Source organism: Halomonas litopenaei (assembly GCF_003045775.1).
Lineage (GTDB): Bacteria > Pseudomonadota > Gammaproteobacteria > Pseudomonadales > Halomonadaceae > Halomonas > Halomonas litopenaei.
In genome coordinates, this window is record NZ_PXNS01000003.1 from 1 (window position 1) to 114813 (window position 114813).

The following is a 114813-nucleotide window of genomic DNA, read 5'->3' on the forward strand; positions in this document are numbered from 1 at the left end:
CTTTTACCACCCTTCACCGCCTGTGACGTTTGCTCGTCGCCGGCAGCGGATGCGTACTTTACGCATCCCCTCCGCCCTTGGCAATACCCTTATGCAAAAAAGTTCATCGAGATGTCTTCGGGGCGTCATCGACAGCGGTTCAGGCTTCAGTCGCGACCTGGAGCAGGGCCTTACAGCGAGACGGCGCGTTCTTTCGATACGCCCCCTTGAGCAGTCGGCTGACTCGCGCGGTCCAGCAACTCCAGTATGGAGTGATAGGTAAGGCCGGAGTGCTGGGTCATGCCCATCTCGCAGGTTCTCGAATTGGAGACACCAAAGTCACAGCCCGCCACCTGCCCCGACAGATCACGCAGCGATGAAGCCGTCAGTTCCGGTACGCGCAAGCCCTTGTCGCCGGCAAATCCGCAGCAACTGATACCATCCGGCACCACCACCTCCCTGGCACACGCACGCGCCAGCTCCACGAAGGAGTCGGTCAGCCCCTTGCGATGGCTGGAGCAGGTCACGTGCACCGCCACCTTGCAGTCCAGCGGCGTCACCTCCAGGCGCGGCAACAGGTGGTCATGGGCGAAGGCCACCGGCTCCTGCACCTTCAAGCGCTCATCCAGATGCCCCTCGACCTGCAAGCTGCAAGGACTGGTATCGAACAGCACCGGGAAACGACCGTTCTGGCTCGCGACCAGCAACTCCCGGTTGAGTTCGCGCGCCTTGTGCGTCGCCTCGTTATCCATCCCCTTGGAGGAAAACGCCATCCCGCAACACAGGTGGCCTGGCATTTCGGGAATGATGACGTCATACCCGGCTCTGTCGAGCAGACTCAGTACGATCTCCATCACCGCACGCGCCGAGTCGTCCCGCTTGTCGGCGCCAAACACCCGAGTGGCGCAGGAAGGGAAGTACACCACCGAATCGCGCGGCCCCTCGGTGGACGATGCGCCCGCCGATGGCCGCGACGACTTGAGCACCCGAATCGGGGCGGCGGCGGGTATCGCCGGTATCCACTGTGGGACACGCTTGCCGCTGGCCTTGTGAACACCCTGACTGGCTCGGGCCATCAAAGCGTCGCCGATGATCCCACGCCCCAGGCTGGCCGCACGCAGGCCGCCCCGGGCAATCTTGGTAGCCCCGGAGAAGTGACGCCCGATTCGCCTTGCCAATTCCTGCTTGCCGACATGACGTTCCTGGCGCATGGCGAGCACCATCTCGCCGGTATTGATACCGACCGGGCAGCGCGTCCCGCACATGCCATCGGCGGCGCAGGTGACATCGATATCGTAAAGCGCACTCTGCTCGAAGGCATCGCGACGCTCTCGCTCTTCATCGCTCAACTCATCCAGGGCTGCCAGGCGAGCTCGCTCGCGGGTCAGCACGATGCGCTGGCGAGGCGTCAGCGTCAGCTCGCGTGAAGGACACACGGCTTCGCAGAAGCCACACTCGATGCAGCGATCTACGATGGGGTCGGCCTCGGGCAATGGCTTCAGATTTTCGAGGTGCAGCGTCGGGTTGCGCGTCAGCATCACATCGGGGTTGAGCAGATGGCCCGGATCGAACAACGCCTTGATCTGCCACATCAGAGCATAGGCCTCTTCGCCCCACTCCAGCTCCACAAAGGGTGCCATGTTGCGGCCGGTGCCGTGCTCGGCCTTGAGCGAGCCACCGAAGTCCACGGCTACCAACTGGGCCACGTCGGCCATCAGCGCCTGGTAGCGCTCCTTCTCCCCCGGACGCTCAAAGCCCTGAGGGAAGACGAAGTGCAGATTGCCTTCCAGGGCGTGACCAAACAGCAGGGCGTCGTCGTAGCCATGGCGCTTGAACGCCTCGGTCAGGGCGGCGACACCCTCCTCCAGCCGTTCGATGGGAAAGGCCACGTCCTCGATCACCACGGTAGTTCCGAGATCACGCACAGCACCGACGGCGGGGAACAGTCCCTTGCGTACCTTCCAGTAGAGCGCGTAGCTGACCGGGTCTTCGGTGAAGGCGATGGGCTCGAGGGTGGTGATGCCTTCCAGCGCCTGGCCGACCTCCTCGATACGCGCCTCCAGCCGAGGCCCATCCTCCTCGCGGACATCCACCAGCAATGCCGTGGCGCCGTCCGGTAGCTCACGCAGCTGCTCCGGCATGCCCGGCTGCCGCTCCACCGAACGCAGCCCCGCACGATCCATCAGTTCCACCGCCGCCACGCCGGTGCCACGCAAGGCGATGGTGGCACGGCAGGCGCTGCCGAGATCCGGGAAGAAGATCAGGGCGGCGGCCTTGCGTGGCGGCTCCGGCACCGACTGATAGGTAATCCGCGTGATACAGCCCAGGGTACCCTCGGAGCCGATCATCAGGTGGGCCAGGATGTCCACACCGTCACGGAAATCCACCAGGCTGTTGAGAGCGTAGCCGGTGGTGTTTTTCAGGCGATACTTGTGGCGAATGCGCTTGGCCAGCTCGAGATCGGTGCGCACATTGGTCGACAGTCGCTCCAGCCCATCGAGCAGGGCCGCATGGCTTTGACGAAAGGCTGCCACGCTGTCGGCATCGGCGGTATCCAGTACCGTGCCATCGAGCAGCACCATGCGCAGGCTGTCCAGGGTCCGATAAGTATTCTGGGCGGTGCCACAGCACATGCCCGATGCATTGTTGGCGGCGATGCCGCCGATCATGCAACTGGCGATGGACGCCGGGTCCGGCCCGATCTTGCGCCCAAAGGGCGCCAGCAGCTCGTTGGCCCTGGCGCCGATAACACCGGGCTGCAGGTCAATTCTGGCACCGTCATCGAGCACCCTGGCATCGCGCCAGCCACGTCCCAGCTGAATCAGCACCCCATCGGTGATGGCTTGACCGGACAGCGAGGTACCTGCGGCGCGGAAGGTCATCGGCCAGTTGCCCTCGCGGCAGGCGCCAATGACTTCGACAAGCTCCTGTTCGGTCTCCGGCCTCACCACCAGGCTCGGCACCAGCCGATAGAAGCTGGCATCGGTACCGTAGGCCAGCCGGCGCAGCGGATCCTGGACCAATCGCTCGATGGGCAGGCGTTCGGTCAGCATCGCCGTCAACTCATCGATGGAAATGGTGGGCTTGGTGGTGGTGATGGCCGTCATGGTGCGCTCCCTGTCTGATTATTCGCTATTGCAGCCGTTCAGATACTAAAACGCCACTCCGAAGAGTGGCGTTTGGCGCTAGGGGTTAGCCCCTGACGTCGATCTGGACGATGCCGCCGCCCCCGCCATAGCCGCTGACGGTAACGTCATAGACACCTGGCTCCAGACGGGTTTCGATCAGCGAGCCGAGTTGGGTACTGCCACCGTCGTCGTCCTGGAAGAAGACGCCCTCACCCTCGAGCTCCAACAGCGTATCCACGGCGTCAGACTGAGTCTCGATGCTGATGACGCCAGCCTCTTCAACCACCAGCTGGTAGTTGAGCCTGCCGCTGGCATCGAGCTGACCGTAGAGGGTCTCGCCGGTGTGAATCTCACCCTCGGAGCGCAGTTCGCCGCTGAAGGGCGTCTGCGACAGGCTCAGCGAGTAGGTGCCGGAGCCACTGAAGCTTCGCGCATCGACACTGTAGGTACCAGCCTCGAGGATCGCGCTGATACGCGAATTGGTACCCGAGCCACCATCGTCATCGCTGGTGTCGATTCCTTCGCCGCGCAGGCCAAGCATGGCGTCGAAGGCGCTGGAGTTCATCTCCAGGGTCACCTCTGCGGCGTCTTCCAGGGTGAAACTGTATTGATTGACACCGCTGGCCCCCACCATGCCGCGCACCGTCTCTCCCTGCTGCAGCTCACCGCTGTTGCGCATTTCGCCATCGAAGGCAGTGACGTCGGTCTCCAGCCGGAACATGCCGGAAGCGACCCCCGAGTAGCTTGCCACCTCGATGCGATAGCTGCCGGGCTCGAGCACCTCGCTCAGCCGCGAATTGGTACCACCGCCGCCGTCATCGTCGCTGAGCGACACACCGTTGCCCTCGAGATAGAGCTGGGTGTCGAAGGCAGAGGACGACAGTGCAATCGTCACCTCGGAAGGCTGCTCGATGTCCAGGGTGTAGGCATTGGGTTGAAACCCGCCGGCCATGCCCTGCACAGACTCACCTGGCTCGATGGCCCCTTCGTTCTTCAATTCGCCGTCGAAGGGCGAGGTCGAAAGCTCCAGCGAATAGCCGCCGGACTCGCCCCCGTAGCCGCTGACCACCACCCGGTAGTCGCCCGGCATCAGTACGCTGTCGAGATGAGAGTCGGTACCGCTGCCCGAATCATCGACCTCGATATTGGTCTGGCCGCCGCGTACCCGCAGCACGGTGTCGAAATCGCTGGAGGCGAGCGCCAGATTGACGCTGGTGGGCTCGTCGATCTTGAGGCTGTAGGTGTTGCTGGAGGAGGCGTCGGCCAGGGTACCGGTGATGCTGTCACCGGCGCGCAGCGGTCCGGCATTACGCTCGCCGCTGGAAAGATCGGCTTGCTGCATCGACAGACGATAGCCGTCACCGACGCTGACGAAGTCATCCTGGCATTCCACGTCCACGCGTTCCTTGACCGGCTGACCAGGCGTCACACGCACCTCATAGTCACCAGGATCGAGGAACGCCTTCAGGGTCTGCTGGTCATCACCGCAGCGCGCGGCCTTATGCTCGACACCATTGCCACTGAGCACCAGCGATGCGTCAGACGCACCGGCAAGCACCAGAGAGACCTGGCGAGCCTGCTCGAGCGAGAAGCTGTAGCTCGCCGCCTCGCCTCCCAGCGCCCCGACGACGTCCTGGTCGTCGCCCAGCGTCTCGGACGCCTGGGCCTCAGTCGGCTTCAGCGAGTAGGGGCCAAAGCCTGCCATGTCGTCGCTGCTGACGACCACCAGCGAGCACCCCTCGGCGGAAGACAGCAACAGCGATGCCGGCGCCTCCTGGGTGCTGCTCGCACCTCCCTGCCACTTGCCGTCTTCGGAATACACCGAGAGGCTGGCGGCAAAGGGTGAATCGAGCCGGTACAGCACACCAGATTCGGCCTCGCCGCAGACCCAGCGACGGTCGTGACGCGAGCCATCCTTGAGGTTGATCCCGCTTTGCGAGGTCAATTCGCCCTCAATCGCTTCGCCCAGCGCAACATCCGGCGCCTCGACAAACCGCCCGCCCTGGCTACCGCCGTCGTCCTGGCATCCGCTCAGCAAGACCGCCATGGACACCCCGCTGACCACCAGCAACGGGGAAATGGCCTTGCAAAGTGGGCGTTTCGGCCCCGGACACTGCTGCTTGGACATGCCTGCCTCCATCAGTTGAATTTCGCTTCCTGCGCCGACAACAGAACATCGTCGGGAACGCACACTATAGCCAACTTGCATGACGCGCGTCAGGACGCAAACCACTCCGATGTCGCAGGTGTCGCACGCGAGCACGGTGAATCAGGCGTCGCGCAGGATGACCACCAGTTCTCTTGGACCGTGTACGCCGTAAGCCAGCGTCTGCTCGATATCCGAGGTCTTGCTCGGCCCCGAGATCAGCAGCGCATTGGTCGGCATGGCGCTCGCCCAGCCTTGCCCGGTGACGACATCGAAGAAGGTGTCTTCGACGCTGTCGGCATCGAGCACGGCGATATGCAAAGGCGGCACCAGGCTCAGCAGACGCGGTTCATCCGGGGTCGGCCACAGCCACAGACTGCCGGTCTCGGCGATGGCGCCACGGGTGGACGTAAGGCCAGCCTCGACGCCGTCGAACAGCTCACGCTTCCAGCCCTCGATGTCACGGTCGGCGTCGACCAGCTCGACCTCATGATCCGCCAGGGCCTCACGGGCCTGCTGCGCTACCGGATGCTCCCGGCCCAGCGCCAGGCGCTTGACGCCTTTGTCCGCCAGCACCCTGGCGAGGGTCTCGGTCCAGCCGGCAGACTCACAGTGAATCACCTCGCCATGCACCGAGGAGATCCAGTGCTCGAAGCGCTCGAGTCGTTCGTGGCGCGACCACTGGCGCCCGGTGACCACGCCGAAGTCGCTGTCGGGGGCCGACAGCGGTCCGCCCTGGCGATCGCGCAGGCGACCCAGAATGTTGTCTCTGGCACTCATTCGCCCTTCTCCTTGCGATGACGCTTGATCAGCGTGTGAAGTGACGTCTTGGCCGGCTTCGGGGCGCTGCGGTACTGCGTCCAGGGCCCCAGGTGGGACGGCGCCAGCGCACGGAAGCTGCCGGCGACCAGGGTAGCGCCTCGCCAGGCTCCGGGATGGGTAGCCAGCCACTGCCAGCTCTTCCATGCGGCGACCTCCTTGCGCGAGCGCTTGACCCCGGCACCGGGCACATTGCCGACGCCGTCGCCCACGGCCTCACGCCGCAGTCGCACCAGCAGGTCCGGAATCGGGATCTTGACCGGGCACACCTCACCGCAGGCGCCGCACAGGCTCGACGCCGACGGTAGATCCTTGGTCGCTTCAAGCCCCATCAGGTGCGGCATCAGGATGGCGCCGATCGGCCCCGGGTAGGTGGTGCCGTAGGTGTGACCGCCGACCCGGGTATACACCGGGCAGTGGTTCATGCAGGCACCGCAGCGGATGCAGCGCAGGGTGTCGAGCAGTTCATCGTCCTGGTAGACCCGCGAGCGACCGCTGTCGACCAGCACCAGATGCACCTCTTCGGGACCGTCGTGTTCGTCGGCCTTGCGTGGCGAGCTGATCATGTTGAAGTAGGTGGTCACGTGCTGGCCGGTGGCAGAGCGCGTCAGCAGGGCGTAGAGCGGCGGCACGTCGGCCAGGTGCTCGACCACCTTCTCGATGCCGGTCACGGCGATGTGCACCGGCGGCGCGGTGGTGGTCAGGCGCCCGTTGCCCTCGTTCTCCACCAGGCACAGGGTACCGGTCTCGGCCACCGCGAAATTGACCCCGGACACCCCGACATCCGCCGTCATGAAGCGCTCGCGCAGCTGGGCCCTGGCCGCTGCGGTCATCGCGTCCACGTCGGTGGTGCGCTCGGTCCCGGTGCGCTCGTGCATGATGTCGGAGATTTCACCGGTGTTGAGGTGAATCGCCGGCATGATGATATGAGACGGCGTCTGCTCGTTGAGCTGCACCAGATACTCGCCCAGATCCGACTCCAGGGCATCGATGCCCGCCTTCTCCAGATGGGCGTTCAGGTGCATTTCCTCGGACACCATGGACTTGCCCTTGATCACCGAGGACGCGCCATGACGCTGACATATCTCGGTGATCAGCTCGCAGGCCTGCTCGCCGTTCTCCGCCCAGTGAACGCGGATGCCGTTGGCCTCGCAGTTGGCCTCAAGCTGTTCGAGCAGGTCGGGCAGCTTCGACAGTGCACGTAGCCGGATATTGGCCCCCAGCTCACGCAGGGTCTCCAGGTCCCAGTCGTCGAAGGCCTTGCGACGCTTGCCCATCAGGCCGTCCATCGCCTTGCGGAAGTTGGCACGGATCTGCGGATTCTCCAGCGCCTCGTGGGCCTGGCGATGGAACGCCTGGGGAGTATAGGTCTGAACAGGCTGGCTCATGAGGTCCTCCGCCACAGATAGGAAGCGATGTGCTCGCCTTCGAGCGTGCTGTCGCGGTGGGCCAGACGCCCGGCAATGTTCATCAGACAGCCACAGTCGGAGGTCACGAAACGCTCTGCGCCGGCGGCTTCGATGGCACGGCTCTTGTCTTCGACCATGGCCCCGGACACCTCCGGATGGCGTACCGCAAAGGTCCCGCCGAATCCACAGCATTCGCTGGCCCGCTCCTGCTCCACCAGCTCGACCTGGCCGAGCTTGGCCAGCAGCGCGGGGCCGGTCTCGGCGAGGCCCATTTCGCGACGGGCGCTGCACGAGGTATGCATGGCAACCTTCTCCGGCGCGCCTCGATCCTCAAGCGTCAGGTGGCAGACGTGGACCAGGAATTCGGTAAGTTCGAACACCCGATCGGCAACCTCCCTGGCCCTTGCCTCCTCGGGGGTGCCGGCAAACAGCGAGGGATAGTGGGTGCGCATCATGCCGCCACAGGAGCCGGACGGCACGATGATCGGCCAGGGCTCGGGGAACAGGTCGAGCTGGGCCCTGGCCACCGCCCGGGCCTCGGTGTGGTAGCCAGAGGTATAGGCGGGCTGGCCGCAGCAGGTCTGGTCGTCGGGGAAGATCACCTCGGTCCCTTCACGCTCGAGCAGCCGAACGGCATCGAGGCCAGCCTCGGGATAGAGCATGTCGATCAGACAGGTTCCGAACAGGTAGACCTTATCGGGGCGAGGGGGATAAAGCTTGACGGCGGTCATCGCGGGGTCCTCAGGGTCAGGCACGGCAGGACGTTGTCGTTGTTCCCGGTATCAATAGCGGCACAACAGAGGCGAGCAGGCTACCGCTGCACGCCTCGTCTGCACCGCCGGAACCGAGGCCCCCGGAGCATCATCGGTCTTGCCAACGACCGCCAGGGATAGAGTTGGAGTAAATTGGTAAAACCAATTGACAACGCCGAATCTAGGCACAGTAGGTTCGCTCTTCCAGAGTGTCAAACCAGACGCCGATTTTTGCTCGGACTTTGCGCTATACTTTGGTCTATGTCTTGACGGCCGTGAACGTAACAGGTTGATAATCTGGGAAGAACGAGGATCAGGACAGGCAACAGGACAACCCCGTTTATTGGTAATACCAATTAGTTGTCGTTACACTGGCGACCTCGTTCCCACGTCGATGATAAACCGCCATGGCCTACCAGCCCGTGCGCCAGCCTCGCCTGGCCGATGTGATCACCGAGCGCCTCGAGGCGCTGATTCTGGAAGGCAGCCTGACCCCCGGCCAACGCCTGCCCCCCGAACGCGAACTGGCCGAGCGCTTCGGTGTCTCGCGCCCGTCGTTGCGCGAAGCGATCCAGAAACTGGCCGCCCGCGGCCTGCTGGTCAGCCGCCAGGGCGGTGGCACCTATATCACCGAGGCCCTCAACAGCGGCTACAGCGACCCGCTGCTGGAGATGCTGTCTCGCCACGGCGAGTTCCACCTGGACCTGCTCGAATTCCGTGACGCCATGGAAGGCCTGTCAGCCTACTATGCGGCGCTACGCTCGACACCCACCGACAGGGCGCTGTTGATTCAGCGCTTCGAAGAGCTCGAGACGTCCTTTCTCGGCGAGGATCCCCAGGGTGAGGCCAAGGCCGACGCCGCCTTCCACCTGGCGATCGCCGAGTCCGCCCACAACGTCCTGTTGCTACACACCATTCGCGGCATCTTCCACCTGCTGGAACGCAGCATCGTCGACAATCTCGCCCATCTGTTCGAGAAGCCGGAGGCACGCCCCCGCCTGATGCAGCAGCACCGGGCACTGCTCGACGCCATCCTCGAGGGGCGCGCCGAAGACGCCCAGGCGCTGGCCCACGAACACCTGGTCTACGTCGAAGAGGGTCTACTCGAGATGGAGCGCGCCGAGACCCGCTCGCAGCGAGCGCTGCGGCGTGCCCAGGTCATGCCGCCGCGCCGGTCGCGCTAGTCGATGCGACGCTGGTCACGCTGGCTGAATCGCCGCACCCTGGCGCTGGCGCTGGCGCTGGGTCTCGCCCTGGTGCTGTGGCAGAGCGCCACCCTGGCCCGTGAGCAGGCGCTGGCCTCGCTCAAGCGTGATGCCGATACCGAACTCAGGCTTTCCGCTACTGGCCTGACCGGTTACCTGTCACGCCACGAATACCTGCCGGAACTGCTCGCCACCCGGGAAACCGTCAAGCGATACCTGAGCGCCCCGGACGGCCAGGACGTGATGCCGCTCAACCGACTGCTCAACCGTTTCCGCAGTACCACCGGCGTCTCCGACATCTACCTGCTCGACGCCGAGGGCACCACCCTGGCGGCCAGCAACTGGCACCGCCCCGACAACTTCATCGGCCAGAACTATCGTTTTCGCCCCTACTACCAGGACGCCATCGCCGGGCACTACGGCCGCTTCCACGGCCTCGGCGTGGTATCGATGGATCGCGGCTACTACTTCTCGGCACCGGTCTGGCTCGACGAGGTCAATCCCGACGCCACCCCGGCCGGGGTCATGGTGGTCAAGGTCCGCGTCGATACGCTGGAGGCGAGCTGGCAGAGTCCGGGGACCAGCCTGCTGGTGGTGGATCAGAACGGTATCGTATTCATGGCCAGCCAACCCGAGCTGCGCCTGACCTCTCTCACCCCGCTGGCGCCACCGCGCCTGGCCGAGCTGCGCGACTCGCGGCGTTACGCCGATGAAGCGCTGAAACCGAGCGGCCTCGAGGTCGTCGATCACCTCGCCAACGACGCCAGACTGGTGGGCTTCGACAGCGGCCCGCTGGCGTCCGGGCACTACCTTCTTGGCGTCACTCGGGACTTTCCCACCCTGGGCTGGCAGATGCATATCCTCAAGCCCATGGCCCCGGTGATCGAGGCCCAGTGGCAGGCGATGCTGATGGGGGGTGGTCTATACGGCCTGCTGGCACTGGCCGGAGGCATCGGCTGGCAGCGCCACCGACTGCGCCGGGAGCGCGAAGCCTTCGCCGAGCGTGAGCGCACCACCCTGGCGCAAGCCCGCGACGAGCTCGAGCGCAACGTGGCCAGCCGGACCCGCGATTTGCTCGCCACCAATCGCCGGCTATCCGACGAAATCGAGGAGCGCCGACGCACCGAGGTAACCCTGCGCCAGACCCGTGACGAGCTGACCCAGGCCGCCAAGCTGGCGGTGCTCGGCCAGCTCGCCGCCGGCATCAACCACGAGCTCAATCAACCACTGGCGGCCATCCGCGCCTACGCCGAGAACGCCCGGGGCTTTCTCGCCCGACAGCGCCACGACACCGTCGACGCCAACCTCGGCGAGATCATCGAACTCACCGGCCGCATGGCCGAGATCAGCGCCCAGCTACGCCAGTTCTCGCGCAAGAGCGGTGAGCCGCCAAGCCCGGTGTCGACCCGCGCCTGCCTCGACTACGCCCTGCGCCTGTTCAAGGCACGCCTCGGCGAGCAGCAGGTCGAAGTGGTGTTCGACACCCCGGAGGAAGCGCCCTGGGTACTGGCCGACCTGGTCAGACTCGAGCAGGTGCTGGTCAACCTGATCGGCAACGCCCTCCAGGCCATGGCACAGACGCCGTCACCACAGCTGATACTGGGCGTGGCCGCCGCCGATGGCTGCGTCAGGCTATGGGTCGACGACAACGGCCCCGGCGTCCCCGAGGACCAGCGCCGCCAGGTGTTCGAGCCCTTCTACACCACCAAGGCCCCCGGCGCCGGACTGGGGCTCGGGCTGTCCATCTCCGCACGGATCATCGATGATCTCGGCGGCCGCCTGCAGGCCGGTGTCTCGCCTCTGGGCGGAGCACGCTTTACCATCGAGCTGCCCCAGGCCGAGCACGTCCTCCCGCCCCACGATGAGAGCCACGCCACATGACCGACGAAGCCCCCGTGATGATCATCGACGACGAAGAGCACCTGAGGGTCACCCTGGGCCAGACGCTGGAACTGGCCGGCTATCGACCGCTGCCCTTTCCCAGCGCCGAACAGGCCCTGGCCACCCTGGACCGGGACTTCAGCGGGGTGGTGATCAGCGATATCCGCATGCCCGGCATGGACGGCATGAGCCTGCTCAGAGAGATTCGTCAGCGCGACCCGGACCTGCCGGTGGTACTGATTACCGGTCATGGCGACGTATCCACCGCGGTGGAGGCCATGCGGGAAGGCGCCTGGGACTTTCTCGAGAAGCCGTTTCCCGGTGAACGCCTGGGCGAGGTCGTGCGGCGAGGCGTCGAGAAGCGTCGACTGAGCCTGGAAAACCGCTTCCTCAAGGCCGAGCTCGAGGCCCAGCAGACCGCGCCAGGCCCACGCCTGGTGGGGCGCACCCCGGCGATCAAGCGGCTGTCGTCGATGGTCCAGCGCATCAGTCAGGTCGAGGCCGACGTGCTGCTGTTCGGCGAGACCGGCGCCGGCAAGGACCTGGTGGCCCGCGCGATCCACGAGCGCAGCGCCCGCGGCGGCAAGCCCTTCGTCGCCATCAACTGCGGTGCGGTGCCCGAGAGCACCATCGAATCCGAGCTGTTCGGCCACGAGAAAGGCGCCTTTACCGGCGCGGTGGAGCGGCGCATCGGCAAGTTCGAGCATGCCGCCGGCGGCACCGTCTTCCTCGACGAGATCGAATCCATGCCGCTGGCGCTGCAGGTCAAGCTGCTGCGGGTACTGCAGGAGCGCCAGGTCGAGCGCCTGGGCAGCAATACCCCGGTGACACTCGACATTCGGGTGATCGCCGCCACCAAGATCGACCTCAAGACGGCCGCCGAGGCCGGCGAGTTCCGCGAGGACCTGTACTACCGCCTCAACGTGGTGACCCTGATGATTCCGCCGCTGCGCGAGCGCCGCGAGGACATCCCGCTGCTGTTTCACCACTTCGCCGCGGTGGCCGCCAGCCGCAGCGGCATGGAAGCGCCGCCGCTGGACGCGGCCGGCGTCACCGCGCTGCTGGCCCACGACTGGCCCGGCAACGCCCGTGAACTACGCAACCTGGCAGAGCGCTACGTGCTGCTCGGCAGCACCTGCGACTACCGCCTCGACGCCTTGATGGAAGGCGTCGGCAGCGACGGTGGCGAGCTGCCGCTGCCCCAGCAGGTGGAGCTGTTCGAGAAACAGCTGGTCAGCCAGTCGCTGGCCCGCCACCACGGCCGTATCAACGAGGTCTGCGAGCACCTGGGACTCCCGCGCAAGACCCTCTACGACAAGCTCAAGAAGCACGCCCTCAAGCCCGACGACTATCGCCAGCGCCCCGACACCAGCGCCACGCCCTGATCGACCAGCCCCTGCAGCGCGTCCCAGGACGGCAGCCAGGGCGCCAGACTCAGGGTCACGCACAGCATCGCCAGAGAGTTGCCGGGATCGCCCCAGTCAAACGGTTTGAAGGCGGTGCCGAAGGAACGTTTCAGTCGCGCCCCGTTCAGATCCACGCTGTAGAGCTCATCGAGCAACAGATGGATGGCAAAGCCAAAGGTCAGGGCGCCGCCGTGGGCCCAGGCCATGGCGTCCGGTGGTGCGAACAGATGGTGGCTGAGCGCCGCGGTCGCCAGGCCGCACATGGCCGCGGCCAGTAGCGAGTGCCAGAGCCCCCGGTGGACGGTGAAGCGGGCGAAGATCGCGCCGGCCACATAGCGCACCGCCAGATAGATGGCGCCGCACACCAACAGCAAGGTGCCGTCGGAGAACCGCTCCTGCAGCATCACCGCGCCGGCCACCACCGCTGGCACCGCCATCAGATTGAAGATCAGTCGGATCGCCTTGGAGCTGTCGGAGTCGATATCGGGGAGGATGCCGCCCAGGGTCGTCAGCGCCAGCATCGGCAGGCTGTCGAGCGCCGACCACAGCCCCGCCTGCCAGCCGCCATGGGCCAGCACCGCGCCGCCGGCGGCGGCCACGCTGAGGTGGGTGCGGAAGTTGGCCATGCCGGGCGGGCTCCTCAAAAGGCATATACTGGATAAATGACCAGATTATCGCCCGGCAGTTCAATAGAAACAATTGGTTGGAAACATACTGGATAAAAAAACACGGACCTGCGCGGGCAGATCCGTGTTCTTCACCACTGTGGCTCTGTCGTCAGCTCTGGGCCGAGGCCAGGTACTGATCCTTGAGCTTGACGTAGTTGCCTGCGGTGTAGGGGAAGAAGGCGCGCTCAGAATCCTTCAGCGGGCGCAGCGCCTTGGCCGGGTTGCCGGCGTAGACGTGGCCGCTTTCCAGGCGCTTGCCGGGGGGCACCACCGCACCGGCGGCGATGATCACCTCGTCCTCGACCACTGCCCCGTCCATGACGATGGCGCCCATGCCGACCAGGATCCGGTTGCCCAGGGTACAGCCATGCAGCACCGCCTTGTGGCCGATGGTGACTTCATCGCCGATGGTCAGCGGCCAGCCGCCTTGATTGAAGTCGCTGGCGTGGGTGATGTGCAGCACGCTGCCGTCCTGCACGCTGGTGCGCGAGCCGATGCGAATCCGGTGCATGTCACCGCGAATCACCGCCATCGGCCACACCGAACAGTCGTCTCCCAACTCCACGTCACCCAATACCATGCACTGGGGGTCGATATAGACCCGCGCGCCCAGCCTGGGGCTTACACCCTGCCAGGAACGGATCACCGGATACCCCGGCGTACCATCGTGCGCTTCCGTTGCCACCCTGTCTGCCATCGCTGTCTCTCCTGAAGGTTGTGCGCCGGTCGGTCGCGGCACTACAGCAGACCGCTGAACAGCACCACCAGTACCAGCGGAATCGACACCCAGCGTACCACGGCGCGCCACACGCGAAAGCCATTGGGCCCCGCATCCAGCGCCCGCAGCGCTTCCTGCTCAGGCATCACCCAGGCGGCAAAGATGGCGATCAACAGACCGCCTAGCGGCAGGAAGATCTCCGGCGGAATGGTGCTGACCACGCCGAAGAAGTTCATCTCCCCGATCAGGTGGACGTCGCTCAGACTCGAGAACGACAGCACGCACAACAGCCCCACCAGCCATACGCACAGGCCCACCGCCAGGGCGGCCATGCGCCGCGACAGCCCCCAGCCCACCAGGGTCGAGACCATCGGCTCGGCCAGGTTGATCGATGAAGTCCAGGTCGCCAGCAGCAGCAGCAGGAAGAAAAGTCCCAGCCAGAAGGGACCACCGGGCAGCTCGGCGAAGGCCACCGGCAGGGTCACGAATACCAGTCCTGGGCCCTCCCCCGGATCCATGCCCTGGGTGAACACCACCGAGAAGATCGCAATACCGGCCAGCAGCGCCACCAGCACATCAAGCACCGCCACCGCGCCGGCGGCGCCAGGCAGGCTCTGGTGGTCGGGCATATAGGCGCCGTAGGCCATCAGCGCGCAGGCCCCCACCGCCAGGGTGAAGAAGGCATGCCCCATGGCGTGCACCAGCACCATCGGCGTCAGCGCCGAGAAGTCCGGGGTGAACAGCCAGGCCATGGCCGGACCGAAGCCGTCCATGGTCACGGCGTGACCGGCCAGTACGATCAGCAGCAGGTAGAGCGCCGGCATCAATAGATTGTTGAGGCGCTCCAGGCCCTTGGCCACGCCGGCGGCGACCACCACCATGGTCATCACCAGAAACAGCGTATGGTTGAGCGTCATCCGCAGCGGGTCAGCCAGGAAGGCGTCGAAGCCTGCGCCGATTTGCGGCGCACTCTGGCCTGCGAAGCCTCCGCTGAAGGCCTTGACCATAAAGTCGATGGACCAGCCGGACACCACCGAGTAAAACGACAGGATGCAGAACACCGTGAAGGCGCCGAACAGCCCCAGCCACTTCCAGTGGCTCGAGGTGCCGCGTTGACGCGCCAGCTCAGCGAGCGACTGCATCGGGCTGCGCCGACCGGCCCGGCCGATCATGATCTCTGCCATCATCACCGGCAGGCCCAGCACCACCACGAAGCCTACATAGAGCAGCAGGAAGGCGGCGCCCCCGTTCTCCCCGGTGATGTAGGGGAAGCGCCAGATGTTGCCAAGACCGACGGCGGCCCCGGTCACGGCCAGGATAAAGGCGCGGCGCGAACTCCAGCGTTCCAGCGTTTGGTTCATGGTCTTTCGGTGTCCAGATCGAGAAAAACGAAGGCCGCAAGACTAGCACATTGAAACCGCCGGCAGTCGCCCGCATTTACTGAACCATTGTCGAATTCCCGAGAGGTGCCCATGTCCCGCAATCCGCTGCTAGAACGCCACACCCTGCCGCCCTTCGGCGAGATTCGCCCGGAGCACGTCGCCCCTGCGGTGGACACGCTGCTCGAGGAGCTGCGCGAAGGCGTCGAGAAGCTGGTGGCCGAAGCCGAGCGCGACACCCCCAGCTGGGACAGCCTGGCGGCGCCGCTGGAAGAGATGAGCGATCGCCTGGCCCAGGCCTGGTCGCCGGTATCGCACCTCAACTCGACCATGAGCACACCGGAGCTGCGCGAGGCCCACGACGGCTGCCTCGAGAAGCTCTCCGCCTACAGCACCTGGATCGGCCAGCACGAAGGCCTGTTCCGCGCCTGGCAGGCGCTCAAGGACAGCCCGGCCTTCGCCGAGCTCGACGAGGCTCGCCAGCGCTCGGTGGACAACGCCCTGCGTGACTTCCGCCTGGCCGGCGTCGACCTGCCGGCAGACAAGAAACAGCGCTCGGCGGAAATCCGCACGCGCCTGTCGAGTCTGTCGAGCACCTTCTCCAACCAACTGCTGGACGCGACCCAGGCCTGGGCGCTGGAACTCGACGATGACAGTCGTCTGGCCGGCCTGCCCCAGAGCGCCCTGGACACCCTGGCGGCCAACGCCGAGGCCAAGGGCAACAAGGGCTATCGCATCACCCTGGACTTCCCCAGCTTCTTCCCGGTGCTGAGCTACGCCGAAGACCGCGAGCTGCGCCGTGAGGTCTACACCGCCTTCGTCACCCGGGCCTCCGAGAAGGGCCCCAACGCAGGCGAGTACGACAACGCCCCGATCATGGAAGAGACCCTGGCGCTGCGCCGCGAGATGGCCGAGCTGCTGGGCTTCTCCAGCTACGCCGACTACTCGCTGGCGACCAAGATGGCCGACAGCCCCAGCGAGGTCATCGGCTTCCTCGACGACCTGGCCAGACGGGCCCTGCCCCAGGGCCAACAGGAATTCAGCGAGCTCGAGGCCTTTGCCCGTGACGAGCTGGGGCTCGAGGAACTCGCCCCCTGGGATGTGGGCTACGCCAGCGAGAAACTGCGCGAGGCCCGCTACGCCATCTCCCAGGAGCAGCTGCGCCCCTACTTCCCTGCGCCCAAGGCGGTCGCCGGGCTGTTCAGCGTGGTCGAGCGCCTCTACGGCGTGCAGGTCGAGCAGGATCCCGACGCCCCCAGCTACCACGAGGACGTCAGCTTCTACCGGGTGCTCGAGAACGGCCAGCCCATCGCCGGCTTCTATCTCGATCTCTACGCCCGGGAAGGCAAGCGCGGCGGCGCCTGGATGGACGAGTGCCGGGTGCGTCGTCGTCATGGCGTCGAGCTGCAGCTGCCGGTGGCCTACCTGACCTGCAACTTCACCCGCCCGGTGGGCGACAAGCCGGCGCTGTTGACCCACGACGAGGTCACCACCCTGTTCCACGAGTTTGGCCACGGCCTGCACCATATGCTCACCCGCCAGGAGGTGGCCGACGTCTCGGGCATCAACGGGGTGGCCTGGGACGCGGTGGAGCTGCCGAGCCAGTTCATGGAGAACTTCTGCTGGGAGCGTGAAGGGCTGGATCTGATCTCCGGCCACGTCGACACCGGCGAGCCACTGCCCGACGAGCTGTTCGACAAGCTCACTGCGGCCAAGAACTTCCAGTCCGCCATGGGCATGCTGCGCCAGGTCGAGCTGTCGCTGTTCGACTTCCGCCTGCACCTGGAGCCGGCCGCGCCGTCTGCCGCCGACATCCAGGCGCTGCTGGACGATGTCCGCGCCAAGGTCTCGGTGGTACCGCGGGTCGAATTCAACCGCTTCCAGAACAGCTTCGGCCACATCTTCGCCGGCGGCTATGCGGCGGGCTACTACAGCTACAAGTGGGCCGAGGTGCTGTCCGCCGACGCCTGGAGTGCCTTCGAGGAGGCCGGCACCTTCGACGCCGAGACCGGCGCTCGCTTCCGCCGCGAGATCCTCGAGCAAGGCGGTGCCAGGGATGCCGCCGAACTGTTCAAGGCCTTCCGCGGCCGCGAGCCGAGCATCGAACCGCTGCTGCGCCACAGCGGCATCCGCGCCGCCTGACCATCCGTCTCGTCGACGCCCCCGCCGCCAGCGGGGGCGTTGCCATTTGTGGAGACCGACATGACCGTCAAGAAACGCTTTATCGCCGGCGTCGTCTGCCCCCGCTGCGCCGCCATGGACCGTATCCGCGCCTGGGAGCAGAACGGCGTGCGCTACCGTGAGTGCGTCAGCTGCGACTTCTTCGAACAGCTACCGATCGAGGACGACGTGGTCGAGGAGCTCGCCACCCGGGTCAACCAGGACTCCGAAGCCCCCGCCACTGAAGAGATCCAGCCGGTTCGCATTCTCGACCCCGGCAAACGCCACTGATTCAGCGCGCGACGCTTTCGCGCTCAAGGGTGTGCGGATATCCGCACACCCTAATTCGGCAAACGTGCGAAACTTCGGACAAAGACCTTGTCGACATTTTCGACCAATGTCTAAAGCCTCTTTAATAACCAACTGATTTACAGATAAATCCTTGGGTCGGGCACACCCCTTGCGATACCTCTTGCGTTGACCGACGTCCGGTCAGGCTCGGTCTTGGCGTCTAGGCTTGAGACCGCAGCACGATAACCACAACGTCCATCGCATTGGGAGACATTGCATGAGCACCTCTACCCGGCTCCTCACCGGCGTCCTCGCCACCACCTTCGCCGGCACCCTGCTGGTGTCCGCTGCCGCCCAGGCAGACCGTGAAGACTGGCCCGAAAGCTTCACCGTGGGCACCGCGAGCCAGGGCGGCACCTACTTCGTCTACGGCTCCGGCTGGGCCAACCTGGTCGCCGACCAGCTCGGTCTGTCCGGCGGCGGCGAAGTCACCGGTGGCCCGACCCAGAACCTGGCGCTGGTGCACGGCGGCGACGTGGCCTTCGGCCTGACCACCATGGGTCCCGCCTCCGACGCGGTGAACGGCAAGAGCCCGCTGGCCCCCGGCGTGAAGATGGACAACGTCTGCGCCATGTTCCCGATGTACGAGACCCCGTTCTCCATCACCGCCCTGTCCGACAGCGGCATCACCTCGATCTCCGAGATTCCCGACGGCGCTCGTATCGGCTTCGGCCCGGCAGCCTCCACCTCCGACACCTACTTCCCGGCCATCCTCGAAGAGCTGGGCGTCAACTTCGATCGCCGCAACGGTGGCTGGTCTGACCTCGGCGGGCAGTTGCAGGACGGCCTGCTCGACGTGATCGCCTTCGCCGCCGGCATTCCGATCCCCGCGGTCAGCCAGCTCGAGGTGCAGACCGACGTCAACATCGTCGAATTCACCGAGGAAGAGCAGCAGCAGGTCCTCGACAAGTTCCCGGTCTCGGCCTTCCAGATCCCGGCCAGCACCTACACCACCCTCGAGGAAGACGCCCGTGCGGTGTCCATGTGGAACTTCGCCATCGCCGGCTGCGATCTGCCCGAGGACTTCGTCTACGAGGTCACCAAGCTGACCATGGAAAACAACGACAAGATGCTCGACGTGCACCGCAGTGCCGCGACCACCATTCCCGAGAACATTCAGTACAACACCGTGCTGCCGTTCCACCCCGGCGCCGCGCGCTGGTACGAGGAAAACGGCTACGAGATCGATCCGTCCATGATCAAGCAGTAATCAGGATCCCCCGCCCGCGGCCAGTCCGCGGGCGGGCACCCGGCCGGTCGTCCGTTTCTCAAGGTATCGCTCCATGACCCACACCCCAGATTCTCCCCGCGACGAGGATGCGGCCGACGCTTCGGTCGAACCCATCGTCGCCTCGGGCGTCGACGACGAAGCCGTCGAACCCAACCGCCGTGTCTTCCAGGGCGGCAAGTGGTGGCTGTTCGGCGTACTCGCCGTGGCCTACACCGTCTTTCACCTGGTCTCGCTCAATATCTACCCCATCGAGACCTGGTCGTTCCGCATCATCCATATCGCCGGCGCGCTGATCCTCGGTTTCGGCCTCTACACCGGCTCGCGCTTCGTCGAGGACGGCCAGGGCGGTGCGCCGCGCTGGGCCAGCGTGATCGCCCTGGCGTTGCTGCTGCCCGCAGGCTACGCCCTGATCCAGGTGGTGCTGATGCAGCAGACCATGGCCGGCGGCGCCATGCGCATCGAGCCGGCCATCGAAAACTGGCACTACGGCGCGCCGCTGATTCTGGCCACCGTCGGTGCCATTGCGCTTTCCTGGTTTCCCCGACAGGCCCGCCACCAATTGCTGCTGGCCGACGTCGTGTTGATGGTCTGCGCCGCCGCCGTGGCCGGCTACCTGCTGGTGGTCTTCAATAGTCCGCTGCGTGCCTCCACCGGCACCTCCTTCGCGCCCATGGGCATCAGCTGGGCCGCCATCTCCGGCTCGCTGCTGATCCTCGAGCTGACCCGCCGCGTCGCCGGTCTGGCGCTGGTGGTGATCTCCGCCATCTTCCTGGCCTACGTCTTCATGGGCCCCTGGCTGCCAGGCTTCCTCGGCTATCCGGGGCTGTCGCTGGGGCGCTTCTTCAGCCAGGTCTACACCGACGCCGGCATCCTCGGCCCGACCACGGCGGTGTCCTCCACCTATATCATCCTGTTCATCATCTTCGCGGCCTTCCTGCAGGCCTCCAAGGTCGGTGACTACTTCGTCAACTTCGCCTTCGCCGGCGCCGGTCGCGCCCGTGGCGGCCCCGCCAAGGTCTCGATCTTCGCCTCCGGCCTGATGGGCATGATCAACGGCACCAGCGCCGGTAACGTGGTGTCCACCGGCTCGCTCACCATCCCGCTGATGAAGAAGGTCGGCTATCCGGCCAGAAGCGCAGGCGCCATCGAGGCGGCCGCCTCCACCGGTGGCCAGATCATGCCGCCGATCATGGGTGCCGGCGCCTTCATCATGGCCGAGATCACCGGTATTCCTTATACCGAGATCGCGGTGGCCGCGCTGATCCCGGCGATCCTGTACTTCGCCTCTGTCTACTTCATGGTCGACTTCGAGGCGGCCCGCAAGGGCATGCGCGGCATGCGCAAGGAAGAGATTCCGCAGTTCTCCAAGCTGATCAAGCAGGTCTACCTGTTCGCCCCGATCATCATCCTGATCACAGCACTGTTCATGGGCTACTCGGTGATTCGCGCCGGCACGCTGGCGACCGCCTCCGCCGCGGTGGTGAGCTGGCTGTCACCCCACAAGATGGGCATTCGCTCCATCCTGCGGGCCCTCAGCCTGGCCGGCACCATGTCGATCCAGATCATCGCGGTGTGTGCCTGCGCCGGCCTGATCGTCGGCGTCATCGCCCTGACCGGCGTCGGCGCGCGCTTCTCGTCGCTGCTGCTGGGCCTGGCCGGTGTCAGCCAGCTGCTGGCGCTGTTCTTCGCCATGTGCATCTCGATCCTCTTGGGCATGGGCATGCCCACCACCGCCGCCTACGCGGTGGCAGCCTCGGTGGTCGCCCCGGGCCTGATCGACATCGGCATCCAGCCGCTGGTGGCGCACTTCTTCGTGTTCTACTTCGCGGTGGTCTCGGCAATCACCCCGCCGGTGGCGCTGGCCTCCTACGCGGCGGCGGGTATCTCCGGCGACAACGCCATGGGCACCTCGGTGGCCTCGTTCAAGATCGGTCTGGCAGCCTTTATCGTGCCGTTCATGTTCTTCTACAGCCCGGCCATGCTGATGGAAGGCGACTGGCCCCAGATCCTGCGGGTCGGCACGACCGCCACCATCGGCATCATACTGCTGGCGGCCACCGTCCAGGCCTGGTTCTTCGGACCGGTGAAGGCCTGGCAGCGGCTGGTGATGCTGATCGGCGCCCTGTGCCTGATCTACGGTGGCATCGTCACCGACCTGGCAGGGCTGGCCATCGCCATCGGCCTGTTCGTGATGCAGCGCGCCAGCGGCGGCGGCACCCGCAGCGCCACCGCAGGCTGAACCCCGCCCCCCTTTAACCCCGCACCTTGAGCCCCACCCTCTGGCCCCGCCCCATGGCGGGGCTTTTTCGTGCCTGGGACTCCCCTCATGACGACGGCCGCCCGCCGTTAGCCTGCGCCCAACCGCCAGGCTTCTTCGTTTCTCTACCCTCCCCCAGAACGACGTCGGCCCCGCACAGGGCGGGGCCGACGTTCTTGTTGTTGTGGTCGCGACTGGCTAGCGCGACCCGTCCAGCGTTGTTGTTGGTGTCATGAGCGGCCGGTGATGTTGTCGACGATCTTCAGCGTCGGCTCGGCCTGGTTGAGGGTGTAGAAGTGCAGTCCCGGGGCGCCGCCGTCGAGCAGGCGCTGGGCCAGGCGCGAGATCACCTCTTCGCCGAAGTCGGCGATGGCGGCGCTGTCATCACCGTACGCCTCGAGCTGCTTGCGAATCCAGCGCGGGATCTCGGCACCGCAGGCGTCGGAGAAGCGCGCCAGCTTGGAGTAGTTGGTGATCGGCATGATGCCGGGGATGATCGGTGCTTCCACGCCAAGCTGGCGAGCCCGCTCGACGAAGTGGAAGTAGGCGTCGGCGGTGAAGAAGTACTGGGTGATCGCCAGATTGGCACCGGCATTCATCTTGCGGGCAAAGTTCTGCAGATCCGACTCGAAGCTCGCCGCCTGGGGGTGAGACTCCGGGTAGGCCGCCACCGCAATCTCGAAGTGATCACCGGTCTCCTCGCGGATGAACTCCACCAGCTCGTTGGCGTAGCGCAGCTCGCCGATGCCGCCCATGCCGGAAGGCAGGTCGCCGCGCAGGGCCACCAGGCTGTTGATGCCCTGGGCCTTGTAGTCGGTCAGCAGCTCGCGCAGCTGGGCCTTCTCGCTGCCGACGCAGGACAGGTGCGGCGCGGTGGTGATGCCGCACTCGCGCACCGCATTGACGGTGGTAATGGTGCGATTCTGGGTGGAACCGCCGGCACCGTAGGTGACGGAAAAGAACCGCGGGTTGCGCTCGGCCAAGAGGTCCCGGTTGCGCATCAGCTTCTCCCGCCCGGCGTCGGTATTCGGGGGGAAGAATTCGAAGCTGATGCCCAGCGGGTGCTCTTGTGCGCTCATCTCGGGGTCCTCGTGAAGCGTGTCGGGCTACCGCAAATCGGCGGCCGTAAAGGTGATGGGTGCCATTGTGACGACTCGGCCTCACCCCGACCAATGAAAGTTTCGCGGGTAAACTTCAATTCTCTTCATATAAGAAAGGGAGGGCTCATAACCATGTGTTCTAAAAAATGACCTCGGCAGCCGGCCCGGGCTGACACCGGCGCGCCCAGACGGCATGATACGGGGCCTGGCACCCAAGGATGATGAACATGGCCGTCGACCCGACCTCGCTGATGGGCCCCCTGTGGACCCTGCTCGCCTTTGTCGCCCTCGGCGTCCTGTCCGCCAGGCGGCTCAAGGTCGACCCTCGTCCCATAGCCACCCTGCTGATCTACCTGATCGCTCCGCTGACCTTCTTCCGCGCGCTGGTACTGGGCGGTCCGACGCCGGTCTACCTCGCCCTGACCGCTGCCCTGTTCGTGATCGCAAGCCTGGTGGCCGTGCTCATCAATCGGCTGGGCAAGCGCTGGCTGGGGGATGAGGAAGGCTCGGTGCTGGCGTTTTCTGCTGGTACCGGCAACACCGGCTACTTTGGTCTGCCGGTGGCGCTGGTGTTGCTGCCCCCCTCCGGCGTCACCCTGTACCTGTTCTGTGCACTCGGCGTCACCCTTTACGAGTTCACCGTCGGCTTCTATCTAAGCGCCCGCGGCCGCTTTACGGTGCGTGACAGCCTGCTCAAGATCGCCAGGCTGCCGCTGATCTACGCCTTCCTGGCGGCGCTTTTGGTGGAAGGAGTCGGCATGACGGTGCCAGCGGCGGTGACCGATGCCATGTCAGTGTTTCCAGCGACCTACACCCTGCTCGGCATGATGATCATCGGCATGACCCTGGGTCGTGTTTCTGTGCGCTCGCTGGATGGGCGCTTTATCGGCGCCTGCGTGGCGGTGCGTTATGCCCTGTGGCCACTGCTGATGCTCGGCGCCGTCCTGTTGCTCAAGGCCACCACCGGGCTGTCACAGGACATGGCGTTGGCGCTGCTGTTGATCGGGGTGGTGCCCATGGCCGCCAACGTGGTGGTGGTGGCCATGGAGCTCGGCATCGCGCCCGAGAAGGGCGCCCTGGCGGTGTTGATCACCACCCTGGCCGCGCCGCTGGTGATCCCGCTGTACCTGAGCGGGATGCTTGGACTGGTGCAGTAAAGCTGAAAGGCGAAAGTCGCTAGCGCCGAGAGTGACTAGCGGGGAAACACGGGCGCGACCAATACCGCCTTGCCGGAAGGCCGCGATCTCAGACGCTCCACGTAGGCTCGGGCATTTGGCGCCGCCTCCATCAGCGAGCCTGCGGGCGGCGTGGCCTCCAGATAGTCGAGCATCGGCGCCGCCAGGGCATCGGCCAGGGTGAAGCCATCACCGACGAGAAAGTCTCTCCCCGCCAACTGGTGTTCCAGGATGGTCAGTATCCGTGCCACCTCCGGGGCCGCCTCGCGTACCCGGTCTTCCCTCACCTCGCCATTGGGCCCCTTGGGAAAGACCAGTTCCAGCAGGTAGCGCCGCACGATGGCCTGGTCGGCCTGGGTGGCCAGCGCAGCACACCACTGGTCCACCTGAGCCCGCGTCCAGTCATCCCTGGGTAGCAGGTCGGGCCCATCGAAGGCGCCCTCCAGGTAGCGGCAGATGGCAACGCTCTCGTACAGGCGTCGTTCGCCGTGAATCAGCACGGGGATCTTGTCGAAGGGATTGAGTGCCTTGAACTCCGGTGAATGCAGCTCGACCCGACGTCCTTCGACCTCCATCCCGACACTGTGCTCGATGCCCTTCTCATGACACACCAGCATCACGCTGCGCACGAAGTTCGAGAACGCGGGACCCACGATATGTACGCTTGCCATGCCAACCTCCTGGTTACCAGACGATAAACCGCCGGCGCTTGCCGATATATACGCCGACGTGTGCGCGAGTCGTGCTCGCTCGTCTTGCAGCATGGCCGCTGACACCATATGTTCAATAACATATTCTGCCATCGGAGACGGCCCATGCCCTGGAGCCGCGAACGCAAGCACGAGACCCGCACCCGTATCCTCGACGCAGCTGCCCGCTGCTTTACCCGAAAAGGCTACGATGCCGTCAGTATCGACGAGGTAATGGCCGCCGCCGGCCTGACCCGGGGCGCCTTCTACGCCCACTTCGACAGCAAGTCGACGCTCTACGCCAATGCTATCCGTCATGCTGCCAGGCGCGGGGCCATCGCGCTCGATCACCTCGAAAGTCGAGAAGCCCGCATCGAGGCCTACTTGAGCCAGTCTCTCGCCAAGGACGAGGCGACCTGCCCACTGGCCTGTCTGGTCAGCGATGTGGCACAGCGCGACGAGCAGGTGCGCACCACCTATACCGCGCTGTTGGAAGGCTTCCTGACGCGCTTTGTCGACACCTCTGACATGGACACCGACACGCGAAAGCGCGCGCTCGGCCAGACGATTGCGATGATCGGCAGTCTGGCCATGGCGCGTACGGTCAATGACCCGCAGCTGGCGGAAGAATTACTGGAGGCTGGCAGAACACTGGCAAAGGCCAATGCGCTACCCGTCAGTCGGAGCGGCGCTGTCGGCCAGGAAGCCTGAAGAAAACGACTGAGCAAGGCCGGTAAAGCGAACGGATACAACACGGGCGAAGGGGGAGGCCTCTCAGGCCCCCGCCAGGGCGCCCTCGGGGCAGGCGCGGGGCATCGAAGGCTCGGCCTCGATCACCTGCCCTTCCCAGTCGATCAGCGCCAGGCTGCCGTCGGGGCGCTCGATCAGCGCCGTACAGTGCTCCACCCAGTCGCCGTCGTTGCAGTAGAGCACGCCGTCCTGGGCACGAAATCCGGCCTTGTGGATATGCCCGCCGACGTAGCCATCGAGTCCTTCCCGGGCCGCCTGGTGGATGGCCGCCTGCTCGAACTGTTCGACATAGCGCTGGGCCGCGCCGATGCGCCCCTTGACCGCCGCCGCCAGCGACCAATAGGGCAGGCCCAGCAGGCTGCGCGCCTTGTTGCACCAGCGATTGAGCGACAGCACAAACTGATGCATGCCATCACCCAGCGCCATCAGCCAGGGGGCCAGGCGCACATGGGTATCGAACTCGTCGCCGTGGCTGACCAGCAGACGTCGACCATCGGCGGTCTCGTGGATCGCCCGGCGCTCGATGCGCACCCGGTGCATACGGATGCCACACAGCTGACGCAAGGCAGCGTCGTGGTTGCCGGGGATGTAGATGATCTCGCATCCGCCCTTGGCCAGGCGCAACAGTCGCCCCACCAGACGCTGCTGCTCAGCCGGCAGCGACGCCCGACGGTGCATGGCGATAAGGTCGATCACATCCCCTACCAGATACAGGCGCTCCGGGCGCACGCGGCGCAGCAGCCGCGACAGCAAGGCGGCCTGGCAATCCCGGGTGCCGAGGTGAAGATCGGAAATGAACAGGGTACGAGCGGTCAGTGATGTGGCCATGGGCAGTCTCCTGTGACGCCCACCCAGCCTGTCCTGTCCCGGTGACACTGCCGTGGCGCGACCATGACGAAACGATGACCGGTGCCGTCCCCTGCCCCGCTATTCCCCGCGCTCGCCCCAGGCTGACTACCCAGCCCTGCCCCGCCCTGACCAAGGCACGCAGGGCACAGCCCCCTTTCCGGAAAGCCTCAGTAACGATAGTGATCGGGCTTGTATGGCCCCTCCACCGGCACTCCGACGTACTCCGACTGGGCCTCGGTCAGCTGGGTAATCACGCCGCCGAAGCCCTCCACCATGTAGCGCGCCACCTCTTCGTCGAGATGGCGTGGCAGCACCGTGACATCGATCATGCCGTCGCGCTCGTCGGGGCCCAGCTCGGCGAAACGCCGGGCGTACAAGTGCATCTGTGCCAGCACCTGATTGGCGAAGGAGCCATCCATCACCCGCGAGGGGTGGCCGGTGGCGTTGCCCAGGTTGACCAGACGCCCCTCGGCCAGCAGGTAGATCACATTGCGGCTGTCGGGATCGTACGTCTGCCCCGGCCCGGCGTCACGGTAGATCTTGTGCACCTGGGGCTTGACCTCCTCCCAGAGCCATTGCTTGCGCATGTAGGCGGTATCGATCTCGCTGTCGAAGTGGCCGATATTGCAGACCACCGCGCCATTCTTGAGAGCGCCCAGCATGGCGGCGTCACAGGCGCCGATATTGCCGGTGCAGGTCACCACCAGGTCGGTCTTGCCGAGCAGTTCGAGATCGAGACTGTCGGCGCCACGATTGACACCGCCGCGATAGGGAGAAACCACCTCGAAGCCATCCATGCAGGCCTGCATGGCACAGATCGGGTCGATCTCGGCGACACGCACGATCATGCCTTCCTGGCGCAGCGAGGCCGCTGACCCCTTGCCCACGTCCCCGTAGCCCATCACCAATGCCTGCTTGCCCGCCAGCAGGTGATCCAGCCCGCGCTTGATGGCGTCATTCAAACTGTGACGGCAACCGTACTTGTTGTCATTCTTCGACTTGGTGACGGCGTCGTTGACGTTGATGGCCGGCACTTTCAAGGTGCCTGCCCTGAGCATCTCGAGCAGTCGATGGACACCGGTGGTGGTCTCTTCACTGATGCCGTGGATGGCGTCAAGCTTGTCCGGATGTCGCTCGTGCAACAGCAGCGTCAGGTCTCCGCCATCATCCAGCACCAGATTGGGGGTCCAGCCGTCGGCGCCATCCACCGTCTGCTCGATACACCACCAGAACTCGTCCTCGCTCTCGCCCTTCCAGGCAAATACCGGGATGCCTGCTGCGGCGATGGCCGCGGCGGCGTGGTCCTGGGTGGAAAAGATATTGCAGGACGACCAGCGTACGCTCGCACCAAGGTCGACCAGGGTCTCGATCAGCACCGCGGTCTGAATCGTCATGTGGATACAGCCAGCGATACGTGCGCCCTTCAGCGGCTGGACCTCACGGTACCGGGCCCTGAGGGACATCAAGGCCGGCATCTCGCTTTCGGCGATACGAATCTCGCGGCGCCCCCAGTCGGCCAGGCCGATATTGGCGACCCGGTAGTCATCCTGACGCTGAGCCCACTGCGCCCTTTGCGAAGCCTCGGTCGGAGTCATGCTCGCCTCCTGCTGGTTATCCAGCCTTCACTATAGGAGTCACCATGGCGGACTCGCCAACCAGGGCGCTGCGTCGATCTCTAGCCGGGCGCCAGCATCACTTTTCAGTCGAGTCGCTGAGGGGGAAGCTGGTGCGCGGTGTAAGGGACTAGCTGGAGAGCGGTTCGAAGGGCTATGAGAAGGGCGATTCAAAGGACGATGCAAAGGGCCTGCCGAGCCCGGCGTGGCAATCGAACGTGTCGCGTCATCGTCGAAGGCTCCGACGAAGCCAGCAATACCGGCGTCGGCCAGTTGCCGCGCCAGGACGACGACCTCGGGATGCGAAAGAAACGCCCGCCAGCGCCTGGCGCCGACAACACCGACGCCAGGGCGGCGGCGCCAGTCGGCTGCGTCCAACGTCGCCAGCGTGCGCCAGGAGTCATGCTCGGAGATACCCCCGGCCGAGGGCGCTCCCAGGGCGCTTAGCCACTGCGGGAAGCCGCGATGGCTGGTCTCGGAGAAGGCAACACCAAGACGCTCTGCGGTGACCTTGCCGATGCCGCTTGCCTGGGCCAGTCGCTCTGGCGACAGTTCCCGCCAGTCCAGCAACCCCGCCACCAGGCCAGCGTCCACCAGCGCCTTCCAGGTGCCTTCCCCGACGCCGTCGAGATCCAGCGCCGATGAATCACTGAGCCAGGCCAGGCGAGCCAGAAACTGCTGCCGGCAGCCCGGGGTCGGGTGCCAGCAACTCAGCAGGTGAAAGTCCGATTCCGCGGGAACCTCGAGGTCAAGCCTCTCGGCTGCGCGCCAGGCCACCCCCTTAAGCTGAGGGATGATCAGCCCGGCCAACTCGATGATCACCTGATCGCCGGGCCGCAGATCCCACTCACGCCAGCGTGACAGGCTCCCCAGGCTGACCTGGCTCAGCCTGCGTCCATCCACCTCCACCGGCACAAGCCGGGCCACCGGGGTGATGCGACCGCTACGACCAATGCGGAACGCTATGTCGGCTACCTCCGCCAGGGCCTCTCGCGGTGGATACTTCCAGGCCAGTGCCCAGTGCGGCGGCTCGGCCTGCCAGGTCACACCGTCGGGCCTGCGCCCACGCCGTAGTACCACGCCATCGGTGGCGAAGGGCAGCGGCGAGCGATACCAGCGCTCGCGCCAGGCGGCGGCGTCCTCCTGGGATTCAACAGGGTGGGTGTATCGCGATATTTGACCCAGGCCCAGGCGCTCGAGCCCTGACAGTCGCTCCTCGAGCGCCCGCGGCCCCATCGGCCAGGACCAGACGAACAGACCGATACGCTGGCCCAGCGCAGGGGACAACTCATCGCGGGCAAGCCAGCCGGCCACATGGGAGCGTGCCCCTGCCCCGCCATCCCGCTGCTGGACATGATCTTCAAGGCGCTCATACAGCTCACCCTGAAACACCAGACCATCGCCGTCGGCAAGCGACTGCCAATCACCTGCCAGGCGCTGGGGAATCGACGGGATGACCGCGGCATGGCGTGTCCAGTCCTGGCCGGTCCGCCCGTCCCCACGACTGTACACGCCCGCCAGGCGGCCTTCGTGATAGACAAGGCTGACCGCCACGCCATCTACCTTGGGCTGAATCCAGACATCGGTAGCGCGGTCGGCCGGTGCTATCGTCGCCGACTGTGACTCCTGTCTCTGTGGCGACGAAGCTTGCGGCGCCGGCGAGTCTGGAACACCGGTCGAAAGCCAACGCTTCACCTCGGCGGCGCCCTGCGCCTTGCGAAGCCCGGTATGCGCCACAGGGTGGCGCTGCCAAGGGGTGGCACTATCCGCTGCCGGCGCGGAAGCCCTATCCTTGAAGTCCGCCACCTCGAGCTCGGGAAAGCAGCGCTGGAGTTCGCGCCACCGACGTTCGGTCTGGTCGAACACATCATCGCTGACCGGCGAGCTGCCGTCCTTGCGGTAGGCCTGCTCCCACTGCCGCAGGTGGCTGGTCAACTCGGTGATGCGACTGGACGCCATGCTCGCCGTCCAGTCAGGACAGCTGGCGTTGGCCCACGATGGCAGGACCAGCGACACCACGAACAGCAGGCATCGCCAACTGGCTGAGGAACGGTGAGACGAGAGGATGGTGCTTTTCTGACAAGATACGAAACTCTGACAAGAGACGAGACGCCCGGCCATCTGGCCCTCCTTGGTCACGACCGAAGGTCACCATCGCAGACCACGACCTGACGTAACGGCCGAACGCCTCGACCGATCGGCACGTTCGAACGGCGTGATCAGACGACATACCTGAACGGCGCGGCTGTACGGAGAGCCCGTATGCTGAAGTGCTACTGGCGACGCTTTCTCAGGTGGCGATCGGTACGTCGCACCGACCACCATGTCAGCACCAGCAACGGCGAGGTAATAGCGACGCCGAGCAGCACCTGTTGACCGATGCTCATAATCGAATATCTCCCAAGGGTTCGCTCTCGAACATCGTTGCATCATGCCCCAGGCACGAAAGGCGCTGCGTCGACAGCACAAAGGCGGGCACGCTCAGTGCAATGACGATGACGGCGGTCAAGAGTCCCTGGTGCTGAAGCAGAATCATCATGATGGCGGCGGCAGTCACCAGGAACGTTGCCAGTGCGGCGGTAGCCTCCAGCGCCAGCTTGGTCATGAATAGCTCACGATACTGGAGGTAATCATCGTCACCTTCCGGCGATACCACGTCATGGGAGTATCGCCTTCCAGCCTCAGTGGTCCCGTCATCGCCAGCCCCCTTGCGCGACGGCAACTCCTTGCGCCAGAGTTCCTGCTGTGACGCCAGCCTGGTTCGCGAGCAGGTCGGGTCCGCGTGAAGACGCTGAAAGTGCCCCTGATGATGGCGCTGATAGAAGTGATAGTGGTGCCTTGCTTCGCCCATCTTCTGATCCCCCTGTCGTTGCTACCGTCTTGGCGCAGCGCTCATGTCCCTGATCTGGTCTCACCCGCACTTCGGCTCTTCTTCGTGCCGCCCGGGGCACCAGCCAGTATTCCTGTCACGGGCGCTATGGCCTCTTTCCATCGTGCCGACCACACCATCGTGCCGACCACACTTCAATCGCGGCCAAGACATGTGCTTCCACGAACGGCCTCCTGTCCCGCGCCCCAAATGCCAAGGACATGGATATATACCGACGTCCAATTCACACAGGCCATATATGCCTGTCGCCGAAAGCGCCTCTTTCCTGACATCTTTCAGGCGGCTCGCCAGCGTTTTTTATTGCTAATCATTCTCACGTTCTGGCCGCCTTCCAACCGATTTTTTCCAGCCGCTGCCTAACCAATTCACAGCCACTTAGTGACCGCTTTCTCACCGCTTTTCCGGCGACGTGGGCGTCACTTTCCCGTTCAGGCCACTTGGCCGCCGATGGTTCTTGAACAGCGGTTTCCCGACAGCGGTTTCTCGACAGTGGTTTCTCGACAACGATCTGGCGATGGACAACGACACATCGAACCTTTGACTACCGAGAACCAACGACCATCACTGGCTGCCTGACAGATGATGACGAGCCGATGCGATACCGCGCTGCCGACTAAGCGGCATCTGCATCCTGTCTCCATCTAATATTAGCCGTGAGCCAAAGGCTTCTCCGCCCGCATGCGCGGATATGAAAAGGAATGAGATGATGTCGCCGTTTGACGCATAACCCGGCGACAAAGAGGTAGGCAAAGACGCACAATCGCGACCAGGTCACCAGGAAACTTGCGACCGTTCTGCCAACGTCTCTTCGCACATTCGCCGGCCCCCCGCCGCCCCAATGCGACAAGGCCCGCCTGGCGAACCAGGCGGGCCTTGTCATGTCGGCAGGCGCGTGGGCACCGTGCCGCTGATGCCACAAAGAGGGATCAGATACCGGCGGCGGCGCGCAGAGCGTCGGCCCGGTCGACCTTCTCCCACGGGAAGGCGGTAAAAGTCTCGGTGTGGATCTCGCCTTCGGTATCGGTCCAGCTATAGCTGGTCTCGAAGGGCTCACGGCCAAAGTGACCGTAGGCTGCGGTCAGCTGATACATGGGATGCAGCAGATCCAGCATGCGAGTAATGGCATTGGGGCGCAGGTCGAAGTGATCGCGCACCAGCTCGACGATACGTTCGTCATCGATACGACCAGTGCCGAAGGTGTTGATCGACACCGAGGTCGGCTCGGCGACACCGATGGCGTAGGACACCTGGATCTCGCAACGCTCGGCCAGTCCCGCCGCCACCACGTTCTTGGCCACGTAGCGGCCGGCGTAGGCGGCGCTGCGGTCGACCTTGGACGGGTCCTTGCCGGAGAAGGCGCCACCACCATGTCGCGCCATGCCGCCGTAGGTGTCGACGATGATCTTGCGCCCGGTCAGGCCACAGTCACCCACCGGACCGCCGATGACGAACTTGCCGGTCGGGTTGATGTGATAACGCGTGCTGTCTGACAGCCACTCCGCCGGCAGAACCTGCTCGATGATCTCGCGCTGGACCATCTGGCGCAGCTGCTCCTGGTCGATGTCCGGATCATGCTGGGTGGACAGCACCACGGCATCGACCGCGCAGGGCTTGCCGGCATCGTCGTAACGGAAGGTCAGCTGGCTCTTGGCATCGGGACGCAGCCAGGGCAGCAGGCCACGCTTACGCAGCTCGGCCTGGCGCTCCACCAGCCGATGGCTGTAGTGGATCGGCGCCGGCATGTAGGAGTCGGTTTCGTTGGTGGCATAGCCGAACATCAGGCCCTGATCACCGGCGCCCTGATCCTCGGGCTTTTCGCGATCGACGCCCTGGGCGATTTCGACGCTTTGCTTGCCGATCAGGTTGAGCACCCCGCAGGTCTCGCCGTCGAAACCGACGTCGGAGGAGGTATAGCCGATATCCATGATCACCTTGCGCACCAGCTCCTCGAGATCCACCCAGGCGGAGGTGGTGATCTCGCCGGCCACGATGGCGACACCGGTCTTGACCAGGGTCTCGCAGGCCACACGGGCATTCTTGTCCCGCGCGATCAGGGCATCGAGCACGGCATCGGAAATCTGATCGGCAATCTTGTCCGGGTGTCCTTCGGACACGGACTCGGAGGTAAACAGGGAGTATTCGCTCATGGCGTCCTCGACCCTCTGTAGGATAATCGGCAGGCGGGCCTGGCAAGATGGAAACGGGAGCGACCGTGATCGACGATCGCACTATGCAGATTCCGCGTGGACCTGGCGGGACGAAATTCTACACGCTCGACCGTCCGGTTCCTAGCAACAGGCCGGGCCATGGCAGACGCTGCCAGGCATGGATCAAGTCCCCGGCATTTGATGGATCTGTCATTTCCGGCGACAATATGTCCCCGATCGATCCGCGCCGCCCCTCCCGCCCTCGTTGTCCACAGGCACGACAGGCGGCGCCTATCCTTGACGCCGCTGCGCCGCCCCCACCGGGCAGGCCAACGTCAGATTGCCACTTTGCCCCAGGCGAGGAGCCCTCAATGCCGTCCCGTTTCGAACTGGCCAACGCCATTCGCGCCCTTTCCATGGATGCCGTCCAGAAGGCCAACTCCGGCCACCCCGGAGCCCCGATGGGTATGGCCGATATCGCCGAGGTGCTGTGGAACGACTACCTCGTTCACAACCCTGACGATCCCAAGTGGGCCGATCGCGACCGTTTCGTGCTGTCCAACGGCCACGGCTCCATGCTGCTGTACTCCCTGCTGCACCTGTCAGGCTACGACCTGGGTCTGGAAGAACTGCAGAACTTCCGCCAGCTCCACGCCAAGACCGCAGGTCACCCCGAGTACGGCTACGCTCCCGGCGTCGAGACCACCACCGGCCCCCTCGGCCAGGGCCTGGCCAACGCCGTCGGCATGGCCATGGCAGAGCGCACCCTGGCGGGTCAGTTCAACCGCCCGGGCCACGAGATCGTCGACCACTACACCTACTGCTTCCTCGGCGACGGCTGCCTGATGGAAGGCATCTCCCATGAGGTCGCCTCGCTTGCCGGCACCCACCAGCTCGGCAAGCTGATCGCCTTCTACGATGACAACGGCATCTCCATCGACGGCGAGGTCGAAGGCTGGTTCACCGACGATACCGCCAAGCGCTTCGAAGCCTACGGCTGGCACGTGGTACCGGCGGTGGACGGGCACAAGCCCGAGGAGATCAAGGCCGCCATCGAGATGGCCCGCACCCAGCAGGATCGCCCGACCCTGATCATCTGCAAGACCGTCATCGGCTTCGGCGCCCCCAACAAGCAGGGCAAGGAAGAATGCCACGGCGCGGCACTCGGCGAAGAGGAAGTCGCAGCGGCGCGCAAGCAACTCGACTGGCCCCACGCGCCCTTCCATATCCCCGAGGATATCTACCAGGGCTGGGACGCCTGCGAGCGTGGCCAGAAGCACCAGGCCGACTGGCAGGCTCGCTTCGAGCGCTACCAGCAGGAGCACCCGGAGCTGGCCCGCGAATTCCTGCGTCGCCAGAAGGGTGAATTGCCGAGCGAGCTCAACAGCGAAGCGCTGGTCGAGGCCGCCCAGGAGAAGGGCGAGTCCGTGGCCTCACGCAAGGCCTCGCTGAACTGCCTCAACGAGCTCGGCCCGCAACTGCCGGAGCTGCTGGGCGGCAGCGCCGACCTGGCGCCTTCCAACCTGACCTTCTGGAAGGGTGCCGAGGCCATCAGCGCCGAGGCCGCAGGCGGCAACTACCTGCACTACGGGGTACGCGAGTTCGGCATGGGCGCCATCATGAACGGTATCGCCCTGCACGGCGGCTTCGTGCCCTACGGCGCCACCTTCCTGATCTTCATGGAATACATGCGCAACGCCGTGCGCATGGCGGCGCTGATGAACCAGCGCGCCATCTTCGTCTACACCCACGACTCCATCGGTCTGGGCGAGGACGGCCCGACCCACCAGCCGATCGAGCAGCTGACCAGTCTGCGTACCACCCCGAACCTGTGCACCTGGCGTCCCTGCGATGCGGTCGAGACCGCTGCCGCCTGGGCCCACGCGGTCAAGCGCAGCGCCGGCCCCACCGCGCTGGTACTGTCCCGTCAGGGCCTGCCCCACCAAGAGCGCAACAAGAGCCAGCTGGCCAACATCCAGCGTGGTGGCTACGTGCTCAAGGACAGCGAAGGCACCCCTGAGCTGATCCTGATCGCCACCGGCTCCGAGGTGACCCTGGCCATGCAGGCCGCCGAAACCCTGGAGGCCGAAGGCAAGCAGGTGCGCGTGGTATCGATGCCGGCCACCGACGTCTTCGACAGCCAGGACGCCGACTACCGTGAGTCCGTCCTGCCGCGCAGTGTTCGCGCCCGTCTGGCCATCGAGGCAGGCCATCGCGACTACTGGAGCAAGTACGTGGGCCTCGACGGCGACACCATCGGCATGTCCAGCTTTGGCGAGTCGGCCCCGGCGGGCGACCTGTTCAAGCACTTCGGTTTCACCGTGGACAACCTGGTGGAACGCGCCAAGGCGCTGCTGGGTTAAGTCCAGCGCGGGCCGGCACGCCCGGCCTGTTGCGACCGAAAGCGTGACCAGCAGAAACGAGCAGGGGCACGGCTTACGCCGTGCCCCTGCTGTATCTAGCGACCTTGATGGTCGGCCTAGGCGGCCTGGTCCTCTATCCTGCGCGGTTGTTGAGGCAGGCTTGGATCAGGCGATGGTGACATCCGGCGCCAGATAGACGTCCTGAATGGCGTTGAGCAGGCTTACCCCGTCGCGCATCGGCTTCTGGAAGGCCTTGCGCCCGGAGATCAGGCCCATGCCACCGGCCCGTTTGTTGATCACCGCGGTACGCACCGCCTGGGTCAGATCGCCCTCTCCGGTGGAGGCACCGCCGGAGTTGATCAGCCCGGCACGGCCCATGTAGGCGTTGGCCACCTGATAGCGGGCCAGATCGATCGGGTGATCGCTGGTCAACTCGCTGTAGACCTTCTCATGGGTGTTGCCGAAGCCGATGGTGCGATAGCCATCGTTGTTCTCGGGCAGCTTCTGCTTGACGATGTCCGCCTTGAGCGTCGCCGCCAGGTGGACCGCCTGACTGGTGAGGTCGGAGGCCACATGATAGTCGGTGCCCTCATGCTTGAAGGCCGGGTTACGCAGATAGGCCCACAGCACCGTCACCATGCCCAGCTCGTGGGCGCGCTCGAAGGCCGCGCTGATCTCTTCGATCTGGCGACGGCTCTCGGGAGAACCGAAGTAGATGGTCGCACCCACGGCGACGCACCCCATGTCGAAGGCCTGGTCGACCTCGGCGAACAGGGTCTGATCGTAGATCGCCGGATAGGTCAGCGTCTCGTTGTGGTTCAACTTGAGCATCATCGGGATGCGGTGGGCATAGCGGCGCGCCACCGACGACAGGCCACCCAGGGTGGAAGCCACGGCGTTGCAGCCGCCCTCGATCGCCAGCTCCACAATGTTGGCCGGATCGAAGTAGATCGGGTTGGGTGCGAAGGAGGCGCCAGCGGAGTGTTCGATCCCCTGATCCACCGGCAGGATGCTGAGGTAACCGGTGCCCCCCAGACGGCCATGGTTGAACATCGTCTGCATGCTGCGCAGCACCGCCGGCGAGCGGTCGGAGTCCATCATCACCCTGTCGACGAAGTCCGATCCCGGCAGGTGGAGTTGCTCCTTGGCGATACCGCGACATTCATGAGTCAAAAGGTCCTCTGCCTCGGCACCCAGCCAGCTGGCAATATCACTCATCATCAATCTCCCTGTCATGCCCGACCCAGTCGGGCGGTAGGCGAATAGTCAGTCTACACAGGGTAGCGGATGACGCGCTGCAACGAGAGCCCCTGCTGACCAAGGCACCATGAGTCGGCACAATGGCTCAATTCCCCTGGCCCCGGCCAGTGACAATGACCCAAGAGGATTGCAATGTCCGTGTTACGAGGCTTTTTATGGCTTTCGCTGCTGTGGCTGGTCGGCGACCTGGTGGTCAGCCTGGGTGAACTGCCGCTGTCCCCCGGCGTCGTCGGACTGATGCTATTGACTGGTGTCTTCGTACTACGAGGCCGCATGCACGAAGACGTGGCAGCGGCGGCACAGCCGCTGATCATGCTGCTGGCGATGCTGATCATGCCCGGCGTGGTCGGGGTGTTCTGGGTGCTCGACCAGATCTCGGGGCACTGGCTCGCCGTGGGGCTGGCGCTGACCCTGGGCACTCTGTTGAGCGTTGCCAGCACCCTGTGGCTGATGCGCCGCCTGCTGCCGGCGACGCCCTCCGAGGCGACCACCACCGCCCAAGGAAAGACCTCATGAGCCTCGCCGTGGTCGATCACCTCGATACATCGATGCTGGCCATCGCCCTGTCCATCGGCGCCTACTTGGCCGGCATGGCGCTGTTTCGGCGGCTCGGCTCTCCCGGCTGGTGCCCGCCGGTACTGCTGGCCTCGTTGCTGCTCGCCGCGACGCTCAAGGCGGCCGGCATCGCCTACGTCGACTATCGCCAGGGCGCCCAGTGGCTGATGCTGTTGCTGGGCCCGGCCACGGTGGCCCTGGCGGTACCGCTCTACCAGCAGATGCACCACATACGCGCGCTGTGGCGACCGCTGCTGGTCTGCCTGCCGGTGTCGACGGTGCTGGCCGCCTGCTATGCGTTGCTGATCGCCTGGGCACTGGGGGCGCCGCCGGAACTGCTGGCCTCGCTGGCACCCAAATCGGTGACCGCTCCCATCGCCATGGGCATCACCGAGCGCCTGGGCGGCTCCGTGCCGATCCTGATGGGGGGATTGTTGATCACCGGCGTCGCGGCCACCGCCTGCGTCAGCCTGTTCGGCCGGCTCTTGAAGATCACCGATCAGCGCCTGCTGGGGCTGGCGCTGGGCATCAACGGCCACGCCATCGGTACCGTGCGCGCCTTCGAGCTGGGCCCCACCGCCGGTGCCTTCGCTTCTCTCGGCATGACGCTGACCGGGGTGTTGACGGCGCTGATGATGCCGCTGGCCTGGCGCCTGGCCGGCATGCTCGGCTGAACCGATTCAGCTTTATTTTTATGCTACCTGCGCGGTTTTATGCCCAGTGTGACGCCGCTGGAGCCGCGACGCGCGGGGCGATTTGAGATAGACTTTCGCGCCTGTGTCCATCCCTCCGTGGAGAGTATCGAGCCCCATGGCCCAGCGTATTGCCATCAATGGCTACGGCCGCATCGGCCAGTGCGTCCTGCGAGCCCTCATCGAACGCAACGACCCCAGCTTCGAGGTGGTGGCGATCAATGAGCTCTCGGGACTCGATACCATTACCTACCTGACTCGCTACGACACCACCCACGGACGCTTCCCCGGCCGGGTGGAAAGCCGCGACGGCCACCTGATCATCAACGGGCATGCAATCCGGGTGCTGTCCGAAGAGGACCCTGACCGCCTGCCCTGGCGGTCACTCGGCATCGACCTGGTGCTGGAGTGCTCCGGCAGCTTCAAGGATCGCGCCACCGCCGAGCGCCATCTCGCGGCAGGCGCCGGCCGGCTGTTGTTCTCCCAGCCGGCAGAAAGCGACGTCGACGCCACCATCGTCAGCGGCATCAATGACGACGACCTGACGCCCGACGTCCGGGTGGTCTCGGCAGCGTCCTGCACCACCAACTGCCTGGTGCCGATCCTGACCGTGCTCGACGAGGCGCTGGGCATCGAGCACGGTGTGACCACGACCATTCACTCGGCCATGAACGACCAGCCGGTGATCGATGCCTACCACCAGACCGATCTGCGCCTGACCCGCTCGGCGATGCAATCCATCGTGCCGGTGGACACCGGCCTGGCCCGAGGCATCAATCGCCTGATGCCGCACCTGGCGGAGCGCTTCGAGTGCCTCCATGTACGGGTGCCGACGATCAACGTCTCGGCCATGGACATGTCCATCTGCGTCAAGCGCGATACCTCGGCCAGCGAGGTCAATCGACTGCTGCGCGAGGCCAGCGAGTCACGGCTTCCTGACCTGCTGGGGTATACCGAGGAGCCCATGGCGTCCATCGACTTCAACCACGATCCCCGCTCCGGTATCGTAGACGCCACTCAGACGCGGGTGGCCGGTGGCCGCCTGCTCAAGCTGCTTTGCTGGTTCGACAACGAATGGGGCTTCGCCAACCGCATGCTGGACGTGGCCGGGCGCCTCGCCAGCCTTCCCCGGGTTCCCGAGCGATGACACCGCCACTGACCAGCCGTTGCCATTCGCTGTCTCCCTCAGACTTTCCAGACGAGGATCTGCCGACATGAACGTGCGCAAGATGACCGATCTCGACCTCAAGGGTCAGCGGGTACTGATTCGCGAAGACCTCAACGTACCTGTCAAACACGGCCAGGTGACCAGCGATGCCCGTCTGCGCGCCAGCTTGCCGACCATCAAGGCAGCTCGCGACGCAGGTGCCAAGGTGCTGCTGATGAGCCACCTGGGCCGCCCCACCGAAGGCGAGCCGGCCGACGAGTTCACCCTGGCACCGGTGGCGGCCTACCTCGGTGACCTGCTGGACTGCCCCGTGCGCCTGGTGACCGACTATCTCGAGCAGGAACCGAGCCTGGAAGACGGCGACGTGGTACTGCTCGAGAACGTGCGCTTCAACCAGGGCGAGAAGAAGGACGACGAAGCCCTGGCCAAGCGCTACGCCGAGCTGTGTGACGTCTTTGTGATGGACGCCTTCGGTACCGCCCACCGTGCCCAGGCCTCGACCCACGGGGTGGCCCGCTTCGCACCGACCGCCTGCGCGGGCCCCTTGCTGGCCGCCGAACTCGATGCCCTGGAAAAGGCGCTGGCGACTCCCAGGCGCCCGATGACCGCCATCGTCGGCGGCTCCAAGGTCTCGACCAAGCTCGAGGTGCTCAACGCCCTGTCCGAGAAGTGCGACCAGCTGATCGTCGGCGGCGGTATCGCCAACACCTTCATCGCCGCGGCGGGTCACAACGTCGGCAAGTCTCTTTACGAGGCCGACCTGGTGGACAAGGCCAAGGCGCTGATGGCCAGGGTCGAGATTCCGCTGCCCACCGATGTGGTCGTGGCCACCGAGTTCTCCGACTCCGCCGAAGCCGTCACCAAGCCGGTGGACCAGGTCGCCGACAACGAAATGATCCTCGACATCGGCCCGGATACCGCCGCCCGCCTGGGCGACATGCTCAAGAGCGCCGGCACCATCCTGTGGAACGGCCCCGTCGGGGTGTTCGAGATCGACCAGTTCGGTGGCGGCACCGAGGCCCTGTCCAAGGCCATCGCCGAAAGCGACGGCTTCTCCATCGCCGGCGGCGGTGACACCCTGGCAGCCATCGACAAGTACGGCATCGCCGAGCAGGTGTCCTACATCTCCACCGGAGGCGGTGCCTTCCTCGAGTACGTCGAGGGCAAGGAACTGCCGGCGGTCAGCGCCCTCGAGGCGGCCGCTCGCTGAGGTTTGCCGAAAAAGCAGCGGCGCTCGTCGGTGCTTTCTGCCAAGCCTAAGCCCCGGGGCCGGCCATCGCCGGCCCTTTGACAACCCAAGCGACATGGGCGCGACAGCATCGCGCTCTCGACCTCTTCAAGAATCAGGTACCTCCATGGCACTCGTCAGTATGCGCCAATTGCTGGACCACGCCGCCGAACATGGCTACGGCGTGCCGGCCTTCAACGTCAATAACCTCGAGCAGGTTCGCGCCATCATGGAAGCCGCGGACGCCACCGATTCCCCGGTGATCCTGCAGGCCTCCGCCGGCGCCCGTAAATACGCCGGCGCCCCCTTCCTGCGCCACCTGATCCTGGCCGCCGTGGAAGAGTTTCCGCATATTCCGGTGGTCATGCACCAGGACCACGGCACCAGCCCCGCTGTGTGCCAGCGCTCGATCCAGCTCGGCTTCTCCTCGGTGATGATGGACGGCTCCCTGGGCGAGGACGGCAAGACCCCGGCAGACTACGACTACAACGTCGATGTCACCCGCCGCACCGTCGAGATGGCCCACGCCTGTGGCGTCTCGGTAGAAGGTGAGCTCGGCTGCCTGGGCAGCCTGGAAACCGGCATGGCCGGTGAGGAAGACGGCATCGGCGCCGAGGGCAAGCTGAGCCACGACCAGCTGCTGACCGACCCGGAAGAGGCCGCCGACTTCGTCAAGGCCACCGGCGTCGACGCCCTGGCCATCGCCATCGGCACCAGCCACGGCGCCTACAAGTTCACCCGTCCGCCCACCGGCGACACCCTGTCGATCCAGCGTATCAAGGAAATCCACGAGCGCATCCCGGACACCCACCTGGTCATGCACGGCTCCTCCAGCGTGCCCCAGGAGTGGCTCGAGGTGATCAACGCCAACGGTGGTGCCATCCCCGAGACCTACGGCGTCCCGGTGGAAGAAATCGTCGAGGGCATCAAGCACGGCGTGCGCAAGGTCAACATCGACACCGATCTGCGTCTGGCCTCGACCGGTGCGGTACGTCGCTTCCTGGCCGAGAACCCGGCAGAGTTCGACCCGCGCAAGTTCCTCAAGCTTACCGTCAGCGCCATGAAGGACATCTGCATCGCCCGCTACGAAGCCTTCGGCACCGCCGGCAACGCCAGCAGGATCAAGCCGATCAGCCTGGAAGGCATGTTCGAGCGCTACGCCCGAGGTGAACTTGATCCAAAGGTGAAGTAAGCGTCGATCAGGTTCCCGCAGCGGTAACGCAAAACGCCCCATGCCGGCAAGGCTTGGGGCGTTTCGTTGTGCGCCGCTGGTACAACACCAAACCGCTCGTCAGGTGTCAGCAGGTAGACTCTTCCAGCCGTCGCCGCAACGGAATATTGGCCTCCGTGCGGGCCGAGGACACCGGTAGCTCGGCGCGAATGTCCTCGATGGCATTGAGCAGCGGCTCCAGCGCGGTGAGATGGCGCGGAGCACGCAGTCGCCTTTCAAGCGCCCGATAGACCTCATCGGGGTCTTCCCCCGGCGCCTGGCTCGAGGTAAAGGGTGCCCGCCGCGCAGCAGGCGCCACCGAGACAGGCTCGAATAACCGCGCGTAGGGGTCTTCGCCGGACCAGGTCAGACACAGCAGATGATCCCGGGTGACCTGAACGTTCAGTTCCGGATAACTGCGGGCAAGACGCACGAGACAGTCAACGACATCATCGGTAAGAAACGCCGCCAGGGCGTCATGTTCCGCCGTGCAGGCGACGAAATAGCGAGAAAAGGCGCCCTCTCCCCAGCGTTCGCCGGTGGAACCGTGGTGCAACAGTCGCCACTTGCCCTCTCGCGGGTTGCAAAGATCCACCGCCGCCACCTCGAAGAGATCGCAGATCAGGCCGTTGCGATGATAGGTCCGGCGGTCCTTGTCCATGCCCTCGGCATAGGCGAAGCGATAGACCCAGTATTCGCCACCGACGCGCTCATCGGCCGCCCTGCGGCAGTACTCAAGCTCGCCATTGTCCGCATAGGTACGCTGAAAGTCGGTGATCTTTCGCCGGAGCGTCGTCAGCATCGCATCAAGATCGACATCGGGCTCGGCCAGTCTAAAGTCGAGCTCCGCCGCACGCCGCACCAACAGTCGCAGGAAGGCGGCCACCCGCTCGGTGGCGTGCCAGTCGAAACCCAGCAAGGCTGCCCCGACCAGCGCCAGCGGAATCAGCCACGGCCAGGAGAGCCCTCCCGCCAGGGTGATGATAAAGCCGAGCGTGCCCAGCAACAGGCAGAGAAGCCCCAGCGCCAGAATCGTGGAGGAAGGACGCGGATTGAGCGACACGTCCTCGTCCCGGGCGCGATCCAGGATCTGGATCAGCGACTCCCGTGATCTGGCCGCTTCCGCGGCATGCTGCTCGCGGCGCGTAAACCGATATGCCTTCCATAGCGGCGTCATCGTCGCGCCTCTCCTTCGCTCATGGTGATAGCTCTCTTGATGGCAACCTTGATGACAGTGATGTCAGCAGCAACAAGTCTAGTGTCCACCAAGACCTGGGCGCCCCTTGGCATGGCCACATCAGGGGTACACGGGCCGTCCCCATGGAGAGTGAAACACATCCTTCGGACCACACCCGGCTGCAGCTGTGCTGAAGCGATAACCTAAGCGCACTTCAGCGCAATCGCCTCGCGCCCACCACCCGGGCTGCCGACTCGAAGACCAGCGCCTAACCTGCGCCGTTCGATCTCCGCCGCTGGTGCTGGCGCCAGCGACTCGGCGCAACCCCAAACCAGCGGCGACAACCTCGCGTCAGCGCGCTCAACTCGGAGTAGCCCAGCAGATTCGCGATATCGGTCAACGGCAGCGACGTTTCCCGAAGATAATGAATCGCCAACTGCCTGCGGACCTCATCGACCAGATCCTGGAAACATCGCCCCCTGGTGGCCAGACGTCGCTGCAGCGTTCTCGGGTTCAGCGCCAGTCGCCTGGCGATGTCATCGAGTCCAGCGCCCCCCTGCCCCAGCTGCTGACGGATTTGCCACGACACTTCATCGACCAGATCTTGAGGGAGTTGTTCCGGCCGATAGGTCAGATACTGCTCCATCAAGCGATGCAGACGTCCGTCGGCGGTCACCAGAGGACGCTCGAGGTCGGAACATTCCAGCAGCCAGCCATCGGAAGGGCTGTTGAAGGTCGGCACCACCCCCAGCAAACGTTGATACAGGAGCGCAGGCACGCTGGGGGACGTCGCCAGATAGATGGCCCTGGGACGCCACTGCGGCCCCAGCAGCAACGACAGCAGGCGCTGGCCGACGCCTACCGGCAACTCGCTGATCTGGCGACCGGGAGCCGCCCCGCCCCCCACCATGGTGTAGCTGAGAAAGGCTTGGCGGGGGCCACGTTCGATGTCGATGACCGCACTGCTCGAGTGGGCGGAAAAGTGATCTGCCAGCGCCTCCAGCGCCAGGCCGACCGTGGCGGCATTCTGAATCAGGTAGAGCAAGGGTCCGAAGATATCGACTCCCTGGTACTGGCCGAACTTCAGGCCGAACAGCGAATCTCCGGATGCTTCGGCACAGTTTTCGAGCAGCATCGCCAGACTCGAGAACTCGATGATGCTTTCCGGCGACTCCAGCAACGAGAGCGATAGTCCCACCCTGGCAAGCTGGGCCTCGGGGTCGATGCCCTGCTGGCGCGCGAAGTTGGCGAAACCGTGCAGTGACGACGCTCGCGAATAGTCGGCCATGCTCTCTCCCTCAGCCTGACTTCCTTACCACCTACGTTGCTCGGATGCTGATTCTCTCTTCAATTTTCGAAGCGATTCATCGTTTTCGAGGCGGTTGATCCTGGGGCTCTTGCCTCCAGCGCGCTTGGCCTAGGCGCTGTCCGAAAAGTCGACGAGCGAAGGTTAGACAAGGCAAAAATCGGTGAGAAAGCGCAGTTTACGGGGTGTAAATGAGCATTTTGATCCGATTTTTAACGCCGTATTACCGAGCGCAGGCACTTTTCAGACAAGCCCTAGCCCTCTCCATCTAAGGTCTAGCCCTAAGTGTCGTGCAAGGTCAAATCCTTGTCATCAAATGTCAAATCGGAGGATGTCTGGCAGACGAGGATGATGCTTCGAAGACGTTTCTTTGATCCATCCACGACAAGAGCGACAACAAGATGCCATTTCCTTTCCAGATTTCGACCCATGATGCCCTGTTGACCCTGGATACCCAGGAACTCCCCATCTATGAAGACGCGCTGCCAGGCATCCCCGGCGTCGACGTCCAGCCGCTGTTTCTCGACCCGCACAACGGCGTCTGGGTGCTGCGGGTGAAGTTCAAACCCGGTGTGGTGCTGCCCAAGCACTACCACACCGGTACGGTGCACTTCTTCACCCTGTCGGGACGCTGGCACTATCTCGAGTATCCCGTTCAACCCCAGACCGCCGGCTGCTACCTGTACGAGCCCGGCGGCTCCATCCATACCTTCGCCACTCCCGCCGACAATGACGGGATCACCGACACCTTCATGGTCGTCGAGGGCGCCAACGTCAACTTCGATCAGCAAGGCAACTATCTGGGGCTGATGGACGCCAGCAGCATCATGGGGCTCATCGATGCGCTGATCACCGAGCGTGGCCTCGACCCTGCGCGCTATGTCACGCCTCCCCAACCGCACTACACCGACGCGCCGCGCTAGCCCGCCAAGATCACGCCTCCACGCGGCGTCAATCGACAAGACTCCCTACAACAATTGCGCTCGGTATGTGTCTCGCCAGGCAGGTGCCGCGGGGCCCGTCATCGACGCCAAGGAGATTCCCCATGCGCGCGATCGTCCTGCGTAACGAGCGACTCGGCCTCGAGTCACTGCCCGACCCGACGCCGGAAGCGGGAGAAGTGCTGGTCAAGACCCTGGCCTGCGGTATCTGCGGCAGCGATCTGCACATGGCAGATCACTGTCACGATGCGCTGGCGGGGCTTCGCAAGGGCCGCGTTCCAGTGGCCTTCGAACCGGACCAGGGCGTGGTCTTCGGCCACGAATTCTGTGCCGAGATCCTCGACCACGGCCCCGGCTGCGACAAGCGATACAAGGCCGGAACCCGCGTCTGCTCGGTGCCCTACGCGGTCAACGCCCAAGGCTTTCATCACATCGGCTATGCCAACGCCTACCCCGGCGGCTTCGGTGAGCTGATGCGCCTTCAGGAACACAGTCTGCTGGAGGTGCCCGGCGATTTGCCCAGCGAACTGGCGGCACTGACCGAGCCACTGGCCATCGGCCGCCACGCCGTCGCCAGAGCCCGGCTCGCCGGAGGCGAAGTGCCGATCGTGATCGGCTGCGGTCCGGTCGGCCTGTCGGTGGTGATGGCACTGAAGGCGGCCGGCTTTGGCCCGGTGGTGGCCACCGACTTCTCCCCCCATCGGCGCCAACTGGCCGAGTGCCTGGGTGCCGATATCGTTGTCGATCCGGCCGAACGTGCCCCCTTTGATTGCTGGCTCGAGGCCGCCGACGCGCCACAGGGCTTCGACATGTACGGCCCCATGGCAATGCTGTCGATCGGCGCTCAGCCCAGGCCTTGCGTGGCCTTCGAGTGTGTCGGCGTGCCCGGTCTGATCGCCCGGACCATGCTCGACCTGCCACCAAGAAGTCGGCTGGTGGTGGTCGGCGTCTGCATGCAGACCGACCAGATCGAGCCGATCGTCGGTATTGGCAAGGAGCTGGACCTCAGCTTCTCGTTCGGCTACCGCCCCGAGGAGTTCGCTGCCACCCTCACCGACCTCGCCGACGGCCGCCTCGATGCCGCCCCCTTGATCACCGACCGCGTCACCCTCGACGGGGTCCCTGCGGCCTTCGAGACGCTTCGCCATCCCGGTGATCACGCCAAGATTCTGATCCAGCACGGAGACAGAACATGACCCCGAGCCTTTCCTCTTCTCTCGAAAATGGACCACACAGGCTGTGCGTGCTGGGTGGCGGCGTCCTGGGTGGCCAGATCGCCTGGCACAGCGCCTTCAAGGGCAAGAGTGTCATCGTCTATGACATCGACGACTCGGCGCTGGAGCGCTGCCGCGCAAGCCATGACCACTACGCCGGCATCTATCAGGCCGACGTGGGCGCCAAGCCCGAAGCCATCGCCGCCACCCGCGCGCGACTCGCCTACACCAGCGACCTGGCCGAAGCGGTGGCCGACGCCGAACTGGTGATCGAAGCCGTACCCGAAGATCCCGAGATCAAGCGCCAGCTGTACCGGACCATGGCACCGCTGCTCGGCCCCGAGACCCTGGTGGCAACCAATTCCTCGACCCTGCTGCCCGCCGACTTCGCCGATGACAGCGGACGCCCGGAGCGCTACTGCGCGCTGCACTTCGCCAACCTGGTGTGGATCATGAATGTGGCCGAGGTGATGGCTCACCCACGCACATCACGCACTACCCTGGACTCGGTTACGCGCTTCGCCATCGACATCGGCATGATTCCCATCCCGGTCGAAAAGCCGCGCAACGGCTATCTGATCAACAGCTGGCTGGTGCCACTGCTGACAGCTTCCCTGACCCTGCTGCGTGAGGGCGTCGGCAGCGCCGAGATGATCGACCGCACCTTCATGAAGATGTGGAGCTCTGCAGCGGGGCCCTGCGGCATGATGGACATCATCGGCATGAAGACTTGCTTCGATGTCAGCCACCACTGGGGCGAGGTCGACGACAACGACGAAATGCGGGCCAACGCCGACTTTCTCCATCAGCATTTTCTTGCCAACGGAAAGCTCGGTCTGCCCAGTGGCGAAGGCTTCTACCGCTATCCCGACCCCGCCTATTCCCAGAGCACCTTCATGGCGATCCCCGACCACAGCGAAGCAGGTCACATCGCGGCCCAGGTGCTCAAGGGCATGGCGGGTTGACCCAGGAAGGGGCGGTGGGCGACGCCCCTTGCTGTACTGTGATCAACGCTTGCCGGGCAGCAGCCTGGCAGAACGCCCGCCCTTGCGGGTCTTGTCCAGCGCCTTGCGCCCGGCGCTACGGCCCACTACGCGGGCCACGCCGACCATCACGCCGGTAGCGGCTCCCCACAGGATCGCCTCGCGCCACTCGACGTCGTCGCGATCCGGATTTTCCGGCGGTTCCTTGTCCGACACCTTTTGATAGGCACGCTTGGCGGCCTTGCGTGACATCACGCTGGCCCCCACCGCGGCCGCGGATCCCACGATGGACCACAGTGTCTCTTCTTTCATGAGTACCTCCTTGAACCATGGCCGGGGCCATCCCGCCCCGAGAATGTGGTGTTTCGAACACCGCTGTGTTTCAGCATAGCGAAGAGGTCCTCGCCGCCTCAAATTCCCCATTTCCGCACCGCAATAGTGCGGACTGCGCAGCGTGAAAAAACAGTGTTCAAAAATTGTGGTTTTCGACTTCGAACACAGGCAGACTCCGCAGAAATCTGCAACACTGTTCGATAACGCAACGAATCGCGAGGTCGCCTCCATGGCTCGCCCCCTCTGCCTGCTGTTCGACTGTGACGGTACCCTGGTGGACAGTGAACCCCTGCTGGCCGCCGAGATGGCCGTCAGCCTCTCCGCCGCCGGACTGCCGTTCCGGGCCGAGGACTATATGGGCGACTTTCGCGGCGCGCGCTTTCGCAATATCGTCGCCACCCTCGAAGCACAACATGGTCAGGTCGATCCGGACCACCTCGAGGTGCTGGAAGCGAGCATGCGCGCCAACCTCAACCGCCGCCTGGCTACCGACCTGACCCCCATCGCCGGCGCCACCGAGGCCCTCGCCGCGCTGTCGCACTACCCCATGGGCGTGGTTTCCAACGGCCCCGAAAACAAGGTGCGCACCTCGCTTGCCACCGTGGGCCTGACCGAGGTGTTCGGCAATCGCCTGTTCAGCGGCTACACGGCCAACTGCTGGAAGCCGGACCCCTGCCTGTACCTGCATGCCGCCAGCATCATGGGCTTCGCCGCCGAGGACTGCATCGCCATCGATGACGCCATCGTCGGCGTCAACGCGGCCCTGGCCGCAGGCATGACCGTGGTCCACCTCAATCGCTTCGCCGATGCCGAAGAAACGCCCGAAGGCGCCCACATGATCACCAGCATGTTCCAGCTGCCGACGGTCATCTCACGGCTGCAGAAGGATCGCGACAGACACGCCATGCTCTCCAGCGGCTAAATTCCGCTGCATATACCCTGAGGCCCGGCAATTGTCGGGCCTTTTCATTGCTCTACATCACCTCAAGACCATTGTCTAAGGCGCGCCTTGTTGCTGGCTTCGGCCTTTAGCGCCTAAGCTTGTCAGCCAATGGGAACGTTCCCATACGGACTTCTCGACGTCCTGCCGTTGTCGCATCACCTGGCCTGCTCACCTCGACAGGGCTCGCCAGCGTCGCCCTTGTAAACGGACGATGCCATCTTATCCAAGAGCCGCCCCATGAATGACCGCCGTCGACCCGCCACCATCCTCGAAGTCGCCCGCCAGGCTGGCGTCTCCAAGACCAGCGTCTCGCGCTACTACAGCGGTGAACGAGAACGGCTGTCCGGGGCCATGCGCGAGCGTATCGTCGCTGCCGCCACTGCGCTGGGCTACCAGCCCAATCCCATGGCCCGGGGCCTCAAGGGAGGCCCCTCCGGCCTGGTCGGCATGCTGGTGGCCGATATCCGCAATCCTTTTTCGGTGGCGATCATGCATGGCGTCGAACAGGCCTGTCGTCAGGCGGGACTGTCGTTGATGGTGTGCAACAGCGATAACGACCTCGAGCAGGAGCGCCAGCAGCTGGCGCTGCTGTCGTCCTACCGTATCGAGGGCCTGGTGGTAAACGCGACCGGCCGCCACAGCGACGCCCTCGCCCAGCTGGCCGACAGCGGCACGCCGTTGGTACTGCTCGATCGCAGCCTCGCCGACGTCCATGCCGACGAGGTAGGGCTCGACAACGACGCCGCCATCGACATGGCCATCGCGCACTTGCGCGAACAGGGCTACGGGCGCCTGTTGTTCATTACCGAACCGCCGGCCCAGGCCAGCTCTCGTCAAGCTCGTCTGGAGCGCTTCAACCAGCGCTGCCGTGACGGCTCGCTATCCGGCGACACCCTGGTCATCGAGCTTGGCGATCGCCAACGCCTGGACCAGGCATTGGCTCGATTTGTCGATAGCGCAGGCGATTCCCGCCCGGCGATCCTCTGCGCCAATGGCCAGGTAACCCTGGCACTGACCCGACGCATGAAGGCCCTCGGCTACCTCCTGGGAGAGATCGGGCTGATGGGCATCGACGAGCTAGAGTGGTGTGACCTGACCGAACCGGGCATCACCACCCTTGCCCAGCCCACCGGTGCCATCGGTCAGGCCGCCGTCGACTGCCTGCGCGCCCGTGCCGTCGGGCCTCGGCAGGCGCCGCAGCGTGCGACCTTCGCCCCGACGCTGACGGCAAGGGGCTCCACCCAGCCCGCTGCCACCCCTTCCGCCACTGCGGAGCCTTCCTCAGTGTCCTCTTCGTCTTCCACCTCAGAGACCTCCTCATGAACCAGAACACTCCTGACATCCTTACCTTCGGCGAGGCCATGACGCTGTTCGCCGCCGACGCCCCTGGCGACCTGGCCGAGGTCGAGCGCTTTTCGCGCAGCTGTGCCGGCGCCGACACCAACGTGGCCATCGGCCTGTCACGGCTGGGCTTCAAGGTGGGCTGGCTCAGTCGGGTCGGCGAAGACTGTTTTGGCCGCTACCTGCGTGCGAGCCTGGAGCGCGAAGGCCTCGACTGTCGCCACCTGATCACCGACGCCGAGCACGCCACCGGTCTGGTGTTCAAGGAGCGCGCGGTGGGCGGCGCGGATCCCCGAGTCGAATACCGTCGCCACAACAGCGCCGCCAGCAAGCTGTCGCCGGCCGACGCCCAGGACGTCGACTTCAGCACCCTGCGCCATCTGCACGCAACCGGCATCCCGCCTGCGTTGTCCGCCAGCTGCCGTGAACTCTCGCAGTTTCTGCTCGAAAAGGCCCGCCAGCATGGCACCAGCGTGTCCTTCGATCCCAACCTGCGTCCGACCCTGTGGGCCAGCGAAAGCGAGATGCGCGACACCCTCAACGGCCTGGCCGCCCAGGCCAACTGGGTGCTGCCCGGTCTGTCCGAGGGCCAGTTGCTGACCGGCCAGACCAGCGCCCACGATATCGCCGGCTTCTACCTGGATCAGGGTGCAGATGCCGTGGTGATCAAGCTAGGCCCGGAGGGCAGCTACTATCGCGGCACCCTGACAGGGCAAGACGAAGCCTTCACCGTGGCCGGCGTCCCGGTGGAGACGGTGGTTGATACCGTCGGCGCCGGGGATGGCTTCGCCGTGGGCTTCGTCAGCGCCATGCTCGATGGTCTCGATCCACACCAGGCGCTCAAGCGCGCCAACCTTATCGGCGCCGAGCAGGTCCAGGTACCGGGCGACATGGAAGGACTCCCCGACCGCGAGCGCCTGGACCAACTGGAAGCCGCAACCGCGGCCTGACGCGCCGACTGCCGAAGGCCCCCTTGCCTTCGGCAGACGTCACCCGACGCGGCCCCCGGCTGCCCCATGCCGAAAAGGACGGCCGGCAACCCACCGCACCACAACGACAAGAGCACCCCATGACCAAACGCATCCTGGTATTTCGCGAGATCAACCAAGAGCAGCTCGACGCCCTGCGCGAGGAGTTCCACGTGGACTACCTGCCGGGCGTCTCGCATACCGAGGACCCGGCCTTTGTCGACGCCCTGTCACGGGCTCATGGCCTGGTTGGTTCAAGCCTCAAGATCACCTCCTCGCTGCTCGACAGGGCGCCGAACCTCGAGGCTATCGCCAGTATTTCGGTGGGCTACGACAACTATCCCCTCGACGAGCTGACCCGCCGCGGCATCCTGTTGTGCAACACCCCTGACGTCTTGACCGAGACCACCGCCGATACGGGCTTTCTGCTGATCATGAGCACCGCACGGCGAGCCGTCGAACTGGCCGAGCTGGTCAAGCAAGGCAACTGGAAGGAAAGCATCGGCAAGCCGCTCTATGGCAGCGACGTCCACGGCAAGACCCTGGGCATGGTCGGCATGGGCCGCATCGGCGCCGCCATCGCCCGCCGCGGCGCCCTGGGCTTCGGCATGAAGATCCTCTATACCAAGGCCTCACCCAAGCCTGAGCTCGAGCGAGAACTCGGCGCCCAGCGACGCGAGCTGGAAGAGCTGCTCGAGCAGGCCGATTTCGTCTGCGTCACGGTGCCGCTCTCCCGCGAGACCGAAAAGCTCTTTGGCGCCGCCGAGTTCCAGCGCATGAAGCCCGGCGCCATCTTCGTCAACCTGGCCCGTGGCAAGGTGGTAGACGAAGCCGCCATGATCGCGGCGCTGCAAGACGGCACCCTGCACGCCGCCGGCCTCGACGTCTACGAGCAGGAGCCGCTGCCCGCAGATTCACCGCTGCCGCACATGGCCAATGTGGTCGCCCTGCCCCATATCGGCTCGGCCACCCACGAGACGCGTACCGCCATGGCCCAGCGCGCGGTGGACAATATCCGCCTGGCGCTCAAGGGCGAACGCCCGTTGAGTCCAGTCAACGACGAAGTGCTGAACGACTGAAGATCCATGGGGTGGCCGGCCCCATCCCCTGAATCGGCCAACGCCTGACAACACAATAAATCGAGGTTTACATGACTCATACCCCCAAGCCCCTTTCCCGCACCTCCATTGCGCGCCTCGGCCACGGTCTGCTGGTCGGCGCTACCCTGTTCGCCGGGCTCGGCCTCGGTGCCAGCGCCCAAGCCTTCGATCTGCGCTTCGGTCACGGCGGCACCGAGGACACTGCCTACCATCTCGGTGCCACCCGCTTTAAGGAACTGCTCGAACAGTCCGACACCGACCTCGGAGTGCAGATCATGGGCAACTCCGTGCTCGGGCACGAGACAGAAATGTTCGAGCAGCAGATGGCGGGTGCCCTCGACATGTCGATCATCAACCCGGGATTGATCACCGACTTCTCGGATACCGCCAACGTCTTTTCCATTCCCTTCCTGTACCGCGACCAGGAGCACTGGCAAACCGTGCTCGACGGTGAGGTTGGCCGTGAGATTGCCGACCAGATCACCGCCGAGACCGGAGTCAAGGTGCTGGCATTCTTCGGCGGTGGCAAGCGCCAGATCGTCTCCAGTCGGGCACTCGACAGCCTCGAAGATCTCGAGGGCATGAAGCTTCGCACCAACCCCACCAAGCCGCTGATCACCGCCTGGTCTGCCCTCGGCACCGAGCCCACCGTGATGGCCTGGAAGGAAATCTATACCGGCCTGCAACTGGGCGCCATCGATGGCCTGCTCAACGAGGCGGAGTGGATCCACCGTATGCGCTTCCATGAGGTGGCGCCGCACATCGGCCTTTCCGAACACGACATCACCGTGCGCCTGCTGACCATGTCCGAGATGACCTGGGACCGGCTGGACGAAGCGCAACAGGAGGCGGTCATGGATGCGGCTTACCAGGCCGCAAGCTATGCCCGCGGGGTACAGCTCGATCAGGACTCCGAGGCGCTCGACCTGCTGGTCGAAGAAGGTGCGACCCTGCATGAACTCGACCGCGAGAAGATGCAGGAAATCGTCAGTGAGCCGCTGGCCGAGGTGATCGAGGAGATGGGCCTGACCGAGCTGCATCAAATGATCGTCAACGCCGAGTAACCTCCCCCCCGCACCGGGGCAAGCCCCGGTGCCTACCTTCAAGAGGATGAGACCATGAGGCTCTTCCTGAACGTGCTCTCGCGCGCGAATCGCGCGCTCGAGAAACTACTGCACTGGATATTGCTGGCGTTGCTGTTCGGTTTTATCGCCATGATCATCTACCAGATCGTCAGCCGGAACCTGCCGCTGCTGCCACGCCTTTACTGGACCGAAGAATTCAGCCGGTTTGCCTTCCAGTGGATGATCATGCTGGGAACCGCCATCGGCGTGCTTCACGCCGACCACTTCGTACTCGAGGCCTTTCCCCGTGGCACTCGTGCCGATCGCCTAACCCGCTGGATCCGTGACCTGGCATGCCTTGCAGTCGGTGTCATCTTCGTCGTGTATGGCCAGGAATTCGCCGCCTCAGGCCTGCGCCGCAGCGCTACCGCCTCGGGGCTTTCAATGATCTTCGTCTATTCGGCCTTTATGGTCTGTGGCCTGTTCATTGTGCTATTCGCACTTGAGCGTCTGGCCCGGGCCGTGCTCGACGGCCTTGATGCCATGGAAGCCGCCATGAACACGCCAGATCCCGTGCAGGAGGCCATCGCGGCCCAGCAAGAACACCATCTCGACCTGGATGCGCCTCAACAGAGTACCGGCGCCGGGAGGCCATCATGATCTCCATGGATGCCATCTTTATCCTGCCATGGCTGCTGTTTGGCCTGCTCGGCGTGCTTATCGTTGTTGGTGTACCCATCGCCATGGCCCTGGTGCTGACCGCAGTAGGCATGGTCATCCTCGATCCTCGCCTGACCTACTGGGTCATGTTCCAGCGCATGTACAACGGCATGGACTCCTTTGTGCTGCTGGCTGTGCCGTTGTTCCTGCTGGCCGGCAATCTGATGAACGCCGCACGCATCACCGACCGCCTGATCACTCTTTGCATGCGTCTCGTCGGTCACGTCAAGGGGGCGCTTGCCCACGTCAACGTCATGGTCAGCATGCTGTTCGCCGGCGTGTCGGGTTCGTCCACCGCCGACAGTGCCGGTGTCGGTACCGTGCTGATCCCGGCCATGCAGCGTGAAGGCTACCCCACGCACTTCGCTGTGGCCGTGACCGCCGCATCCTCAGTCATGGGCATCATCATTCCTCCATCGATCAACATGATCGTATGGGGCGCCCTGACCAATACTTCCATCGCCGGGCTCTTCTTGGGCGGGATTCTTCCGGGGGTAATGATTGGCGTCGCCCAGTTGCTGATGAACATGGGCTACGTGCGGCGCTACCAGGTGCCGGTACGCCCCCGAGCCAGCTGGCGCCAACTGGCCAGCTCCAGCAAGGACGGACTACTCGCCGCAGGCATCCCGGTGGTGATCATCGGCGGTATTACCCTGGGTATCGTAACCCCCACCGAAGCGGCGGTAATCGCCGTGCTTTACGCTCTGATACTGGGTTTCATCGTTTACCGGGAGCTGAGCTTTCGCCAGGTTCTCGATGCCTCGACCGATACCGTGCGGTTGTGCTCGCTCTCGCTCTTCAGTCTGGTGGGCGCGGCCATCTTCGGCTATCTAATCAGCTTCTATCAGATCCCGCCCAAGTTGATGGAAGGCGTCAACATCACCAACCCGGTGACCCTGTTGATCATCATGACGCTGGTGATGCTGCTCATCGGCACCTTCATGGATTCGCTGCCCGCCATGGCCATCATGGCACCGATCTTCCAGCCGCTGGCGATGCAGGCCGGGGTGCATCCGGTGCAATTCGGTGTCATCGGCGTCATGGCGCTGGGGCTCGGCCTCATTACGCCGCCCTATGGACTCTGCCTGATGATTTCCGCCAAGATCGGAGGCATTCCGCTGCTGAAAGCGCTCGCCACCACCCTGCTGTATCTAGCGGTAATGCTGGCAGTGATTCTGCTGCTGATCGTCTTTCCCGACATCGTTCTGGCAATCCCGCGCCTGATCGCGCCGGATTTCGTCTGATCATCATCCGCCGCGACCGTCCCCACGGTCGCGGCCTTCCTCCTTTTCTGAGGTATCCATGTCCGACACCACCGCCCCCCTCTGCCTGCTGTTCGACTCCGACGGCACCCTGGTCGACAGCGAGCCGCTGCTCGCCCGGGCCATGGCCGAGACCTTCCCCGACTTCGGCCTGCCGTTCACGCCCGAGCAGTACATGGAGGAGTTTCGCGGCGTGCGCTTTCTCGACATCGTGCTCGAACTCGAGCAACGCTTCGGCGCCCTCGATGACGCCCGGCGCGACGTCATGGAGGATCGCCTGCGGGACAATATGGCCGCGCGCATGAAGGCCGAGCTGACCCCGGTTCCGGGCATCCCGGAAGCCCTTGCAGCGCTTTCCGGCCACCCCAAGGCGGTGGCCTCCAACGGTCCGCTGGCCAAGATCCGCCTGGCCATGGCAACCAGTGGACTGGCGCCGCACTTCGGCGACAACCTCTACAGCGCCTACGAGTTGCAGGTGTGGAAGCCGGACCCCGGGTTGTATCTCGCCGCCGCCGAAGGCATGGGCGCCGAACCGGAGAACTGCGTGGTGATCGACGACGCTGCGGTAGGGGTGGAAGCCGGACTCAAGGCCGGCATGCAGGTCATCCACATCAACCACTTTCCCGACGAGGAGCATACCCCGGAGGGCGCCATCGCCATCACCCACGCCAGCGAACTGGTGACGGCCATCGAGCGCTTGAACCTGGAGCGCCGAGGGCATGGGCGGAGCGTCGCCGCCACCGAGTGACCGGGCCAGGGCCCTGCGAGACACTCGTCCAGGCCCCCCCAGGCCAACCGGAGGTCTTTTCGCCACTCTTTGCTACTTTAGCGAGCGTCGGTGCTCTATGCGCGATTGACCACAACGGCTCGCGAATTGATCTTGATCGCTATACTAAAGTCCCCCGTCGAAACCGGGCATACAGGGATTGCCGCGTTGCACAAGGCTCCCTATGCTGACGGGACAGCCCCTTAAAGTCAGGAGACACTCCATGCAAGAAGTGGTGATCGTTGCTGCACGCCGTACCGCCGTTGGCGCCTTCGGTGGCTCCCTCGCCGGCATTCCCGCCAGCGACCTTGGCGCCGCCGTGATCAAGGACGTGCTGGCACAGACCGGCGTCAAGCCGGAACAGGTCGACGAGGTCCTGCTGGGGCAGGTGCTGACCGCAGGTGTCGGCCAGAACCCCGCCCGTCAGGCGTCCATCAAGGCAGGCCTGCCCGACGCCGTGCCCGCCATGACCATCAACAAGGTCTGCGGCTCCGGCCTCAAGGCCCTGCATCTGGGCGCCCAGGCGATCATGCTCGGCGACGCCGAGGTGATCATCGCCGGCGGTCAGGAAAACATGTCGGCTTCCCCGCACGTGCTGCCCAATTCACGCAACGGCCAGCGCATGGGTGACTGGAAGGCCATCGATACCATGGTCCATGACGGCCTGTGGGACGCCTTCAACAACTACCATATGGGCATCACCGCCGAGAACCTCGGCGAGAAGTACGGTGTCACCCGCGAGGAGATGGACGCCTTCGCCGCCGCCTCCCAGCAGAAGGCCGCCGCCGCGATCAAGGAAGGCCGCTTCAAGGGCCAGATCGTGCCGATCGAGATTCCCCAGCGCAAGGGCGACCCGGTGGTCTTCGACACCGACGAGAACCCGCGCGAAGTGTCCGCAGAAAAACTCGGCACCATGCGTCCGGCGTTCAAGAAGGACGGCAGCGTGACCGCCGGCAACGCCTCCTCGCTCAACGATGGCGCCGCCGTGGTCATGCTGTGCTCCGCCGAAAAGGCCAAGGAGCTCGGCCTGGAGCCGCTGGCACGCATCAAGGCCTACGCCAACGCCGGCGTCGACCCGGCGATCATGGGCATCGGCCCGGCCCCGGCCACCCGCCGCTGCCTCGAGAAAGCCGGCTGGAGCATCGATGAGCTGGATCTGGTCGAGGCCAACGAGGCCTTCGCCGCCCAGGCCATCTCGGTCAACAAGGAACTCGGCTGGGATACCGACAAGATCAACGTCAACGGCGGTGCCATCGCCCTTGGCCACCCGATCGGCGCCTCCGGCTGCCGCGTGCTGGTGACCCTGGTCCACGAGATGATCGCCCGCGACGCCAAGAAGGGCCTTGCTACCCTGTGTATCGGTGGCGGTCAGGGCGTGGCGCTCGCCATCGAGCGCTGATCGGCGTCACGACGCAAGAGGGCGCTGACCGACAGGCCCTCGCCAATCAAGCACTTGCGAAGTAAGCACCGCCCAGATAGGCCCCTGCCCAGCAGGGGCCTTTTTCATGCCACGTTGAGCGGCCCCCCCAGGACGCACTCGCTGTCGCCTCGGGCGCCAGGGATCACACCCCGTTGTCTACCGCCCGTTGCCTACTGTTCGACAGTTCTTGAGGCTCATCCCGGGGGGCGCTCCACCGCTTCTGGGACCAGGCCGGGGCCGCCAGTCGGAAGAAGCGCTCGACCACCGATTCATCGGTGGGGGCGCTTGCAAGACTCGTCACGACGAACACCGGCAGGTTGACCAACAGCCCCCAGAAGCCGGCATGGATGCCCAGCGGATGCGGCCACAGGGTGATGCAGGCCACCGTCACCACAAAGCCCGCGAGGATGCCGGCGGTCACGCCGCGAGCGTTGGCCCGGGGCCAGAAGAACATGCCGATGAAGGCTGGCAGCACCTGGGAGGCGAAGCCGAGACCGATCAGCAGGATCATCACCAAGCTCCCCGGCTCGGCGATCGCCAGCGGCGCAATCACCAACGCCATCAAGGGCACGATCAAGCGCTTGGCCCAGCGCCCGGCACGCTCATCGCTGAAGCCGGCCCAGGGCCCTATCACGTCGCGGCTGAGGCTCAGCGCCACCGAGTGGATAAAGGGCTCGGACGAGGACATCGAGGCGGCCAGGGTGCCGGCGCCGAGCAACCCCACCAGCAGCACTGGCAAGTTGGCCATGGCGTACTCGAGCACCACGGTATCGGCACGCTCGAGCCCCGGCAGGGCGAAGACGCCGATAAAGCCCACCGTGACCAGCGGCAGGATCACCAGATAGTAGCTGGGCAGCCAGGTGGCGGAGAGCCGCAGGGTGCGCGCCGAGGTAGCGCTCATCCACTGGGTCCACACCGGCGGCATGAACGACAGCATCGAGACGATGATCGAGGTGGTCCAGAAGGCAAAGCTCATGTCGCCACCGGCGCCGGGAAGGGTCAGAAACGCCGGGCGCTCGGCGAGGGCCTGACGGTACACCTCGTCAAATCCCCACTGACCGGTGGCGCTGTGGGTGGCCCACAGACCGACGGACCAGGCCACCGCGAACATCAATATGCCCTGGAAGACGTTGGTACGACCGATGGCCCGCTGTCCGCGCAGGGTGAGATAGACCGCAATGGCGCCCAGCACGATCACCACCCCCAGCCAGATCGGGATGCGCCCACCACTCATCACGTTGAGGATGTAGGCCGAGCCGATGGTCTGCAGCACCGCGTAGGCCAAGGAGCCGATCGCCATCACCAGCGCCGCCAGCGCACCGAGCCCCGGGCTCTGGTAACGATCGGCGATGGCACTGGCCTGGGTAACATGGCCGAAGTGGGCACCGAAGGCCCACACCCGGGGGCCGAAGTACCAGGCCACCAGTGCCAGATAGCCCAGGTAGACCACCACGTAGAACACCGGCACGCCCTTGGCGTAGGCCCAGCCCGGCGCCCCCATGAAGGTGTAGGCACTGACGCTGCCGGCGGCGATCAACAGATACAGCGTCACCGGGCCCATGCTGCGCCCGGCCACGCCCCACTCCTCCAGCGCGTTCGACGAGCGCTCGGCGCGACCACCCAGGCCGATGACCAGGGCCAGCAGGACGTAGCCAAGGGTCAGACTCAGCGGCAACCACTCACTCATCGTCGACCTCGCCCTCTCCCACCTTTCCAATCCTTGCGTGCGTATCGCCATTGCCAGCTTGCTCGCCGGCTTCGTCCTGACCTCGATGGAGCAGACGGTTGCCCAGCAGCATCGTCAGCGTACAGCCGACCAGGATCAGGTAGCTCCAGGCCACCAGCGCCGGCAGGCCCAGCACCAGCCGCGCTTGATTGACCAGCGCGATCACGGGCCAGATACCCGCAGCAAAGACGGCGACGGCCGCCACCAGCACCAGCCAGCCACGCAGGCTCGCTGGCACAACAAGGGAAGAAGACATCGAGGCTCCTCGACTCACGGTAAGTCCATCATCAAACAACAAGAACGAAAGCGAGCCGAGGTTACCCTCTGCCACGACTCGCCATAAGGGCTGACGCCCTGCGCCATGCCCGGGATCAAGTCCGCGAAGACGTCCCGGGCGGCCTGGTTTCCTGCCGGCTGACCACCCGCGCAGGGGTCACGGCGATCAGCAGCGCCGCCGCCACGAACAGCCCTCCCGCCGCCAGCAGCACCGCCGATAGCCCGAGCGCATCCACCACCTGGCCGCCGGACAGGGCGCCGAGGCCGATCGACAGGTTGAACACGAAGGCCATCATGGCGGTGGCCGCCTCGGGATTGGTGGCCGAGCGCAGGATCCAGGTCTGCAGGCTGACTGAGATACCGCCGAACACCAGCCCCCACAGCATCAGCAACACCGTGGCGCTGAACGGGCGGATACCCAGCCAGGGAAAGGCCAGGGTCGTGGCCGCCAGCACCAAGGGTATCAGCAGCACCGTGAGGTAGGGCCGGCGACCGGCGAGGCTACCGGCAATGAAGTTGCCGGCGAGCCCCGCCGCGCCGAACAGCAGCAGCAGGCGAGAGACATCGCCCAGCGCTACCCCGCCAAGACGCTGCAGGATCGGGCTGACGAAGGTGTAGGCGCCAAAATGGCCGACCACGATAAGCGCGGTCGCCAGGGCGCCGATGCACACGCCGGGCACTCTGAGCTGGCCACCAAGACTCGCCAGTCGTACCGGCTTGCGGGCGGGCAGGCTCGGCAACAGGTGCCACAGCCCGATGCACACCACCACACTCAGCCCGCCAAGAGCGGCGAAGGCGGTGCGCCAGTCACTGACGTCGCCCAGCCAGGTCCCCGCCGGCACCCCCAGCACCGTAGCCGCGGCGACGCCGCTGAAGATCAGCGACATCGCCCGCGGTACCTGCTCAAGCGCCACCAGTCTGCCGGCGAGTCCGCCGGCGATGGCCCAGAAGCCACCGATGCAGCAGCCGATCAGCACCCGGGTGGCCAGCAGCCAGCCAAAGCTGTCCATCAACGCACCGAGGACACTGGCCAGGGCCATCAGGGCCATCAGCCCGGTCAGCAGGTAGCGACGATCGAGGCGCCCCACCGCCACCGGCAACAGCGGCGCGGCGAACGCCGCCACGACGCCGGGCACGGTGATCATCAAACCCGCCTTGCCCTCGCTGACGTCCAGCGAGGAAGCGAGCTGGGACAACAGCCCGATGGGGAGCTGCTCGGCGGTCACCAGCAGAAAGATGCCGGCCATCACACTGACCACGGCCCACCAGTCGCGGCGACGGGTGGTGGCCTTGGCGGGCGCGGCCGAAGAGGAATCGAGTTGCGTCATGTCCATCTCATTACCGCCCGGTGATCGCGCCGACAGGCCGAGATCAGCGGGACACACACAAAAACGCCCCCGTGGCGTCAGCGACGGGGGCGTCAGACACCGAGTGCGATCAGATCTCGGTTTCGGCTTCCTCGGCTTCGAAGGCAGCCTTCTCTTCTTCGGTCATTTCCTTGATCGTCAGCTTGACGCGATTGCGGTTGTCGATGTCGAGCACCTTGACCACGATCTCGTCACCCTCATTGAGGTAGTCACGCACGTCATTGACGCGCTCGGGCACGATCTGGGAGATGTGCACCAGGCCGTCGGTACCCGGCATGATGTTGACGAAGGCGCCGAAGTCGGCGATACGCACCACCTTGCCACGGTACAGCTTGCCGATTTCCGCCTCGGCGGTGATCGCCAGCACGGTATCGATGGCCTTCTTGGCGGCCTTCTTGTCCTCGGCGTAGATGCGCACGGTGCCGTCGTCGTCCAGATCGATGGAGGCGCCGGTGTCGTCGCAGATCTTGCGGATGGTGGCGCCACCCTTGCCGATGACGTCGCGGATCTTGTCCGGGTCGATCTTGATGGTGGCCATGGAGGGCGCGTTGTCGGAGACCTCGGCACGGCTCTCGGCGATCACGGTGTTCATCTGCTCGAGGATGCTGATGCGCGCCTCATGGGCCTGGTTCAGGGCCGTTTCCATGATCTGCTCATCGATACCCTCGATCTTGATGTCCATCTGCAGGGCGGTGACACCCTCGGCGCTGCCGGCCACCTTGAAGTCCATGTCGCCGAGGTGATCCTCGTCGCCGAGGATGTCGGTCAGCACGGCGTAGCCGTCAGCGTCCTTGACCAGGCCCATGGCGATACCCGCTACCGGTGCCTTGATCGGCACGCCGGCGTCCATCAGTGCCAGCGAGGTGCCGCAGACAGAGGCCATGGAGCTGGAGCCGTTGGACTCGGTGATCTCGGAGACCACGCGAATGGTGTAGGGGAAGTCCTCTTCCGCCGGCAGCATGGCCTGGACACCACGACGGGCCAGACGACCGTGGCCGATCTCGCGACGCTTGGGACCGCCCATGAAGCCGGCCTCGCCCACCGAGTACGGAGGGAAGTTGTAGTGCAGCAGGAAGCGGTCCTTGCGCTCGCCTTCCAGCGACTCGATCAGCTGGGAGTCACGCAGGGTGCCCAGGGTCGCGACCACCACCGCCTGGGTCTCGCCACGGGTGAAGATGGCGCTGCCGTGGGTCTTGGGCAGGGTACCGGCCTCGATGGCCAGCGGACGCACGGTCTTGTGGTCGCGGCCGTCGATACGCGGCTCACCCTTGATCACGCGGGCACGTACCACACGCTTCTCGAGACCGGCGAAGGCGCCTTCGACCTCGGAGGCCTCGAACTTGCCATCTTCGTCACCGGCCAGCTTCTCGACGGCCTCGGCCTTGAGTGCGGACAGGGCATCCTGGCGCTGCATCTTGTCGGTGATGCGGTAGGCTTCGCCGACCTTGGCTTCGAAGCCCTGGGCCAGGGCTTCCTTGAGCGCGGTATTCTCGGCGGCGGGCTGCCACTCCCACTTGGCCTTGCCGGCCTCGGCGGTCAGCTCGTTGATCGCCTGGATGACGGTCTGCATCTCCTGGTGGCCGAACAGCACGGCGCCCAGCATCTCGTCCTCGAGCAGCTCTTCGGCCTCGGACTCGACCATCAGCACGGCCTTCTCGGTACCGGCCACGACCATGTTCAGCTCGGAGCCGCCGAGCTCCTCGACGGTCGGGTTGAGGAAGTAGCCACGCTCTTCATTGAAGCCCACACGAGCGGCGCCGATGGGACCATTGAAGGGCACGCCGGAAATCGCCAGCGCCGCCGAGGTGCCGATCATCGCGGCGATGTCCGGATCGTGGTTGCGATCGGTGGACAGCACGGTACAGATGACCTGGACTTCGTTCATGAAGCCCTTGGGGAACAGCGGACGGATCGGACGGTCGATCAGTCGCGAGGTGAGGGTTTCCTTCTCGGTGGGACGCCCTTCACGCTTGAAGAAGCCGCCGGGAATCTTGCCGACCGCGTAGGTCTTTTCCTGGTAGTGGACAGACAACGGGAAGAAAGGCTGGCTCGGGTTGGCCTCCTTTCTGGCTACCACGGTGCACAGCACCACGGTGTCGTCCATGGTGACCATCACGGCACCGGTGGCCTGGCGGGCGATGCGCCCGGTTTCCAGGGTGACGGTGCTGCGACCGTACTGAAACGTCTTCTTGACCGGATTCACGGCGACTTCCTTTACTTTTCGATGTTTGGGTCGTTTTTGACTCGGCGACTATTTTAGGGGGTCAAGCCCGTGAGGGCCACCACAAAGGTCAAGGGAGTTTCAAGTGGCCGCCGCTGCCTGCCGCGACCGCGCACAACGCTGTACCACCAACGACAACGGGCAGCCCCGTGGGGCTGCCCGTTATCTGACACCGCTTCCCGAAGGAAGCCTTGTCGCGCTTGCTGCAAATACGTCTTAGCGACGCAGACCCAGACGCTGGATCAGGGACTTTGAAAAGCCTCGAAGCCCTGACGCCCAGGTCTTTGCAAGCGCCTTGCGTCTTGGCGACGCAGACCCGGACGCTGGATCAGGGACTTTGAAAAGCCTCGAAGTCCTGACGCCCAGGTCTTTGCAAGCGCCTTGCGTCTTAGCGACGCAGACCCAGACGCTGGATCAGGGACTGATAGCGCTCGAAGTCCTTGCGCTTGAGATAGTCAAGCAGCTTGCGGCGCTGGTTGACCATGCGGATCAGGCCACGACGGGAGTGGTGATCCTGCTTGTTGGTCTTGAAGTGATCCTGCAGGCCGTTGATGTTGGCGCTGAGCAGGGCCACCTGAACCTCGGGGGAACCGGTGTCGCTGTCACCACGGCCGTATTCGTTGACGATTTCGGCCTTCTGTTCGGCGGTAAGTGCCATCTGTCTCTCCAGTAAGCAATATGCCTGAATGATGAATGTCGGAGACCACGCATATTTGCAGTCTCCAGCTGCCGCAACCCCTTGAGGGGGTCAGTCTTGCCCTGAGCCCGCGACGAACGTGCTCAGAAGGCGCCGGGGCACGATATCCCCGGTAGGCTCGACCAGACCGAGACCGATAAAGGACTCACCCTGATAGAGGCGATACAACGACTCCTCGGCCATGGCCGAATCGCCGCCCTCGAGCTCACCGCGTGCCGGGCGTCCAAAGCGCAGGGCCTGGACACCTGCCTCACTGAGGCGATGAGCCGGGAGGTGTTGAAGCAGACTGTCGATCGGTGCCAGGCGCGCTTGGCGCTGGCCGTCGACCTGGGCCTCGAGCGTGTCGAAATCGACCATGCCGTCGGCATCGAAGGGGCCGGTCTTCAGCCGTCTGAGCTGCGAGATATGCCCTTCGCAACCCAGCGCCTTGGCCATGTCCTCGGCCAGCGTACGCACATAGGTGCCTTTGCTGACCCGGACCTCCAGGTCGAATCCTGGGGACTCGCCCTCGAGGCTGGCGGAAAGTAGCCGAGCATCATACACCCTTATCCGCCGGGTTGCACGATCTACGCTTTTGCCCTCTCGCGCCAGTTCGTAGAGCTTGCGCCCCTGGTGCTTGAGCGCGGAATACATCGGCGGCAGTTGATCCTGCTCGCCGATGAAATTCGCCACTACCGACGCGACGTCGCTGTGCTCCAGCGCCGGCACCGGCGCCTCGGCGATGACCTCGCCTTCGGCGTCACCGGTATCGGTGCTCTGCCCGAGCTCGACCCGGGTGCGGTACACCTTGTCGGCTTCGAGCAGCTGGTTGGAAAACTTGGTGGCCTCGCCGAACAGCACCGGCAGAAGACCTGTCGCCATGGGATCCAGGGTACCGGTATGACCGGCCTTCTGGGCCTGGTACAGGCGCCTCGCCCGCTGCAGTGCAAAGTTGCTGGACATGCCCTTGGGCTTGTCCAGCAGCAGTACACCATCGATCGGCAGTCCTCGACGACGACGGGCCATCAGTCCTTGGCCCCGTCCTCGCCGCTGTCGTTCTCGTCATCCCCCTCGGGTTGGCGAGAGCGATCGCTGGCCACCGCCTCTTCGATCAGCGATGACAGGTGCTGACCACGCACCACGCTTTCGTCATAGTGAAAGCGCAGTTCCGGCACGTGACGCAGCTTGATGCGACGCGCCACCTGGCTACGCAGGAAACCGCCGGCGCGCTTGAGCACCTTGAGGTTTTCCTTGATCCGTTCCGGGTCCTGCTCACCCAGCAGGGTGATGTGGACATCGGCGTAGCCGAGGTCACGACTGACCTCGACCCCGCTCACGGTGACCATCCCCAGGCGCGGGTCCTTGACCTCGCGCTGGATCAGGACCGCCAGCTCCTTCTGGAGCTGGTCGGCCACTCGGTCGGTACGCTTGAATTCGCGCATGGATGACGACTCCTCGAACGCTTACAGCGTGCGCTCGACCTTGACCTGGTCAAAGACCTCGATCTTGTCGTTGACCTGGACATCGTTGTAGTTCTTCACCCCGATGCCACACTCCATGCCGTTGCGCACTTCCTGGACGTCGTCCTTGAAGCGGCGCAGCGACTCGAGCTCGCCTTCGTAGATGACCACGTTGTCGCGCAGTACGCGGATCTTCTTGTTACGGAAGACCGTACCCTCGACCACCATGCAGCCAGCCACGGCACCGATCTTGGGTGCGCGGAAGACGTCACGGACCTCGGCGATACCGACGATCTCTTCCTTCCACTCGGGCTCGAGCATGCCGCTCATGGCCTGCTTGACCTCGTCGATCAGGTGGTAGATGACGCTGTAGTAGCGCAGCTCCAGACCTTCACGCTCGATGATCTCGCGGGCGGCCGCATCGGCACGCACGTTGAAGCCGACCACGATGGCCTCACTGGCCAGTGCCAGGTTGGCATCGGTACCGGTGATACCGCCAACGCCGGAGGACACCACGGACACCTGCACCTCGTCGGTGGACAGCTCCTCGAGGGCGCCCTTGATCGCTTCCAGGGAACCCTGGACGTCGGCCTTGAGCACGATGTTGACCTTGGCGGCCTCGCTCTGGCCCATCTGGGAGAACATGTTCTCCAGCTTGGCCTTCTGCTGGCGTGCCAGGCGAATCTCGCGGTACTTGCCCTGGCGGAAGTTGGCGACTTCACGCGCCTTCTTCTCGTCGGCCACGACCATGAAGTCGTCACCGGCTTCCGGGGTGCCATCGAGACCCTGAATCTCCACCGGCATGGCGGGACCCACGGCGTCGACCTGCTTGCCGAGTTCATTGGTCAGGGCACGCACACGGCCGTAGTGCAGACCGGCCAGTACGATGTCGCCCTTCTTCAGGGTACCGTTCTGGACCAGCACGGTGGCTACCGGGCCACGGCCCTTGTCGAGGCGAGACTCGACCACCACACCCTTGCCGGGCGCGCTCGGTACCGCCTTGAGCTCGAGCACCTCGGAGACCAGGTGAACGGCTTCCAGCAGCTCCTCGATGCCTTCGCCAGACTTGGCGGAGACGTGGACGAACTGGGTGTCGCCACCCCACTCCTCGGAGATCACGCCGTGCTGGGACAGCTCATTCTTGACCCGGTCGGGATCGGCTTCCGGCTTGTCGATCTTGTTGACCGCGACCACCATCGGCACTTCGGCAGCCTTGGAGTGCTCCACCGCCTCGATGGTCTGGGGCATGACGCCATCGTCGGCCGCCACCACCAGGATGACCACGTCGGTGGCCTTGGCACCACGGGCACGCATGGCGGTAAACGCCGCGTGACCAGGGGTGTCGAGGAAGGTCACACCGTCGCTGTCGTCCTCGACGTGGTAGGCACCGATGTGCTGGGTGATACCGCCGGCTTCACCGGTGGCCACCTTGGCACGACGAATGTAGTCGAGCAGCGAGGTCTTGCCGTGGTCGACGTGACCCATGACCGTGACCACCGGAGAGCGGGTGATTTCCTCGCCCTCGTAGGAGATGGCTTCGAGCACTTCGGTCTCGAGGGCATCGTCCTTGACCAGCTTGGGCGTGTGGCCCATTTCTTCCACCACGATAGCCGCAGTGTCCTGGTCGATGGTCTGGTTGATGGTCACCGCAGCGCCCATGGTGAACATGGCCTTGATGACCTCGTTGGCCTTGATCGACATCTTGTCGGCCAGTTCGGCCACCGAGATGGACTCGGGAATCGAGACCTCACGCACGATCGGCTGGGTCGGCTTCTGGAAGCCATGCTTGCCGTTGCCCTGGCTGCCGCCACGACGGCTGCCACGGCGCTCGGCGCGCTTGGCCTTCTTGCCACCGCCACGACGACGCTCTTCGCGGTCGCTGCGATCGTCGTCGTCACGCTCGCCACGGCCTTTCTTGCCGGTCTTGGCGGCGGCCTTCTTGACGGCGGCACGACGCACGTCGCCACGACCTTCCTTGGGCGGCGCCGGCGGCTCGTCGCCAGCCGGAGCAGAGGTGTCGAGCTCGGGCACCGGAATGTCGGGCACGACGGCGGCCTCTTCGGCCTCGCGCTTGGCCTTGGCGGCCTGCTCGGCGTCCTGGCTCGCCTTCTGCTCGGCGCGCTGCTTGGCTTCTTCGGCCTCCTGAGCCTCGCGACGTGCACGGGAATCGGCCATGTCGCCGACCAGCTGACGCGGACCGTGGTCCTCCACCGGCGCCGGGGCTTCTTCCTGGGCCTCGTCACGCTTGACGTAGGTGCGCTTCTTGCGGACCTGGACCTCGATGGTCTTGCCGCGCTCGCTGGTCTTGATCTTGCTGCGCGTCTTGCGGGTCAGGGTGATGCGATTGCGCGCAGCCGCGCCCACACCGCTGCCACCGCCATGGCTCTTGGTCAGAAAGTCCAACAGCTTGCGCTTGTCTTCCTCGGACACGGCGTCGGCTTCCGACTTGTGCTCGAGTCCGGCTTCTTTCATCTGTTCCAGCAGACGGGGCACTTCACGCCCCACCTTCGCTGCAAAATCCTTAACGGTCATCTCTGACATTACGACCCTCCTCAGCCCGTGACCCTGTTACTGTTCGCTCTCGAACCAAGGCGCACGGGCGGTCATGATCAATGCCGCGGCGCGCTCTTCGTCCACCTCTTCGATGTCCACCAGATCATCGACAGACTGTTCAGCCAGATCTTCCATGGTCTTGATGCCACGGCTGGCCAGGATGAAGGCCAGATGGCGCTCCATTCCGTCCATCTCCAGCAGATCATCCGCCGGCTGGGCTCCGTCCAGTTCCTCCTCGGAGGCAATGGCCAGGTTCAAGAGCTCGTCCTTGGCGCGAGCTCGAAGCTCCTCGATGAGGTCTTCGTCGAACTCTTCGATTTCCAGCATTTCCTCGACCGGTACGTAGGCCACCTCTTCAAGCGAGGTGAAACCTTCCTCGACCAGCAGCCGAGCGACATCATCATCGATGTCCAGGTGCTGAACGAAGTGCTCGACCAGACTGTCGATTTCCTGGTCGCGCTTGGCCTCGGCGTCGGCTTCGGTCATGACGTTGATACGCCAGCCGGTCAGCTCGGACGCGAGACGCACGTTCTGGCCACTACGGCCGATGGCCTGGGCCAGGTTGTCCTCGGCGACGGCCACGTCCATGGCGTGGGCATCCTCATCCACCAGGATGGAGGCGACGTCGGCCGGGGCCATGGCGTTGATCACCAGCTGTGCGGGATTGTCGTCCCACAGCACGATGTCGACGCGTTCGTTCTGCAGCTCCGAGGACACCGCCTGCACGCGCGAACCGCGCATGCCGACGCAGGCGCCCACCGGGTCGATGCGACGGTCGTTGGTCTTGACCGCGATCTTGGCCCGGGAGCCCGGATCACGCGCCGCCCCCTTGATCTCGATAAGCTGCTCAGCGATCTCGGGAACCTCGATCTTGAACAGCTCAATGATCATCTGCGGGTTGGTGCGCGACAGGATCAACTGGGCGCCACGCGCCTCGGCGTCGACCTTGACCAGTAGTGCGCGCACCCGCTCGTTCATGCGGTAGCGCTCACCGGGGATCATCTCGCTGCGCGGCAGGAAGGCCTCGGCGTTGTCGCCCAGGTCAATGATCAGGCCGTCACGTGTCGTCTTCTTGACGATACCCGCGACCAGTTCACCTTCACGCTCGGCATAGATGCGCACGACCTCGGCACGCTCGGCCTCGCGCACCTTCTGCACGATGACCTGCTTGGCGGTCTGGGCGGCGATACGACCGAAGGCCGCATTCTCGATGCGCTCCTCGACCACGTCACCCAGGCCCAGCGGCGGATCCCGCTTTTCGGCGAAGGTCAGCTTGATCTCGGCGTCGGGTCCGTCGAAGTCATCGTCCTCGACCACCACCCAGCGGCGGAAGGTCTCGTACTCGCCGGTCATCCGATCGATGTGTACGCGGACGCTGGCTTCCTCATCCTCGAAGCGCTTGCGCGAGGCACTGGCCAGCGCCGCCTCGACGGCTTCGAAGATGACCTCGCGGGGGACACCCTTCTCGTTGGAGATCGCGTCAACGACCGCCAGAATTTCTTTACTCATGCCTTAAAGCCTCGCCAAAAAACCGATCCTTGTTCTCTCTTGTCGCGCATCAGTCGTCGCGCATCAGTGAGCGTCACTCGTCAAACTGAGGAACCACCCGCGCCTGATCGATGCCGTCGATCGGAAAGCAGTATTCCTCACCGTCGATCTGCACCAGCACCTCGTCACCCTCGGTTCCGGCGAGCACGCCCTGGAACTTGCGCCGACCCTCGAAGGGAGCGCGCAGCTTCAGAGCCACGTGATGGCCAGCGTAACGGGAGAACTGATCGAGACGGAACAGCGGACGATCCATCCCGGGCGAAGACACCTCGAGACGGTACTCCCCGGCGATGGGATCCTCGACATCCATGATGGCGCTGACCTGTCGACTGATATCGGCACAGTTGTCGACACTGACGCCATCGGCGTGATCGATGTAAATCACCAGACGGGAATGTTTTCCCTGGGACAGATAGTCGATACCCCAGAGCTCGAACCCCATGGCCGTTACCACCGGTTCGATCAACGCATTGAGCGCAGCATCTTTGGTCGCCACGAATGAAAGCTCCTACAGCCGTTGCATCAGCACCTGGCCGGGAGTGAACAGGAAAGTCAGGTGGCTGATTGGCGTTCGCGCCGCCGGGCGAGCCCCGGCAAGCTGCTAACAAAAAGCCCCTTCACAGGAAGGGGCTTTTTCCAAGAAACCTGTCACCATCTGGCAGAAGTTCGCATGCCCCTTGAGGATACCTGCATGCCTGCCAAGAAGATGGTAGCGGGGACCGGATTTGAACCGATGACCTTCGGGTTATGAGCCCGACGAGCTACCAGACTGCTCCACCCCGCATCAATCTAGGCCGGTGAGTATACTGCGCCTTGACCAGGGCGTCAAGGCATTTCACCGAACCGCCAACCCTGAGAGAAGATCACCGGTCATCACCGGGAGAGCTTGTCATCCACGCCGTCATTGCAGAAGACGAGGATGGTGCCGAAGGCGGGACTTGAACCCGCACGACCGTAAGGTCACTACCCCCTCAAGATAGCGTGTCTACCAATTCCACCACTTCGGCTAGGGGAGTTCCGGAGATCAGCCTTGGCTGTCCTCCAGCACTGGCGCTGCATTATCCACGTCGCTTGAACCTTCGTCAAGCGTAGGCGCAGAATTTTCCTGACTTTCTTCCTCAAGCGCAGGCGCACTGTTCTGGGTGCTTTCGTCATCCAGGGTCGGCGCGCTGTTCTGCTGCTCGATCACCTCGGCGTCGGGAATACCCGCCTCTGGCGCGGAATTACCCGCTTCGGAGGCGAAGTAGGCCAGGGTCAGGGAAGTGGCGAAGAAACACGCCGCCAGCGCCCCGGTCGCCTTGGACAGGAAACTGCCGCTGCCACGGGAACCGAAGACGGTCTGGGAGGCACCGCCACCGAAGGAGGCGCCGGCATCGGCGCCCTTGCCCTGCTGCAGCAGGATAAGAACGACCAGGGCGATGGCGATCGCCACATGGATCATGAGAATGGCAACTTGCATGGATTCAACCTGCTGACTGACAAATGGCTAGAAAATCGTCGACCTTCAGCGATGCTCCGCCGATCAGGCCGCCGTCGATGTCCGGTTGGGCCAGCAATTCCGCCGCGTTGTCGGGCTTCATGCTGCCGCCGTAGAGAACCTGCATGGACGCCGCCAGGGCGCCATCGTAACGTTCGAGTCGTGCACGAATCGCCGCATGCACCTGCTGCGCCTGCTCCGGCGTTGCGGTACGACCGGTGCCGATCGCCCAGACCGGCTCGTAGGCCAATACCAGGCGCGCGCGCTCGTCACTGTCGAGGGCTTCCATCACCGCCTCGAGCTGACCGAGCACCACCGCCTCGGTACGCTCGGCGTCGCGCTCTTCCAGGGTTTCCCCCAGGCACAGCACCGGCGTCAGCCCCTGACCCAGCGCGGCCTGCACCCGTGCCAGCACCGCCGCGTCGTCTTCACCGAACAGGGTGCGCCGCTCGGAGTGTCCGACCAGCACCATGTCGGCGCCGACGTCTGCAAGCATGGCGCCGCTCACCTCGCCGGTGAAGGCTCCGCTCGGCTGGTCGCTCAGGGTCTGGCCGGCCAGCCTGACGCTCTGCGGCAACCGTTCCCTGGCCACCCCGACATAGGGAAAGGGAACCGCCAGGGCCAGCGTCACCGCCTGCGGCAATTCGGCGCCGGACAGCGCCTCGGCGAAGGTATCGATCAGGCTCAGCGAGCCATTCATCTTCCAGTTGCCGGCTATCAGCGGTGCACGCATGGAACATCCTCTTTCAAGGTGGGCCGAAATGGTATAGGAGCGGCCCTGTCAAGACAAGATTTGCCGCGGGATCGAAGCCTTCGGTCCCGCGCTGGAGCAAGCCGACAAGACGCTTTCGCCGGCATCTGGGTCCACCAGGCCTCGCGTCATGGCACCGCGAAACCGGGCGGTGAGATCAGGGTTCAGCCGACCAGCTCACGCACGTCATCGGCCAGACGCCTGGCCAGCCCTTCGACATCCAGATGAGGGCGTCCCTCGACCATGACGCGAATCAGCGGCTCGGTACCGGAGGGGCGCAGCAGCACGCGGCCCTCATCGCCAAGCTCGGCCTCGACCGCACGGGTGGCCTGCTCGAGACTCGGGTCGGCCATCACCGCCTTGGCGTCGACGCCCGCCGACAGGCTCACGTTGACCAGCGACTGAGGCGCCTTCTCGAAGCCGTGCAACAGACGTGACAGCGGCTTTTCCTCACGCACCATGTAGGACAGCACCTGCAGCGCCGAGACGATACCATCGCCGGTGGTCTGCACGTGGCGACAGACGATATGCCCCGAGGACTCGCCACCCAGCTGCCAGTCGTTGGCGGCCAGGCGCTCCATCACGTAGCGATCGCCGACCTTGGCACGCTCGAAGGGCACGCCCATGGACTCCAGCGCGGCGGCCAGCCCAAAGTTGCTCATCAGGGTACCGACCACACCACCGCCCAACTCGCCACGCTCGTGACGGTCCTTGGCGATCAGGTAGAGCATGTCGTCACCGTCGATCTCGTGACCGTCGGCGTCCACCATCAGTACTCGATCGCCGTCGCCATCGAAGGCGATACCCAGATCGGCGCCTTGCTGGATCACCGCCGCGCGCAGCGCCGCGGGATGGGTCGAGCCCACCTCCTGGTTGATATTGAGGCCGTCGGGCTCGGCCCCGACCAGGCTGACCTTGGCCCCGAGCTCCTTGAACACCGCCGGCGCGATGTGATACGTCGCGCCATGGGCGCAGTCCAGCACGATACGCAGGCCGTGCAGATTGACCCGGTCGGGGATCGTCGACTTGCAGAACTCGATATAGCGCCCGGCGGCGTCGTCGACCCGGCTGGCCTTGCCCAGCTCCCTCGGTGACACCGTGGTCAGGGTCTCATCCAGTGCGCGCTCGATGCGCTCCTCGATCTCATCGCCCAGCTTGGCGCCCTCGGCCGAGAAGAACTTGATGCCGTTGTCCTGGTAGGCGTTGTGGGAAGCGGAGATGACGATGCCCGCATCGGCGCGAAAGGTCCGCGTCAGGTAGGCGATACCCGGTGTCGGCATCGGACCGAGCAGCATCACGTCAACGCCCGCCGCCGACAGTCCCGCCTCGAGGGCCGACTCGAACATGTAGCCGGAGATCCGGGTGTCCTTGCCGATCAGTACCCGCGCCCGCTGACGGCGTGGCTCGAGCACGCGGCCGGTAGCCCAGCCCAGCTTGAGCATGAAGTCCGGCGTGATCGGCGCCTGACCGACGGTACCGCGAATGCCATCCGTGCCAAAATAGCGTCTAGCCATGGTGTTCTCCTTCCTCGAGAACGGCCCAGGTCATGTTCACCGCGTCCACATGGGGCCCCACATCGTGAACGCGTAGTATCCGTGCGCCTCGCTCCACCGCCAGTGCCGACAAGGCCAGACCGCCCGACAGGCGCTCCTCGACCGCACGGTCGAGCACCTTGCCGATCATGCTCTTGCGCGACATCCCCACCAGCAGCGGAAGCCCCAGGGCTTCCAGGCGCTCCAGGCGATGCAACAGGCGAAGATTATGCTCCACGGTCTTGGCGAAACCAAAACCTGGATCAAGCAACAGACGTTCTCGCTTGAGACCCGCCGCCTCGCACTCGGCGATGCGCCTTTCGAGAAAGTCTGCCACCTCTTCCTCCACCGGCCTGTCATAGCGGGGCGCATCCTGCATGTCGCCCGGCTCGCCAAGCATGTGCATTAGCACCACCGGCAGCCCGGTACCGGTCGCCGCCGCGACGGCGCCCTCACGACGCAGGTTGCGTACATCATTGATCATGCCAGCCCCGGCCTGGGCGCTCTCGCGCATGACCTCCGGCGTCGAGGTATCCACCGACACCAGGGCATCCAGCTCCCGTACCAGCGCCTCGACCACCGGGATCACCCGGTCGAGCTCCTGCTGCGCGGTGACCGGCGTCGCACCAGGTCGCGTGGACTCGCCGCCCACGTCGATGATGGCGGCACCCTCGGCGAGCATCTGTTCGGCATGGCGCAGGGCGTCGTCGATGACCACGTGATGGCCACCATCGGAAAAGGAGTCGGGAGTGACGTTGAGGATCCCCATGATGCGGGGAAAGGTCAGATCGAGGCGGTGTCGACCACAGGGCAGTACAGCGGGGTAACGAGCGTCCATCGATGAGGATGTCCTGGGAAAATCTGGGTATTCACCAAAGAATACTAATACGAGAGGCGGGTCATGCAACGCCAGAGGCGCCCCGCGGGGCGCCTCTGTGAGCGGGCGGGCCGTCAGCTACCGGCGGGGCCGCCAAGGGGGTCGGAGGGGCGACGGCCGGAGCCTTTGTCATCCTCTTCCTCGTCCCCGTCGTTGGTGTCGGCGCTGGACTCCGGCTCCTTCGACGGCTCGGGATCACCGGTGACCGGGGAACCACCGCCGGAACCGGGCTCATCCCAGTCCTTGGGCGGACGCGGGTCACGCCCTTCCATGATGTCCTTGAGCTGATCCGCGTCGATGGTTTCGTAATGCATCAGCGCTTCGGCCATGGCATCGAGCTTGTCGCGATTGTCCTCGAGGATCTGACGCGCCTGCTCGTAGCAGCCGTCGATGATCTTGCGCACTTCCTTGTCCAGACGCGAGGTGGTTTCGCCCGACTTCAGCTTGCCACCGCCCTGACCCGGGCCGCCGAGGAACTGGTGAGACTCGTCCTCGTCGTACATGATCGGCCCCATCTCCTCGGACAGGCCCCACTTCGCCACCATGTTGTGAGCAAGCTCGGTGGCACGCTTGATGTCGTTGGAGGCGCCGGTGGTGACACCGTTCGGTCCCAGCGTCATCTCCTCGGCGATGCGGCCGCCGAACAGCGAGCAGATCTGACTGATGATCTGCTGGCGCGACAGGCTGTAACGATCCTGCTCCGGCAGGAACATGGTCACACCCAGGGCGCGGCCACGCGGAATGATGGTCACCTTGTAGACCGGGTCATGCTCCGGCATCACCAGACCGATGATGGCGTGGCCCGACTCGTGGTAGGCGGTGTTGAGCTTTTCCTTCTCGGTCATGACCATGGAGCGGCGCTCGGCCCCCATCATGATCTTGTCCTTGGCCAGCTCAAGCTCTTCCATGCCCACCAGACGCTTGTTACGACGAGCGGCGAACAGCGCAGCCTCGTTGACCAGGTTGGCCAGGTCGGCACCGGAGAAGCCAGGGGTACCACGGGCAATGAAGGTCGGCTTGACGTCATCGGCCAGCGGCACCTTGCGCAGGTGCACGTTGAGGATATGCTCGCGACCACGAATATCGGGAAGCGGCACCACCACCTGACGGTCGAAGCGGCCCGGGCGCAGCAGCGCAGGGTCGAGCACGTCGGGACGGTTGGTGGCGGCGATGACGATGATGCCTTCATTGGCCTCGAAGCCATCCATCTCGACCAGCAGCTGGTTCAGCGTCTGCTCGCGCTCGTCGTTGCCGCCGCCCATGCCGGCGCCGCGCGAACGACCCACGGCGTCGATCTCGTCGATGAAGATGATGCAGGGTGCCTGCTTCTTGGCCTGCTCGAACATGTCGCGCACACGGGAAGCACCCACACCGACGAACATCTCGACGAAGTCAGAGCCTGAGATCGAGAAGAACGGCACCTTGGCCTCGCCGGCGATGGACTTCGCCAGCAGGGTCTTGCCGGTACCGGGAGGCCCGACCATCAAGACACCGCGGGGGATGGTGCCACCCAGCCGCTGGAACTTGGTCGGATCACGCAGGAAGTCGACAAGTTCCTCGACTTCCTCCTTGGCCTCGTCACACCCCGCCACGTCGGCAAAGGTGGTCTTGATCTGATCCTGGGACAGCAGTTTGGCCTTGGACTTGCCGAAGCTCATGGGGCCGCCCTTGCCGGCACCACCGCCCTGCATCTGGCGCATGAAGAACATGAAGATGGCCAGGATCAGCAGAATCGGGAAACTCGCGATCAATAGTCGCGTCCACAGACTCTGCTGTTCCGGCTTCTTGCCCACCACGGTGACATTGTTGGACAACAGATCGTCCATCAGCTTCGGATCCTCCGCCGAGGGGCGGATGGTCTGGAAGCTGGAGCCATCGTTGCGCTCACCGCTGATCGTGTAACCGTCGATGGTTACACTGCGTACCTGCTCGTTTTGCACCTGTTCGACGAACTGGGAGTAGTTCATCTGGTTGGGTGCGTTCTCGACGCTGAAGTTGTTGAACACCGTCAGCAGCACCGCCGCGATGACCAACCACAGAATCAGGTTCTTCGCCATGTCGTTCAAGGGACCACCCTCAATTGCAAGAATCTGTCGGCCTAGGTGCCTAAGGGTTCGACACTACATGACCCGGCCTGGTTCAGCCAGCCTGATCGGATCCAACGAAGCGGCGCAAGCGCCCCTTCCGCCGGGACTCACCCTCGGAAAATGCCGAAAAAATGTCGATGCGATGACTGCCTGGCAGGCCATCGCACGCCATCATGTGTCCTTTCCTGCCTGTACCATGCCTCAAGACTGGCACAGCCAGGCCATTTTTGCCGGTATCGCTCCGGTAGGCGCGGCCTATCAGACGTCGACCGGCGCCGATGCTCAGCCCTTGAATCCCTGGGCCAGCAGGTAGACCTCGCGGGAGCGTGCCCGCGATGCCCCCGGCTTGCGCGTCACCACCTTTTGAAAGGCGCCGCGCAGCTCCTTGAGATATTCGTCGAAGCCTTCGCCCTGGAACACCTTGGCCAGGAAGGTACCCCCGGGACGCAGCGTCTGACGAGCCAGGTCGAGCGCCAGCTCCACCAGGTACATTGCCTGGGGCTGATCGATAGCCGCCATACCACTCATATTGGGGGCCATGTCCGACATCACAAGGTCCACCGGGCGATCACCGAGCCTTGCCAGCACCTCTTCCAGCACGCTTTCCTCGGTAAAGTCACCCTGTACGAAGTCGACCCCGGCCAGGGCGTCCATCTCGAGGATGTCCGAGGCGATGACCACGCCGGCGTCACCGACACGCTCTGCGGCGATCTGGCTCCAGCCGCCTGGCGCCGCACCCAGATCGATGACGGTCATGCCCGGCTTGAACAGCTTGTCCTTGTCGTCCAGCTCCACCAGCTTATAGCTGGCCCGGGAACGGTAGCCGTCCTGCCAGCTCTGCTGAACGTAGCGATCATCGAAGTGTTCCTTCAACCAGCTGGCGCTGGTCTTGCTCGCGCTGCTCTTGCCGGATGAGGATTTTTTACCGGAGGGGGGACGGGATGCTGCCACTGAGCCACCTGAAAGAAGATTTCCTGAACAATTGCCGGAAGGGCGTTGCTCGAAGTGCATTTGCTGCGGACACCCGGCATGGCCGCCGGAGCCGAACCGCGTGGCGGGGAGGCTCGCCGCAGGAACCGAGGGGTGGGCTGCACGACGCATCGAGCACCTTTGCCACCGCCGGCGAACGGCTGCCTGGAGATTGTCATGCACAAGCGCTTTCACCGCACGGGGAATCCCCGTACCATGTGCTGTCACGCGCCCTACGGCCAAAACGGAATGAAGCAAGATACCATGAGCTTGTCACAGGCACAAAAGAAAGCAATGCGCAGCATCGGCCACCACCTCGACCCGGTGGTGACGGCCTCGGAGAACGGTATTTCCGAAGGCATGCTGGCCGAGCTCGAACGAGCCCTGAACGACCACGAACTGGTCAAGGTGAAGCTCGCGATCCCCGACCGCGACGACCGCACCGCTGTGCTCGACGAACTCGTCGCCCAGAGCCGCTCCGAGCTGATCCAGAAGATCGGCAAGGTGGCCCTGGTGTACCGCAAGAACCCCAAGGCCAACCCGAAGCTGTCCAACATCACGCGCTTCGAGAACCACCACGGCCGCCACTGACGCACCGGCGCCGCTGCGCCACCACCGGGCGCCGACGAGCCTGTCGCCAGAAAAGACACCGCCCCGCCAGGAATCCTGGCGGGGCGGTGTCGTCTGGATCGAAGGAGCCGGGTCTAGATGTGCTCGACGCCGGTGATCTCGTACTCGACCTCACCACCGGGGGTGCGGACCAGCACGACCTCACCCTCTTCCTTGCCGATCAAGGCACGGGCGATGGGCGAGGTGACCGAGATGCGACGCTGCTTGATGTCGGCCTCGTCCTCACCGACGATGCGGTAGGTCACCTCTTCGTCGGTATCCAGATTCAGAAGCTCGACGGTCACGCCGAAGATCACCTTGCCGGTCTTGGGCAGCTTGGTGACGTCGATGACCTGGGCGTTGGACAGCTTGCCCTCGATCTCCTGGATACGCCCCTCGATGAAGCCCTGCTGCTCGCGCGCGGCGTGGTACTCGGCGTTCTCCTTGAGGTCGCCGTGCTCACGCGCTTCGGCGATGGCAGCGATCACTGTCGGGCGAGCCTCGCTCTTGAGCTGTTCGAGCTCTTCACGCAGGCGTTGCTCACCGGCGACGGTCATCGGGACCTTGTTCATGTATTCGCTCCTGCATGCAGTTCCTGTAGCCGCCGCACGGTCACGGCATTGCCGTACTCGAGCGCCAAACAAACGGCACTGGCCCCTGCCAGCGTCGTGGCATAGGGAACCTTGCGGGCGAGTGCGGTGCGGCGGATCACCGAGGAGTCATTGATGGCCTGGCGGCCCTCGGTGGTATTGACGATATAGGCGATCTCGTCGTTCTTGATGGAATCGACGATGTGTGGCCGGCCTTCGTAAACCTTGTTGACGACCTCGACGGGCAGACCAGCCTGTTCAAGGGCTGCCGCCGTTCCTCGGGTCGCACAGAGTGTGAAGCCCAATGTTACCAGAGAACGCGCCACTTCGATAACACCCGCCTTGTCCGGCTCGCGAACCGACAGGAACGCCTTGCGATCGCCGGTCAGCGCCGGAATCGCCTCACCTGCACCGAGCTGGGCCTTGTAGAAGGCCTCGGCGAAGGTGTCGCCGGACCCCATTACCTCGCCGGTGGACTTCATCTCCGGCGACAGGATCGGGTCGACGCCAGGGAACTTGTTGAACGGGAACACCGCCTCCTTGACGCTGTAGAAGTGCGGCACGATCTCGCGCTCGAAGCCCTGCTCCTTGAGGCTGACGCCGGCCATGCAACGGGCCGCCACCTGGGCCAGCGAGGTACCGATGCACTTGGACACGAAGGGCACGGTGCGCGAGGCGCGCGGGTTGACCTCGATGACGTAGATCTCGCCGTCCTGCCAGGCCAGCTGGACGTTCATCAGGCCCTTCACGCCAAGCTCCACGGCCATGCGCTTGACCTGCTCGCGCATCTCGTCCTGCACTTCCGCCGGCAGCGAGTACGGCGGCAGCGCACAGGCGGAGTCGCCTGAGTGCACACCAGCCTGTTCGACGTGCTGCATGATACCGCCGATCACCACCTGCTCACCGTCGGACACCGCGTCGATGTCGATCTCGATGGCGGCGCTCAGGAAGTGATCGAGCAGCACCGGCGAGTCGTTGGAGACCTTGACCGCGTGGGTCATGTAGTTCTCCAGCTCGCTGGCGTCATAGACGATTTCCATGGCGCGCCCACCGAGCACGTAGCTCGGGCGCACCACCAGCGGGTAGCCGATCGCCTCGGCCTTGCTGAAGGCCTCGTCAAAGCTTCTGGCGGTGGCGTTGGGCGGCTGTTTGAGGCCCAGCTTGTCGATCATCTGCTGGAAGCGCTCGCGATCCTCGGCGCGGTCGATGGCGTCCGGGGTGGTACCGATGATCGGCACTCCGGCGGCCTCGAGCGCACGTGCAAGCTTCAGCGGCGTCTGACCGCCGAACTGCACGATCACCCCGACCGGCTTCTCCTTGTCGGCGATCTCGAGCACGTCCTCCAGGGTCACCGGCTCGAAGTACAGACGATCGGAGGTGTCGTAGTCGGTGGACACGGTCTCCGGGTTGCAGTTGACCATGATGGTCTCGTAGCCGTCGTCGCGCATGGCGAAGGCGGCGTGGACGCAGCAGTAGTCGAACTCGATACCCTGACCGATACGGTTGGGGCCACCGCCCAGCACCATGATCTTCTTACGATCGCTGACCTCGGCCTCGCACTCCTCCTCGTAGGTGGAGTACATGTAGGCGGTGTCGGAGGCGAACTCGGCGGCGCAGGTGTCGACGCGCTTGTAGACCGGACGGATACCGGCGTCATGGCGCGCCCTGCGCACATCGTCCTCGGACACGCCCAGCACCTTGGCCAGGCGAGCATCGCCAAAGCCCTTGCGCTTGAGACGATAGAGTTCGCGCGCGTCCAGCGACGACAGCGGACGGCTGGACAGATCCTGCTCGATCTTGACCAGATCCTCGAGCTGCACCAGGAACCAGGGGTCGATGTTGGTCAGCTCGAACACTTCTGCCACCGACATGCCGGAGCGCATGGCATCGGCGATGAAGAAGATACGCTCGGCGCCGGCGGCCTGCAGCTCGCCCTTGATCAGCGCCATGTTCTCGTCGCTGAACTCGGTGACGATGGGATCGAGACCGTCGTTGCCGGTCTCCATGCCACGCAGCGCCTTCTGCAGCGACTCCTGGAAGGTGCGACCGATGGCCATGACCTCGCCCACCGACTTCATCTGGGTGGTCAGACGGTCGTTGGCCTGGGGGAATTTCTCGAAGGTGAAGCGCGGGATCTTGGTGACGACGTAGTCGATGGACGGCTCGAAGGACGCCGGGGTGCGACCGCCGGTGATGTCGTTCTGCAGCTCGTCCAGGGTGTAGCCCACCGCCAGCTTGGCGGCGATCTTGGCGATCGGGAAGCCGGTGGCCTTGGAGGCCAGGGCGGAGGAACGCGACACCCGCGGGTTCATCTCGATGACCACCATGCGGCCGGTCTCGGGGTCCACGCCGAACTGGACGTTGGAGCCACCGGTCTCGACGCCGATCTCACGCAGCACCGCAAGGGATGCGTCGCGCATGATCTGGTATTCCTTGTCGGTCAGCGTCTGGGCCGGCGCCACGGTGATGGAGTCACCGGTGTGCACGCCCATGGGGTCGAAGTTCTCGATGGCACAGACGATGATGCAGTTGTCGTTCTTGTCACGAACGACCTCCATCTCGTATTCCTTCCAGCCCAGCAACGATTCGTCGATCAGCAGCTCGTGGGTCGGCGAAAGCTCGAAGCCGCGCCCACAGATCTCCTTGAACTCTTCCTTGTTGTAGGCCACGCCGCCACCGGAGCCACCCATGGTGAAGGATGGCCGGATGATCACCGGGAAGCCCAGCTCGCCCTGGATCTCCCAGGCCTCATCCATGCTGTGGGCGACCTTGGCCTTGGGGCACTCGAGACCGATATTCTTCATCGCCTTGTCGAAGCGATCGCGGTCCTCGGCCTTGTCGATGGTGTCGGCGTTGGCACCGATCATCTCCACGCCGTACTTTTCCAGTACGCCGTGGCGATCGAGATCCAGCGCGCAGTTCAGCGCGGTCTGGCCGCCCATGGTCGGCAGCACGGCGTCGGGACGCTCGGCCTCGATGATCTTCTCCACCGCCTGCCAGGTGATCGGCTCGATGTAGGTGGCATCCGCCATGGCCGGATCGGTCATGATGGTGGCCGGGTTGGAGTTGACCAGGATGACGCGAAAACCCTCTTCGCGCAGCGCCTTGCAGGCCTGGGCGCCGGAATAGTCGAACTCGCAGGCCTGGCCGATGACGATGGGGCCAGCGCCGATGATAAGGATGCTTTTCAGGTCTGTACGCTTGGGCATGGTGCTTCCCGCAAGAAAATTGGACGATGAACCGGAGTCTGTGTCGGCGCCTTAGCGACGGCTGCGCATCATGTCGATGAAGCGGTCGAACAGCGGCGCCACATCGCGGGGGCCGGGGCTCGCTTCGGGGTGGCCCTGGAAGCTGAACGCCGGACGGTCGGTACGCTCGATCCCCTGCAGGGTGCCGTCGAACAGCGAGCGGTGGGTGGCGCGCAGGTTATCCGGCAGCGTGGTCTCGTCGGCGGCAAAGCCGTGGTTCTGGCTGGTGATCATCACGTGGCCGCTGTCCAGATCCTGCACCGGATGGTTGGCGCCGTGGTGGCCGTGATTCATCTTGACCGTAGTGGCACCGCTGGCCAGCGCCAGCAACTGGTGGCCCAGGCAGATGCCAAACACCGGCACTTCGGTCTCGAGGATCTCGCGGATGGCGTCGATGGCGTAGTCACACGGCTCGGGGTCGCCGGGTCCGTTGGACAGAAAGACGCCGTCGGGGTCGAGCGCCAGCACCTCGGACGCCGGGGTCTGGGCCGGCACCACGGTCAGCTTGCAGCCGCGACTCGCCAGCATGCGCAGGATGTTGAACTTGACGCCGTAGTCGTAGGCCACCACATGGAAGGGCCGCTCGGCCCCTTCGGTATCGGCGTAGCCCTTGCCCAGCGTCCACTCGCCCTCGTTCCAGACGTAGCGCTCGCTGCAGGACACCACCTTGGCCAGATCCATACCCTTGAGCCCGGGGAAGGCGCGGGCGGCTTCCAGGGCGCGCGCTTCGGCGTCGTCACCCAGGGCCTCGTCGCCGGCCACGATGGCACCGTTCTGGGCACCCTTGTCGCGCAGGATTCGAGTCAGCCGGCGGGTATCGATGTCGGCGATGCCCACCACGTTCTGGCTGGCGAGATAGTCCGAGAGGCTCTGGGTAGATCGGAAGTTGCTGGCGACGAGCGGCAGATCGCGGATGACGAGGCCCGCGGCGGCGATGCTGGCGGACTCGACGTCCTCGGGATTGATGCCGGTATTGCCGATATGGGGATAGGTGAGGGTGACGATCTGTCGGGAATAGGAGGGGTCGGTCAAAATTTCCTGATAGCCGGTCATGGCCGTATTGAACACCACCTCACCACTGGTCTGCCCATCAGCGCCAATGGCCGTGCCGTGGAATACGCTGCCATCTTCCAGGGCCAAGATTGCGGGTTTGTTCAACGCTACGTCCTCCCAAAGCTCGTCAAGGTATCTACGACCGCCGCCATACGCTCGCCGGCGTCGGCGACCTGTCGCCAGGCCATTCGGCACCGACCCGGCCCATCGTGCGTCAAGCACACAAGGAGCCGGGCCGTAAAAAAGCGGGACGAAACCCGGTGTTTGACCGGTTTCATCCCGCTTGTTGTCATTCGCTCGGAATGCAGAGCCGGCACCTATGCTGCGAGAGACGTACTAAACGCTCTCGACGCGACACTTTCATGCCCGGCCCGGCCAAAATTTTTGGAATGTTACAGCATCTGGGCCGGGCTGACTACCCCGGAACAAGCACTTTGCCATGGGTAACACCACCCGCGACGTCGCCAGAGGCCCACAAAACTCAGTCCAGGCCCAGCACGTCGGACATGCCGTAGCGTCCCGCCTCACGCTCGGCGACCCAGCGTGCTGCGCGCACCGCGCCCCGGGCGAAGGTCATGCGGCTGGACGCCTTGTGAGTGATCTCGATGCGCTCGCCTTCGGTAGCGAACATCACGGTATGCTCCCCGACGATATCGCCGGCACGCACCGTGGCGAAGCCGATTTCCTTGGGATCGCGAGGACCGCACTGGCCTACCCGCTCGAACACCCCGTGCTCCTTGAGGTTGCGATCCAGCGCCCCGGCGACCACCTCGCCCATGCGCAGGGCGGTACCGGACGGCGCATCGACCTTGTGACGATGGTGAGACTCGATGACCTCGATGTCATAGCCCTCGTCGCCCAGCGCCTTCGCTGCAGTCTCCAGAAGCTTCAGGGTCAGATTGACGCCGACGCTCATGTTGGGCGCAAACACCGTGGGCACTCGCTCGGCATAACCGTCGAGCTCGGCCTGCTCGTCATCGGACAGGCCGGTGGTGCCGATGACGATGGCCTTGCCATGCTCGGCACAGAAGGCCAGGTTGGCCAGGGTCACCTTGGGTGCGGTGAAATCGATCAGCACGTCGAAGTCATCGACGATGGCCTCGAGGGAGTCCACTGCCGCCACGCCCTGGCGGCCGACGCCGGCCAGCTCGCCCAGATCGGCGCCAGCCAGCGAACTGCCCGGCTCGACGATGCCGCCGGCGAGGACGGCGTCGTCGTCCTGCATCACGGCGTTGACCAGGGTGCGGCCCATGCGGCCGGCGACGCCGACGATGGCGATACGGGGGGCGGTACGGCTCATGCAATCTCCTGGAGAAACGAGAGTTCGAACAGACAGGCGGATCAACGTAGATACGCCAAAATGTAAAGGGATTCGGCGCAGTATACCAACGTCGCTCCCTCTTGCCTCGCCCTGGCCTTCACGCTGACATTCCCGCCCGACAGGACCGCCCCATGCCGTTCAGAAAAATGCTCCGATTGCCCCTTATCAGCACGCTGGCAGCGTCCCTGTGGCTTGGCGGCTGCACCGCCCAGGTCAAGCCGACCAGCTTGCAGGGCGAGGCCCCCGCCCAGCCGGGGCTGAGCATGTGCGGCACCCTGGCACTACCGAGCCAGTGGCGTCCCACCGAAAACAACACCAGCGTTCCCCTGGGTGGTCTCTCGGCCATGGCCTGGGACCCAGACGACAACCTGCTGCACCTGGTATCCGATCGCGGACGCGTACACCAGGCAAGGCCAGTACTTGAAGATGGCCGGCTGGTGGACCTGCGCCCACTCGCCAGCCACCGATTGAAGGCGCAGGACGGTACGCCGCTGGAAGGCAAGGCCGCAGACGCCGAGTCGCTGGTGCTGGCGGGCGCCGATGATGGCGTCACCGGCAACACCGAACTACTGATCGGCTTCGAGCAGGATCATCGCGTGCAGCGTTTCGCTCTCGACGGGATGCCGAAAGGCGAACCACTGCGCTCCACGGCCAGCCACAACGCCGGTGATAACGAAAGCCTGGAAGCGCTGGCCCGAGTGCCGGGCATCGGGCTGGTGGCGGGCCTGGAGTCACCCCCCGACGACATGAACGCGCAAGATGGCGTCAGGCACACCCTTCTGTTCAGCCTGGCGGAGAACGCTACCGACACGCGCCGGTGGCATTACCCACTGGCCTCACCGGCCGACAGCGCCCTGACCGAGCTGCTGGCGCTGGAGGACACTGTAACCGAGACTCCACCGCGGCTGCTGGCGCTGGAACGGGCCTTTTCTCCGCCACGTCCGCTGACCATCAGCTTAAGCCTGGTGGAGCTGCTGCCACCGCCGCAGGTACGGGTGACACGCCTGGCCAGCCTGTCCGCCGGAGAAGGCTGGCGCGTCGACAACATGGAGGGGCTAGCGCGATTGCCCGGTGGCGAATTTCTGATGGTCAGCGACGACAACTTCAGCGCCCTGCAGCGCAACCTGCTCGGCTGCTATCGACTGACCGATAAGGCGCTCTCTCTCTCGACGCTGGATCTACCCGTGCCAACGGCCGGTAATGCCACTGCCCGCTGATCAGCGGCGGGCCACCAACAGGTGGTGATTGAAGCCGTCGGGGCCCCACAGCCAGGCCGACTCAGCATCGGTGAAGCGCAGCGGCTCGCGCCTGACCTGGGAGAAGCCGACCGACTGCAGTGTCTTGACCACGGTACGCCCGGGGATCGCCACGTGGTCCACCGGCAAGACTTCATCTCCGGCGCGCACCTGACCAGGCACCAGACTCCAGGGCCGGGGCCGCTCGCCCGGCGCCACACCCGGGTCGTAGCGATAGCTGGTCAACGCCTCGAGGCGATCCATACGCGCCGGGTCAAGCACATAGTCGTGGGTGATATCGAGCCACACCAGCAGACCGCCGGGCTTGAGCGCTTCGAACAGGTTTCGGCAGGCACGGGTGAGCATGGCCTGGTGCTGGATGAAGTGGAAGGCGAAGACACTGACCAGGGTATCGAAGGGTGCCTCCGGCAGAACAAGCTTGCGATAGGCGTCCTCGACCCGAAAGCCGAGGCCCGGTGCCTGGTGGCGCCGGCTGGCCAGCGCGACCTGGGAGGGGCTGATGTCGATACCCAGCACCTCTTGCGCCCCCTTGCTCTTGAGCTCGGCCGCCAGCGCTCCGTTGCCACAGCCCACATCAAGAAGACGCTTGCCGACCAGATCTTCTTCCAGATTGAGATAGTGAAGAACGGAACCGGTGAAGGTGCCGTATCGCTCGTCGCGGGCCAGCTGGTCATAGCGCTCGCTCAGCGCCTCGGAGAAGACGTCGTTGGCAAGGCCGCGGTCGCCAGGCTGCTGACAAGGGGAAACGGCTTGTGCGCCGAGAAGGGGGCTGGCTGACGGCATGGGGGGCTCCTTGGCATTGATGCGCCTTTGCCCCACCTTTACAGCTTCATATAACCACCACCACACCGCACTAAGCCAAATCCGTACACCGCCCACCTCTTTGCCCAATGATGCAAAGATGTCTGAGTAAAACTCGCCTGCTCACGCCTGGCTGCGCAGCTTGACGTCCCGCCGCAGCAGCAGCGCGATGGCCAGCACGACCAGCAGACTGCCCGGCAGCCATTCGAGTGCAAGGCGTTCAGGCGCCTGGGCAAACAGCAACAGCATCGACACAAAGGGCACCAGATAGCCGTAGGCGGTAACCGCCGCCGGGGTCAGGATGGCGGTCGCCCGCTGCTGCAGCCAGAAGGTCATTCCGCTGGAGAAGAGCCCGAGATAGGCCACCACCGCCAGATCGAACAGCGTCATTCGGCCCAGCGCGGCCGGATCCCCGAAGACCAGACCCGAAAACCCGATCAGCAGTGCCCCCATCACCAGGCTCCACAGGGTACGCACCCCCGCGTGCTCAGATAGCCAGCCCTTCGCCAACCCCAATTTGGACAACACCGGATACATCGCCGAGGCGATGCAACCAGCGAAGAAGGCGGCTTCGCCCACGCCGAACTGCAGGCGGGCAAAGGAGCCACCGGCCTCGGCCCAGGCCAGCCCCACGGCGCCGACGGCGCCAAGTACCAGCAAGGCCAGCAGCGCCAAAGCACGGTGCTCGACCCCCACCAGCCGGCCCAGGCCGTAGGCCAGCAGCGGCACGCTGACGAACAGCGTGGCCATGGACAGCGCCGTGGTCAGGTGCGCCGCCCAGAACATGGTGCCGAAGAAGCTCGCCAGACAGAGCCCCATCAACCCATAGAGCCCGAGCCCGGCCAGACTCGGCCGGAGACCAGGCGCACCCCACACCAGCGGCAACACCGCCAGAGCGGCAATCACGAAGCGCAGTGCGGTCAGCGACAGTGGCGGAAGCCCTTCACTCAACATCCCCACCGCCGGAAAGGACAGCCCCACCAGCGTCGCCCACACCAGCATCCCGGCGTGGGCCCACCACACACTGCTATCGCTGGACACCCGGCAATCAGTCGTCATCACGGCTGACCTCCCCTTCCAGCGCCAACAGCAACTGGCGTAGACCAGCCGCCAGGCCTGCCGCCTCATCATCTGCCAGGGTGGCGCGCATCGAAGCGAGTTCAGCCAGGTAGGCGTCCAGCAGCGCCGGCATCATGGCCTTTCCCGACTCACTGATACGAATCAGTACACTGCGACGATCTTCAGGGTTGGCAACACGCTCCACCAGGCCACGACTGGCGAGCCGATCGAGGCGGTGGGTCATGGCCCCTGAACTCAGCACCACCGCCTCGCACAGGGCGTTCGGTGTCAGCCCCTCGTGCACGTCGCGCCGGTAGAGGGTCGCCAGCAGGTCAAACTCGCCTTCCTTCAAGCCGTGCTGCCGGAATACCGCCTGAACCCGACGGTCGACATGCTTCAGCACGCGATACAGCCGGGTAAAGATGCCCATGTCGCCAGGGTCGCGATCCGGGAGAACCCTGCACCACTCCGCCATCAGTCGATCGATGGCATCGTTCGGCCCGGTGAACGGAACCTGCATATCACTTATCTCCAAGAAAAGTATCTTCACTTGAAGATAGTTATTCCGACGCAAAATGCCAAGCCCCTCATGCCCACAACGCCGAACAGCGATGGTCGCCTGGGCGCAACATGCAGTCGGCAACCGCGACGTAGCGTCTACCTTTTCCTCAGAACCACGATAGGGGACAACGATGATCGTCAACTGCGTGGCGTATGAAGAAGGACGGCGTCTTTGCAACATCGACAGAGGCGAGATCGATGACTACCGCTCGCGCTCGAACTGCTTTGTCTGGGTGGCGCTGCACGACCCGGACGCCGAGGAGCTCTCCACCTTTCAGGACATCTTCGCGCTGCATGAACTGGCCGTGGAGGATGCCCTGGTCGGCGAACAGCGCCCCAAGGTGGAGGAATACGGCGACGCTCTGTTCGTCGTCACCCAAGTGATCAGCGTCAATCAGGGCGAGGTGCAGCATGGCCAGCTGGCCATCTTTGCCGGTCCCGGCTATGTACTGTCGGTACGTCAGCACTCCGGGCGTGGATTCACCGACGTGCGCGCCCGCTGCGAGCGCGAGCCCGAACTGCTCAAGCAGGGGCCGGCCTTCGTGCTCTATGCGCTGATGGACGTGGTCGTGGACCGCTACTTCCCGGTGCTCGAAGAACTCGAGGCCGAACTGGAAAGTATCGAGGACCAGATCTTCGTCCGTGGCAGCGCCCGCGCCAGCCTTGAGCGGCTGTATCAGCTCAAGCGCCGCACCATGTGCGTCAAGCACGCGGTGACCCCACTGGCCGAAGCCAGCTCCCACCTGTTCGGTGGACGCGTCCCGACGCTGTGCTACGAGACCCAGGACTACTTCCGCGATGTCTACGACCACCTGCATCGAATCGAGGCGGCCATCGATACCATTCGCGAAACCATCATTACCGCCATCCAGGTCAACCTGTCGATGGTGGCCATCGACGAGAGCGAGGTGCACAAGCGCCTGGCCTCCTGGGCGGCGATCTTCGCGGTGGCGACCATCCTCGCCGGCATCTGGGGGATGAACTTCACCCATATGCCGGAACTGGACTGGCGGCTGGGCTATCCGCTGGCGCTGGTAATGATGGTCCTGTGCTGCGGCGCGCTCTACCGACGCTTCCGTCGCACCGGCTGGCTATAGCGCCGATCGCGTCCAGCCAAACTCACTGCCAGACGACGCTGAGCGGCTCCTTGCCCGCCATCCGCTCCAGGTGGCTGGCCACCACGTCCTTGAGGCGCTCCAGCCGCTCGGCGTCCTCGGCCTGGAGGTCGACGCTGAGCTGCGAGTCGGACGCCTTCATCCAGCACTCGCCGCCGGGGAACACCACGTGACCGCTCTCGGCATCCACCTCGAGCTTGTGGGCCCAGTGCTTGCACAGGCGATTGATCAAGCGTTGCCCTGATGCGGTCTCGACGAAGGCTCGGGATTCCACCATACTTTCCACCGTTTTTTGCGAATGCGAATGTATCGCAGAATAATATCGCCTAAGGATCCTCAGCATCAGGCAACGACGTGTTGCTGTTCATCGTACCCACGCATGCCACACCCGCCGGCCACTTCACTGGAAACCAGCGCCCCATGAATATCCCTGCCTCCACCCGACTCACCCCCGCCTGTCTCGCCGCGGCCTTGTCTGTTGTTGCCTGCGACGCGCTGGCCGAACCCACCACCATCACCGACGTCGCCGGGCGCGAAGTCACCCTGGACACACCGGTAGAACGCGTCATCCTCGGCGAAGGCCGTCAGATCTACCTGCTCGGTGCGCTCCAGCCGGATAACCCCTTCGCCGGCGTGGTGGGCTGGCGCGAAGACTTTTCACAGGCCGACCCGGACAGCTATGCCCGCTACGCCGAGAAGTTTCCGCAGCTCGAGGATCTACCGACCTTCGGCGGCTTCAAGGACGGCACCTTCGACGTCGAACAGGCGGCGGCACTGTCACCAGACGTGGTGCTGATGAATCTGGAGGCCCGCGCTGCCACCGAGGACGCCGGCTACGACGACAAGCTGGCCGAACTCGATATCCCGATCGTCTACGTGGACTTTCGCGAGGACCCGCTGGAGCACACGGTGCCGTCGATGCGCCTGATGGGCGAACTACTGGGCAAGCAACAACAGGCCGATGCCTTTGTCGCCTTCGCCGAGGAGCAGCTCGCGCGGGTCACCAGCGTCATCGAAGAGGCCGATCCCGAACGTCCCCGGGTGTTCATCGATCGTGCCGGCGGCTATTCCGAAGACTGCTGCATGAGCTTCGGCCCAGGCAACTTCGGCGAGTACGTGGAACTGGCCGGCGGCAGCAACATCGCCGACGGCATTATCCCCAACACCTTCGGCACCCTGAACCCGGAGCAGATCATCGCCGCCAACCCCGACCACGTCGTGGTCACCGGCGGCAACTGGGACGCCTATGTACCCGGCGGCGACTGGGTCGGCATGGGCCCAGGCGCCGACATGGACGCCGCCCGCGCCAAGCTCCAGGCGCTGACCGAGCGCACCGCCATGACCGGCATCACGGCGGTAGACACCGACCAGTTCCACGCCATCTGGCACCAGTTCTACAACAACCCCTACTACTTCATCGCCGTCCAGCAATTGGCCAAGTGGCTGCATCCGGAGCTGTTCACCGAGCTCGACCCCGAGGCCACCTTCAAGGAACTCCACCAGCGCTTTCTCCCGGTGGACTACGAGCCCGGCTACTGGATCTCCCTGAATGACCAGTGACAGCGCATGCATCGAGCCCACCAGCGGCGGGCGCCATGCTTACCGCGCCCTGGTCGCGCGCCGCCAGCTGATCCTGGCGGCGCTGGTCGCCGCCCTGGCGCTGAGCCTGTGCATCGACCTGGCGCTGGGTCCGGCACGCTTCACTCTTGGTGAGGTGGTCGCAGCCCTGTTCACCCCCGACCAGGTCAGCGACCAGACTCGGGTGATCCTGTGGCAGATCCGCATGCCAGTGGCGCTGATGGCACTGGTGGTGGGCGCCAGCCTGTCGATCGCAGGGGCTCAGATGCAGACCATCCTCAGCAACCCCCTGGCCAGCCCCTTCACCCTGGGCATCTCCGCGGGAGCCAGCTTCGGTGCAGCACTGGCGCTGGCCTTCGGCGTGGCCATCGTGCCGGCGGCATTGGATTACGTCATCCCGATCAACGCCTTCGTGATGGCCATGGTCACTGCCTTCTTCATCCATGCCCTTAGCCTCAAGCGCGGCGTCACCATCGAGACCATCGTGCTGCTAGGCATCGCCATGGTGTTCATCTTCAACTCGCTGATGGCGCTGATCCAGTTCTTCGCCAGCCAGCAGGCGGTGTCGGCGGTGGTGTTCTGGACCATGGGCAGCCTGACCAAGGCCACCTGGCCCAAGCTGTGGATCGCCCTCGGCGTACTGCTCGCGGTGCTGCCGCTGCTGGCTCGTCACGGCTGGGCCTTGACCGCCATGCGCCTGGGCGACGCCAAGGCGGAAAGCATGGGCATCAGACCTCGTCGCCTGCGTCTGGAAGTGCTGGTGCTGGTGTCGCTGCTGGCGGCGGTGTCGGTCGCCTTCGTCGGCACCATCGGCTTCATCGGCCTGGTCGGGCCGCATATCGCGCGCCTGCTGGTGGGCGAGGATCAGCGCTTCTTTCTGCCCGGCTCCGCCCTGTGCGGCGCCTTGATCCTGTCGATCGGCTCGGTGCTGTCCAAGGTCATCCTACCCGGCACCATCATCCCGATCGGGATCATCACCTCACTGGTGGGAATTCCGTTTTTCCTGTTTCTCGTGCTCAACCACAAGAAGGCCTCATGGTAAGCCTCAGCCTCCACCAGCTATCCGCCCGCTACGGCCGGCGCCAGATCCTCGATGAGATCACCACGCCAACCTTCCACGGCGGCCAGGTGGTGGCCCTGCTCGGGCCCAACGCAGCGGGCAAGTCAACGCTGTTCCGGCGCATCTTCGGCGTACTCAAGGGCCCAGGCGAGATACGCCTGGAAGGCTCCCGTCGAGAACGCCCGATGGCCTACATGACCCAGGACAATGGCGCCAGCGCAGTGCTGACGGTGTACGAAGCGGTACTGCTGGCGCGCATGCAGGGGCGCGGCATGAAGGTTCAGCCCGAAGACCTGACCCAGGTGGAGCGCGCCCTGGACGAATTAGGCATCAGCGCCCTCGGCGAGCGAGATATCGGCGATCTCAGCGGTGGTCAGCGGCAGATGGTCAACGCCGCCCAGGCGCTGGTTCAGGAGCCCGAAGTGCTGCTGCTCGACGAGCCGACCTCGGCGCTGGACCTGCATCGTCAGGTGGGCCTGCTGACCATCCTGCGCCGTCTGGCCCGAGAACGCGGCATGCTGATCCTGGTGGCGATGCACGACCTCGGCCAGGCGCTGCGTTTCACCGATCAGGCGATGCTGCTGGAACAGGGGCGCCTGGTCGCCTGTGGCCCGACTTCGGACGTGGTTACCAGCGAACTGGTCGAAAAGGTGTATCGCGTCAGGGCGCGAATAGAACCGTGTTCAAAAGGCCAACCTCAACTGATCGTCGAGGCCGCCATCTAAACTAGTCTTTCTCGGGCGGCGAGCGCCGGCGCGGCCACCCCAGGCGACGGCCTTCCATGGCGGCCAGGGCGGCACCGCCGAGCAACAGCGGCAGCGCCAGCAGAAAGCCGCTCGACAACGGCTGGCCAAACAGCCAGAGATCGGCCAGCACCGGCCACACCAGGGCGATGTACTCGAAGGGGGCAAGCCTCGACACCTCGGCAAAGCGCAGCGCCAAGGTCATGCAAATATGCGCCGCGCCGCCCAGCAACCCGGCCAGGATCAGCAGCGTCAGCGTCTGGGTCGGCAGTGCTACCCAGCCCAGCGGCAGGGTCGCCAGGCCCGCCAGGGTGCAGGCCAGCACAAAGTAGAAGGCGATGGCACCGGCCCCCTCAGTGCGCGAGATGCGCCGCACCGTGACCAGCGCCGCAGCCGTCAGCGACGCCCCCAGCACACCGAGCGCGTAACCCGACAACTGCCCGGCCTTGTCGGCGTTGCCGATATCCGGCACCACCAGCACCGCCACCCCGCCCACGGCGAGCAACAGTGCCAGCGCTCGCGGTGGGGTAAAGCGCTCGCCCAGCAGCACCACGCCGCCGATCGCCATCAGTACCGGCGCCAATTGGGCCAGCAAGGTGGCCTCGGCTACGGGCAGGCGCGCCAGGGCCGCAAAGGTGGCAAACATCGAGGCGGCGCCGAGGCTCGAGCGCAGCAGATGGCCCAAGGGGCGCCGGGTCGCCAGCCCTGCCGGAAACTCCCGACGCCAGGCCAGAAACAGCACGATCGGCAACAGCGCAAAGGCCGAGCGATAGAACACCACCTGGCCCAGCGGCACCTCGTCGCTCACCCACTTCACGCACACCAGCATGGCGGCGAACAGCACCCCGGAGGCGATGCGCAGCACGATGCCCGCCAGGGGCCTATCCCTATCACTCATGATCATCGTCCCTGTTCAGAAGAGCCGCGCCGTCCACAAGCTCTGCCCCACCCAATCAAGCTGCCCATCAGAAGCGCCCGAGCGTGACGCCCCGCTGACGGCCCATGTGCAGCCGACACAAAAAACCGACCCCCGGCGCCAGGCGTCGGGGGTCGATCATCGTCACTAAGCCCTGGTCGGCGCAGGATCACTCCTGGCCCGAGGGTACGCGACTTACAGCTTCATATCTTCGAAGAACTTCTTCACCCCGTCGAAGAAGCTCGACTTCTTCGGCGAGTGCTGGGCGTTGCTGCCACCCAGGCTGTCCTGGAACTTGCGCAGCAGATCCTTCTGTTCCTCGCTGAGCTTGACCGGGGTTTCCACCACCACCCGGCACAACAGATCGCCGGCGGGGCCGCCGCGTACCGGCTTGACACCCTTGCCGCGCAGGCGGAACAGCTTGCCGGTCTGGGTTTCCGCCGGAATCTTCAGCTTCACCCGACCATCCAGCGTCGGCACTTCGAGCTCACCGCCAAGGGCGGCGTCGACGAAGTTGATCGGTACCTCACACTGCAGGTGACGCCCTTCGCGCTCGAAGATATGGTGCGGCTTGATCGCGACCTGCACGTACAGGTCCCCGGGTGGACCGCCGTTGATACCGGCTTCGCCCTCGCCATTGAGTCGAATGCGATCGCCGGAATCGACGCCGGCCGGAATCTTCACCGACAGGGTGCGGGTCTCGCGCACGCGACCTTCGCCATGACAGGCGTGGCACGGCACCTTGATGTGCTGGCCGCTGCCGTGACAGGTCGGGCAGGTCTGCTGCACGGCAAAGAAGCCCTGCTGCATGCGAACCTGACCGTGTCCGTGACAGGTCGGGCAGGTTTCCTTGGTGGAACCCGGCTCGGCACCTTCGCCGTCGCAGCGCTCACATTCGATGTGACGCGGCACACGGATGTCGACACTGGTGCCGGCCACCGCGCTCTCGAGGTCAAGCTCGAGGTTGTAGCGCAGGTCGCTGCCCCGCTGGGGCGCATTGGGGTTACGACGTCCGCCGCCACCGCCGAAGATGTCACCGAAGACATCACCGAAGATGTCACTGAAGCCGCCAGCCCCGGCGCCGCCAAAGCCACCACCGCCCTGGCCGTCGACGCCGGCATGGCCAAACTGGTCGTAGGCCGCACGCTTCTCGCTGTCGGTCAGGACCTCGTAGGCCTCGGACACTTCACGGAATTTTTCCGCCGAGGTGTCATCGTCCGGGTTACGGTCCGGGTGGTACTTCTGTGCCAGGCGCCGATAGGCCTTCTTGATGTCCTTCTGATCGGCACCGCGCTCGACACCTAGTACCTCGTAGTAGTCTCTCTTGGACATGGGTCTGTCCGCCTCCGTCGCGACGCTCAGCAACACCAACGCGGGAGTCCGGCTCCCGCGTTGGCGTCATCCGAGGTTCAGATGTCGTGGTTACTGCTTTTTCTGGTCGTCGTTGACTTCTTCATACTCGGCGTCGACCACGTCATCTTCCTTCTTGGCGCCAGCGTCGGCGTCACCCGCCTGCTGGCCAGCGTCCGCCTGCTCGGCGTACATCTTCTGCGCCAGGTTGCCGGAGGCCTCGGTCAGGGCGTCGAGCTTGGCCTGGATGGCATCCTTGTCGTCGCCCTGCAGCGCTTCCTCGAGCTCCTTGATGGCGCTCTCGATGGCCTGCTTCTCTTCCTCGGAGGCCTTGTCGCCGGCTTCCTCTAGGGTCTTGCGAGAGGCGTGGATCATGCCGTCGGCCTGGTTGCGCAGCGCCACCAGTTCCTCGAACTTCTTGTCCTCGTCGGCGTGGGCCTCGGCGTCGCGGACCATCTGCTCGATCTCGTCGTCGGACAGGCCGCTGGAGGCCTTGATGACGATGGACTGTTCCTTGCCGGTGGCCTTGTCCTTGGCGGACACGTTGAGGATACCGTTGGCGTCCAGGTCGAAGGCTACCTCGATCTGCGGCACACCGCGCGGCGCCGGCGGAATGTCCGACAGGTCGAAGCGACCGAGCGACTTGTTGCCGCTGGACTGCTTGCGCTCACCCTGCAGCACGTGAATGGTCACGGCGGTCTGGTTGTCGTCCGCGGTGGAGAACACCTGGGTCTTCTTGGTCGGGATGGTGGTGTTCTTCTCGATCAGCGGCGTCATCACGCCACCCAGGGTCTCGATACCCAGTGTCAGCGGAGTCACGTCCAGCAGCAGCACGTCCTTGACGTCACCGCCGAGCACGCCGCCCTGGATCGCAGCACCCACGGCCACGGCTTCGTCCGGGTTGACGTCCTTGCGGGCGTCCTTGCCGAAGAACTCGGCGACCTTGGCCTGAACCATCGGCATACGGGTCTGGCCACCGACCAGGATGACGTCGTCGATCTCGGAGGCGGACAGGCCGGCGTCGGACAGCGCGGTCTTGCACGGCGCCAGTGAACGGCTCACCAGCTCTTCCACCAGCGACTCAAGCTTGGCCCGGGTCACCTTCACGTTGAGGTGCTTGGGACCGGTGTTGTCGGCGGTGATGTAAGGCAGGTTGACGTCGGTCTGCTGGGCGCTGGACAGCTCGATCTTGGCCTTCTCGGCGGCTTCCTTCAGGCGCTGCATGGCCAGGTTGTCGCCGGACAGGTCGATACCGCTGTCAGCCTTGAACTGGTCGACCAGGTAGTTGATCAGCTTGAGGTCGAAGTCCTCACCACCCAGGAAGGTGTCGCCGTTGGTGGCCAGCACCTCGAACTGCGTCTCGCCGTCGACGTCGGCCACTTCGATGATGGAGATATCGAAGGTACCGCCACCCAGGTCATAGACCGCGATGGTCTTGTCACCGCGTGACTTGTCCATGCCATAGGCAAGGGCAGCCGCGGTCGGCTCGTTGATGATGCGCTTGACCTCGAGACCGGCGATGCGACCCGCGTCCTTGGTGGCCTGACGCTGGCTGTCGTTGAAGTAGGCCGGCACGGTGATGACCGCCTCGGTCACTTCTTCGCCCAGGTAGTCCTCGGCGGTCTTCTTCATCTTCTTCAGCACTTCAGCGCTGACCTGGGGCGGTGCCAGCTTCTTGCCCTTGACCTCGACCCAGGCGTCGCCGTTGTCGGCTTCGGTGATGGTGTAGGGCACCATCTTGATGTCCTTCTGGACGACGTCGTCCTTGAAGCGACGGCCGATCAGGCGCTTGATCGCGTACAGGGTGTTTTCCGGGTTGGTCACCGCCTGACGCTTGGCCGCCTGACCCACCAGGGTCTCGCCATCATCGGTGTAGGCGATGATGGACGGGGTGGTACGTGCGCCTTCTGCGTTCTCGATTACCTTGGCGCTGTCGCCGTCGAGCACGGCCAGACAGGAGTTGGTGGTACCAAGGTCAATGCCGATGATGCGTCCCATAGGAAATCCTCGAATTCGTGTCTTGCGTAACTGAAGTTTGGCTTGCGGCGTTCGCCGCGGGGTTGCCGACTATCTGGGGGGCGTCTCCGCCGATTTCAAGGCCCCATGTTCAACTCCTGTCGACAACCCGTATCGGTCAGGCCCCGTGGGCCGGATGTTTCAGCCGGCCGCCTGGCTCACTACCACCATCGCCGGGCGCACCAGGCGTCCGTTGAGCACGTAGCCCTTCTGCATCACGTCGATGACGGTGTTGGGGTCGACCTCGGGGTTCGGCACCATGGCCATGGCCTCGTGGTACTGCGGGTCGAACGGCTCGCCCTGGGGCTCGACGATCTCGACGCCGAACTTGGCCAGTACGTCGAGCTGCATCTTCAGGGTCATGGAGACACCCTCGCGATGCACCTCGGAGGCGTCCTCACCCATGGCCTCAAGCGCCTTTTCCAGGCTGTCGACCACCGGAAGCAGGTCCTTGATGAACTTCTCCAGCGCAAACTTGCGCGCCTTCTCGGCCTCGGCTTCCGCCCGCCTGCGCACGTTCTGCGCCTCGGCGGCGGCACGCAGGGCCTGGTCCTTGGCCTCGGTCACGCTCTGCTCGAGCTCCTCGACGCGGGCCGCCAGCACCTCGGCCTCGGGGTTGTCACCGCCTTCCACGGCCTCGGCCTGTGCCTCACCCTCAGCCTGATCGACGATGTCCTCGAGTTCGCCCTCGACGGCCTCGGCAGCATCGACCGCCTGCTCCGGCTCGCCTTCCTGCTCCTGGCGAGCGAGTTCGTCATCCAACGGGGTCTGGGGATCTTTGGCCATGTGCAGCCTCCTGAAGAAGTCCAACAATTGCGGTAGCACCGCCTGTACAGTGGCTGGTCCGGGGACCAGAGGTTGCAGGGGTATATGGGGTTGGCCACAACAATCTCAAGGGGAAAGACGCAGATCCTGATCAGACTTTCCCCGGCAGGCCCAGGATTTGCCGCAGCGCTGACCCGCAACCACTGAAGTTGCTGCGCAAGGATGCATTGAGGGCGCGCCTGGACTACTGTATAAACAGACACCACATGGATGGATAAACAGTAATGCCAACCCCCATCCATTGCGCCATATCGATGCTCTAGCGATTGCGCGAGCGATTGCCGCACCCATCGCCCTGTACGACCGCCACCCTTGCACTGACCGTCGCACCGCTCGGTGACGCCACCAGGAGGCACGCATGCTGACCGAACTCTCGATCCAGGACTTCGCCATCGTCGACCACCTCGAACTCGAGCTCGAGGGCGGCATGACTGCCATCACCGGCGAGACCGGCGCCGGCAAGTCGATCCTGCTTGGCGCCCTGGGCCTGTGCCTGGGCGAACGCGCCGACGCCGGCAGCGTGCGCCACGGCCAGTCCAGAGCCGACCTGAGCGCGCGCTTCGACATTGCCAATCTGCCCAACGCCCGGGCCTGGCTTGCCAACCGAGAACTGCCCGATGACGACTGCCTGCTGCGGCGCGTGGTCACCAGAAGTGGTCGCTCCAAGGCCTGGATCAACGGCCAGCCGGCCACCATCGCCGACCTCAAGTCGCTGGGCGAGACCCTGATCGAGATCCACGGCCAGCACGCCCACCAGGCCCTGCTGGCCGAGGACACCCACCTGCGCCTGCTCGACGACCTGGCCGGCCACCGTGAATCGGTGAGCCGACTGGCCGAGCTCTATCGGGAGTGGCAGTCCACCCGGCGACAACTGAAACGGCTGGCCGACGACGGCGATGAAATCCGCGCCCGTCGCCAGCTGTTGCGCTATCAGGTGGAAGAACTCGACCAACTCGGCCTGGGCGAAGACGAGCTCGAACAACTCGAACGTGAACAGGAGCTGCTGGCCCACGCCGAATCGCGCCTGGCGGAGACCCAGTTCGCCCTCGACTGCTGCGATGGCGAGGAAGGCGGCGCCCTGCCCCTGCTCCACCAGGCCAGCCAGCGCCTGGCCGCCCTGCCCGGCAGCGACAAGGGAGCCCTGGCCAACGCCATCGCCTTGCTCGGTGACGCCAGCATTCAGCTCGAGGAAGCCGGCCGCGAACTGCATCAGGTGGTCGCCGACGTGGAGCTGGACCCGGAGCGCCTGGCCTGGGTAGAGCAGCGCCTGGGCGAGGCTCATCGCATCGCTCGCAAGCACCATGTACTGCCCGACGAGATCGTCGCCCTGCACCAGCGCCTGACGGCAGAACTTCAGGGACTGGAGGGCGGTGACGAGGACCTCGAGGCGCTGACCGAGAAGGCCGACGCCCTCAAGGCAGAATGGCGTGCCCTGGCAGAGACCGTCAGCGCCGCTCGCCAAAAGGCCGCCAAGCGTTTCGGCAAGGAAGTCCAGCAGCAACTGGCGTTTCTGGCCATGGGCAAGGCCCGCTTCGAGGTCGACGTCAGTCGGCGCGATGCCGCCGCTCCAGAGGGCATGGACCGGGTGCGCTTTCTGATCGCCGCCAACCCCGGCCAGCCGCCACGCCCGCTGGCCAAGGTAGCCTCCGGTGGCGAGCTGTCGCGTATCAGCCTGGCCATTCAGGTGATCGCCGCCCAGCACTCCACCATCCCCAGCCTGGTGTTCGATGAGGTCGACGTCGGGGTGTCCGGTGCCACCGCCGAGATCGTCGGCCAGCTGCTCAAGCGACTGGGCCAGGGTGGCCAGGTACTAACGGTGACCCACTTGCCCCAGGTCGCCGCCCAGGCCCACCACCATCTGCACATCGAGAAGAAGGCGCGCAAGGATTCCACCCGCACCCGCATGGCGCATCTGGACGAAGCCGGGCGGGTCGGCGAGCTGGCGCGCATGCTCGGCGGCGTCAAACTCTCGGACCAGACCCTGGCCCATGCCCGCGAGATGCTCGACGCAAGCCAAAGGGCGCACCACTAGGCCCGGCGAACCCAGACAGCACAGAAAAGCGATACTGAAGAGCAGTACGCAAGAAAAAGCAGCATTTTACAGTGAGCCAACAACGCAAGCGCCACGCCCCCAATTGACGGGGACGTGGCGCTTTTGTGTATCCACTGGCCGAACAGCGCTGATCACATCTTCCAGACACGAGAAAGCCTCCGCCCGGGGGCAGAGGCTCTTGCTCAGCGCTACGCGCAGAGGGATCCGTTACTTCTTGGCGATGCCTTCCTGACGCGTCGCCTTGGAACCCTTGGGTCTGACGTAGAGGACCAGCGCGTGATCGACGAGTTCGAAGCCGTGCTCCTCGGCGATCTCCTGCTGCCGACGCTCGATGGTCTCGTCGAAGAACTCGATGATCTCACCGCTTTCCAGGCACACCATATGGTCGTGATGCTCTTCCTGGGAGAGCTCGAAGACCGCATGGCCACCGTCGAAATTGTGTCGGATCACCAGGCCCGCCGACTCGAACTGAGTCAGCACGCGATACACCGTCGCCAGGCCCACATCTTCACCGGCTTCGAGAAGCGTCTTGTACACGTCCTCGGCGCTGAGGTGGTGCTGATCGGTGGCAGATTCGAGGATCTGCAGGATCTTTACGCGCGGCAGAGTGACTTTCAGTCCAGCCTTGCGCAATTCATGGTTCTTGTCGGCCATGGTTGCTCTTCGCAGTATCAGGTAGGGTCGGGTATGATCGACCGACCCCACGATAGTGAAGAACAGGCGCAAATGCAAAAGTTGACCGGAATTGTCACCCTTTCACTGGCCCTGGCGCTGACCAGCGGCTGCACCTACTTCAGCGTGTACAAGCGCGACCTGGCACAGGGCAACCTCGTGACCAACAGTATGGTCGAACAGCTGCGCCCCGGCATGTCCCGACAGGAGGTCATCAACCTCATGGGCTCGCCGCTGCTGGAGGCCCCGTTCAGCGCCGACCAGTGGGACTACGTCTACCGTCTCGACGAAGCTTACGGCGACGTGATGCAAAGACGCGTCACCCTGACCTTTGCCGGCAACAACCTGGTCAATATCGACCGGGAAGGCGACTTCAGCATGAACCCGGACGTGGCAGGCAAGCATAGCTACGGCGTAGGCCCCACCAGCGGCGGCGGCGACGATAACCCCGAAGGCGAAGCCAATATCGAGCCGATCTACAACCGCACCGTGGATCCCGAGCGCGAGTAAGCCGTTGGCGCCAGCGAGCACACGCATCAGGGTGGCCACAACGGCCACCCTGGTTGGTTCTACGCCTGGTGGGCTCTACATCTAGGCGCTTCCATGCGCAGCGCCTTCGCTCAGACGGCGACGCGCCTGCCCCGGCCGCCCAGGGTCGCTAGGAGGAAGAGCGGCTACGAGCCGCCCTCTCGGCCCTCGCCGCCTTGGGATCGATCTTCAACGGTCGATAGACCTCTACGCGATCACCGTCATGCAGTATCTGCCGTGAGGGTTCTTTCAACGCCTTGCCGAAGATACCGAGACTGGCCTCGCTGAAGGTTTCCACAGGCAGCTCGGGAAACAGCGACGGCAGGTCGGCCAACGCCAGCGCTTCGCTGGCGGTCGTGCCCTTGGCGACGCGCAGCGCGACAAGACGTTGCTTATGCGGCAAGGCAAAGGCCACTTCCACGCGAAGCACCTCGTCGCTTGCGTCTTCCTTTATATCTGGCCCCGCCGAGTGATCAGCGGGTGCCGGCTCGACTCGAGGAGCCGAGGGTCTTGGGCTGTCAGCGCCCATAGAGCTCATCGGCACGCCGCGTGAAGGCATCCACCTGCTGGCCCGCGATCTGCTGGAAGACCTTGCCAAAGGCCATGCCGAGCAGCCGGCTGGAGAACTCGAAGTCCATCTCCAGGCTGACCTTGCACACGTTCTCGCCCATGGTGATGAATTTCCAGCGTCCGTCCAGTCGCTTGAACGGCCCCTTTACCAGCGACAGCTCGATACGGTCAGGCTCGTGCAGGTCATTTCGGGTGACGATGGTCTGCTCGATGCCGGCCCGCCCCAGGGTCATTTCGCCGATCAGGTGCGATTCGTCCTTCTCCAGCAGCCGCGCGCGACGGCAGCCCGGCAGAAACTCCGGATAGCGCTCGAAATCGTTGACCAGATCGAACATCTGCTTGGGGGTGTGCCGCACCATGGCGGACCGATTGACGGTTGGCATTGACCTCTCCGCTGACTTCCAGAAGCCCAGGGCGTATCATGAGCGGTTATTTCGGCCTCAAATGGTAGCACGCTTCCCCGGCAGAACTGGAGACAGCCGAAAGGGGGACCGACGGGCAGCGCCGCCGTGGCAACCGCCTGGCGTCGACCCGGAAGGCTACACATCGGGCCGCATCGGTTACGACACCGCTTCCACGACCGATTCAGACATCAAGAGGTTCCATGGCCAGCAAGAAGGGAAAGGACAAGGGTCCCGGCAACAACACCATCGCCCAGAACAAGAAGGCGCGCTTCGAATACCATATCGACGAGTCCTTCGAGGCCGGGCTGGTGCTGGCGGGATGGGAGGTCAAGAGCCTGCGTGCCGGCAAGGCCCAGCTCACCGACACCTACATTCTGGTGAAGAACGGCGAGGCCTGGTTGCTCGGCAGCCATATCATGCCGCTCAACACCACCAGCACCCACGAGGTGGCGGACCCCACGCGCACGCGCAAGCTGCTGCTTCACCGCAAGGAGATCGCCAAGATCTTCTCGCGCACCCAGGACAAGGGGCACACCTGTGTGCCGCTGAAGCTGTACTGGAAAGGCAGCCGGGTGAAGTGTGAGCTGGCGCTGGTGACGGGCAAGAAGCTCCACGACAAGCGCGCCACCGAGAAGGACCGCGACTGGCAGCGTCAGAAGGGCCGCGTCATGCGGGAACAAAACCGCGCCTGAGCCGTCAGATGTAGTACAGACCGCCGGATCTTTGGTACACTGGCGGGGCGTTACGGGGGCGACATGGTTTCGACGCTGATGACAACCCCTGAGGTGCATGCCGAGAGCGTGATGTATCTCGTAAATCCAACATCACGATTAAATAGTCGCAAACGACGAAAACTACGCTCAGGGCGCGCTGGCAGCGTAAAAACTGCTAGCTTCTAGTCCTACCCGGCGGCGACGTGCTCATCCGTTGCCAATGGGCTACGAGCCAAGATAGGTGAGATCGCGGTTGGCGCTGTCCTCTCGTCAATCGCTAAACTTTGGAGGAATCGTGTTTCGGGATCCTGCCCGTCGGAGCCCGAGGCGTTAAATCAAATGACGGAACTAAGCATGTAGAGCCAATGGGCGAGTGTCGGCGGACGCGGGTTCGATTCCCGCCGCCTCCACCAAATCAAGGTTTCAGGACTTCCCAGCAAGCACCAGAAACCGCATGAACAGGGGCCTTCGGGCCCCTTTCTTGTGTCTGGACGTTCCACAACGTTTCTTGACATGCCCCCACCAAAGGGGGCATTTATGGGGGCACATAGCCTAAGCCGCTACCCTGATGCCCCCAAATCTGCCACAAAGCGCGCCAGCAGGCGCTTGGCGGGCCAATGACCTGCCCCCACATTTGGGGGCATATGGCACAACAGGATGGGGGCATATGGCGATCACCACCCCGAGGTGCCCCCAATGAGCCGCCAGACCAACAAGCTGTCCGCCACCGCCGTGAAGATGGCCAAGCCGAGAGCAAAGGCATTCAAGATGGCCGATGGTGGTGGCCTGTATCTGGAGGTCTCCACCAGCGGGAGCAAATACTGGCGGATGAAGTACCGCCACGCTGGTAAGGAGAAGCGGCTGGCCATTGGCGTCTATCCTGATATCTCCCTAGTGGCCGCACGCGAGGCACGAGACGCAGCCAAGCGCCAGCTTGCACAGGGCATTGACCCCAGCACCGCTAAGCGCATCGCTCGCCAGCAGGGTGAGCAAGACGCGGCCAATACGTTCATGGCCGTGGCCGCCGAATGGCTGGAGAAGGTTCACCAGCATGACGTGGTGCCCGCCCACTACCAGCGAAACAAGCGCCGCCTGGAGCGCGACGCCTTCCCCATCATCGGCAAGCGCCCCCTCTCTGAGATCACGCCGCCTGAGCTTCTGGCCTGTCTGCGCCGCATCGAGGAGCGCGGCCATATCGAGACGGCTCATCGAGTAAAGACGCTATGCGGCCAAGTGTTCCGCTACGGCATTTCCACAGGGCGCGTGGAGCGTGACCCTACGCCTGACCTGCGTGGAGCGCTGCGCCCCCACAAGGCCAAGCACTACGCTGCCGTGACCGACCCCAAAGAGGTGGTGGGCCTGCTGCAAGCGATTGAGGGCTACGGGGGTCAGCCAGTCACCATTGCCGCCTTGAAGCTGGCACCTCTGGTCTTCACCCGCCCAGGTGAGCTTCGACAAGCGCTGTGGAGCGACATTGACCTGGAGGAAGCCACGTGGACGTTCAATGCCAGCAAGACAGGGCAAGCCCATGTGGTGCCCCTACCGTCCCAAGCCGTGGGCATCCTGCGCGACCTGTATGGACTGACCGGACGTGCTGAGTACGTTTTCCCAGGCATCCGTAGCAGCAAGCGACCGATGAGCAACAACACCATCAAGGCCGCGCTGGACCGTATGGGCTTCAAAGGTGAGATGACGGCGCATGGCTTCAGGGCGATGGCGCGAACCATCCTGGCCGAGCGCCTGAACTACCCCGAGCACTACATAGAGCAGCAATTGGCGCACGCAGTGAAGGACAGCAACGGACGTGCCTACAACCGCACCTCTCACCTGGAACAACGTCGAGAGATGCTGCAAAGCTGGGCCGATTACCTGGACGCCCTGCGCACTGGTGCCGACAACGTGGTGCCGATCCGCGCCGGGGCCTGAGACAAGCGGCAACCGCCGCACCCTGTTGACTGGCTAGGGCCGATCACCCGAAAGCGTGGTAACTCCACCATGCCCGCCAGTCATCCTTTCCTGGAGTGAGCGCGAAGGAGTAGCGCGGATGAGGTCTAAACTCTATAGCCTGAAAGAATGGTTCACCCTAGAAGATGTTGCGTCGCATCTCACTGCCGTTTTTTCCGAGAAAGTCACTGTCGCTGACATCCTTCAGCTAGCGCTCCAAAAGCGCATCAAGCTTTCTGTGAATCTCATATCTTCAGCCGAAGCGAATAAAGGCACAGTACATGACATAACCGAGGGAAGGGTCATATTGCATCCGGCGGAAACTCCACTCTCGTGGCTAAGAGGGGATGAGCCCAAAACCTCTTTGGAGAAAAAGCTACGAGCGGTGGGAGTGGTGAAGATAGGCGATATACAAAACCTAGATGAAGAGATACGGAATGCTGTGAAAGATCAAAGCGTGCATGCTACGCATCTAGGCGAGATCATTTCAGAGACGGATATCGTGGAATTTGAAAAAGAGGTGCAAAGCATAAGCGGAATCTACGACTTGCCTATGCTCTCTGCCGAAAAGTCTCTCATCGAAGAGATGTACTACCCCAAGGTGGGCGGCCCTGATATTGATACGTGGGGCTTAGAAGGCTTGTGGCTGGAGCGAGGAGGCCACATCTATCGACTATGCGAGCGTGTAGCGACGCAGGCCGATCACGAAGCTTGCGGCAATGAAAGCAGCTTCGCTCAGTGGGAGAGACGCTACCGAGACCCATCAAGGTGGTTTCCAACGACCAAGCTTCCCGAAGAAAGCACGATAATCGTAAGTAGGGTGAATCTGGACGCCTTCATCGATGGCCTAGAGGAGCCACAATCGAAAGTAAGTGTAGAGGCCAACGGCGATGAAAGCCGGGTCCAGGAAGTGCTTGGGCTCCTGGTAGAAATGTATGCTGGCCGACATGGCCCTGACTTCCATTATGGCACCAAGCCCAAGGCATCCCGCATCGTGCAAGACATGCTTAGCGCGGTTCCGGATGGAATTACTGGAATGGGTGACAGAAAGCTAAAAGAGCACGTGAGCGCAGCTATTGCAGCGTGGGAGGCGAAGAAGCGGCGGTGAATTGCAATCTGCAATTTGCATTTGCACCATACAACTAAAGCACCGCGCCACAGTGCCCTTGCATCCATCGCATAGGGCACCGTGACATGCCAGACACTACCAGTAAGTCCGCACTACTCCGCCGCCCCGAAGTGCTGCAACGCTGCGGAATCTCGAACTCCACCCTTCACCGCCTGATCAATGCTGGCGACTTTCCGCCACCGATCCAGCTTAGCCCCCGCGCCGTGGCATGGATCGAGGAGGAGGTATCCACCTGGATCGACCAACGCATTGAGGCCAGCCGTACCCAAGGGGGTGCAGCATGAGCCTCCGCAAAACCACCATTATCTCCCTCAACTACCAGGGCCAGTCTGTTCACTTCGACTCAGGCGGCTGGATCAATGCCACCGAGATCGCCAGGCAGCACGGGAAACGCCTTGATCTTTGGCTGAGGAACAATGAAACACAGGAATACATGGCTGCACTGGCACGCCGCTTAAATACCGCGAATCAGAGGGATTTAATCCGGACGACACGAGGGCGCAGCGGCGGAACCTGGCTTCACCCCAAGTTGGCAGTCAAGTTCGCCCGCTGGCTATCGGTGGACTTTGAAATCTGGTGTGACGAACAAATCGACAAGCTGATCCATGGTGAGCAGAACGATTGGCAGCACCTTCGCGACTCTGCGGCCATTGGCTATCAAGGTATGTGCGATGCACTAAACCTGACCCGAACAGCCCAGGGCAAAGCATCGAAGCCCCATCACTACATGAATGAAGCACGGCTGATCAACGGCGTGCTGTTCGGCCAGTTCAAGGGAGCGGATCGGGATTCGATGACGCCAGGTGAGTTGCGCGTGATCGCCATGGTAGAGCAGCGCAATACGTTCCTGATGGGCCAAGGCTTAGACTACCACCAGCGCAAACAAGCGCTTACAGCGTACGTGAGTGGCTTGCTACAGCCCCGAATCGCAAGGGGGTCTGCATGATGCTTGCGCCCGCTACCTCCTGCCACTATGCTGGCCCGGCTCCCGCAAATTCGGGAGCCGACCTTGGCCGGTCGAATGACTCTAGGCGCACAAGCGCCCCTTCCATAGTTGGCGCTTTCTTTGTGCCCGCTATGCGTTATGGCGGCTGTGCGTGGGACGCCTTCGGGCGTGCCGGGTTCCTAGAGTCCCGGTCGGCCAACCCGCGTACAGTCGCCCCCATTCGATGCTTGGCCGCATCCGGGGACGACTCCACAACTCTAGGAGCGTCACCCATGGCAATCACACGCCTATTCCCTACCCTCAGTCCGTCCAAATCACGCGCCGCTGCCCATCGAGCGATGGCAAAGGCTGCGCTCTTCTCTGATTCAAGCGCCGCCGTCCGGCTCAAGCGCTACAACCACCACATGCAGAAAGCCCACCACCTGGAAGCCCAGGAGGTGGCCCAATGAGCTGTCCTGCCCACTACCTCACCGTTTCCGAAAGCCTCGACCGTGAAGACGCTTTCGACGCGCTGACCCTTTCTGTCCAGCACGCAATGAGCGCGACTCAGATGGTAGAGCTTGCGCTATCCGATGCAGCAGATGGGGGCGAGCTTCAAGTCTCACCAGCGCTGATGGCCACGTCTCTGCACGGTGTCGAAACACACCTTGCCGCCGTCCTGGCCTTTGCTGAACGTCTCGTGCATCAAGCGCAGGAGGTGAGCCAATGACGCATGAACAAGCCGCCGAACTGGTGAGCACTGCCAATGACCTGCTGGCGCTGGGGGATAGGCTCGATGCTGTCGCCCACGCGCTGACTGACGAGGGGCAGCCCCAGTCCAGCTATCAGCCTCTTGTTGATGCCACTGGGCATATTGCTGGCGCGATCTGTTCGACGCTCGATGCCCTGACCGCCCAGAGCGTGGAACGGAGGGCCCTGTGATGATCACCAATACGCGAAGGGCCCGGCACCCCGAAGGAAGCCAGGCCCATAGTGAAGCGCCACGCGAAGCGCTCGCCAAGCATAGCAGCATTGAGGCAGCGCTTGCCGAGGCGTTGGCCAGGCATGGCGTCAAGCTGACACCCAAAGCATCTGGACGCTTTGAGCGCTTCGATACGCCGGACAAGGCCAAGGGCAATGCCAACGGCTGGTACCGCATTCACTCGCCCCAGGCGGCTAGCTTCGGTATCTGGCACATGGACCTGGTGGAGACAGTGACGCTCGATGGCCCCAGCGATCCAGAGGCGGTAGCAGCGGCCCGACTGGAGGCCATGCGGGCCCGTGAGCAACGAGACAAAGAGCGACGCCAGCGGGAAGCCGAAGCCAAGGTGAAAGCGGCTCAATGGTGGGCACAGTCTCGCCCCGCTGATCCTGGCCATCCCTACCTGACCGGCAAGGGCCTGCCGCCCTACAACCTGCGCCAGCGGGGCGACATGCTGCTGATGCCGCTGTTCCTCGATGGGGAGCTGGTCAACCTGGAGCGTATCTTTCCAGATGGTGCCAAGCGCCCATTGCCTGGCGGTCGTGTTCGTGGCGCTGCGAGCCTGATAGGCCACTTGGCTGGCGCTGAGCATGTGTTGCTGGCTGAAGGCTGGTCAACGGCTGCTGCCCTGCATGAAGCCATGGGCTACCCGGTCGTGGTCGCTCGCAATGCCGACAATCTGGCCCCAGTCGCTCGTCGTCTGCGCCAGCGACTGCCCGAGGGAGTGGCCATCACCATCGGCGGCGACGATGACCGACACCTACCGGCCCAGGGCCTGCCCAACAAGGGGCGAGTGTCGGGACGTCATGCAGCCCTGGCCATTGATGCTCGATTGCTCATGCCAACGTTCTGTGAGGGCTGTGAGGGCTGCACCGACTTTGCGGACGTGCGCCAGTGCAGGAAGGGAGGGCATCACCATGGCGAGTAACTGCCCAGACACCTTTGACCTGTTCGGTGATCCCTTTGGATCGGAGACTGATCCCGGACACATGCAAAAAGAGGTGTCCCACGTGTCCCACGTGTCCCATCCCAGTAATGACGGGGCTTCCAGCCGGGACACGTCCGAAAAAAGTGGTGTCCCAAGGTGTCCCATCGGCCACGAGGAGAGCGCCGTAAACGATGACAACGCGCCCGAACCAGTAGGCGAACCCAAGCGCCCCAGCTTCATCACCCATCTGACGCGCACGCAGTATGGCCCGCCTGGCCTGCACTACCACGGCCAGCGCCAGCCCAGGGGTGAAGGCGATCCAGAGCCATTCGACGTATGGGTGTGCAGCCCTATCGAATGCCTGGCAGCCACCCACGATGAGCGAGGCGACAACCACGGGCTATTACTTCGCTTCAAGCCGCCCTATGGCGCTTGGCGAGAGTGGGCGATGCCCCAGCGACTGCTGAAGGGTAGTGGCGAAGAGATGCGCGGTGAACTGCTGGACATGGGAGTAAGGATCAATCCAGACGCCCATCGCTGGCTGACCAAGTGGCTAGCCCAAGCTGCGCCCAAGTCCGAAGTCATCGCCGCCACGCGGGTAGGCTGGCACCAGTTGGAAGGTGGTCGAGTGTTCGTCATGCCGCGACGGAGCATTGCTGCCGGGACGCTGGGCAGCCAGATCACCTTCCAGAGCGAGCACGCGGGGCAAGGTGACTACGCCACCGCTGGCACCCTGGACGGCTGGCGCAGCCGCATAGGTGCCCTGTGCAGCGGCAACCCACTGCTGGTCCTCGCAGTCTCCGCCGCCCTGGCTGGCCCGCTGCTGTACCTCACCCACCGCCAAACCGCTGGCATTCACCTAGTGGGGGATTCGTCCAACGGCAAGACCACCGCCCTGGAAGTGGCTGCAAGCGTCTGGGGCAGTCCTGAGTTCAAGCGCACCTGGCGTGCCACAGGCAACGGCCTGGAAGGCATTGCAGCCGCCTTGAGCGACACCGCCCTGGTGCTGGACGAGATCGGGGAGGCTGACGGCAGGGAGGTAGGCGCTACCGTCTACGCCTTGGGCAACGGCACCGGCAAGGCTCGCGCCAGCCGCACGGGCAACGCCCGGCGACCTCACCGCTGGCGTATTGCGGTGTTGAGCAGCGGCGAGCACACCCTGGCCGCCCACATGAGCGAGGCAGGCAAGCGCCCTAAGGCCGGACAAATGGTGCGACTGCTGGATATTCCTGCCAAGCGCCAGCATGGGGCCTTTGACGACCTACATCACCTGCCTGATGGCCGGGCCTTTGCTGACCACCTGAAAACAGAAGTGACACGCCACTACGGCCATCTTGGCCCCGCCTTCATCGAGCACCTGGTGGTCGAGGGCCGCGACCTGGCTGGAGAGGTGGACAGGTTCGCTCAATTGGACGGGTTCACCACCACCAACCCACTACAGGGACGTGCCGCCAAGGTGCTCGCACTGATCGGGCTGGCGGGAGAACTGGCCATCGAGTATGGGCTGGTGGGCTGGCAGGAGGGAGAGGCCATGGGGGCTGCTATTGACGCCTTCCAAGCCTGGTCTGCTGGCCAAGGTGGGGTGCGCACAGAGCACGAGCAAATTCTTGCCAGCGTGCGAGGGTTTATCGAGCGTCATGGCGATGCACGTTTCAGTAGCGCGTTCGCTGATCCCCTCCAGTCACCCACAGTTTACAACCGGGCTGGCTGGTGGCGTGACGATGCTGAGGGGAGGACGTACCTCTTCAGCGGCGATGGGCTGGGCGAAGCGCTTCGAGGCTTCGACCTGAAGCGAGGCACCGAAGCCCTGGAGACCGCTGGCTGGCTGGTCGAGCGAGAGAGTGACAAGCGCTCCATTCGAATTTGGATCAGCGGGAGTCGTCGTCGCGTCTATGCCATCCGCCCAGTTGAAGGCGAGGAGGAGGCCGCAGCATGAGCCTAAATAACGTTTATCAAACCCTGTCTGGGACACCTGGACACCATACGGGTCCCAGACGTGTCCCGCCGCAAACCCGCATGGTTGAGCCATTGGGACACATGGGACACGTGGGACACCACAAAATGCAGGATGGCGGAAAGGATGACCCTGGCAGGAGTGCCGAGGTGCTGCTGGCTGCACTTGCTGATGCTGGTAGACAACTTGGCCGCGACCTGGTGGGCCAAGTTCGGGCAAGGCTGATGATGATGGATCGTCAGTCCCGCGCCGAACTAGCTGCCGTCATTGATGACGCCTTCGAGGTGGCCCCGGACCTGACCAGCGCCCGCCAGCAGGCTCGCCGAATACTAACCAATACGAGCGCCCGGCAGGCAGCTATGGCTGTGTGGCCCGCCTACCCTGAGCCGGAGGAGTCGGTATCCAACGTCGAGTATATGGCCCCCTGGCTGGCGCTTATCGCCCAACACTGCTCCCTGGTGCCCGACGATCACCGCTACCTGGCTCACCACCTGTCAGGGCTGCCGGATGCCCAGGCCATGCAGAAGGCGCGGCGATACGCTCAAGCATGGCTGAGGGCTGCTGATGGCGAGCCCCGCAATCACCGCAAAGAGAATGCAGGGAGGCGTGCCGCCAATGCCTCCCTGGTACCCCACAGGGCTGTGTCTATGGCCACGACAGCCCACCGCCCACACCAGCAGCACCACGGCGCACCCGAGCCACTACCGGCAGGCGTGCGCATGAGTTGGACACTATCGGTGGATGGAAGGCGGCTGGCGATTGCTGGTCGTCCGATGACAGAGGATGAAGCACTGGCGTCAGCGCGGTCACGCTGGCCCCTATCTGACGTGGAGGTGCGGGCCAATGATTGATGACGCCATCCGTGAGGCAACCCGCCTGCTAGCCAGCCTGCGCAGCATGAGAGCCGCCACGGTACCCGAAGCCGAAGAGGTGCTGGCCACCCTGAAGGACAGCCCCGACCACAACGCCCTGATGGGATGCGCGGCAGTGCTGGAAGAGATCGACGCCCGGATGCCTGGCGGCACGCTGGCCGGATTGGTCCGCATTCGCCTGAAGTCTCTCACCGGCATGGTCAACGCCATGCTGGATGACGCCCCACCGCCTGCCGCCTGATATTGAGGACACGACCATGAACGACACGATCACCCGCAACGCACTCGCCAACGCAGCCGCCCAGGGCATCGGTATTGGCCACCTGACACCCGGCCAGGCATGGGCAGCCCACCACCTAGCTATGCCGCCTGAGCGCCTGACAAGGCCGCTGGCATCACATATTGCCGCCCTGCTGGAGAACGTCGAGCGCCTGGCACGTCGCCGGTTCTTTGATGGTGTGGCCAAGGACGATGCTGAAGAGATGATCAAGCGGGCCTATGACGAGGATAACCCCATGTTCCTGCGCGGCCCGATCATGGAGACCCTGAACGATGGCATGCAGGAATTCTTCCCTGGCCTGAAGCCGTCAGGCGTGGACGATGAGGGGCGAGAGGTGTTCAACCTGGCTGATTTGGCCCAGGCGCTGGGAGCTAGCGAGGAGGACTTGCTAGCCCATGCCGAGAAGATGGGTATAACCGACCAGCTACGCACGACGCCGCCCAACCCGCTGCACTGACCACCTGCACGGCCCCGGCACCCGCTGGGGCCTAGTTTTTCCCGACTATCAAAGGGGGAGCCCATGAGCCATAACCCGAGACGCCTGGCCGATCCCATACGCCTGATCGTGAGCGTTGAGCGTGAAGTGGTGGAAGCCGTCGATAGCCTGATGGAGCAAGGCCGCTACCACCGTCACCGCAACCGTGCCGAGTTCGTCCGCCTGGCCATCGAGAGGGAGCTGGCGCGATGCCAGTCTGATGATTTTGATGGTCCCTAAAAGGGCAGTGAAGATTTTTGCGCAGTCGTCACGCGCGTGAGGCCGGGAAGGCTTTTCTGACATCACTACGCGAGTGAGGCGTAGCCATGATGGCCGCGTGACCTTTCCCTACCACCAAGGCCCTGATGGGCCAAAGGAAACGCCCCACGGCAACGGGCAACGCCGCCGAACCAGTTGGCTGGCGGGCAATCCATCTGCCACATTGAGAAACGTCAAAGCCCAAAGCGTGAGGGGGCCATGATCAAAAGCAAAAAGGCAGACTGGTATCTCGACACCCAGAGCCAAGCCGGGCTCTATCACTGGTTCTCTATGCAAGACGGCCATGGTCGTCGCCCCCGGTCTCTATGCGGCATGTACCTCTATGGCTCCTGGAGCCGTCAGCAGACAGGTGGCCTAAGCCAAGACGAGCAATGCCCGGAGTGCAGAGAACGGCTTAGCGGATACGCTTCGCCAAAAGACCTATAGCCACGTAGCCCAGCCATCGTGCTGGGCTTTTTCGTGGGCACTACAAAGATTTTGCAGTGATGATCGCAAGGGTGGCTGATCTGACCACCCCTGATCACCACGCTCAGAACAGGTTCGCACCCGGTGCGCGGCATCGGTACGCAGCGGGAAGTATGTTGAGAAATGTTAAGGTTGCCCGGCTACGGTCAGCACCAAGATGTTGACGAATGTTGACATCAAGCCACGAGAAAAGTCGGGTCCTTCCCAGGGCCAGATTTGGCGTTCACGGGGGCGGGCAGCCGTGGAATCCGGCATTTTTTGCACGCCCCTGCACCACCATCAGCGCCCACAGTCCGTATGGCTGCTGCGTTTCGCCTCTTCAGGGTGAGGCATAGGCTGGAGGCGTGAAGCCCCGCGCCTAGCGAAAAGGGGAGGATTCCCATCTTTTGCCGACACCACCCTGATCCGGGGGAGTGGCCGCCCCGATGCGAAGATCATCGCACCGTCTGCCAAACGCCCCGAGAGCCCTGCTACCTCATAAAACCTAAGTTCGGCATCGTGCCTACGGGTGCGTGACGCTGGTGCGTGAAGCGCTGCGTGAAGACCTGCCCGGCGGCTGCAACGATTGCAACGGCATTGCCACTTGGACGCGGTACGGACAAGCCGGACGGCCCGGACAGAGCGACCTGCGTCCGCCTTTGTAACTTTTAAATTACAATGTTTTAATAATCTGCGTAACGCACCACTAGAACTCCCATAGCTCAAAGACTGCTGAAGGTACAACTTACGCAGGGCGGTCACCATTCAAAAACCTTTATAATCAATGATCTGGAGGCATTTATGGGCAATGAGGTCACCACCGGAGGGCAGTACCTGTTAGACCTTAAGGTTGAGCGGGAGGTTGAGGTAGATGGCATTGGAATGGGGGTGCTAAACAACGGCATTGCTTATTTGAATGCCAGGGGTTTAGCACGAATGTGCGGGGTCGATCACACAATGATCCTCCGCCTTGGTGATCAATGGGGGACGGAAAAAGAGCAGCCAAGAGTAACGCGAATAAGAGAGTATCTTAGAGAGCAAGATATTGAACTGGGAAAGCCTTACATTGCAACTGAGATGGACGGCGTTATGCATCACGCATACATCGACTCAGTTTGCATGGCAATATTGGAGTACTACGCATTTGATGCCAAGCAGGGCAATAATGCGACGGCGCTGAAAAATTACCGACTCCTTGCCAGGAACAGCCTCCAACGCTTCATATACGAAAAAGTTGGGTATAGCCCGGATGCTGGCATCCCTGTGGCATGGCAGCAGTTTCACGATAGGGTCACAGCTTCCTATCACACCGTACCCAGCGGATATTACAGTGTTTTCAAGGAGATGGCTGATCTTATTGTAGAACTTATTCGCGGTGGCGCTGACGTGGGCGTGCATTTTATTCCCGACATTAGTGTTGGAAAAGCATGGTCGCAGCACTGGCAATCAAGTGGCCTAAGCACCCACTACGGGGAGCGCGTTAGATACGACCATCATTACCCGGAATACTTTCCACAGTCCGCCTCTAATCCACAGCCAGCTTATTGCTACCCTGAAACTTCCTTGCATGAATTTAGAAGATGGATGAGGGAGGTTTACATACCAGCCAAGCTCCCTAAATATCTATCAGGCAAGGTTAAACAAGGGCACCTCCCTTCGTCTTTCATGGAGTCAGCATCACTAATCTTTAAGAAATAGGCGAGCTATAAAAAATACTAGCGGGCATGTACCCCACACTCCTAGCATTTAGTCAAAAAAGATCAAATATTAGGAATGTGCTATTGGTACGTGCCTGCGATGCAACTAGACGACCACTGTGGGAGAGCCCGCGCATGAAAAGCCATGACGATGCTGTAACCCAAATGCTGTGCGATGCCCCTGACATGGCGCTTGATTACCTGCGCAGCGCCTTTGATGAGCTGGGCGAGGAAGGCGGCGAACCAGCCTTCCTGATGGCGCTTCGCCATGTGGTGGAGGCCAGGGGCGGCATGGCAGTGGTGGCCGAACGTGCCAAGGTGTCGCGCGAAAGCCTGTACCGGGCACTGTCCCCCAACGGTAACCCCACCCTGAGCACAATGACGGCTGTCATAAAGGCGACGGGTATCCACTTCCATGACCTGACACATAACTCTTCCTGAAGTGGTTGGCAAGTGTCAGGCAGGTACCTCGCAGGCGCTGACGAACGAGAGGCAGAAATGCACAAAAGGGGGCACATATGGGGGCATAAAAGAAAATAAAACATGCAATATCACAACAATATCAAACACCTGTGTAGACTTTTAGTTGGACGCCGCCTCCACCAACACCGACGAAAGAACCTCCCTTGTGGAGGTTTTTTTGTGTCTGCAAGGTCCACGACCCCAGGGCGAGGTCGGCGCTCTCTACAACCCCCCGGGTTCGATTCCCGCCGCCTCCACCAACACCAGAAGAAGACCACCTGTTAAAGGGTGGTCTTTTTCGTTTCAGGGCGCACCCCCTGAAAAGCAGAGCCAAGGGCGAGGTCGGCGCTCTCCACAGACCCCGGGGTTCGATTCCCACCGCCTCCACCAACACCAGAAAGATGCCACCTTCCCAAAGGTGGCATTTTTCGTTTCAGGGACCCCCACCCCTGAAAAGCAGAGCTAAGGGCGAGGTCGGCGCTCTCTACAGACCCCGGGGTTCGATCCCAGCCGCCTCCACCAACACCGACGAAAACGCCACCTTGTGTATCAAGGTGGCGTTTGCTGCTGGAAGTTCTCGAGTCCCAGCGACGATGGCCAGGTAAGCGAGTGACAGTGCCGGTCATGGCGGAGAGGTAGGTGGCGTCGGCTCTCACTCTTCCTGACGCTTTCCTTCGACAGGTTTGAGCGGGCTGTAGTCCTTGCGCGTGGCCAGGAACTCGGGGCGAGGCTTGTTGCCGCAGTAGGGATCGTGGAGGGTATTCTCGACACTGTTATAGACGAAGAACAGATTGCTCCTCGGCCAGCAGGACATATTGATATTGGAGCCGTGCAGCGTATTGCACTCGAACATCACCAATGAGCCAGAATCGCCTTTCGGCGCCTCTATATCGTTCTCCAGCATCAGTTTCTTCAGGCTGGCGGCATCAGGAACACCGATGTCCTGGCTCTTCAATGACTCCTTGTAGTTGTCCTCCGGGGTGCGCCCGACACAAGGAACGAACTGCTTGTGGGACCCTGGTATCAGCATCAAGGGGCCATTGAATTCACCGTTATCCGTCAGGATGATCGAGCAGCTCAGTGACCGCATCCGAGGCATGCCGTCTTCGCTATGCCAGGTCTCGAAGTCCGAGTGCCAGTCAAACCCCTTTCCCTTGAAGCCGGG

The 114813-nt window shown here is 64.0% G+C and carries 101 protein-coding genes, 2 tRNA genes and 1 other RNA gene (1 of these 104 only partly in view); 51 read left to right on the forward strand and 53 right to left on the reverse strand.

Features of this window, described 5'->3' with window-relative positions:
* Nucleotides 1–170 precede the first annotated feature (170 nt).
* The 5 genes from C6W88_RS05165 to C6W88_RS05185 form a co-directional block, all read right to left on the reverse strand.
* Nucleotides 171–3086, reverse strand: a complete 2916-nt coding sequence (locus tag C6W88_RS05165; RefSeq protein ID WP_108131749.1) for an FAD-binding and (Fe-S)-binding domain-containing protein — start codon at nucleotides 3084–3086, stop codon at nucleotides 171–173.
* 85 nt (nucleotides 3087–3171) lie between these two features.
* On the reverse strand, nucleotides 3172–5235 hold the full coding sequence (locus C6W88_RS05170; protein ID WP_108131750.1) for a hypothetical protein: 2064 nt from the start codon (nucleotides 5233–5235) through the stop codon (nucleotides 3172–3174).
* Between the two features lie 141 nt (nucleotides 5236–5376).
* Nucleotides 5377–6033 carry a LutC/YkgG family protein gene (locus C6W88_RS05175; RefSeq protein WP_108131751.1) on the reverse strand — a complete coding sequence of 219 codons (657 nt, stop codon included), beginning with the start codon at nucleotides 6031–6033 and terminating at the stop codon, nucleotides 5377–5379.
* Nucleotides 6030–7460: a LutB/LldF family L-lactate oxidation iron-sulfur protein gene (locus C6W88_RS05180; protein ID WP_108131752.1), complete on the reverse strand. Its 1431-nt coding sequence runs from the start codon at nucleotides 7458–7460 to the stop codon at nucleotides 6030–6032. The genes C6W88_RS05175 and C6W88_RS05180 overlap by 4 nt, the downstream gene beginning before the upstream one ends.
* Entirely contained in the window at nucleotides 7457–8212 is a 756-nt protein-coding gene (locus C6W88_RS05185) for a (Fe-S)-binding protein (protein ID WP_108131753.1), read from the reverse strand. Before C6W88_RS05185 ends, C6W88_RS05180 begins: the two co-directional genes overlap by 4 nt.
* A gap of 428 nt (nucleotides 8213–8640) precedes the next feature.
* Here C6W88_RS05185 and C6W88_RS05190 point away from each other — a divergent pair, with 428 nt between their 5' ends.
* The 3 genes from C6W88_RS05190 to C6W88_RS05200 are packed head-to-tail and all read left to right on the forward strand — an operon-like array spanning nucleotide 8641 to nucleotide 12704.
* Nucleotides 8641–9417 (forward strand): GntR family transcriptional regulator, encoded by a 777-nt coding sequence (locus C6W88_RS05190; RefSeq protein WP_045992225.1) that lies wholly within the window; start codon nucleotides 8641–8643, stop codon nucleotides 9415–9417.
* A 3-nt stretch (nucleotides 9418–9420) separates the two neighbouring features.
* Entirely contained in the window at nucleotides 9421–11319 is a 1899-nt protein-coding gene (locus tag C6W88_RS05195; RefSeq protein WP_108131754.1) for a sensor histidine kinase, read from the forward strand.
* The gene (locus C6W88_RS05200) at nucleotides 11316–12704 is read left to right on the forward strand and encodes a sigma-54-dependent transcriptional regulator (RefSeq protein ID WP_045992227.1); all 1389 of its coding nucleotides are present in this window, start codon (nucleotides 11316–11318) and stop codon (nucleotides 12702–12704) included. The genes C6W88_RS05195 and C6W88_RS05200 overlap by 4 nt, the downstream gene beginning before the upstream one ends.
* Here C6W88_RS05200 and C6W88_RS05205 read toward each other — a convergent pair.
* The 3 genes from C6W88_RS05205 to C6W88_RS05215 form a co-directional block, all read right to left on the reverse strand.
* The gene (locus C6W88_RS05205; protein WP_045992228.1) at nucleotides 12668–13351 is read right to left on the reverse strand and encodes a metal-dependent hydrolase; all 684 of its coding nucleotides are present in this window, start codon (nucleotides 13349–13351) and stop codon (nucleotides 12668–12670) included. The two genes, C6W88_RS05200 and C6W88_RS05205, sit on opposite strands and share 37 nt — an antisense overlap.
* Before the next feature lie 151 nt (nucleotides 13352–13502).
* Nucleotides 13503–14090: a gamma carbonic anhydrase family protein gene (locus tag C6W88_RS05210; RefSeq protein WP_108131755.1), complete on the reverse strand. Its 588-nt coding sequence runs from the start codon at nucleotides 14088–14090 to the stop codon at nucleotides 13503–13505.
* A gap of 41 nt (nucleotides 14091–14131) precedes the next feature.
* Nucleotides 14132–15472, reverse strand: coding sequence for a sodium-dependent transporter (locus C6W88_RS05215; RefSeq protein ID WP_045992230.1), 1341 nt, complete (start codon nucleotides 15470–15472; stop codon nucleotides 14132–14134).
* Nucleotides 15473–15583: 111 nt separating this feature from the next.
* On the opposite strand from C6W88_RS05215, the gene prlC reads away from it, so the two are divergent.
* From prlC to C6W88_RS05235, 4 genes are all read left to right on the forward strand, one after another.
* A complete protein-coding gene (prlC, locus tag C6W88_RS05220) occupies nucleotides 15584–17632 on the forward strand; it encodes an oligopeptidase A (protein ID WP_108131756.1) in 2049 nt (682 codons plus the stop codon).
* A 60-nt stretch (nucleotides 17633–17692) separates the two neighbouring features.
* On the forward strand, nucleotides 17693–17941 hold the full coding sequence (locus C6W88_RS05225) for a YheV family putative zinc ribbon protein (RefSeq protein WP_045992232.1): 249 nt from the start codon (nucleotides 17693–17695) through the stop codon (nucleotides 17939–17941).
* Between the two features lie 277 nt (nucleotides 17942–18218).
* Complete coding sequence (locus tag C6W88_RS05230; protein WP_045992233.1) at nucleotides 18219–19211, forward strand: TAXI family TRAP transporter solute-binding subunit; 993 nt, start codon at nucleotides 18219–18221, stop codon at nucleotides 19209–19211.
* Nucleotides 19212–19284: 73 nt separating this feature from the next.
* Nucleotides 19285–21471 (forward strand): TRAP transporter permease, encoded by a 2187-nt coding sequence (locus tag C6W88_RS05235; protein WP_108131757.1) that lies wholly within the window; start codon nucleotides 19285–19287, stop codon nucleotides 21469–21471.
* Nucleotides 21472–21719: 248 nt separating this feature from the next.
* Here the strand turns inward: C6W88_RS05235 and metF are convergent, their stop codons facing one another.
* Nucleotides 21720–22568 (reverse strand): methylenetetrahydrofolate reductase [NAD(P)H], encoded by an 849-nt coding sequence (gene metF, locus C6W88_RS05240; RefSeq protein WP_108131758.1) that lies wholly within the window; start codon nucleotides 22566–22568, stop codon nucleotides 21720–21722.
* 248 nt (nucleotides 22569–22816) lie between these two features.
* Between metF and C6W88_RS05245 the strand changes: the two genes are divergently transcribed.
* On the forward strand, nucleotides 22817–23746 hold the full coding sequence (locus tag C6W88_RS05245) for an AEC family transporter (protein WP_108131759.1): 930 nt from the start codon (nucleotides 22817–22819) through the stop codon (nucleotides 23744–23746).
* Nucleotides 23747–23781: 35 nt separating this feature from the next.
* Here the strand turns inward: C6W88_RS05245 and C6W88_RS05250 are convergent, their stop codons facing one another.
* Nucleotides 23782–24435, reverse strand: coding sequence for a glutathione S-transferase family protein (locus C6W88_RS05250; protein WP_108131760.1), 654 nt, complete (start codon nucleotides 24433–24435; stop codon nucleotides 23782–23784).
* A gap of 144 nt (nucleotides 24436–24579) precedes the next feature.
* On the opposite strand from C6W88_RS05250, the gene C6W88_RS05255 reads away from it, so the two are divergent.
* A complete protein-coding gene (locus tag C6W88_RS05255) occupies nucleotides 24580–25164 on the forward strand; it encodes a TetR/AcrR family transcriptional regulator (protein ID WP_231498539.1) in 585 nt (194 codons plus the stop codon).
* A gap of 63 nt (nucleotides 25165–25227) precedes the next feature.
* On the opposite strand, the gene C6W88_RS05260 is transcribed toward C6W88_RS05255, so the two are convergent.
* From C6W88_RS05260 to metK, 5 genes are all read right to left on the reverse strand, one after another.
* The gene (locus C6W88_RS05260) at nucleotides 25228–26031 is read right to left on the reverse strand and encodes a UDP-2,3-diacylglucosamine diphosphatase (RefSeq protein ID WP_045992239.1); all 804 of its coding nucleotides are present in this window, start codon (nucleotides 26029–26031) and stop codon (nucleotides 25228–25230) included.
* A gap of 188 nt (nucleotides 26032–26219) precedes the next feature.
* Nucleotides 26220–27647 carry an adenosylhomocysteinase gene (gene ahcY, locus C6W88_RS05265; protein ID WP_108131762.1) on the reverse strand — a complete coding sequence of 476 codons (1428 nt, stop codon included), beginning with the start codon at nucleotides 27645–27647 and terminating at the stop codon, nucleotides 26220–26222.
* A 39-nt stretch (nucleotides 27648–27686) separates the two neighbouring features.
* Complete coding sequence (gene ligB, locus C6W88_RS05270; RefSeq protein WP_197037076.1) at nucleotides 27687–29624, reverse strand: NAD-dependent DNA ligase LigB; 1938 nt, start codon at nucleotides 29622–29624, stop codon at nucleotides 27687–27689.
* A gap of 424 nt (nucleotides 29625–30048) precedes the next feature.
* The gene (locus C6W88_RS05275) at nucleotides 30049–30516 is read right to left on the reverse strand and encodes a hypothetical protein (RefSeq protein WP_108131764.1); all 468 of its coding nucleotides are present in this window, start codon (nucleotides 30514–30516) and stop codon (nucleotides 30049–30051) included.
* Nucleotides 30517–31481: 965 nt separating this feature from the next.
* Nucleotides 31482–32702: a methionine adenosyltransferase gene (metK, locus tag C6W88_RS05280; RefSeq protein ID WP_045992242.1), complete on the reverse strand. Its 1221-nt coding sequence runs from the start codon at nucleotides 32700–32702 to the stop codon at nucleotides 31482–31484.
* Between the two features lie 371 nt (nucleotides 32703–33073).
* On the opposite strand from metK, the gene tkt reads away from it, so the two are divergent.
* The gene (tkt, locus tag C6W88_RS05285) at nucleotides 33074–35065 is read left to right on the forward strand and encodes a transketolase (RefSeq protein ID WP_108131765.1); all 1992 of its coding nucleotides are present in this window, start codon (nucleotides 33074–33076) and stop codon (nucleotides 35063–35065) included.
* Between the two features lie 165 nt (nucleotides 35066–35230).
* Here the strand turns inward: tkt and C6W88_RS05290 are convergent, their stop codons facing one another.
* Entirely contained in the window at nucleotides 35231–36283 is a 1053-nt protein-coding gene (locus tag C6W88_RS05290) for a class I fructose-bisphosphate aldolase (protein WP_045992244.1), read from the reverse strand.
* A 174-nt stretch (nucleotides 36284–36457) separates the two neighbouring features.
* Between C6W88_RS05290 and C6W88_RS05295 the strand changes: the two genes are divergently transcribed.
* The 5 genes from C6W88_RS05295 to fba all read left to right on the forward strand — a co-directional run bounded on the left by C6W88_RS05295 (nucleotide 36458) and on the right by fba (nucleotide 41160).
* Nucleotides 36458–36841: a CidA/LrgA family protein gene (locus C6W88_RS05295; protein ID WP_045992245.1), complete on the forward strand. Its 384-nt coding sequence runs from the start codon at nucleotides 36458–36460 to the stop codon at nucleotides 36839–36841.
* Nucleotides 36838–37554: an LrgB family protein gene (locus C6W88_RS05300; RefSeq protein WP_108131766.1), complete on the forward strand. Its 717-nt coding sequence runs from the start codon at nucleotides 36838–36840 to the stop codon at nucleotides 37552–37554. Before C6W88_RS05295 ends, C6W88_RS05300 begins: the two co-directional genes overlap by 4 nt.
* Before the next feature lie 136 nt (nucleotides 37555–37690).
* Nucleotides 37691–38719, forward strand: coding sequence for a type I glyceraldehyde-3-phosphate dehydrogenase (locus C6W88_RS05305; RefSeq protein ID WP_108131767.1), 1029 nt, complete (start codon nucleotides 37691–37693; stop codon nucleotides 38717–38719).
* Nucleotides 38720–38786: 67 nt separating this feature from the next.
* Nucleotides 38787–39950 (forward strand): phosphoglycerate kinase, encoded by a 1164-nt coding sequence (locus C6W88_RS05310; protein WP_045992248.1) that lies wholly within the window; start codon nucleotides 38787–38789, stop codon nucleotides 39948–39950.
* 145 nt (nucleotides 39951–40095) lie between these two features.
* A complete protein-coding gene (gene fba / locus C6W88_RS05315) occupies nucleotides 40096–41160 on the forward strand; it encodes a class II fructose-bisphosphate aldolase (protein WP_045992249.1) in 1065 nt (354 codons plus the stop codon).
* A 106-nt stretch (nucleotides 41161–41266) separates the two neighbouring features.
* On the opposite strand, the gene C6W88_RS05320 is transcribed toward fba, so the two are convergent.
* Both C6W88_RS05320 and C6W88_RS05325 read right to left on the reverse strand, forming a co-directional pair.
* A complete protein-coding gene (locus tag C6W88_RS05320; protein ID WP_108131768.1) occupies nucleotides 41267–42355 on the reverse strand; it encodes a hypothetical protein in 1089 nt (362 codons plus the stop codon).
* A 268-nt stretch (nucleotides 42356–42623) separates the two neighbouring features.
* Complete coding sequence (locus tag C6W88_RS05325; RefSeq protein WP_108131769.1) at nucleotides 42624–43643, reverse strand: AraC family transcriptional regulator; 1020 nt, start codon at nucleotides 43641–43643, stop codon at nucleotides 42624–42626.
* Nucleotides 43644–44062: 419 nt separating this feature from the next.
* On the opposite strand from C6W88_RS05325, the gene C6W88_RS05335 reads away from it, so the two are divergent.
* The 3 genes from C6W88_RS05335 to C6W88_RS05345 all read left to right on the forward strand — a co-directional run bounded on the left by C6W88_RS05335 (nucleotide 44063) and on the right by C6W88_RS05345 (nucleotide 46781).
* Nucleotides 44063–44584 (forward strand): 2,4'-dihydroxyacetophenone dioxygenase family protein, encoded by a 522-nt coding sequence (locus C6W88_RS05335; RefSeq protein ID WP_108131771.1) that lies wholly within the window; start codon nucleotides 44063–44065, stop codon nucleotides 44582–44584.
* A 122-nt stretch (nucleotides 44585–44706) separates the two neighbouring features.
* The gene (locus tag C6W88_RS05340) at nucleotides 44707–45798 is read left to right on the forward strand and encodes a zinc-binding dehydrogenase (protein ID WP_108131772.1); all 1092 of its coding nucleotides are present in this window, start codon (nucleotides 44707–44709) and stop codon (nucleotides 45796–45798) included.
* Complete coding sequence (locus tag C6W88_RS05345) at nucleotides 45795–46781, forward strand: 3-hydroxyacyl-CoA dehydrogenase (protein WP_108131773.1); 987 nt, start codon at nucleotides 45795–45797, stop codon at nucleotides 46779–46781. The genes C6W88_RS05340 and C6W88_RS05345 overlap by 4 nt, the downstream gene beginning before the upstream one ends.
* 42 nt (nucleotides 46782–46823) lie before the next feature.
* Here the strand turns inward: C6W88_RS05345 and C6W88_RS21605 are convergent, their stop codons facing one another.
* Entirely contained in the window at nucleotides 46824–47111 is a 288-nt protein-coding gene (locus tag C6W88_RS21605) for a DUF4235 domain-containing protein (protein WP_052704310.1), read from the reverse strand.
* Between the two features lie 250 nt (nucleotides 47112–47361).
* Here C6W88_RS21605 and C6W88_RS05355 point away from each other — a divergent pair, with 250 nt between their 5' ends.
* From C6W88_RS05355 to C6W88_RS05395, 9 genes are all read left to right on the forward strand, one after another.
* Nucleotides 47362–48054: an HAD-IA family hydrolase gene (locus tag C6W88_RS05355; protein ID WP_045992255.1), complete on the forward strand. Its 693-nt coding sequence runs from the start codon at nucleotides 47362–47364 to the stop codon at nucleotides 48052–48054.
* A 258-nt stretch (nucleotides 48055–48312) separates the two neighbouring features.
* The gene (locus C6W88_RS05360) at nucleotides 48313–49398 is read left to right on the forward strand and encodes a LacI family DNA-binding transcriptional regulator (protein WP_108131775.1); all 1086 of its coding nucleotides are present in this window, start codon (nucleotides 48313–48315) and stop codon (nucleotides 49396–49398) included.
* Nucleotides 49395–50366: a sugar kinase gene (locus tag C6W88_RS05365; protein ID WP_108131776.1), complete on the forward strand. Its 972-nt coding sequence runs from the start codon at nucleotides 49395–49397 to the stop codon at nucleotides 50364–50366. Before C6W88_RS05360 ends, C6W88_RS05365 begins: the two co-directional genes overlap by 4 nt.
* A 119-nt stretch (nucleotides 50367–50485) precedes the next feature.
* On the forward strand, nucleotides 50486–51463 hold the full coding sequence (locus tag C6W88_RS05370; protein ID WP_108131777.1) for a 2-hydroxyacid dehydrogenase: 978 nt from the start codon (nucleotides 50486–50488) through the stop codon (nucleotides 51461–51463).
* Between the two features lie 71 nt (nucleotides 51464–51534).
* The gene (locus C6W88_RS05375) at nucleotides 51535–52548 is read left to right on the forward strand and encodes a TRAP transporter substrate-binding protein (protein WP_108131778.1); all 1014 of its coding nucleotides are present in this window, start codon (nucleotides 51535–51537) and stop codon (nucleotides 52546–52548) included.
* Between the two features lie 54 nt (nucleotides 52549–52602).
* The gene (locus C6W88_RS05380; RefSeq protein ID WP_108131779.1) at nucleotides 52603–53208 is read left to right on the forward strand and encodes a TRAP transporter small permease; all 606 of its coding nucleotides are present in this window, start codon (nucleotides 52603–52605) and stop codon (nucleotides 53206–53208) included.
* Nucleotides 53205–54512, forward strand: a complete 1308-nt coding sequence (locus C6W88_RS05385) for a TRAP transporter large permease (protein ID WP_108131780.1) — start codon at nucleotides 53205–53207, stop codon at nucleotides 54510–54512. Before C6W88_RS05380 ends, C6W88_RS05385 begins: the two co-directional genes overlap by 4 nt.
* A 58-nt stretch (nucleotides 54513–54570) precedes the next feature.
* The gene (locus C6W88_RS05390; protein WP_108131781.1) at nucleotides 54571–55278 is read left to right on the forward strand and encodes an HAD family hydrolase; all 708 of its coding nucleotides are present in this window, start codon (nucleotides 54571–54573) and stop codon (nucleotides 55276–55278) included.
* A 241-nt stretch (nucleotides 55279–55519) separates the two neighbouring features.
* Nucleotides 55520–56695 (forward strand): acetyl-CoA C-acetyltransferase, encoded by a 1176-nt coding sequence (locus C6W88_RS05395; protein WP_108131782.1) that lies wholly within the window; start codon nucleotides 55520–55522, stop codon nucleotides 56693–56695.
* 163 nt (nucleotides 56696–56858) lie between these two features.
* Here the strand turns inward: C6W88_RS05395 and C6W88_RS05400 are convergent, their stop codons facing one another.
* The 18 genes from C6W88_RS05400 to rlmE form a co-directional block, all read right to left on the reverse strand.
* On the reverse strand, nucleotides 56859–58403 hold the full coding sequence (locus C6W88_RS05400) for a sodium:solute symporter family protein (protein ID WP_108131783.1): 1545 nt from the start codon (nucleotides 58401–58403) through the stop codon (nucleotides 56859–56861).
* Nucleotides 58396–58698 (reverse strand): hypothetical protein, encoded by a 303-nt coding sequence (locus C6W88_RS05405; RefSeq protein WP_181248653.1) that lies wholly within the window; start codon nucleotides 58696–58698, stop codon nucleotides 58396–58398. Before C6W88_RS05405 ends, C6W88_RS05400 begins: the two co-directional genes overlap by 8 nt.
* 115 nt (nucleotides 58699–58813) lie before the next feature.
* The gene (locus C6W88_RS05410) at nucleotides 58814–60046 is read right to left on the reverse strand and encodes an MFS transporter (RefSeq protein ID WP_108131784.1); all 1233 of its coding nucleotides are present in this window, start codon (nucleotides 60044–60046) and stop codon (nucleotides 58814–58816) included.
* A gap of 109 nt (nucleotides 60047–60155) precedes the next feature.
* A complete protein-coding gene (gene pnp, locus C6W88_RS05415; protein ID WP_108131785.1) occupies nucleotides 60156–62288 on the reverse strand; it encodes a polyribonucleotide nucleotidyltransferase in 2133 nt (710 codons plus the stop codon).
* A 406-nt stretch (nucleotides 62289–62694) separates the two neighbouring features.
* Nucleotides 62695–62964: a 30S ribosomal protein S15 gene (rpsO, locus tag C6W88_RS05420; protein ID WP_045992264.1), complete on the reverse strand. Its 270-nt coding sequence runs from the start codon at nucleotides 62962–62964 to the stop codon at nucleotides 62695–62697.
* A 90-nt stretch (nucleotides 62965–63054) separates the two neighbouring features.
* The gene (gene truB, locus C6W88_RS05425; protein WP_108131786.1) at nucleotides 63055–64008 is read right to left on the reverse strand and encodes a tRNA pseudouridine(55) synthase TruB; all 954 of its coding nucleotides are present in this window, start codon (nucleotides 64006–64008) and stop codon (nucleotides 63055–63057) included.
* Nucleotides 64008–64424, reverse strand: coding sequence for a 30S ribosome-binding factor RbfA (rbfA, locus tag C6W88_RS05430; RefSeq protein WP_108131787.1), 417 nt, complete (start codon nucleotides 64422–64424; stop codon nucleotides 64008–64010). Before rbfA ends, truB begins: the two co-directional genes overlap by 1 nt.
* 21 nt (nucleotides 64425–64445) lie before the next feature.
* Entirely contained in the window at nucleotides 64446–66983 is a 2538-nt protein-coding gene (gene infB, locus C6W88_RS05435; protein WP_045992267.1) for a translation initiation factor IF-2, read from the reverse strand.
* A gap of 27 nt (nucleotides 66984–67010) precedes the next feature.
* Nucleotides 67011–68504 (reverse strand): transcription termination factor NusA, encoded by a 1494-nt coding sequence (gene nusA, locus C6W88_RS05440; RefSeq protein WP_108131788.1) that lies wholly within the window; start codon nucleotides 68502–68504, stop codon nucleotides 67011–67013.
* Between the two features lie 73 nt (nucleotides 68505–68577).
* Nucleotides 68578–69039 (reverse strand): ribosome maturation factor RimP, encoded by a 462-nt coding sequence (rimP, locus tag C6W88_RS05445; protein ID WP_045992269.1) that lies wholly within the window; start codon nucleotides 69037–69039, stop codon nucleotides 68578–68580.
* A 211-nt stretch (nucleotides 69040–69250) separates the two neighbouring features.
* Nucleotides 69251–69327 (reverse strand) — tRNA-Met (locus C6W88_RS05450).
* A gap of 136 nt (nucleotides 69328–69463) precedes the next feature.
* Nucleotides 69464–69550: transfer RNA gene (locus C6W88_RS05455), tRNA-Leu, on the reverse strand.
* Nucleotides 69551–69567: 17 nt separating this feature from the next.
* Nucleotides 69568–70002 (reverse strand): preprotein translocase subunit SecG, encoded by a 435-nt coding sequence (gene secG, locus C6W88_RS05460; RefSeq protein ID WP_045992270.1) that lies wholly within the window; start codon nucleotides 70000–70002, stop codon nucleotides 69568–69570.
* A gap of 4 nt (nucleotides 70003–70006) precedes the next feature.
* Entirely contained in the window at nucleotides 70007–70753 is a 747-nt protein-coding gene (gene tpiA, locus C6W88_RS05465) for a triose-phosphate isomerase (protein WP_108131789.1), read from the reverse strand.
* 182 nt (nucleotides 70754–70935) lie between these two features.
* Nucleotides 70936–72285 (reverse strand): phosphoglucosamine mutase, encoded by a 1350-nt coding sequence (gene glmM, locus C6W88_RS05470; protein ID WP_108131790.1) that lies wholly within the window; start codon nucleotides 72283–72285, stop codon nucleotides 70936–70938.
* On the reverse strand, nucleotides 72278–73141 hold the full coding sequence (gene folP / locus C6W88_RS05475; protein ID WP_181248652.1) for a dihydropteroate synthase: 864 nt from the start codon (nucleotides 73139–73141) through the stop codon (nucleotides 72278–72280). Before folP ends, glmM begins: the two co-directional genes overlap by 8 nt.
* Before the next feature lie 113 nt (nucleotides 73142–73254).
* On the reverse strand, nucleotides 73255–75246 hold the full coding sequence (ftsH, locus tag C6W88_RS05480) for an ATP-dependent zinc metalloprotease FtsH (RefSeq protein ID WP_108131791.1): 1992 nt from the start codon (nucleotides 75244–75246) through the stop codon (nucleotides 73255–73257).
* Between the two features lie 303 nt (nucleotides 75247–75549).
* Nucleotides 75550–76218, reverse strand: a complete 669-nt coding sequence (gene rlmE / locus C6W88_RS05485) for a 23S rRNA (uridine(2552)-2'-O)-methyltransferase RlmE (protein ID WP_045992275.1) — start codon at nucleotides 76216–76218, stop codon at nucleotides 75550–75552.
* A 282-nt stretch (nucleotides 76219–76500) separates the two neighbouring features.
* On the opposite strand from rlmE, the gene yhbY reads away from it, so the two are divergent.
* Nucleotides 76501–76827, forward strand: a complete 327-nt coding sequence (yhbY, locus tag C6W88_RS05490; protein ID WP_108131905.1) for a ribosome assembly RNA-binding protein YhbY — start codon at nucleotides 76501–76503, stop codon at nucleotides 76825–76827.
* Between the two features lie 113 nt (nucleotides 76828–76940).
* On the opposite strand, the gene greA is transcribed toward yhbY, so the two are convergent.
* From greA to dapB, 4 genes are all read right to left on the reverse strand, one after another.
* Nucleotides 76941–77417, reverse strand: coding sequence for a transcription elongation factor GreA (gene greA / locus C6W88_RS05495; RefSeq protein ID WP_108131792.1), 477 nt, complete (start codon nucleotides 77415–77417; stop codon nucleotides 76941–76943).
* Nucleotides 77414–80644 (reverse strand): carbamoyl-phosphate synthase large subunit, encoded by a 3231-nt coding sequence (carB, locus tag C6W88_RS05500; protein WP_108131793.1) that lies wholly within the window; start codon nucleotides 80642–80644, stop codon nucleotides 77414–77416. Before carB ends, greA begins: the two co-directional genes overlap by 4 nt.
* A gap of 51 nt (nucleotides 80645–80695) precedes the next feature.
* Nucleotides 80696–81841: a glutamine-hydrolyzing carbamoyl-phosphate synthase small subunit gene (gene carA, locus C6W88_RS05505; RefSeq protein WP_108131794.1), complete on the reverse strand. Its 1146-nt coding sequence runs from the start codon at nucleotides 81839–81841 to the stop codon at nucleotides 80696–80698.
* A 376-nt stretch (nucleotides 81842–82217) separates the two neighbouring features.
* Nucleotides 82218–83036, reverse strand: a complete 819-nt coding sequence (gene dapB, locus C6W88_RS05510; RefSeq protein ID WP_045992279.1) for a 4-hydroxy-tetrahydrodipicolinate reductase — start codon at nucleotides 83034–83036, stop codon at nucleotides 82218–82220.
* Between the two features lie 152 nt (nucleotides 83037–83188).
* Here dapB and C6W88_RS05515 point away from each other — a divergent pair, with 152 nt between their 5' ends.
* Complete coding sequence (locus tag C6W88_RS05515) at nucleotides 83189–84274, forward strand: esterase-like activity of phytase family protein (protein WP_108131795.1); 1086 nt, start codon at nucleotides 83189–83191, stop codon at nucleotides 84272–84274.
* Here the strand turns inward: C6W88_RS05515 and C6W88_RS05520 are convergent, their stop codons facing one another.
* The 3 genes from C6W88_RS05520 to C6W88_RS05530 all read right to left on the reverse strand — a co-directional run bounded on the left by C6W88_RS05520 (nucleotide 84275) and on the right by C6W88_RS05530 (nucleotide 86693).
* Complete coding sequence (locus C6W88_RS05520; protein WP_108131796.1) at nucleotides 84275–85096, reverse strand: class I SAM-dependent methyltransferase; 822 nt, start codon at nucleotides 85094–85096, stop codon at nucleotides 84275–84277.
* Between the two features lie 141 nt (nucleotides 85097–85237).
* On the reverse strand, nucleotides 85238–86173 hold the full coding sequence (locus tag C6W88_RS05525) for a DMT family transporter (RefSeq protein WP_231498549.1): 936 nt from the start codon (nucleotides 86171–86173) through the stop codon (nucleotides 85238–85240).
* A complete protein-coding gene (locus C6W88_RS05530; RefSeq protein ID WP_108131798.1) occupies nucleotides 86163–86693 on the reverse strand; it encodes a MarR family winged helix-turn-helix transcriptional regulator in 531 nt (176 codons plus the stop codon). The genes C6W88_RS05525 and C6W88_RS05530 overlap by 11 nt, the downstream gene beginning before the upstream one ends.
* A gap of 172 nt (nucleotides 86694–86865) precedes the next feature.
* On the opposite strand from C6W88_RS05530, the gene corA reads away from it, so the two are divergent.
* Nucleotides 86866–87831, forward strand: a complete 966-nt coding sequence (corA, locus tag C6W88_RS05535; RefSeq protein ID WP_108131799.1) for a magnesium/cobalt transporter CorA — start codon at nucleotides 86866–86868, stop codon at nucleotides 87829–87831.
* Nucleotides 87832–87853: 22 nt separating this feature from the next.
* On the opposite strand, the gene C6W88_RS05540 is transcribed toward corA, so the two are convergent.
* On the reverse strand, nucleotides 87854–88126 hold the full coding sequence (locus C6W88_RS05540) for a DUF2218 domain-containing protein (RefSeq protein WP_045992284.1): 273 nt from the start codon (nucleotides 88124–88126) through the stop codon (nucleotides 87854–87856).
* A 149-nt stretch (nucleotides 88127–88275) separates the two neighbouring features.
* Here C6W88_RS05540 and C6W88_RS05545 point away from each other — a divergent pair, with 149 nt between their 5' ends.
* The 3 genes from C6W88_RS05545 to C6W88_RS05555 are packed head-to-tail and all read left to right on the forward strand — an operon-like array spanning nucleotide 88276 to nucleotide 91212.
* Nucleotides 88276–89409 carry an ABC transporter substrate-binding protein gene (locus tag C6W88_RS05545; protein WP_375038253.1) on the forward strand — a complete coding sequence of 378 codons (1134 nt, stop codon included), beginning with the start codon at nucleotides 88276–88278 and terminating at the stop codon, nucleotides 89407–89409.
* Nucleotides 89399–90469 (forward strand): FecCD family ABC transporter permease, encoded by a 1071-nt coding sequence (locus C6W88_RS05550; RefSeq protein WP_108131801.1) that lies wholly within the window; start codon nucleotides 89399–89401, stop codon nucleotides 90467–90469. The genes C6W88_RS05545 and C6W88_RS05550 overlap by 11 nt, the downstream gene beginning before the upstream one ends.
* The gene (locus C6W88_RS05555; RefSeq protein WP_108131802.1) at nucleotides 90463–91212 is read left to right on the forward strand and encodes an ABC transporter ATP-binding protein; all 750 of its coding nucleotides are present in this window, start codon (nucleotides 90463–90465) and stop codon (nucleotides 91210–91212) included. The genes C6W88_RS05550 and C6W88_RS05555 overlap by 7 nt, the downstream gene beginning before the upstream one ends.
* Before the next feature lies 1 nt (nucleotide 91213).
* Here the strand turns inward: C6W88_RS05555 and C6W88_RS05560 are convergent, their stop codons facing one another.
* The 4 genes from C6W88_RS05560 to grpE all read right to left on the reverse strand — a co-directional run bounded on the left by C6W88_RS05560 (nucleotide 91214) and on the right by grpE (nucleotide 96298).
* On the reverse strand, nucleotides 91214–92128 hold the full coding sequence (locus tag C6W88_RS05560) for a DMT family transporter (protein WP_108131803.1): 915 nt from the start codon (nucleotides 92126–92128) through the stop codon (nucleotides 91214–91216).
* A gap of 213 nt (nucleotides 92129–92341) precedes the next feature.
* Nucleotides 92342–93478, reverse strand: coding sequence for a molecular chaperone DnaJ (dnaJ, locus tag C6W88_RS05565; protein WP_045992286.1), 1137 nt, complete (start codon nucleotides 93476–93478; stop codon nucleotides 92342–92344).
* Nucleotides 93479–93568: 90 nt separating this feature from the next.
* The gene (dnaK, locus tag C6W88_RS05570; RefSeq protein ID WP_108131804.1) at nucleotides 93569–95494 is read right to left on the reverse strand and encodes a molecular chaperone DnaK; all 1926 of its coding nucleotides are present in this window, start codon (nucleotides 95492–95494) and stop codon (nucleotides 93569–93571) included.
* Nucleotides 95495–95653: 159 nt separating this feature from the next.
* Nucleotides 95654–96298 carry a nucleotide exchange factor GrpE gene (grpE, locus tag C6W88_RS05575; protein WP_108131805.1) on the reverse strand — a complete coding sequence of 215 codons (645 nt, stop codon included), beginning with the start codon at nucleotides 96296–96298 and terminating at the stop codon, nucleotides 95654–95656.
* 397 nt (nucleotides 96299–96695) lie between these two features.
* On the opposite strand from grpE, the gene recN reads away from it, so the two are divergent.
* Nucleotides 96696–98369, forward strand: coding sequence for a DNA repair protein RecN (gene recN / locus C6W88_RS05580; RefSeq protein WP_108131806.1), 1674 nt, complete (start codon nucleotides 96696–96698; stop codon nucleotides 98367–98369).
* A 228-nt stretch (nucleotides 98370–98597) separates the two neighbouring features.
* Here the strand turns inward: recN and fur are convergent, their stop codons facing one another.
* Complete coding sequence (fur, locus tag C6W88_RS05585; protein WP_045992290.1) at nucleotides 98598–99044, reverse strand: ferric iron uptake transcriptional regulator; 447 nt, start codon at nucleotides 99042–99044, stop codon at nucleotides 98598–98600.
* A 72-nt stretch (nucleotides 99045–99116) separates the two neighbouring features.
* Between fur and C6W88_RS05590 the strand changes: the two genes are divergently transcribed.
* Nucleotides 99117–99572, forward strand: a complete 456-nt coding sequence (locus C6W88_RS05590) for an outer membrane protein assembly factor BamE (RefSeq protein WP_045992301.1) — start codon at nucleotides 99117–99119, stop codon at nucleotides 99570–99572.
* A 148-nt stretch (nucleotides 99573–99720) separates the two neighbouring features.
* Here C6W88_RS05590 and C6W88_RS05595 read toward each other — a convergent pair whose 3' ends face one another.
* Entirely contained in the window at nucleotides 99721–100020 is a 300-nt protein-coding gene (locus tag C6W88_RS05595) for an RnfH family protein (protein WP_231498540.1), read from the reverse strand.
* An 88-nt stretch (nucleotides 100021–100108) separates the two neighbouring features.
* The gene (locus C6W88_RS05600) at nucleotides 100109–100543 is read right to left on the reverse strand and encodes a type II toxin-antitoxin system RatA family toxin (protein ID WP_045992292.1); all 435 of its coding nucleotides are present in this window, start codon (nucleotides 100541–100543) and stop codon (nucleotides 100109–100111) included.
* A 221-nt stretch (nucleotides 100544–100764) separates the two neighbouring features.
* Here C6W88_RS05600 and smpB point away from each other — a divergent pair, with 221 nt between their 5' ends.
* The 16 genes from smpB (at nucleotide 100765) to C6W88_RS05680 (ending at nucleotide 113627) form a co-directional block, all read left to right on the forward strand.
* Nucleotides 100765–101256 carry an SsrA-binding protein SmpB gene (gene smpB / locus C6W88_RS05605; RefSeq protein WP_045992293.1) on the forward strand — a complete coding sequence of 164 codons (492 nt, stop codon included), beginning with the start codon at nucleotides 100765–100767 and terminating at the stop codon, nucleotides 101254–101256.
* Nucleotides 101257–101310: 54 nt separating this feature from the next.
* Nucleotides 101311–101690: a transfer-messenger RNA gene (ssrA, locus tag C6W88_RS05610) on the forward strand.
* A 283-nt stretch (nucleotides 101691–101973) separates the two neighbouring features.
* Complete coding sequence (locus tag C6W88_RS05615) at nucleotides 101974–103203, forward strand: tyrosine-type recombinase/integrase (protein WP_108131808.1); 1230 nt, start codon at nucleotides 101974–101976, stop codon at nucleotides 103201–103203.
* Nucleotides 103204–103321: 118 nt separating this feature from the next.
* Nucleotides 103322–104329 carry a hypothetical protein gene (locus C6W88_RS05620; protein WP_108131809.1) on the forward strand — a complete coding sequence of 336 codons (1008 nt, stop codon included), beginning with the start codon at nucleotides 103322–103324 and terminating at the stop codon, nucleotides 104327–104329.
* An 86-nt stretch (nucleotides 104330–104415) separates the two neighbouring features.
* A complete protein-coding gene (locus C6W88_RS05625) occupies nucleotides 104416–104634 on the forward strand; it encodes a helix-turn-helix transcriptional regulator (RefSeq protein ID WP_108131810.1) in 219 nt (72 codons plus the stop codon).
* On the forward strand, nucleotides 104631–105296 hold the full coding sequence (locus C6W88_RS05630; RefSeq protein ID WP_108131811.1) for a KilA-N domain-containing protein: 666 nt from the start codon (nucleotides 104631–104633) through the stop codon (nucleotides 105294–105296). Before C6W88_RS05625 ends, C6W88_RS05630 begins: the two co-directional genes overlap by 4 nt.
* A 445-nt stretch (nucleotides 105297–105741) precedes the next feature.
* Entirely contained in the window at nucleotides 105742–106005 is a 264-nt protein-coding gene (locus tag C6W88_RS05640; RefSeq protein WP_108131813.1) for a hypothetical protein, read from the forward strand.
* A complete protein-coding gene (locus C6W88_RS05645; RefSeq protein WP_108131814.1) occupies nucleotides 106002–106217 on the forward strand; it encodes a hypothetical protein in 216 nt (71 codons plus the stop codon). The genes C6W88_RS05640 and C6W88_RS05645 overlap by 4 nt, the downstream gene beginning before the upstream one ends.
* Nucleotides 106217–107185 carry a primase/helicase family protein gene (locus tag C6W88_RS21610; RefSeq protein ID WP_181248651.1) on the forward strand — a complete coding sequence of 323 codons (969 nt, stop codon included), beginning with the start codon at nucleotides 106217–106219 and terminating at the stop codon, nucleotides 107183–107185. Before C6W88_RS05645 ends, C6W88_RS21610 begins: the two co-directional genes overlap by 1 nt.
* A 61-nt stretch (nucleotides 107186–107246) precedes the next feature.
* On the forward strand, nucleotides 107247–109121 hold the full coding sequence (locus C6W88_RS05650) for a DUF927 domain-containing protein (protein ID WP_231498550.1): 1875 nt from the start codon (nucleotides 107247–107249) through the stop codon (nucleotides 109119–109121).
* Nucleotides 109122–109288: 167 nt separating this feature from the next.
* Nucleotides 109289–109990: a hypothetical protein gene (locus C6W88_RS05655; protein ID WP_108131816.1), complete on the forward strand. Its 702-nt coding sequence runs from the start codon at nucleotides 109289–109291 to the stop codon at nucleotides 109988–109990.
* Nucleotides 109983–110252, forward strand: coding sequence for a hypothetical protein (locus C6W88_RS05660; RefSeq protein ID WP_108131817.1), 270 nt, complete (start codon nucleotides 109983–109985; stop codon nucleotides 110250–110252). Before C6W88_RS05655 ends, C6W88_RS05660 begins: the two co-directional genes overlap by 8 nt.
* A gap of 16 nt (nucleotides 110253–110268) precedes the next feature.
* Nucleotides 110269–110748 carry a hypothetical protein gene (locus tag C6W88_RS05665; protein ID WP_108131818.1) on the forward strand — a complete coding sequence of 160 codons (480 nt, stop codon included), beginning with the start codon at nucleotides 110269–110271 and terminating at the stop codon, nucleotides 110746–110748.
* A 63-nt stretch (nucleotides 110749–110811) separates the two neighbouring features.
* On the forward strand, nucleotides 110812–111006 hold the full coding sequence (locus tag C6W88_RS05670; RefSeq protein WP_108131819.1) for a ribbon-helix-helix domain-containing protein: 195 nt from the start codon (nucleotides 110812–110814) through the stop codon (nucleotides 111004–111006).
* A 1284-nt stretch (nucleotides 111007–112290) separates the two neighbouring features.
* Nucleotides 112291–113187 carry a BstA C-terminal domain-containing protein gene (locus C6W88_RS05675; RefSeq protein ID WP_108131820.1) on the forward strand — a complete coding sequence of 299 codons (897 nt, stop codon included), beginning with the start codon at nucleotides 112291–112293 and terminating at the stop codon, nucleotides 113185–113187.
* 134 nt (nucleotides 113188–113321) lie between these two features.
* A complete protein-coding gene (locus C6W88_RS05680) occupies nucleotides 113322–113627 on the forward strand; it encodes an addiction module antidote protein (RefSeq protein ID WP_108131821.1) in 306 nt (101 codons plus the stop codon).
* Between the two features lie 673 nt (nucleotides 113628–114300).
* Here the strand turns inward: C6W88_RS05680 and thpD are convergent.
* Nucleotides 114301–114813, reverse strand: the 3' portion of a protein-coding gene (gene thpD, locus C6W88_RS05685) for an ectoine hydroxylase (RefSeq protein WP_231498541.1). Its footprint extends 435 nt past the window's final position; 513 of the gene's 948 nt are visible here — the last part of the coding sequence; its start codon lies off the right edge, out of view; its stop codon occupies nucleotides 114301–114303.

Coding starts and splice junctions, on each gene's coding strand:
- C6W88_RS05165 (WP_108131749.1), bottom strand. CDS start 3,086: ATGACGGCCATCACCACCACCAAGCCCACCATTTCCATCGATGAGTTG.
- C6W88_RS05170 (WP_108131750.1), bottom strand. CDS start 5,235: ATGTCCAAGCAGCAGTGTCCGGGGCCGAAACGCCCACTTTGCAAGGCC.
- C6W88_RS05175 (WP_108131751.1), bottom strand. CDS start 6,033: ATGAGTGCCAGAGACAACATTCTGGGTCGCCTGCGCGATCGCCAGGGC.
- C6W88_RS05180 (WP_108131752.1), bottom strand. CDS start 7,460: ATGAGCCAGCCTGTTCAGACCTATACTCCCCAGGCGTTCCATCGCCAG.
- C6W88_RS05185 (WP_108131753.1), bottom strand. CDS start 8,212: ATGACCGCCGTCAAGCTTTATCCCCCTCGCCCCGATAAGGTCTACCTG.
- C6W88_RS05190 (WP_045992225.1), top strand. CDS start 8,641: ATGGCCTACCAGCCCGTGCGCCAGCCTCGCCTGGCCGATGTGATCACC.
- C6W88_RS05195 (WP_108131754.1), top strand. CDS start 9,421: ATGCGACGCTGGTCACGCTGGCTGAATCGCCGCACCCTGGCGCTGGCG.
- C6W88_RS05200 (WP_045992227.1), top strand. CDS start 11,316: ATGACCGACGAAGCCCCCGTGATGATCATCGACGACGAAGAGCACCTG.
- C6W88_RS05205 (WP_045992228.1), bottom strand. CDS start 13,351: ATGGCCAACTTCCGCACCCACCTCAGCGTGGCCGCCGCCGGCGGCGCG.
- C6W88_RS05210 (WP_108131755.1), bottom strand. CDS start 14,090: ATGGCAGACAGGGTGGCAACGGAAGCGCACGATGGTACGCCGGGGTAT.
- C6W88_RS05215 (WP_045992230.1), bottom strand. CDS start 15,472: ATGAACCAAACGCTGGAACGCTGGAGTTCGCGCCGCGCCTTTATCCTG.
- prlC (WP_108131756.1), top strand. CDS start 15,584: ATGTCCCGCAATCCGCTGCTAGAACGCCACACCCTGCCGCCCTTCGGC.
- C6W88_RS05225 (WP_045992232.1), top strand. CDS start 17,693: ATGACCGTCAAGAAACGCTTTATCGCCGGCGTCGTCTGCCCCCGCTGC.
- C6W88_RS05230 (WP_045992233.1), top strand. CDS start 18,219: ATGAGCACCTCTACCCGGCTCCTCACCGGCGTCCTCGCCACCACCTTC.
- C6W88_RS05235 (WP_108131757.1), top strand. CDS start 19,285: ATGACCCACACCCCAGATTCTCCCCGCGACGAGGATGCGGCCGACGCT.
- metF (WP_108131758.1), bottom strand. CDS start 22,568: ATGAGCGCACAAGAGCACCCGCTGGGCATCAGCTTCGAATTCTTCCCC.
- C6W88_RS05245 (WP_108131759.1), top strand. CDS start 22,817: ATGGCCGTCGACCCGACCTCGCTGATGGGCCCCCTGTGGACCCTGCTC.
- C6W88_RS05250 (WP_108131760.1), bottom strand. CDS start 24,435: ATGGCAAGCGTACATATCGTGGGTCCCGCGTTCTCGAACTTCGTGCGC.
- C6W88_RS05255 (WP_231498539.1), top strand. CDS start 24,580: ATGCCCTGGAGCCGCGAACGCAAGCACGAGACCCGCACCCGTATCCTC.
- C6W88_RS05260 (WP_045992239.1), bottom strand. CDS start 26,031: ATGGCCACATCACTGACCGCTCGTACCCTGTTCATTTCCGATCTTCAC.
- ahcY (WP_108131762.1), bottom strand. CDS start 27,647: ATGACTCCGACCGAGGCTTCGCAAAGGGCGCAGTGGGCTCAGCGTCAG.
- ligB (WP_197037076.1), bottom strand. CDS start 29,624: ATGGCGTCCAGTCGCATCACCGAGTTGACCAGCCACCTGCGGCAGTGG.
- C6W88_RS05275 (WP_108131764.1), bottom strand. CDS start 30,516: ATGGGCGAAGCAAGGCACCACTATCACTTCTATCAGCGCCATCATCAG.
- metK (WP_045992242.1), bottom strand. CDS start 32,702: ATGAGCGAATACTCCCTGTTTACCTCCGAGTCCGTGTCCGAAGGACAC.
- tkt (WP_108131765.1), top strand. CDS start 33,074: ATGCCGTCCCGTTTCGAACTGGCCAACGCCATTCGCGCCCTTTCCATG.
- C6W88_RS05290 (WP_045992244.1), bottom strand. CDS start 36,283: ATGAGTGATATTGCCAGCTGGCTGGGTGCCGAGGCAGAGGACCTTTTG.
- C6W88_RS05295 (WP_045992245.1), top strand. CDS start 36,458: ATGTCCGTGTTACGAGGCTTTTTATGGCTTTCGCTGCTGTGGCTGGTC.
- C6W88_RS05300 (WP_108131766.1), top strand. CDS start 36,838: ATGAGCCTCGCCGTGGTCGATCACCTCGATACATCGATGCTGGCCATC.
- C6W88_RS05305 (WP_108131767.1), top strand. CDS start 37,691: ATGGCCCAGCGTATTGCCATCAATGGCTACGGCCGCATCGGCCAGTGC.
- C6W88_RS05310 (WP_045992248.1), top strand. CDS start 38,787: ATGAACGTGCGCAAGATGACCGATCTCGACCTCAAGGGTCAGCGGGTA.
- fba (WP_045992249.1), top strand. CDS start 40,096: ATGGCACTCGTCAGTATGCGCCAATTGCTGGACCACGCCGCCGAACAT.
- C6W88_RS05320 (WP_108131768.1), bottom strand. CDS start 42,355: ATGACGCCGCTATGGAAGGCATATCGGTTTACGCGCCGCGAGCAGCAT.
- C6W88_RS05325 (WP_108131769.1), bottom strand. CDS start 43,643: ATGGCCGACTATTCGCGAGCGTCGTCACTGCACGGTTTCGCCAACTTC.
- C6W88_RS05335 (WP_108131771.1), top strand. CDS start 44,063: ATGCCATTTCCTTTCCAGATTTCGACCCATGATGCCCTGTTGACCCTG.
- C6W88_RS05340 (WP_108131772.1), top strand. CDS start 44,707: ATGCGCGCGATCGTCCTGCGTAACGAGCGACTCGGCCTCGAGTCACTG.
- C6W88_RS05345 (WP_108131773.1), top strand. CDS start 45,795: ATGACCCCGAGCCTTTCCTCTTCTCTCGAAAATGGACCACACAGGCTG.
- C6W88_RS21605 (WP_052704310.1), bottom strand. CDS start 47,111: ATGAAAGAAGAGACACTGTGGTCCATCGTGGGATCCGCGGCCGCGGTG.
- C6W88_RS05355 (WP_045992255.1), top strand. CDS start 47,362: ATGGCTCGCCCCCTCTGCCTGCTGTTCGACTGTGACGGTACCCTGGTG.
- C6W88_RS05360 (WP_108131775.1), top strand. CDS start 48,313: ATGAATGACCGCCGTCGACCCGCCACCATCCTCGAAGTCGCCCGCCAG.
- C6W88_RS05365 (WP_108131776.1), top strand. CDS start 49,395: ATGAACCAGAACACTCCTGACATCCTTACCTTCGGCGAGGCCATGACG.
- C6W88_RS05370 (WP_108131777.1), top strand. CDS start 50,486: ATGACCAAACGCATCCTGGTATTTCGCGAGATCAACCAAGAGCAGCTC.
- C6W88_RS05375 (WP_108131778.1), top strand. CDS start 51,535: ATGACTCATACCCCCAAGCCCCTTTCCCGCACCTCCATTGCGCGCCTC.
- C6W88_RS05380 (WP_108131779.1), top strand. CDS start 52,603: ATGAGGCTCTTCCTGAACGTGCTCTCGCGCGCGAATCGCGCGCTCGAG.
- C6W88_RS05385 (WP_108131780.1), top strand. CDS start 53,205: ATGATCTCCATGGATGCCATCTTTATCCTGCCATGGCTGCTGTTTGGC.
- C6W88_RS05390 (WP_108131781.1), top strand. CDS start 54,571: ATGTCCGACACCACCGCCCCCCTCTGCCTGCTGTTCGACTCCGACGGC.
- C6W88_RS05395 (WP_108131782.1), top strand. CDS start 55,520: ATGCAAGAAGTGGTGATCGTTGCTGCACGCCGTACCGCCGTTGGCGCC.
- C6W88_RS05400 (WP_108131783.1), bottom strand. CDS start 58,403: ATGAGTGAGTGGTTGCCGCTGAGTCTGACCCTTGGCTACGTCCTGCTG.
- C6W88_RS05405 (WP_181248653.1), bottom strand. CDS start 58,698: ATGTCTTCTTCCCTTGTTGTGCCAGCGAGCCTGCGTGGCTGGCTGGTG.
- C6W88_RS05410 (WP_108131784.1), bottom strand. CDS start 60,046: ATGACGCAACTCGATTCCTCTTCGGCCGCGCCCGCCAAGGCCACCACC.
- rpsO (WP_045992264.1), bottom strand. CDS start 62,964: ATGGCACTTACCGCCGAACAGAAGGCCGAAATCGTCAACGAATACGGC.
- truB (WP_108131786.1), bottom strand. CDS start 64,008: ATGGCCCGTCGTCGTCGAGGACTGCCGATCGATGGTGTACTGCTGCTG.
- rbfA (WP_108131787.1), bottom strand. CDS start 64,424: ATGCGCGAATTCAAGCGTACCGACCGAGTGGCCGACCAGCTCCAGAAG.
- infB (WP_045992267.1), bottom strand. CDS start 66,983: ATGTCAGAGATGACCGTTAAGGATTTTGCAGCGAAGGTGGGGCGTGAA.
- nusA (WP_108131788.1), bottom strand. CDS start 68,504: ATGAGTAAAGAAATTCTGGCGGTCGTTGACGCGATCTCCAACGAGAAG.
- secG (WP_045992270.1), bottom strand. CDS start 70,002: ATGCAAGTTGCCATTCTCATGATCCATGTGGCGATCGCCATCGCCCTG.
- tpiA (WP_108131789.1), bottom strand. CDS start 70,753: ATGCGTGCACCGCTGATAGCCGGCAACTGGAAGATGAATGGCTCGCTG.
- glmM (WP_108131790.1), bottom strand. CDS start 72,285: ATGGCTAGACGCTATTTTGGCACGGATGGCATTCGCGGTACCGTCGGT.
- folP (WP_181248652.1), bottom strand. CDS start 73,141: ATGGACGCTCGTTACCCCGCTGTACTGCCCTGTGGTCGACACCGCCTC.
- yhbY (WP_108131905.1), top strand. CDS start 76,501: ATGAGCTTGTCACAGGCACAAAAGAAAGCAATGCGCAGCATCGGCCAC.
- greA (WP_108131792.1), bottom strand. CDS start 77,417: ATGAACAAGGTCCCGATGACCGTCGCCGGTGAGCAACGCCTGCGTGAA.
- carB (WP_108131793.1), bottom strand. CDS start 80,644: ATGCCCAAGCGTACAGACCTGAAAAGCATCCTTATCATCGGCGCTGGC.
- dapB (WP_045992279.1), bottom strand. CDS start 83,036: ATGAGCCGTACCGCCCCCCGTATCGCCATCGTCGGCGTCGCCGGCCGC.
- C6W88_RS05515 (WP_108131795.1), top strand. CDS start 83,189: ATGCCGTTCAGAAAAATGCTCCGATTGCCCCTTATCAGCACGCTGGCA.
- C6W88_RS05520 (WP_108131796.1), bottom strand. CDS start 85,096: ATGCCGTCAGCCAGCCCCCTTCTCGGCGCACAAGCCGTTTCCCCTTGT.
- C6W88_RS05525 (WP_231498549.1), bottom strand. CDS start 86,173: ATGACGACTGATTGCCGGGTGTCCAGCGATAGCAGTGTGTGGTGGGCC.
- C6W88_RS05530 (WP_108131798.1), bottom strand. CDS start 86,693: ATGCAGGTTCCGTTCACCGGGCCGAACGATGCCATCGATCGACTGATG.
- corA (WP_108131799.1), top strand. CDS start 86,866: ATGATCGTCAACTGCGTGGCGTATGAAGAAGGACGGCGTCTTTGCAAC.
- C6W88_RS05540 (WP_045992284.1), bottom strand. CDS start 88,126: ATGGTGGAATCCCGAGCCTTCGTCGAGACCGCATCAGGGCAACGCTTG.
- C6W88_RS05550 (WP_108131801.1), top strand. CDS start 89,399: ATGACCAGTGACAGCGCATGCATCGAGCCCACCAGCGGCGGGCGCCAT.
- C6W88_RS05555 (WP_108131802.1), top strand. CDS start 90,463: ATGGTAAGCCTCAGCCTCCACCAGCTATCCGCCCGCTACGGCCGGCGC.
- C6W88_RS05560 (WP_108131803.1), bottom strand. CDS start 92,128: ATGAGTGATAGGGATAGGCCCCTGGCGGGCATCGTGCTGCGCATCGCC.
- dnaJ (WP_045992286.1), bottom strand. CDS start 93,478: ATGTCCAAGAGAGACTACTACGAGGTACTAGGTGTCGAGCGCGGTGCC.
- dnaK (WP_108131804.1), bottom strand. CDS start 95,494: ATGGGACGCATCATCGGCATTGACCTTGGTACCACCAACTCCTGTCTG.
- grpE (WP_108131805.1), bottom strand. CDS start 96,298: ATGGCCAAAGATCCCCAGACCCCGTTGGATGACGAACTCGCTCGCCAG.
- recN (WP_108131806.1), top strand. CDS start 96,696: ATGCTGACCGAACTCTCGATCCAGGACTTCGCCATCGTCGACCACCTC.
- fur (WP_045992290.1), bottom strand. CDS start 99,044: ATGGCCGACAAGAACCATGAATTGCGCAAGGCTGGACTGAAAGTCACT.
- C6W88_RS05590 (WP_045992301.1), top strand. CDS start 99,117: ATGCAAAAGTTGACCGGAATTGTCACCCTTTCACTGGCCCTGGCGCTG.
- C6W88_RS05600 (WP_045992292.1), bottom strand. CDS start 100,543: ATGCCAACCGTCAATCGGTCCGCCATGGTGCGGCACACCCCCAAGCAG.
- smpB (WP_045992293.1), top strand. CDS start 100,765: ATGGCCAGCAAGAAGGGAAAGGACAAGGGTCCCGGCAACAACACCATC.
- C6W88_RS05615 (WP_108131808.1), top strand. CDS start 101,974: ATGAGCCGCCAGACCAACAAGCTGTCCGCCACCGCCGTGAAGATGGCC.
- C6W88_RS05620 (WP_108131809.1), top strand. CDS start 103,322: ATGAGGTCTAAACTCTATAGCCTGAAAGAATGGTTCACCCTAGAAGAT.
- C6W88_RS05625 (WP_108131810.1), top strand. CDS start 104,416: ATGCCAGACACTACCAGTAAGTCCGCACTACTCCGCCGCCCCGAAGTG.
- C6W88_RS05630 (WP_108131811.1), top strand. CDS start 104,631: ATGAGCCTCCGCAAAACCACCATTATCTCCCTCAACTACCAGGGCCAG.
- C6W88_RS05640 (WP_108131813.1), top strand. CDS start 105,742: ATGAGCTGTCCTGCCCACTACCTCACCGTTTCCGAAAGCCTCGACCGT.
- C6W88_RS05645 (WP_108131814.1), top strand. CDS start 106,002: ATGACGCATGAACAAGCCGCCGAACTGGTGAGCACTGCCAATGACCTG.
- C6W88_RS21610 (WP_181248651.1), top strand. CDS start 106,217: ATGATCACCAATACGCGAAGGGCCCGGCACCCCGAAGGAAGCCAGGCC.
- C6W88_RS05650 (WP_231498550.1), top strand. CDS start 107,247: ATGCAAAAAGAGGTGTCCCACGTGTCCCACGTGTCCCATCCCAGTAAT.
- C6W88_RS05660 (WP_108131817.1), top strand. CDS start 109,983: ATGATTGATGACGCCATCCGTGAGGCAACCCGCCTGCTAGCCAGCCTG.
- C6W88_RS05665 (WP_108131818.1), top strand. CDS start 110,269: ATGAACGACACGATCACCCGCAACGCACTCGCCAACGCAGCCGCCCAG.
- C6W88_RS05670 (WP_108131819.1), top strand. CDS start 110,812: ATGAGCCATAACCCGAGACGCCTGGCCGATCCCATACGCCTGATCGTG.
- C6W88_RS05675 (WP_108131820.1), top strand. CDS start 112,291: ATGGGCAATGAGGTCACCACCGGAGGGCAGTACCTGTTAGACCTTAAG.
- C6W88_RS05680 (WP_108131821.1), top strand. CDS start 113,322: ATGAAAAGCCATGACGATGCTGTAACCCAAATGCTGTGCGATGCCCCT.